This window comes from Aliinostoc maniaoense (genome assembly GCF_058172895.1).
In genome coordinates, this window is sequence record NZ_CP187952.1 from 1,844,657 (window position 1) to 1,959,213 (window position 114,557).

Genomic DNA, 114,557 nt, shown 5'->3' on the forward strand with positions numbered 1-114,557 from the left:
TTGACAAATAAATTTTTTTGAGCCGCTTCAATTCCACTATCAGCAGTTCCCGCCATCGGATGACCACCAATAAAATTCGACCATAGAGGTGAAATTGCTTTGACTATTGGTGCTTTTACTGATCCTACATCAGTAATTACCGTAGTTGTAGATAAATGCTTAATTAAATGCTCAACTTGGGGAACAATAAGTCCGATAGGCGTACAAACAAATACAACCTCTGCGGTTGCTAACAAATTCATGTCTACAGATGCTACATCGACGCTACCTAAAGTCACGGCTATTTGACAAGTAGATTCCTTGCGGCTAACTCCTAAAACATGATGACCTTGCGATCGCAAATCATAACCCAATGAACCACCAATCAATCCCAACCCTAAAATCCCAATTTTCATCTTTCATCGTGCAAGTCTACTTTACAAAGTTACTGTGATTTTCAACTAAATAGCCATCATGAACTCCGTACACCAGAACACATGAAAAAATCTTTCCCTTACACCCCTACACCCTTACCCCCCTACACCCCTACACCCCTACACCCTTTTTTCAAGTCAGACCACAACTTCAAGCTTTGACTGTACCATCTCCCCGTAACCTCTACGGGATCAATCTCAAATCTCAAGTCCAAAATCCAAAATTGTTTGACTCAAGGGTAGCATCGATGAATGTAGAGGAATTGCTGGAAAAATATGCTAACGGAGTAATCAACTTTAGCGGTGTTGACCTCTCGGAAGCCAACCTCAGTGGTGTTAAGCTCAGTGGAGCTAATCTCAGTGGAGCTAATTTGAGTGTAGCTAATCTTAGTGGAGCAAATCTTAGTGAAGCCAACTTGAGCCATGCGAAATTAAATGTAGCTAGATTGAGTGGTGTCAATCTTACAAGTGCCATTCTCAATCATTGTAGTCTGAATGTAGCTAATTTAATTCGTGCTGATCTCAGCCGCGCTCAACTGCGGGGAGCTTCACTAGTACGTGCTGAGTTAATTCGCGCCGAATTAAGCCTTAGTGATTTGTTTGAAGCTAATCTCAAAGGTGCTGACTTAAGGGAAGCTACACTCCGCCATGCTCATCTGCGTAATGCCAACCTGACAGAAGTGATGTTAAAAGGTAGTTCCTTAGCGGGAGCTAACTTAGAAATGGCTCAATTGCATGGTGCTGATTTGAGCCGTGCTGATTTAAGTAGCAGCAACTTGCGAGAAGCTGAACTCAAACAGGCAAATTTATCGCGTGCTAACCTTAGTGGTGCAGATTTGAGTGGTGCTAATTTACGTTGGGCAGATTTGAATGGTGCTAATCTCAGTTGGGCAGATTTGAGCGGTGCAAAATTGAGCGGTGCTAGTTTAATCGGCGCAGACTTAAGTAATACTAATTTAACCAATGCCAGTTTAGTTCATGCCAACTTAACTCAAGCCAAATTAACCAAAGCAGAATGGATAGGTGCTGATTTAACCAGTGCCATTCTCACAGGGGCAAAACTTTATTCTACATCCCGGTTTGGTTTGAAAACAGATGGTTTAATATGTGATTGGGTGGATCTAAGTCCTGATGGCGATCGCTCCATTATTCAAAGATTTGATACTGAAGTTGTAAGGGATTTTTTCAACGAAACGCCCCCAACTATTTGTATTGTCATTGATACAACCTTAGAATCAGAAGCTAACTTTGCCCTAGCTGGTGCTTACTATCACATTGCTCAAGAATATCAACTGTGTCAACAACCCCCTAGTATCGAAGTTAGCCCCCGTCGTACAGTCCTTACCTTCCGCCTGGATAGTGACGCAGCCTTATTCCCTACAGCTTGTATGACAATTCTTCCCTTTCGGGATGCTATTAATACGCAAAACAATATTTACACAATTATAGAAATAATAGAAAAAGAAGATACATCTTCCCTCGAATTAAAAACACTCCAACGGGTGAAGCAATTAATCAGCCAGATAGAAGAAGCTATAGTTCAGGGACAGAAAATTAAACAAATGAAAAAGAATCTGGAGTTAGCAGCCAAAATTAACTTCTTTAAAGCCGCTACGCAAACAATCCTCACCAATTCCAGTGGAAAAACATTGATAGTGCATCACAACCCAAATTTTGGTAAACGGTTTATGTCTGCTAGTGATCATGTTAATTTTTTAGGTGATTCACCAGATACCTCAGTTAAACCTACACTACCTGCATCAAATATAGTGCTTGATTTTGTCAAGACTTTTCACTATATCAATGGGTAACAGGGATTGGGGACTGGGGGCAGGGGGCAGGGGGCAAGGGGAGACAAGGGAGCAGGGGAGCAGGGGGAGTGTGGGGAGAGAGGGGAGTGTGGGGGAAAGATTTGTTCTCTACCATCCCACACCTCCCACACCTCCCACACCTCCCACACCTCCCACACCTCCCACACCTCCTACACCCTTACACCCTTACACCCCTAAACCCCTACACCCCTACACCCCCACACCCCTATAGGAGAAAACATAGATGTCTAATATCTTCAACAAAATGATGGGACGGACTCGGTATGTAGTCTGTCGGATATTTTTACATTTGGCGGGGTCTGATGTCGCGCCAATTTTGGGAGAATTGAATAGGATTGCCAGAGATGCGATCGCAGCTGAAGGTGATATGCAAGTTATGGGAGAAGGTTTAGTAGACCTGTGCGAAACTCTAGTGCGCTATGATGAATATTGGCTTTCTGCCGCTAACGAAGGTGATGTCTTCTGGAATGAAGGCGAAGCAGGAGATTATGTCAATGACTTATTTAGCGATTCTGCGGAAAGATATGGTGCTGATTTAGAATTAGATGCTAGTTCTCAACAGCCTCTATCTCTCCCCGCCACACGCAATATTGTAGTCATGCTGACAGTGGCTTTTGAAGGTGAAGTCCCTGATTTAGAAACGGACTTAGCCAATATTCAAGCCTTGAAGGAAGGATTAAAAGCCCTCATTAATTTACACTACAACCACAAACTCAGAGCTGTTCAAGTCCATTTCTCCCCAGCGAGATTAGGTGACGAACTCACGAACGATGAGTTATTGCAATACTACCCAGAGTTGATACCGTTGTAAAAATCCTTATCCATAGCCTATTAATTTTGGATTTTGGATTTAATTTAAGATAGAGTCCTTTCACGAAATTATTGATACAAATCATTTCTCTTGCTCCCCCTGCCTCCCTTACTTCCCCTGCTTCCCCTGCTTGCCTAAATGTGTCAATCTTAAAGTGAAACGGTATCACTGTGGGAAAACATACTCAGCCGACTTAAAAGGTTCTCTGAACATATCAAGAAAAGTAGTTGGGGACTCTATCTTTGATAGAAACTCACTCTTTGCGGCTTGTAGTTAGTCCAGTAAGGTGCAAACCTTACCAAGCTAGAAATATTTGACTATATTTTTAGTAATTATAACTAGAGAAACTTAGCAATTCTCTCCACGGCGGTTTCTAATAAAGCAGGTTCATGGACTAAGGCAAAACGGACATATCCTTCCCCAGATTTGCCAAAGCCAGCACCAGGGGAAGCGGCTACACCGGTTTGTTGAACTAATTCGGTACAAAATTCTACAGATTTTTGATTCCAAGGTGATGGTAATTGCGCCCAAATGTACATAGTGGCTTTGGGTGTGGGGACATACCAACCTATCCGGTGTAAGGCATTAACAAACGCATCACGACGTTGACGAAAGCGATTTACAGCCGTTTGTACTCCGGCTTGGGGGCCTGTGAGAGCTGCGATCGCTCCATTCAAAATTCCGCGATACTGATTAAAATCAACGGCTGCTTTGACTTGTCGTAAAGCTTGAATTAATTCGGCATTACCAATGGCGTAACCAATACGGAAACCGCCCATATTATAAGACTTAGAAAGGGTGAAAAACTCTATAGAAACGCTTTTATCTGGGTCAGCTTGCAAAATCGAAGGCACAAGGGCTTGGCCATTGGGAATATTCTTACCTAATTCGGTTTTTTCTTCAAATACCAAATCGACATAAGGGAAATCGTGAACTAAGGCAATATGATGCTGCTGACAAAAAGCGACAGCTTCTTGAAAGAAAGATAAGGGTGCGATCGCAGCTGTGGGATTATGAGGATAGCTCAATACCATCATGCGTGATTTGGCTACAACATCAGGGGGAATATCACTCAGCACAGGCAAAAAATCATTTTCTGCTGTTAATGGCATGGGGTGAATTTGTCCACTAGCTAAGTAGACTCCGCCCATATGAGAAGGGTAGCCAGGATCAAGCAGTAATGCAAAATCCCCAGGATTGAGTAAAGCCAAAGGTAAATGGGCTGTACCCTCCTGAGAACCAATTAAAGGTAGTACCTCAGTTTCGGGATCAACTTTTATCCCAAACTTTTGTTCGTACCAGCGAGCCGCAGCTTGGCGAAATTCCCGCGTCCCGTGAAACAGTAAATAACCGTGGGTACTACGATCATAAAGGGATTTGGCGATCGCTTCGAGTACATGAGCTTCGGCTGGTAAATCAGAAGAACCCAGCGATAAATCAATTAACTCCTTCCCTGCTCTAAGAGCCAAAGACTTGGCTCTATCCATATCAGCAAATACATTAGATTGCAGGGGTTGTAAACGTTGGGCAAATTGCATAATAGTCAGTAGTTGGTAGAGACGCATTGACTCGCGTCTGTACAATAGTCAATAGTCAATGGTCTTTACTATAGACTATTGACTCATGGACTAATTATTATTTAAGTGCGTATCTAGGAATTGGAGTAATTTATCTTTACCGATTACTCCTTCGGTGGATGCTAAGAGTTTTTCTCCTTGCACCAGTCTTAGAGCTGGTACACCTTCTACTTGGTACTGTTTCACCGTCACAGGGTTAGGATCTACTTCTAGTTTTACAACTTTTAGGCGATCGCTATAAGTTTTAGCAGCTATATTAATCAGTGGCGACATCAATTGACATGGCCCACACCAGGAAGCCCAAAAGTACACTAATACAGGCTGCTCGGCTTGCAACACTTCAGTTTCAAACTCAGCATCGGTGATGGTGATTACACCCTTACTCATTGCAGTCTCCATTAGTTGGCATCGATCAAAGTTGGCACACAAAATACTGTATCCCAAAGTCGTCAACACTCCATAGTCTATATTGCATAGATATTTTCTAATGTTAACGATTGTTGAGTAGGATGTTATTTTTATCTAGTATCAGCAAAGCAACGGAATTTTTCATAGTATGTGGCAACTCCCAATCAATCATTAGGTAGTCCCAAAAATTCTGTCAGTTCCACTTTTAGGAATCATTTTCCTATGCTCCAAAGACTGTATATAAATAACTTCAGATGCCTAGAAAACTTTGAACTACCCATAAAAGGGATGTCATCTGCTCTCTTGATTGGAAAAAATGGTACAGGTAAATCAACTATTGCCATTGCATTAGAGGTACTTCAGTCCATCGGTCGAGGTATCAATAGAGTTGGACAACTAGTACAGCCAAAAGATTTTGTGCGTGGCAGGTCTGACATTCCTATCCGCTTTGAAATAGAAGTATTACTGAATGAGAAAGTATATATATATATATTAGCTTTAGATTTACCAGAGAAATTTAAAGAACTGCGAGTTTTGGAAGAGCAATTACTAGTTGCAGGAGAACCCATCTACTCACGCAAAGCAGCCCAAGTTACTCTTCATAATAGTTTACAAAGTCGTGAAGCTCAATTTCTAGTAGATTGGCATCTTGTCGCCTTGCCAGTCATTCAAGAGCAATCTGAGACTGATCCCCTTCGTATATTTAAAACTTGGCTAGCTCGGATGATTATTTTAGCCCCAATTCCCAGCTTGATGACAGGAGACTCCAACGGTGAAACTTTAGAACCAAAGCGAGATGCTGTCAACTTTGGGGAGTGGATTTCTGGATTACTGAGTCGTTATCCGGCTGCTTACACACAGATTGACAAATATCTGCGAGAAGTTATGCCTGACATTCAGGATTTTCTGAATGAACAGATTGGCAAAGACTCTAAAAGCATGGTTGTTAGGTTTGAAGTCAATCATGCAAATCTGAGTATTGAATTTAAAGACTTATCTGACGGGGAGAAATGCTTTTTTCTTTGCGCTGTTGTCTTAGCTGCTAACAAATTTTATGGGCCACTATTTTGCTTCTGGGATGAGCCTGACAATTATCTCTCGTTATCCGAGGTTGGGCATTTTGTCACATCGTTGCGACGCTCATTTAAACCTAGTGGACAAATTTTGGTAACGTCTCATAATCCTGAAGCCATCCGCAAATTTTCTGATGAAAATACCTTAGTTCTCCAGCGAAAAACCCACTTAGAACCAACTTTAGTCAGATTGCTCAGTGATATGTCTGTTCAAGGTGATCTCGTAGATGCCTTGATTCGTGGCGATATGGAAATATGAGCATCAATAGATACCAACCGCACGTTTTCGTCTTACCAGAAGATGATGCTAATCGCCAGATTGCTAACGGATTTATTCTTGATCCCAACCTGAATAATCGAGCTATTCAAATCTTACCACCTGCTGGGGGTTGGCAAAAAGTATTGGAGACATTCACAGTAGTTCATGTCCCTGAAATGCGAAAATTTTCAAAACGGATGATGGTTTTGCTGATTGATTTTGATGAGCAGCCGCAAGAACGATTGAGTTATATCCAAAATCAGATTCCAGAGGATCTAATTGATAGAGTATTCGTGATTGGAGTGCTGTCTGAACCAGAAAATTTAAGGAGAGACATGAGAAAAGATTTTGAAGGTATCGGCGAAGCTCTTGCGCTAGATTGCTCAGAAAACAAGAATCACTTATGGGAGCATCATCTTCTCCAACACAATAGAACCGAATTAAATCGGATGATTTCTTCTGTCAAGCCATTTCTGTTTAATTAGGGTTTGCTGAAAAAGTTCTTTACTCCGGGTTTTTCAACCTACCCCTTATAAAAAACAAAATCCCACTACCAGGAGGTGTGGGACTATTGATACTTGGTGTTTAGCAAATTTTACATTTGATCCAATTGGCGGCGTAGGGCTTCCAACTCGCTGTCAACCACGTTGTTAGATTGAGCAGGAGGGGGGGTTTGTTGCTGTTCTTGTTGTTGGGGTGGTAGTTGGGGTTGGTTGGCTGGGGTTGCAGGTGCTAAGGAAGCCTTGAGGGCTGCTAATTCATCATCAACGTCGCTACCTGCTTCTAACTGTGCAAATTGGGTTTCTAAGTCTGCTCCTGCTAGTTCGGCGGCTGATTGGGCGCGGGCTTCTTGCATTAAGACTTTTTCTTCCATGCGCTCAAAGGCTGCCATTGCACTGCTAGTATTCATACCCCGCACCATGCCTTGGAGTTGTTCTTGGGCTTTGGCAGTGGTGATACGAGCTTTGAGCATTTCTTTTTTGGTTTTGGCTTCAGAAATTTTGCTCTCAAGCTGGATTAAGTTACGTTTGAGGGTTTCAACTTGGGTGCTTTGTTGCTCAAGGCTAGTTTTGAGGGCGGTGCTAGTTTCTGTATAAGTTTTTTTACGTTCTAGGGCTTGTCTGGCTAGGTTTTCATCACCTTTTTGCAGTGCTAGTTGAGCATTGCGTTGCCACTTGTTAATTTCGTTTTGAGCGTCATTATACTGTTTTTCTGTGCGTTTTTGAGCAGCGATCGCTTGGGCGACACCTTGGCGCAACTGTACCAAGTCTTCCTGCATTTCCAGGATGGCTTGTTCCAGCATTTTTTCTGGATCTTCGGCTTTATTAACTAAATCGTTGAGGTTAGCACTAACTACTCGCTTAATCCGATCAAATAGTCCCATAACTTTGTTTTTCCTTGTGAAGTTGACGCGCTAGGTTGGGTGGTTCGCTTTTTTACTATTTAATAACTTCCATTTTTAATGTAATCTTTCCGGTCTGGATTGGTACATCCTGACGCAGAATCTAATTGCTAAGATATCCCCTAAATTCTCAAGATAACCTAATTGTTGAAATTCTTATGGACATCCAAAGATTAAATTAAGTAGGTCGGCGTAAATAATTATTGTTGGAATAAGGCAGGGGGCAGGGGGCAGGGAGCAGGGGGAGAAAGAGTTTGAGCCTTATTTACTTTTCTTAACATAGTTTGGTTTTATTGCACCGACTTACTTATTGCATTTTGACAACGTAGAATCATTATACGCTTTCTACCCCTGCACCCTGGTGACAGGTTTAGGGGTGTAGGGGTGTATCAATTCAAAATCCAAAATTCAAAATTCAAAATTCAAGGGTTTTTCTACCTCTGCCCCCCTACTCCCTTGTCTCCCTTGTCTCCCTTGTCTCCCTTGTCTCCCTTGTCTCCCCCTGCCCCCTGCCCCCTGCATCTAACTTGGGGGTAGTTGCTGTTTATTTTCCCCATCGTGTAGGAGATGGGATTTCATCGATTCTAGTTCCCGATCTACGTCTTGAGCCGCTTCTAGAGCGGTAAATTTGTTTTCTAAATTATCATTACCTAGTTGGGCAATGGCTTGGGATTGGGCTTCTAGTTGCCAAACTTTTTCTTCCATGCGTTCAAAAGCACTCAAGCTGCTAGTGGCGGAAGTTTCACTGAGCATATCTTGGAGTTTATAGGATGCTTGTGCTGCACGGGCGCGAGCAATGAACATATCTTTTTTTGTTTTGGCTTCGGCTATTTTTAACTCTAGGGTTCGCATATCCTGTTTGAGCCTAACTACTAGTTGATTTTGCTGCTGTACTTGGTTATTCAAGGCTGTAGCAGTTTCTAGGTAGGCGTGGCGTTTTGTCAGAGCTTCCCTTGCTAGGGGTTCGTTACCTTGATTGAGAGCCAGTTGGGCGCGACGATACCATTCGTCTGCTGCGGATTGGGCAGATGCGGCTTGGCGTTCTGTGCGTTTTTGTGTGGCGATCGCTTGGGCTACTCCCTGACGCAGCAAAACTAAATTTTCCTGCATTTCTATGACAGTTTGCTCCAGAACTTTTTCTGGATCTTCGGCATTGTCTAGGAAACTGTTGAGATTAGCGTTGATCACTCTGACGATCCGCTTGATCAATTCCATGTCGGCTCTCCATTGCAGGGCAATTCAAAATCCCAAGTTTTTGAATTTTGAATTGATTGATGTGTCAATTAAATTGTTTCCCCAATCCTATCCTAAATGAATTTTTCCCATTCAAGGCTGTTGGATTCTCGCTTTAATGCCTTTAGCTTGTAGCTGTTTTAGCCTTTGTTGGGCTTCTTCTTTTGTTGTTAATGCACCGAGATAAATTAATTTTTGATTGCTTGATAAGTAAGCATCAGGAACTACCTGTTTGGCAGTTGTCAGGGAACTGGCCTCTTGATTGTCGGCGACTATGTAGTAACGTCCATCTGCTGTGGGTTTGATTTCTGTGGTTGTCTGGGGGGGTGTGGTGGTGGAGTTTGGTAAAGGCTGTAGGGTGGGTAGGGGGGATACAGTTACAGGTGGTAAGGGGGCAATTGGTGTGGGGATAGTAGCCGGGTTGAATGGTGTGAGTGGTGTGGGTTGAACTTTAGGTTGTAAACCAACCACATCATTGGGATCTCGGACTTCGGGAAATTCTTGAGCAGCTAGGTTGGGATATTTGGGTATGGGTGTGAGTTCTGGCTGGAGTTCGGACTGGGAATTTGTAGTGACTGCTTTGGGATTGGCAGGGGTAGGAGATGAGTTATTGTTAAATAATTTACTCAGGTTGAATTGGGGTAAACTTTTGGGGTTAAACACCACATAACCTAAAGTCAGGCTTGCTACTAATAACAGCAGCATAGAACCTATACCTAAAGGTGAGAGCAAACTATCACTACTATTAGCTGGTTGCTCATCTTCTGATGTTTGTTCATCGGTTAAACTGCGTAATAATGCTTCACTCGATTCTAGATAGTCATCTGGGTGGCTAGGGGTGTCATCAGCTAAAAGCTGGTTATTTTGGCTGGTTTGGGTAGGAGTTGGGACTATGCTACTAGCAGCGTTGGGTGGAGGCAGAGGAATTTGAGTGTGGGATGGGGTGTCAGTAGACGTTGGGGGATGTGGCGGTGTTTCTATTTTGGTAGTAATGGTTGCTGGTTGTTCTGGGGGAGTTTCCAGAACAGAAGTTTTATGGTTGGTAATTTCTACAATTGGTAGGTGAGGATAATCGGGTGTGGTAGTTTTGCCAGTCACATCTGGAGGTAGATTGGTGATATAACTATGCACCGAGGGTTTGCTGTTAGCCCGCACTCCCATCCGTGAGCGTCGATAACGGGCTAATTCTTGGTCTAACTGTACTTCTAAACTCCCTAGTGCTGCTGCTAGTGCTGGCTTTAAACTGGGTGTTTTAGGCGATCGCATACCGGAATCCATCAGGGGATTTTGACTCATTGCCTCATACCTATTAACTGTAGATAATTGTGTGCCAATCGTAACGAAAATTGTTGATTAGTATAGATACCAGAACTACTCTTGAGTTTTGCAACTCTTTAGCAAGATGTCTTTGAAACCAATTAATGATATTTTAGGTGTTCTGGAACAGCAAGCTAAATGGCAGGAAGATCCATTTCTAGGTGTCCTCCACTGCTGGGTAGAAGTTGTTGGTACGTCGGCGGCTAATCATTCTCGCCCCTTATCAATACAGCGTCATGTTTTGCGGGTGGCAACTTCTAGTGCTGCCTGGGCGCAAAATTTGACTTTTAGTCGTCAGACATTACTCACCAAGTTAAATACCAAGTTATCTATGTCTTTGGTAGATATTCGCTTTTCTACTGCTGGTTGGCAAAAATCGCAAGAGCTATCACTACCGCAACCTAGTATCTCACCCACAGAACATCCGAGTTATTTAGGTGACATAAATAATTACACTACTGCTAGTAAAACCACTGGCGAAAATGCCCATCAGGTATTTGAGTCTTGGGCTAGAGCTAGGCAAATGCGATCGCAAGGCTTGCCCCTGTGTCCTCAGTGTCAATGTCCCACACCAGCCGGTGAACTCCAGCGTTGGGGAATATGTGCCTTATGTAGTGCGAAACAGTTAGCCAAAAAATAATTTCTATGATTGAGTAAAAAAACGCTTTTAGTATTTAAATTTACGTGTGTATACTATAAATATGTCAGTAAATATCTGAAAATGTAGATTTTACAGATTAATTAAAAAAATCCAGAAGATTTAAAATTTTGTTTTTAGCGTTGATCCCCAATTAGTTATAGGCGATAATTTATATGTAGTCACTACAGTAAACATTTAAAAATATAACAACAATCTAAAAACATTCTAAAGTTAATTTTAGACTTAAAAGGCTATAACCTAGATAGAATCACGCATTATGGGTTCATTACGTATTTATATCTAGAAGGAAAATAAAAGGACAGAAATTAGCCCTCAACGGCCTTAAAGATGAACCCAAATGAAACCTATTAATTATTTGACATCTGCCTGTCGATATTGCCGTCACTACAAGCCAGAAGGCCGTCGTGGTGGAAATTGCCAAAAGTTAGGCGCACCAGTCCAAGCTAGTTGGAAGGCTTGTTCTTTCGCACTACCACCTTTTGCCCCTTCTTGGGAAACTTTGGAAGATGCTTGGAGCTTACCAGATGCTACGCCAGTTTTAAATAAATCTGATTGTGAAATATCAACTTTAGATAAAGATACTTTTGTTCCTGCTCAGGAAAAGACTGCCTCCACTTCTGAACAAGCAAAAGTTGAGACAGTACTCATCTAACCATCCTTAATATTACCTGATACCAAGTTGGGATAGTTAGTATGATTTTGATCTGCTGGAATAGGCTATGAATCTAGGCTTGCAATCCAAAATCCCAAATCCAAAATTGGTATGAGTCAATAGGCAGTCTGTGTCAAATTAAGATTTGATTTTAAATTTCTAGTGCTGTAAAGTTCAACATTTGGAAGAATCGCACCTCTAGGCAGGGTGCGATTTTTTAGTTTAGGGTAGCCAAGGAAAACTGCGGAAATTAGGGGGGCGTTTTTCGAGAAAAGCTTGTTTACCTTCAGACCCTTCTTCGGTCATGTAATATAACAAGGTGGCATTACCAGCCAGTTCTTGTAAACCAGCTTGGCCATCACAATCAGCGTTAAAAGCAGCTTTTAAGCAGCGAATAGCAATGGGACTTTTTTCTAAAATTTCTGTTGCCCATTTCATGCCTTCTGCTTCTAACTCATCTACTGGCACAACACAATTTACTAAACCCATTTCTAAAGCTTGTTGGGCATCATATTGGCGACAGAGAAACCAAATTTCCCGCGCTTTTTTCTGCCCGACTATTCTAGCCAGATAACTAGCACCAAAACCCCCATCAAAGCTGCCAACTTTCGGGCCTGTTTGCCCAAAAATAGCATTATCGGCGGCAATGGTTAAATCACAAATTAAGTGTAAAACGTGTCCACCACCAATGGCATATCCCGCCACCAGGGCAATCACAACTTTTGGCATGGAACGAATCAAGCGTTGTAAATCTAACACATTCAATCGAGGCACGCCGGCATCATCTACATAGCCAGCTTGTCCCCTTACACTTTGATCACCACCTGCACAAAAAGCATATTTGCCATCTGTATGTGGACTTGCGCCCGTAAATAAAACTACCCCAATAGTAGTATCTTCACGAGCATCACAGAAAGCATCATAGAGTTCAAAGACGGTTTTCGGTCGAAAGGCATTGCGTTTATGGGGACGGTTGATGGTGATTTTAGCAATACCATCGGTTTTGTCATAGAGGATATCTTCGTAGGTTTTAACAGGTTGCCAGTTAATTTGCATGGGAATGAAGTCCGCTCTGGTGCTTGAGAATTTTATCGCGGACGTAGGGTAATGCGATCGCTTTCCTCTGTCAAAACTGTAAAATCAGGTTGATGAGTTAGTGTAAAGCCTCTGATGTAGCTGCAATTGTCTGTTTCCAAATCATCAAGAATGGCATTAATCGCAAAAAAGCCGATCCCCGACTTACTCAACTGGCTAGAGCAAAAAATTAATGCGATCGCCTGTAATTTTTACTTGTATAAGCTCAAGAAAAAATTCATAATATAGACGTGTGGGCATTTTTTATATTTCATGATTTATGAGCAATGTGCCTTTGAATATTCCCCCGAATTTGAAAGTTACCAAAGAGCAATTTGCCATCCTTGCTGCTGCTAATCGAGATTTACAACTAGAGTTAAGTGCTACAGGAGAATTAATTATTATGCCCCCTACGGGAGGAAGTACAGGTAAACGTAATATTGATATTGAAGGACAACTTTGGTTTTGGAATCGACAAACAAAGCTGGGTGTTGCTTTTAACTCTTCTACAGCGTTTTTACTTCCTAATGGTGCTGAACGTTCTCCCGATGCAGCCTGGATAAGTCAAGCTAGATGGGACAGCTTAAAAGCAAACGAACAAGATTCTTTCCCCCCACTTTGTCCAGATTTTGTCATGGAATTGCGTTCCAAAAGTGACAATATGCAACCTTTACGTAAAAAAATGCAGGAATATATCGATAATGGATTGCGTCTGGGTTGGTTGATTGATACGAAAAATAAAAAAGTAGAAATTTATCGAGCAAATCAACCTGTAGAAGTGGTACAAAATCCCACAAGTTTATCTGGAGAAGATGTTTTACCTGGATTTATTTTAGATTTACAAGTTGTGTTTAGTTAGCGATGAGTTCCTCAACCCCACACTAGGACATGATTAAAATAATGAATCTCCCAATCAACTCATGACCAAGGAACTTCAAAGAGCCGATAATGATTCACCGTGGAAAGAAATTTTAGAAGCTTACTTTCCCCAAGCGATGCAGTTTTTCTTCCCACAAACCGCAGCATTGATTAATTGGGAACGTCCTCATGAGTTTCTGGATAAAGAATTTCAACAAATCACCCGCGAAGCCGAAGTTGGTAGAAGATACGCTGATAAGTTAGTCAAAGTCTGGCATATTCAAGGTGAAGAAATCTGGTTATTGATTCATGTAGAAATTCAAGCCACATCAGAAGATAACTTTGCCGAAAGAATGTTTACTTACAACCTGCGAATTTTTGATAAATTTGGTAAACCAGCTATTAGTCTGGCAATATTGTGCGATGCAGACTCAACATGGCGACCAAATCAATACAGTTACAATTATCCTGATTGTGGACTGCATTTTCGATTTGGAACAGTCAAGTTGCTAGATTATCAACAACGATGGTCAGAATTAGAAGCAAGTGATAATCTGTTTGCAACAGTGGTAATGGCACACTTAAAGACACAACAAACCACAAAAGAGCTAGGAGAACGCAAAGCTTGGAAATTCAGTTTAATTCGACGACTATACGCACAAGGACTGCAAGAAAGGGATATTCGTAACCTTTATCGTTTCATTGATTGGGTTATGATTTTACCAAAAGCCTTAGAAGCAGAATTTTGGGACGAGTTTAAACAGTTTGAGCAGGAGCGTAGCATGAGTTACATAACCACAGGTGAGCGCATTGGCTATGCGCGCGGGAAGGAAGAAGGTAGACAAGAAGGTAGACAAGAAGGTAGACAAGAAGGTAGACAGGAACAAGCTCAAGCACTTGTCCTACGGTTAGTGCAAAAACGTTTGGGAGATTTACCTCAAGAAATTCGAGAACAGATTCAAAGTCTTTCTTTGAAACAGTTGGAAGCACTAGGTGAGGCTTTATTAGATTTTAAGGCGAACGCTGATTTGCTCACTTGGCTACAAGCAAATCACACAATTGAGTAAGATAAGTGCGATCGCTAGAAGCAACTAAGCATCAACACTGTTAAAATTCATATTTCCAGCAAACTGCCCTAAGTTATCCTGTCGCCATTTCGCGTCAGCTTGACGATTTGTCCTCACCTCCAAAATCCGAATACCGGAATTTGGCAGTGGGTTTAATCTTTGCTGTAAATGCTGCCAACAAGTAATTAACTCGTGGTGTACACCATAGGTAGCGGATAATTGAGCAAAATCAATATTTTGAGGAGTGCCAAAAAATTCTTCAAATGGTGGGTCGAATTTGGCAATGGGTAACATTTCAAAAATTCCGCCACCATTGTTATTAATTAAGATAATTGTCAAATGTCCAACAAATTTATTTCTCATTAAAAAACCGTTAGTGTCATGCAATAATGCTAAATCTCCTGTGAGCATCACACTACTTTGATGACGGTGGGCAATTCCTAAAGCAGTGGATAATATGCCGTCAATGCCATTTGCACCCCGATTAAAATATACTTGCACTCCTAAATTATTCGGTTTCCAGAAATACTCGACATCCCGCACAGGCATACTGTTGGAGATAAATAACGGTGTGCCAGGTGGTAATATCTGAGAAATCAACCAAGCGGCTTTACATTCTACTAATTCTTTCATCTGTGCAAAGGTTGCGTCTACATTTGCCCTCACTTGAGCTTCAGCATCACACCACATTTGCAAATATTCAGAAGGCTTTGGGGAACATTCTTCTTCCTTGGCTAAAAATTCCTCTACTCTCATTCTCAAATGAGTTGTTTTCCCATGCAAGGGGTCGAGGTTTTGGTAACTAGGGTCAATTATCCAGCGTTGGGGTTGGTGAGTGTCTAGCCAAGTTCGCAGTTCTTTACTGGTTGGCATATCCCCGATTTGAATTACTATCTCCGGTGCTAGCTGTGCGGCTAGTTGCTGATTGCGTAAAATCAGGTCGTAGGTAGAAATGAGATAAGGGTTGAGGTGAGCATAATTTCTGACTGGGGAAAGTCCTTCAGCCAGTACAGGCCAATTGAGGGTTTGGGAAAGGTGGGCGATCGCTCTACAATATTCCTGTGGTTGTCGTGGTTGGGCAACTCCGGCAATAATTATGCCTCGCTCAGATTGATCTATTGGGAATGGAGCATGGGGAATCGGGGATGGGGTAAGATTGGTGATACCAGCAAAGAATGCTTCTGGGTGGAAGTTGGCTAATAAATGAGTTAAATCATGACCATCAGGAATAGGTGCTAAGGGGTCACGAAAGGGAATATTTAAATGTACTACCCCTGGTATTGGGGTTTGGGTTCTTTCCCAACTATAAATTACTGTTTGTCGCAGATATGCTAACATTCGCATCTCTGGGACTGGTGTGGCTAATTCTGTTTGCCAATTGGGATAACTACCATAGAGTTTTACTTGATCTATTGTCTGTCCTGAGTGGCAGTCTCGCAATTCTGGAGGTCTGTCGGTGGTTAATATCAATAGGGGAGTGCGGCTTTCTTTAGCTTCAATGACGGCAGGATAAAAGTTCGCTCCCGCAGTTCCAGAGGTGCAAACAATGGCGACAGGACGAGCGGTGGCTTTGGCGACTCCCAAGGCGAAAAAGGCGGCGGAACGCTCATCAAGAATCGAAATGGCTTCAATTTCAGGGACTTGCTGTGCAAAGGCGACTGCTAGGGGTGTGGAACGAGAACCAGGACAAATAACTACACAAGTGAATCCCAGACGCTTGAGTGTTTCGGTGAGGATATAAGCCCAAAGTTGATTAATATTTTTCTCGGCGAACCGCATCACATCAGACATAGGTATAATTCGTAATTCGTAATTCGTAATTTAGGGATTTGCAAATGGACTGTATTCATTTAACGGGGATTCGTAGCTATGGCTACACTGGGTATCTGCCAGAGGAACAGGTGCTAGGACAATGGTTTGAGGTGGATGTGCGGTTATGGTTGGATCTGGTGACAGCTGCTAAAAGTGACGCGATCGCCGATACTTTAGATTATCGTAGTGTTATTAGCTTGATTCAACATTTGGTCAAAACTTCTAAGTTTGCTTTAATTGAGCGTTTAGCTGGTGCGATCGCTGATTCTATCATCCAAGAGTGCCATCAAATCACAAAAGTTCAAGTTATAGTCACTAAGCCGGCTGCTCCAATTCCAGATTTTGGTGGCAAAATTAGCATTGAACTAACTAGAAATAGAGAAGATTAAGATTACTAAATAATTATCAACTTTCCACACCCCGCTTCATTAGAGAAAACGGGGTTTTTGTTATGTGATATACAATTTATTGCTACTAACTATTGCTGATAAATACTAACATGAATGACTAGCTGTCTTTAAATAATCAGTAAATCCCATGACTCATTACTTATTACTTATTACTCATTACTTATTACTAATTGATTTGAGATTGTTCGATATTTTAGATATTGATTATCATATAATTATTCCCTTTCAGATTGAGTTGAATTAACAACAATGTCTGACCCTTAGCAGATAGGCTATTTAAATATGCAGGCTCGCAAAATCCTAGTTGTTGAGGATGAAAAAATCCTAGCGTTGAATATTAAGAATAGTTTACAGAAATTAGGTTATAATGTTCTAGAGACTACAAATTCAGCAGAAAAAGCTATTAAAAATGTAGCAGAGCATTACCCAAATTTAGTGTTATTTGATATCCGGTTATCAACAAAAATTAACGGTATTCAGATAGTAGATATTATCCAAAATAATTTTGATATACCAGTGTTATATATAACAGAATACTCAGAGTATATCAGACTGCATAAACAGGGAATTAGTCAGCCTTTTAGCTATATTTTAAAGCCCATCAGAGAAACAGAGTTGCATCTTGGTGTAGAAATTGCTCTAGAACGATATGAAAGACAGAGAAAATTACAACTAGAAAAACAAAGAATGGAAGCAATTATCAACAGCATGGGTTGTGGAGTCGTAGTCACCTTGAGTGATGGTTGTATTGAAATGATCAATCCAATGGGACAAAAACTCACGGGTTGGGGGGAAAATGAAGCTATGGGTAAGGATTTAGTGGAAGTTTTGAGTCTAGTTGATCAAGACATAGACGAATTAATTGATAATTTAGTCACCCAGGTAATGCAAGATGGTGAGGTGGTGAACTTACCGGAAAACTGTATATTGATTGCCAAAGATGGCACAGAAATTCCTGTGGGAGATCATATTGCACCTATCCGCGATCGCAATGGTAATATTACTGGTACAGTGCTAATGTTTCAAGACATCAGTCAACGCCAGCTTACCGAAATGCAATTACTCCGTCATGCGATTTATGATGGACTGACAGCATTACCAAATCGAGTTTTATTTTTAGATCGCCTTAAGCAAGCAATTGAGCGCAGTAAACGCCGCAGTAATTATCGGTTTGCCGTTTTATTTTTAGATTTAGATGGTTTTAGGGGAATTAACGATCGCTTTGGTCACAGTATGGGGGATGATTTTTTAGTAGCGATCGCTAGACGATTAGAATCCTGTGTCCGCAGTGGAGATACTGTCAGCAGATTTGGTGGTGATGAATTTGCTGTATTGTTAGAAGAAATTAGAGATATAAATGACGTGATCAACGTCGCTAAACGCATTCAAGATACTCTCGGCTTACCACTGAATTTCAACGGTAATCAAATCTATACTACGGCTAGTATTGGCATTACTTTAAATCATGGTTGCACTGATGAACCAGAAAGCATACTTAGGGCGGCAGATAGTGCTATGTACCGTGCCAAACAACAAGGCAAAGCGCGTTATGATGTTTTTAATGAGCCTGCCAATTATTAGTAAATTTTAAAACTTGTAGCCTCTAGCTAACCAATACATCCAATCTGCGATCGCTTCTTGAGTTTCATCATCTACATCAATTGGTTCTATTTCAGATAACTTGGCAGAATGTACATCATCATCCTTACCCCCAATATAAGCAACTTCAACATACATATCTCTTAAACAATCATCTTCTGGGGCCATTCCCAAGACTTCTACAGGCTTTTCCTCAATGGTAGAAGTCTTCCGATTCTTCTTCTTCCACTTACCCATAAAGGGAAACTCTAAAGTATCATCCAGGTAATAATACCAACCCATTGCCCGCTCTTCTTTATCGTCAGCATCAACAATAATCTCGTCTTCAATGCGATTTTCTCTGGTTTCGTCTCGTTCTACACTAGCCATAAACACCCAGCCTGATAATTATACAGTTTGATATATTAATCGTTTTGGCAATAACTGTCGAGCCACCTTAAGCATTTGAGAAGATTAATTTTGGATCTGCTGGCTTACCCAAGTACGGAATGACTTCATCATGGCAATTTCCCCCATCTGCAAACTTGCTGCTAAAAATCGAGGAATTTCACTTGCTAAAGGGAGATTGGCAAAAGTTGGAGAGACATCACAAAGCACATAGACATCATCACATAACCGATAAATTTGCATTATAGATTCGTCATACCGCCAAACCTCTGGAACACCCAAAGCCAGATAAATTGGTAGTCTTTCAACCGATGCGCTGGTGTAATCTACCTCAATTACTAAGTCTGGTGGGGGATCTTGCATTAAGTCAAGATGAAGTTTATCTCGCATCACGGGTTCATTTTGAACGTAAAAAGCTGAATCTGGTTCTACCCCTCGCAGTAAATCTGGACGTTTGCAAGTTGTTGAACCAATGCTTTTAAGATTGAGGTTGAGTACATCTGCTAGATTATCTATCAGTTTCTCGATCAATCGTTTGTTATGCTCATGAGGCATTAAAGGAGTCATAATTTCCAGCGTTCCGTGATCATAAGCCAACCGCGTGGTGCGATGATCTCCCATTTCTGCCAGTATAGTTTCAAAGGTATGCCAGCTAATATTAGGTAGTATCACCCGTTGGGAATTGCTGGGTGTTGTCGTCACCATAGGACTTAACCTCAGTTTTTTTACCAAGATATCAAGAAATTGCCTGGAGGTTGGCAAGACAAGACACTTCCAATAAGGGGTGTAAGGGTGTAGGGGTGTAAGGGAAAGACTTTTTCATGTGTTCTCGTGTACGGAGTTCATGACGGCTATTTAATATTTATTTGATACAGCAAATTTGATGTTGATGAGGTATAGCAATTGATTGAAAAAAAGTAATGAGTAATGAATAATTAGTAAGAAATTTACTTATTAAGTATTACTTATGACTTATGGTGTATCTCACTTACTTCAAAAGTGCTGTAAATAAGCTCTAAACTCTATAGTAATTTTTATGAGTATTATCGTCTTCGGCAGCATCAATATAGACTTAGTAGTTACAGCCCCTCGGTTGCCTGTTGCTGGTGAAACATTAACCGGAGAAGAATTTTTGAAAATTCCCGGTGGGAAAGGTGCAAATCAAGCAGTAGCACTGGCACGTCTAGGCATCCCTACCCACATGGTAGGGCGAGTAGGTGCAAACAGTTTTGGTGCAGAACTAATTCAACATTTGCAAGATACTGGTGTACAGACTAAAAATATCTTCGCTGATCAAAATGTTAGTTCGGGAGTAGCAATCATCACTGTAGATCATTGTGGTGAAAATCACATCATTGTGATTCCTGGTGCTAATGGACAAGTGAATCAAAAAGATGTAGAACGATTATCCCACCTATTACCGACCGCTACAGCACTACTGTTACAATTAGAAATTCCGATGACGGCGGTGGTAGCAGCAGCCAAAGCCGCACACCATGCCAACATTCCAATCATTTTAGATCCTGCCCCAGCACCATCTCATTTACCAGCAGAACTTTATCCCTTGGTGGATATTATCACACCCAATGAAGTAGAAGCCGGACAATTAGTAGGCTTTGCCGTCGATGGCAAGGAAACAGCAGCCCAAGCCGCCGGAGTGTTATTGCAAAGGGGAGTGAAAAATGCGATCGTCAAGTTAGGCTCTCAAGGTGCTATCTGTGCCACCTCTGAAGAAACTTTCTTTGTTCCAGCATTTACAGTTGATGCAGTTGATACTGTAGCTGCTGGTGATGCTTTTAACGGCGGTTTAGCAGCAGCACTATATCACGGACTTTCTTTGCGTCAGGCTGTTGTCTGGGGTACAGCAGCAGGTGCTTTAGCCGCTACAAAATTAGGCGCACAAACTTCATTACCTGATAAGTTTACCTTTGACGCGTTTCTGAAAGAAAGGGGAGTAGGGTAGAGGAGGTAGGGGGCAGGGGGCAGGGTGCAGGGGAGACAAGGGAGACAATCCAACAACCCTAAAAAACCGGGTTTCTGAACGAAAGATTAAGGTTTCTAATCTGAGGGATTTGCAGCCCTAAAAAACCGGGTTTCTGAACTAAAGATTAAGGTTTCTAAGCTGAGGGATTTGCAAGAAACCCGGTTTTTAACCGATGTGAGATCCCTAATTCCCAATATCCTCATTCCATAACTCAGGATTTTTACTAATAAAATCACTCATCATCGCTTCACATTCATCCAAATTGAGATCAATTACTTCTACGCCGTGGGATACCATAAACTCTTTCGCACCGGGAAAAGTTCTTGATTCTCCAGCAATGACTTTTTTGATACCAAACTGCACGACTGCCCCAGCGCATAAATAACACGGCATTAGGGTTGAATATAATGTTGTACCTCTATAGCTGCCAATTCTACCGGCATTACGGAGGCAATCGATTTCGGCATGGGTAACAGGATCACCATCTTGTACACGCTTGTTGTGTCCCTTGCCGAGAATCTTACCGTCTTTGACAAGAACTGAACCAATGGGAATACCTCCTTCTTGTCTGCCTTGTTTTGCTTCTTGAATGGCAGCTTGCATAAATTCATCCATAGCTTTCTTTCTCCTAAGTATGAACAAACAACTGGTATTAATGGATCATGATGGCGGTGTAGACGATTATTTAGCGACTATGCTGCTGTTGACTATGGAACATATTGAAGTTCTTGGTGTTGTAGTTACACCTGCTGATTGTTATGTGCAGCCAGCCGTTAGTGCTACACGTAAAATTATTGATTTGATGGGATTTTCTCATATACCAGTGGCAGAAAGCACTGTTCGGGGGATTAATCCTTTTCCGCGCTTATATCGGCGTGATTCTTTTATTGTTGACCATCTGCCTATTCTCAACCAAAACGAATTTGTGAATACGCCTTTGGTGACAGCAACCGGGCAAGATTTTATGGTGAAGGTTTTGCGGGAAGCATCACAACCAGTCACCCTCATGGTAACTGGGCCTTTGACAACGGTAGCTGTAGCTTTAGATAAAGCACCAGATATCGCCAGCAAGATTGAGAAAATTGTCTGGATGGGCGGTGCTTTAAATGTTCCTGGTAATGTGGAAAAAAGTCTGGAAGCTGGGCAAGATGGTTCTGCGGAATGGAATGTTTACTGGGATGCGGTTTCGGCGGCGCAGGTATGGCAAACCGAAATTCCAATTATTATGTGTCCTTTGGATTTAACTAATAATGTGCCGGTGACATCAGATTTAGTTCAGAAGATGGGAAAACAACGCCACTACCCTATTTCTGATTTAGCAGGACAATGTTATGCCCTAGTAATTCCCCAAGATTATTATTTTTGGGATGTGCTAGCAACCGCTTATTTAGGACACCCAGAATTTTATCAACTACGAGAATGGGAAACAGAAATTATTACGACTGGTATCAGTCAGGGACGTACTAAAGTTGTCTCTGGTGGACGCAAAATTTTGGCTATGGATAAAGTTGATAAAGATGCTTTTTACGCCTACATCTTAAAGCAATGGGCTAGGTGAAAGGGAACAGGCAACAGGCAATGGGGGAAAACTAAGCATACAGTTTGAGTAATGAGTAATGAGTAATGAGTAATGAGTAATGAGTAATGAGTAATGAGTAATGAGTAATGAGTAATGAGTAATGAGTAATGAGTAAATACCCATGACTTATTACTTGTTACTTCAAGAACGCGAAAAATAACTTTTCCCACTGCAAATTTTAGTCAGCCCGGAAATATTCCCTCAACCCTGTTCCAAATTTGATTCACTATCTGTAGAAGATAACATTACTGGTTGTTGGTATAGGGGAACTGTAAAGGTGACTGTAGAACCGAGTCCTTCACCGAGGCTGTAAAAATGTACTTCCCCACCCATAGCTTCTACTAGTTTTTGAGATATTGCTAGTCCCAAACCTGTGCCACCATACTGGCGAGTACGTGAACCATCTACTTGTGAGAATAGTTGAAAGAGTTTATCTTGTTGGTCTAGGGAAACACCTATACCAGTATCTGCTACTCTGACTCTTACCATTCCAGGAAATTGCTGTTCTGGACATTTTCCTTTGTGGAGGACGATATCCGCACTCACGGTAATACCGCCTTCGTGGGTAAATTTAATGGCATTACCGGTTAAATTCAACATGACTTGCAATAACCTTTGGTAATTGCCTTGGACAATGATGTCATCGGAAGTGGGAGGTAATTGCATCTGAAAGCTGAGGTTTTTGACTACTGCTTGGGGATACATGAAGTTTTCGACATCAGCAAATAGTTCATCTAGCTTGACAGGAGAGCAAACAAGCTCCATTTTCCCGGCTTCGATTTTGGCTATATCTAAAATGTCGTTAATAATATTCAACAAATGTAGAGATAGTTGGTGCGCTTCTTCTAAAAACTGATTTCTTTCTTCAGCATCGTCTGCCATGCCTTCTAAAATCAGCTTTAAGAAGCCAATCATGCCGTTGAGGGGGGTACGGATTTCATGGGAGACATTAGCGAGAAATTCACTCTTGAGGCGGGAGGCTTCTTCGGCTTTTTGTCTTGCGGCTTCTAGTTCTTTGTATAAGGTAGCATGAGCGATCGCAGTTCCTAATTGATCTGCTACTTCTGTGGCTAATTCTAGTTCTCCATCTGTTAACGGGCAACATTCATCTGGCAGATTAATGGCGATTAAAGCATTGGCTTGATCTTGATAGCAGGTAGCGACGACTAAAATCTTTTGTTGTGGACACAGATTATACCCTGGCACTTCCATCACCACAGGTTCTAGGGTAGCCAAGGCTTGAGCAAAGGCTGGTTCGGTGTTGATATCTATTTCTAACCCCAGCATGGAAGGCCGTTGCGGTTGATGATACTCTGCTATCACCCGCACCTTGGAGCTAGAAGGTTGATAAGGGCAAATAATACACCGTTCTAACTGCAATGCTTTGCCTAAACTATCAACTGTTTGTTGCCAGATGATATCTAAATCTAATGTGCGCCGGATATTTCTGGTAATTTTGTTGACTAGTTTTTGGTGTTTTTGCGATCGCAATTCTAAATCTATCTTTGGCTGTGAATTAATTGCTACATCTATTTCTTGAGTATTAACTTTAACTTGTAATAACCTACCCGTAACCAAAACTGTATTAGCAGTAGTACCCACAGGCGGAATAATCGGGCAAATTGCCAACTCCAACTCGAATAAATTGCGATCGTCCCTAAACCAGCATTGACACTTTTCAGGAACTAAACTGGTTAAAATGCGATCCAATCTTTCTAAATATGAATCCTGATCTACTGGGATAAACACTTGCTCGCTATTGCATTCATTTGCTATGCTTTGCGAGTTAATACCCAAAATATCAGTCTTCTGCCAATAAAAAGACAGGTAACGCCCTGTCCGATCCTGCATATATACCAACTCAGCACCGAGGGTTGGTAATAAGCCATCAGCTTTAGGGTTAATCGATTCCAGATTTTGGGAAAATATGTGTGGCAATTGGGAGTTGGCAGTAATAATCATTACATCGAGTTGGATAGATAAATGGCAACTCAAAACAGTTTTACTTAAACTAGGCAAAGCTTGGCATAAAAATTTACAGCTTCTACACACTGAGTATTGCGTATTTTAGCTGTTCTGGAATCTAGATTGACCAACTTTACAATTTTCGGCTGGATTCTTTACAGCCTATTCATGAAATGTCAATCATTCCATTCACCCCTCGGTGGAACGGGGATGCGATGAGGGGTGCGAGTTAGTTCATCATCTCTGAGAATTTCACCCCGCAACCATTGGCGAATCGCTACTTCAATTACCTTGCTCGGATCGTCAGTCAGATGCTGGATTTGCTCTAGTAAGTCCGAGTCGAGGCGGACAGCGATTTCTACCTTATCGGCTGATATAGATTCCGCATCGGTAGCTCTTTCTTTCATATTCATAGGTTTATATACTCAGGAACGGTCTTTTCACCAGCTTTGTAAAGCCTTTGTATGTACTGTTCGGGTTGTTTACTGACAAAATGTTAAAAGTTTATAGTTACATAGTTCCCCGAAATTTCATTAAACTAACAGCGTCAGGTAGCAATTGGCTATTTTTATAGCGGCTTCCAGAGCATCAGCTAGCAGTTTTGTCAGTAAATTAGAATATCAGGGCAATTACAGGTGGCAATTGACCATTATCTCTACACTATGTACTTATATATATTTATTGTACGCTTCCGGTTGATGAATACTAGCAGTGAAAAATAGACTTTATAGAGATTCTTAAAAAGTCTGTTGAGAATCTTTAAGATGGGGAATGGGGGCAGGGGGCAGGGCGCAGGGAGCAGGGAGCAGGGGAGACAAGGGAGACAAGGGAGACAAGGGAGACAAGGGAGACAAGGGAGACAAGGAAGATTTTACTCCAATGCCCAATGCCCAATGCCCCATCCCCAATGACTATTGACTAACTAGCAGCATCTTGGCAAAGAAAGCATTAAAATACATGAAGTAAATAGCTTTTTAACTTTGGTTGCTGCTTCAGCAAAGATTAGTATATGACTGACGTTCCCGCAGTTCGCATTCGCAATTTCTGTATTATTGCTCACATTGACCACGGGAAATCCACCCTTGCCGATCGCCTCCTCCAAGCCACGGGGACGGTTGAAGATCGGCAAATGAAGGAACAGTTTCTCGACAACATGGATCTGGAACGGGAGCGCGGCATTACAATTAAGCTGCAAGCTGCCCGGATGGACTATCAGGCTAAAGATGGTCAGCATTATGTCCTGAACCTGATTGATACTCCAGGCCATGTGGACTTTTCTTATGAAGTGTCGCGCAGTTTGGCGGCGTGTGAGGGGGCTTTATTGGTGGTGGATGCTTCTCAAGGTGTAGAAGCACAAACTCTCGCCAATGTCTATTTAGCCCTGGAACATAATTTAGAAATTATCCCTGTTCTCAATAAAATTGACTTACCTGGGGCAGAACCAGATAGAGTCATCAGCGAAATTGAGGAAATCATCGGACTCGATTGCAGTGGGGCAATTTTAGCCTCAGCCAAAGAAGGCATCGGGATAGATGAAATTTTAGAGGCGATTGTTGAACGCGTACCACCCGCACCAGATACCGTAGATCAACGCTTAAGGGCGTTAATCTTTGATAGTTACTACGATGCTTATCGGGGTGTAATTGTCTATTTCCGGGTGATGGATGGGAAGGTGAAAAAAGGCGATCGCGTTTATTTAATGGCTTCCGGTAAGGAATACGAAATCGATGAGTTGGGTGTCCTTTCCCCCACCCAAAAGCAAGTCGATGAACTCCATGCCGGGGAAGTGGGATATCTAGCCGCCGCTATTAAAGCTGTAGCCGATGCGCGGGTGGGTGACACTATTACCCTATCAAACGCCAAAGCTACAGAACCTCTCCCTGGCTACACCGAAGCTAACCCGATGGTGTTCTGTGGAATGTTCCCCATTGACGCAGATCAATTTGAGGATTTGCGGGAGGCTTTAGAAAAACTCCGCCTCAATGATGCCGCACTACACTACGAACCAGAAACCTCTAGCGCGATGGGGTTCGGTTTCCGGTGTGGTTTCTTAGGATTGCTGCACATGGAAATTGTGCAGGAACGCCTAGAAAGAGAATACAATTTGGATTTAATTATTACAGCCCCCTCTGTGGTTTATAAGGTAATCACAATCAAGGGTGAAGAACTGTATATTGATAATCCCAGCCACTTACCTGCACCTAATGATCGTGAACGGATCGAAGAACCCTACGTCAAGGTAGAAATGATTACACCGGAAGGGTTTGTGGGGACGCTGATGGAATTGGCGCAAAATCGCCGGGGTGTGTTTAAAGATATGAAATATCTCACCCAAGGACGTACCACCCTCACCTATGAGTTACCTTTGGCGGAAGTAGTCACCGACTTTTTCGACCAAATGAAATCGCGATCGCGCGGTTATGCCAGTATGGAATATCATCTAATTGGCTACCGTGAGAATCCCTTGGTGAAATTGGATATCATGATCAACGGCGATCCTGTGGATTCCTTAGCCATGATTGTTCACCGTGATAAAGCTTATAATGTGGGACGGTCAATGGCGGAAAAACTTAAAGAACTCATTCCCCGTCACCAATTCAAAGTTCCCATTCAAGCCGCTATCGGTAGTAAAGTCATCGCTAGTGAACACATCCCCGCCTTACGAAAAGATGTCCTCGCCAAATGCTATGGCGGTGATATTAGTCGTAAGAAGAAACTTTTACAGAAACAGGCGAAAGGTAAAAAGCGGATGAAATCTGTGGGAACAGTCGATGTACCCCAGGAAGCTTTTATGGCTGTGCTGCGTTTAGATCAAAGCTAAACCCATCGGAATACACTAGGATACAATTTGTTGCAAACTGTAGAGACGTTGTGATACAACGTCTCTACAAACATTTTTGATCATGTTAATTCGATATCTTGCATTACTGGAGATGGGGAAGTAAAATACTCCATTTAACTGGAGCATTAAGCAGCTACTCTAAGAGGTTGTTTGAAAAGTATTGTTATTAACACCAAAGTCTCTCTAACCTAACCCCCCTAGCCCCCCCTTCCCTACAAGGGAATGGGGGTTTTAAAGCCTCTCTCCTTGTAGGCTACTGTGTACACACAAGTCATCTGATCCCCCTAAATCCACGACACTGAGGGAGCCGGGAAACCCGTCCAACGCAGTGTCTCCCCTTAAAAAGGGGGACTTTGATTCTTGTTCCCCCTTTTTTAAGGGGGGCTAGGGGGGATAAAGTCATATTTTGCACTCAGCACAAGGATGTGTGTACACAGTAGCCTTGTAGGGGAGAGGTACCCTGCGGGAAGCAAGCTATGGAGAGGGGTTTTTAGTATCCTTGATGACTTTCTAAACATCCTCTAAGAACTTTCATCAGGATTAATAACTTTTGATCGGATTTTTCCACATAAGTGAGAAAAAGTCGGAAAATTTTAGTAAATTTACTTACTACAATTTCTACTCTCAAAAGTTTAAATTTTTATAAAGCAAATGTACTTTTAACTGGCTTAATCTTAGAAGCTAGGATATTTACTGAAGTTCGCTGGCAGGTGCAACCTCTCAACGGCTTCTCACCAGTGCAGGGTTTCTTAATTGGGAATTTTGTAGGGGTAAGCTGACTCTATGAAAATGCCTAACGGCGAACCTGCAAGGGTATGCGTGAATTGTGAATTGCTCAAAGCATCGGGGAGTCTAGTTCATGAAGATACTGGTACTAAGTTGGGAGTTTCCACCGAGGATAGTTGGCGGTATTGCGCGTCATGTCGCTGAATTGTACCCGGAACTAGTAAAATTAGGGCATGAAATCCACCTGATCACTGTAGAAGTTGGGAATGCTTCGATGTATGAAGTCGTGGAAGGAATCCATGTACATCGAGTTCCAGTTTCCCATAGCAATGACTTTTTTCATTGGGTAGTCAACCTTAATCAAAGCATGGGACATCATGGCGGCAAGTTAATTTTAGAGGAAGGTAACTTTGATTTAATTCATGCCCATGATTGGCTAGTGGGAGATGCAGCGATCGCACTTAAGCATACCTTTAAAATTCCCATGATTGCTACTATTCACGCTACTGAATATGGACGCTACAACGGGATTCATAACGATGTTCAAAGCTACATTCACGGCAAAGAAAACTTACTTGCTTTCAATGCTTGGCGAATTATCGTCTGTACTGACTATATGCGTCAGGAGGTAGAGCGAGCCTTAGCTAGTCCTGGGAATAAAATCGATGTGATTTATAATGGTATCCGCCCAGAAAAGAAAAAACATCACGAAGACTTTCACGCTCAAGATTTTCGCCGTCAATTCGCCGCCGACTATGAGAAAATAGTCTACTACGTGGGACGCATGACTTACGAAAAAGGTGTGTCAGTGTTAATGAATGCCGCCCCCAAGGTATTGTGGGAAATGGGGGGTTATGTGAAATTTGTGATTGTTGGTGGTGGCAATACAGACAACCTCAAACGCCAAGCTTGGGACTTGGGAATATGGGATAAATGCTACTTTACCGGCTTTCTTTCGGACGAATATTTAGATAAATTCCAAACTGTAGCTGATTGTGCTGTTTTTCCCAGCCTTTACGAACCCTTTGGGATTGTAGCTTTAGAAAGCTTTGCCTCACGAGTTCCTGTAGTGGTTTCCGATACAGGCGGCTTCCCGGAGGTTGTGCAGCATACTAAAACGGGGATAGTTACCTCTGTAAATGATCCTGATTCTTTGGCATGGGGAATTTTAGAAGTACTGCGAAATCCTGGTTATTGTCAATGGCTAGTTGATAATGCCTATGCAGATTTAGAACACCGCTTTAGCTGGCCAAAATTAGCCAAACAGACTGAAAATGTATATGTGAGCGTCATGCAAGAGCGATCGCAAGTTGACTGGTAAACAGTCAATCAATTTTAGATTTTGGATTTTAGATTTTAGATTGACTGCACCCGTGAAAAGGAGGGGAGCAAGGGAAGCTCTCACCCACGATTCCACTTGGTTTTGAATCTGATTATTTTAATAATTCGTAATTGCAATTAATATTGATTACGAATTACGAATTAGCTCGCCGCTTTAACATTTGAGTTAAGCGATCGCGTAATAACACTTCCTGCTGACTATCTTCTAAGATTTGAGAAAGGATAATCGCTCTTTCATAAAAATTCTGGGCGGTGGGATAATTACCTAACTGCTCGTAAAGTTGGGCATAAGATTGGAAAGATTTTAACTGTTCTGGGAGATTTTGTAATTCTTGTGCCAGAATTAAACGCTGTTGCAGTAATTCTAAAGCGCGCTCATAACGTCCGACAGCAGAGTGTGCGGTGACTAAACCATCAATGGCGCGGATTTGGTTGGTGCGATCGCGGTTCATCCTGGCCATTCCCATTGCTGCGCCGTAGGTGGCAATGGTATCTTGATAATTGCCAGCCGCTAGATAAGTATCTCCTAAATTATTTAAAGTATTGAGTTCACCTTGTAAATCACCACTACGGCGGCGGTAGATTAAAGCGGTTTCATACAGTTTAATTGCTTTGTTGTAATCTCCCTGTCTAGCGGATACCAAACCCAAATTACTCAGAGATAATCCTTCACCTTCTATATTTTTGACATTGCGGGCAATTATTAATGCTTCCTCCAGAGTTTTACCGGCGGGGATGGGTTCACCGACTTGTAAGAATAAAGTCCCGATATTATTTAAGGCAAAAATCTGAGATTGAAAGTCTTGGGTATCTCGTGCGATCGCTAAATGTCGGCGTAACGCATCTTCACCTTCTTTGTAACGTCCCAATCGAATATAAGCCTTTGCTAGTAAATCATACGTTAAACCTTTAGCTCTCAAGTCCCCAATCAAGTGATAAATTTTCAGTGCTTCCAAACCAGAATCAATAGCTTTTTCAGGGTAGCCGCTAGCATATTGCTGTTGACTAACACGTAATAACGCGTCTGCATCATCTCTAGATTGTCGTCCAAAAGAACTATTTAATGGACGATGCAATTGTTCAGTAATATCAACTGCATTCGCCACCACAGGATTAAACAGTACAGCTAAAAGTAAAAAGTAAGAACTAAAAAATTGATATTTGTTCACCAACCCAAAGCTTGCAGTTTTACGGGTGGAAAATAAATTTAAAACCGTATGCTTTTGTCTCATAAAACTTACCCCTGGAATTTCGCAGAAGATTATTCTGCTATTATAAACACAGGTAAATTACGGATATATACTGAGGCTATGATTTGACTAAATCTTCTCCCAAGTATATTTCGCGGATGTCTGCGGGTAATTTGTCCTCTAGCATACGATAGCCTTCCTGGAGAAAATTGGCTACTTCAGGAGGCGTAATTTTTTCCCCTTCAGCTTGCAGATAAGCGGCAATACGGGTTTCACTCCAATGGAAAGTTTGAGCCATCAACACCATTAATCTTAAAATGGGCGGTAGTTGGTCTAATGCCTGTTCGACATAGCACCATAATGGCGGTGAAGTAGCTTGTAGGGAATAATGTATAGATTCCGTTGGTGGTAGTTGAATTTCATTAATGCAGACAGCCGTGATATTAATCAGCCAATTTTGCAAAGTTAAACCTTCCTGCCCTGGTAAGGGGTTTTTTAAATCGAGTCCGCCGAGTTCATAATAGATATGTCGCCAAGTCAGAGCAAAAAGATAGTCAGCTTGTACAGGCGATCGCGCCGAATGTTGAATCAAAGTGTAAACTATAGGGCTATAACGGCAAAAAATCACTGTAAAGTACTTGCCAGCATCGGGATGATGCTGAAATAGATCCAGCAGTTCTTGGTCACTATGATGAAACAGTGACTTAACGATAGGGTGGTTGGTTTCAGGAAAATGGGGAATTTGCATAAATCTTCCGGTGGATAGTAGTTAAGATATTATTAGCCATAAAAGTTTGATCAGGGGTAGTTTGAAAATCCTCGGCTTCACCTCTTGCTTAAAGAATCGTAAAACATTAAGTCTTCATGAGTCATGATGCTATCAAAATTGTTAAATACATCACAAAATTTCCCGGTAAAATTTTAGTATTATTTGGAAAGATACATCAGTATTGACCAGCCAAAGTGTTGACGAAGAAAGGCAGAGGGCAGAGGGCAGAGGGCAGAAGGAAAGAAAAATGCTTGTTGGGTTCAAGCCCCGCCCTTTGTGGGTGGTTTTTTCCCTGCTGCCTTGCTTTTCACTAGGTGTAACCATTCCCTCTGTATTTAACACAGGTGTTTTCCATTAAAGATATCTTGAAGATTGTGACTATCTCGGATAAAAGTCCTGAGATAACACTGATGTAAAAGTAAAAAGTGATGTGTTACAGCCACTTTAGTTGCTGGCAATTTGGAATTAATTCTTGTGAAAGATGAAAATTCCCCAAAAATCTGTAATAATACTCACCTAAATTTATTGCTTAAACATGGTTAATGTCAGATAGCTGAATTATTTGTGAGAGCAGAGAGAATTGTGATCTTGCACAATTTTTTCAAATCACATATGACTGCTATAGCCATAAAAAAACACAATAATTCTAGGCACAGTGAGATAAACTACTGCATCTAAATATTAGTAGCTTATCTATCCATGAGTATGAGCAACTAATTGACCCCCATTCAGATAAATGTGGGGAAATCTTGTGATAGCAACCCAGAATATATTTACTCAACCTTCATTCTAAATCTAGTTTCAAGGAGCAGAAACCATATGGCAAATCTTAACCATACTGAACAAACTAACAAACAATTATTAGCTAGCTATTGTGGTATTATTTTCGGTGGATTTGGGGTGCATAAATTTATTTTAGGATATGCTCCCGAAGGTTTTATTATGTTAGTTATATCCTTGGTTGGGGGAACTTTTTCTTATGGTATGACTTTATTAATTATGCAGATAGTTGGCTTAATTGAAGGCATGATTTATTTAAATAAAACCCCTGAACAATTTGTGAATACTTACATAGTTAATAAGCAGGGTTGGTTTTAGAGGTTGTTTGAAAACTTATTGGCTATGACTTTCAATACTCATGAAAAAGGGGTTTAAGGGTGTAGGGGTGTAGGGGTGTAAGGGAAAGAGTTTTTTATGTGTTCTCATGTACGCGGTTCATGGCCGCTACTTATGTAATGAGTAATAGGATTTACTTATTACTCATTACTCATTACTTATTACTCATTACTCATTACTCACTACTCATTTAACTTGTAATCTTGACAATTAACTAAGGGTCATATGTTGAACTTTAAACCTAAGTATCTAACCTGGGTAATATTTTTATTGCTGGGAATGGGCTATGTTAGTGTTATGTCTAACATCGAAATTCACTATTTTCTCAAAAGCTTAATTATCTTCTTGCCAATTCAGGTTGTGACTGTGATTTATGCAACCGCTAAACTTTGGGGGATGAGGAATAGTGAGGGAGGAGGGGAGCAGATACCCCATGCACATTGACTAATGGCCAATGATCAATGACCAATGACTAAATTTAATGTATTTGTATTGAGTAATAGTTACAGATTTCGCTACGCTCAAGTTAGAGATGCTTTTAAATAAAAGTCATAATTCTTATAGCGAATCTCAACACTTGCCATGCAACTTGTCCCAAAAACTCAGCTTGATCAAGAACAGACCCCAACTAGAGAAAAAATTCTGTTAGATGTTGGGGGTATGAAGTGTGCTGGTTGTGTGAGTGCAGTAGAAAAACAACTCACCCAATATCCAGGAGTCTTGAGTGCTTGTGTGAACCTAGCTACAGAGGTAGCGGTTATCGAGTCGGAAACTGGTGCAGTAGATGCAGAAAAACTGTCCGAGAAATTGACAGCCAGTGGGTTTCCTACCCAAACCCGCACAGCTAGGGACAAAATAGCAGGCAAATCGACTTTAGCCGATCCCACAGAACGACACCGCCAACAAATGCGTAGTGCGTGGCAACAATTAGCGATCGCCGCTATGCTATTGTTCTTCTCAGGGATCGGACACTTGGGTGATTTTGGCAACCCTGTGTTAACTCTACTCAATAACATTTGGTGGCATTTTGGTTTAGCTACCTTAGCCTTATTAATTCCTGGTAGACCGATTTTTATTGATGGCTGGTTGGGGTGGCGGCGCAATGCACCCAACATGAATACCTTAGTGGGTTTAGGAACTCTTACCGCCTACACCGCCAGCGTCGTGGCTTTGTTTTTTCCTCAACTCGGTTGGGAGTGCTTCTTTGACGAACCCGTGATGATGTTGGGTTTTATCTTGTTGGGAAGGACTCTAGAACAACAAGCCAGAGGTAAAGCTGCTGAGGCCTTTAGACAACTCTTAGCACTCCAACCCCAAATAGCTAGATTGATCCCCAACCCAGATATACAAAATATAGGATTAGCAAGCAATACTATCGAAATTCCCGCCGCACAAGTCAAAATTGGGGAATGGGTGCAAGTTTTACCAGGAGATAAAATTCCGGTAGATGGGGAAGTGCGTTTTGGACAGACAACCGTAGATGAGTCCATGCTGACGGGAGAAGCTGTACCCGTAATTAAACAGCCTGGAGATATAGTCAGTGCAGGTACAATTAACCAATCTGGGGCGATCGCTATTCAAGCCACCCGTACCGATGCTGATACTACCTTAGCCCATATCGTCGCCTTAGTAGAAGCAGCCCAAACCCGCAAAGCTCCAGTCCAGAAATTAGCCGACACCGTAGCAGGTTACTTTACCTACGGTGTATTAACAGCATCATTCTTGACATTTATCTTTTGGTATGCTTTCGGAACGCGGATTTGGCCGGATGTGATCACCACTGGCACAGCAATGATTAGCCACGCTGCACATAGTACCCATCACCTCCTACCGGAGATGAATCCCGTCTCTACACAATCGCCACTATTAATTAGTTTAAAACTAGCGATCGCCGTTATGGTCGTCGCCTGTCCCTGTGCTTTAGGACTCGCCACACCCACAGCCATCTTAGTTGGTACAGGCATAGGTGCAGAAAAGGGTTTATTAATTAAAGGTGGCGACGTTTTAGAAAAAGTCCACCAACTCAACACCGTAGTCTTTGATAAAACCGGGACACTCACCACAGGTAATCCCCAGGTTACTGATTGTTTAGGGATTGGAGACTGGGAATTAGGGGAGGGGGGAGACAAGGTAGACAAGGTAGACAAGGTAGACAAGGGAGAAATATTTACCCCCATGCCCCATTCCCCATTCCCCATTCCCCATGCCCCATTCCCCATGCCCCATTCCCTAATCCAACTAGCTGCCGCCGTGGAAAGTGGTACTTATCATCCTCTAGCTAAGGCTATTCAGCAGGAGGCACAGCGATTACAGTTAGTGATTCCAGAGGCGCAAGACTTTCACACTGAGCCGGGATTGGGTGTGTCGGCACTGGTGAATGGTGACACCGTACTTTTGGGGAATTGGGAATGGTTGAGTTGGCATGGAGTAGTGATTGATGATACAGCACAACAGATGGCTAACCGACTAGCAACCGAGGGTAAAACTGTTGTGGGTGTGGCGGTGGCTGGAACTTTAGCAGGTGTGATTGGGGTGCAAGATACCCTAAGAAATGATGCCCACAGCACCGTAGAACAATTGCGCCAGATGGGTTTGCGGGTGATGCTCTTAAGTGGCGATCGCCCAGAAGCCGCTAGTGCGATCGCCCAACAGTTAGGTATAGATCACACCGATGTGATTGCAGGTGTTCCCCCCAGTAAAAAAGCCAGTGTCATTCAAGACATCCAAACTCAGTTTCAGCACCATGTTGCCATGATTGGTGACGGCATCAATGATGCACCCGCATTATCTCAAGCTGATGTCGGCATTGCTTTACATTCAGGTACAGATGTAGCAATGGAAACAGCCCAAATAGTTTTGATGCGCGATCGCTTAAGTGATGTTGTGCAAGCAATTTCTCTAAGTCGTGCCACCTTCAATAAAATCCGTCAAAATTTATTTTGGGCTTTTGCTTACAACACCATTGGTATCCCTCTAGCAGCAGGAGTCTTATTACCACATTGGGGTTTTGTCCTCAGTCCCTCCGGTGCTGCGGCTCTGATGGCCTTTAGCTCTGTCAGTGTCGTCACCAATTCCGTATTATTACGCCGTTTAGCCCCTCGCTAGGTAACATTACAGCATCAATGTAGTTTGTACCATCTCAGGTTAAACTAAATCATAACTATATGTTCAGCATCTCATCAAATCTGTTGTCACTCCTGCAAGAGTGACAGTAGTTTACAAAGTAGAATAAATTCCGTTCTACTTTGTCTGTGTAAATATAGCGGTTGTCATTGGCAGAAAATACACTACTCCAGTCCAATAGGGTGGAAATCAAGATACCATTCTCAATCGTTCAAAACCTGAAAATACAATTATTTTGACTTTTGACTTTTGAGTTTTTACTTCCACATAGGGGTGCTACCCACTAGTAGAGTGTATTGCACACAAGCGAGAAACGCTATTCTGTAATGCTGCACAACATCCAACATCAGACTGTAGTGGGCGAGAATGGCAAGCAATAATACCCAACAACTTAGAATTAATCAAAATGTCCATGATTTTGGTAACGAATTATCAACATCAGCAGAAACTCATGAAAGTCATCTACTAATTCTGGAAGATGATCAAGGTCGTAAAGAATTTACCTTGGAAAATCCTGTCTATTCTCTTGGTAGAGACAGGGAATCTAATATCCGTTTAGTCTCTCAATTTGTTTCTCGTCGCCATGCTACATTGGTGAGACTACCCAGACAACATAACAATCAAAGCTATTATTACCGCATTGTCGATGGTGATGGCAAAGGTAAAGTTAGTGCCAATGGCTTCATGATTAACGGGCGCAAAATGTCAGCCCACGATTTACAAAACGAAGATGAAATTGTTTTTGGCCCTAAAATAAGAGCTATCTATTATTTGTTAAAAAATACCCAGCGTTCTGGACAAACAGATTCCAGTGAGTATGATATTACACTGATTAATCCCGGTATGGCTGATGACATAGAGGAGATTTAAATCAGTTATCAGTCATCAGTCATCAGTCAAAATGGATGATATCCCTCAACTTACTTTGCTAATCGTAGAGTACCTCTCTCCTTGTAGGAGAGAGTTCATTGCAGTCATATTGAAATGGAGTATTATCCCGCTAAACTTTCGATTAAATGCCAATAGCGACTCCCTTCAATTTCTTGTCTCATAACATCAAACATTTCTCGACAGTGATTATTAATGCGGAGTGGTAATTCCTCATTTTTAATCACGATAGTCATTTTAGTTTCTGTTTCTGTAGCTGTTGATTTATCAATCAGCACTTCCACTTTAATTAATTGGGAAACTGCAACAGTTCCCGGAATCTCACGGGCTAGAATGTAATCGCCTGTGTAGTATTGAATTTCCAAATCAAAGTTCTGTAACAAATCTAGAACTAATGGCTGGAGATCCTCAATATTAACCCCAATAATAAATGAACACGTATAGCGAGCCATAATAGCCCCACACCTTCTAACACTGCGTCCATCCTATAATACTGAAGTCACTAAACAGCAACTAGTTGTAGATTAATTACACAAAAAATCCTGTATCTCTTGGCTGCTGCCAGAAGGTAGACATTTACCTAAAATTTAAGCTAAAGTTGTAATGAGTTTGTTTTAGATGAAAGTGTGGTGAGGCAAAGATCAGAAAATTATCCCCACAATCACCTCAAACCCGAATTTCCTCGACATTCCCCAGGAGTAGTACAGGTGTAAAGACAAAATTGTAGTTCTGTAGTTCCCTGGTAGATACACAGCCACCATCAACTCGAACTGGGAAAACTCCTTTGATAGTGAAGTAGATTTAAATATGCAGAAACAGGCAGTATCCACAAAACCCATTCGTTCTTTAGAAGATGCACTTGAACGGTGTCAAATCCTAGGTATGCGGGTAAGCCGTCAACGTCGCTTTATTCTAGAACTACTATGGCAAGCTAATGAACACCTTTGTGCCAGAGAAATTTACGATCGCCTCAACCAAGAAGGTAAGGAAATCGGTCATACATCTGTATATCAGAATTTAGAAGCACTATCAAGTCAGGGAATTATTGAGTGCATTGAACGCTGTGATGGACGCTTATACGGCAATATTAGCGATGCTCACAGTCATGTTAATTGTGTAGATACTAATCAAATTCTCGATGTTCATATTGAACTACCAGAAGAACTTATCCGTGAAGTTGAACAAAAAACGGGTGTAAAAATTACTGAGTATACAATCAACTTCTACGGCTATCGCAGTCCCCAGGAAAGTTAAAAGGGAACAGCAAACGGGGAACGGGCAACAGGGTTATACCAATTCTCTATGAAGTTGCACCAAATCAATGATGTAGAGACGTTGTATGCAACGTCTCTACTTTATCAAGAAACGGTATTAGGATGTGTTAGTTTGATCTGAATGAAATACAGACCTAACCCCTAACCCCTTCCCTTGTAGGGAAGGTGAATAAAAGTTAGTAGATTTATTAAGTAGAACAGGGTAAATAATTAAAGGTTTGTAGTCAGAACTTTAGTTCTCTCTACGTTCTCTACGAGAGGCTACGCCAACGCGTAGCGTCTCGTAGACAGACGCTCCGCGTTCGCGCAGCGTCCCGCAGGGAACAAATAAGGACTAAAGTCCTTACTACGAACTCAATCTTAGCCCTTTTATATTACTTAACATAGTTCATTTCTTTCAACTCCTTGTACTTATGTTTCCTCAGATTGATAATATATTTTTGCGCCAAATGGCTTCGGGCGATCGCCTGTTTTTACAAGTCTATAAGTTCATCGGTTCTTACCCTGGAAAAAAGGTTTATATTCAATCTAATCTCCACGGTGCGGAAATCTCTGGTAATGCGGTTATTCATCAATTGATTGAGTTTTTGTTGTCGGTTGATGCTGCTGATTTAATTGGCGAGGTTTGGTTAGTTCCTGTGTGCAATCCAATGGGAGTTAATGAACGCGCTCAACATTTTTCTCCTGGCCGTCATTGTGCTTATGAATATAAAGACTGGAATCGCATTTTTTGGGATTATGAAAAACACAATAATAATTTGTTGGCTTTTGCTAAGTCTCAAATTCATGCAGATTTAGCAACTATTCGCCAGAATTATTTAAGTATTATCAAAGAGCAATTTGCTCGCAATTTCGAGGAAATTAATTCACTTCATAGTGTTCCCTACAGTGAAAGATTTCGCTATCAACTGCAATCTATTAGTCTCGATGCTGACTATTTAATTGATTTACATAGTTCTAATAATCAAGGTTTAGACTATGTTTATTACTTCCGCGATCGCAATGAAAGCGCGAAGTATTTTTTACTAGATTTTGGTATTCTTCTTGATAAATATGATGGTGATGCTTTTGATGAAGCTTTTATTAAACCTTGGTTGGCTTTAGAAGATTGTTTTCAACAGTTGGGTAGAGAAGTTAAATTTGATATCGAAGCTTGGACATTAGAATTAGGTGCGGGTATGCAAATGAATCCTGATTCGGTGGCTAAAGGTGTGGCGGGTGTGAAAAATTATTTAATTCAAAAAAATATGTTGCCAAATCTCCCTTCTACTCAAGCTCATGAAATGTATTTTGCTAAGAGTAGTAACCGAGAAAAATATTATGCGATCGCAGGTGGCATGATTCAATCTAGAGTTGCTTTAGGTACAAATGTCAAAGCAGGCGACAAACTCTATCAAATTCTCAGTTTCAATAAGGAAAGTCAGCTACCGACAGTCATGGATGTCTGCGCTGCGGAAGATGGCTTAGTTTTTGATGTCTCCACCAATCAAGCTGTAAATCAAGGTGAGTTTGTTTTGGGGTTAATTCATTAGTTGATAATTGTTAATAATCACTGAAGTTGAAATTATAGTCATTTTTAAGATGAATACATATTCTAGATGATTTGTAAATTACTGTAATTTTTATCAAAAAACACAAAATTGAATGAAAAACAATCCCCTACAAGAAAGATAATTTTAATAACGGGAGTGTGTTCCGATATCATTTTTTTGCAAATGAGAGCAAAATATATTTAGTATTAGATTAAACTAAGATTAAGTAGTGAACAGTATTGGCAAACAGTTTTGATGTTTTTATTCGGGGATTTAGAGCCGCTTTCATTGAGCTTGCAGCAATTGATATGGTGTTTTGTCCTCGTATTTAACTGATAACTGATAAAGACTAGTTCCCCACACCTGTTAGGGTGAATTAATGTTGTTTTGAATCTTTTCGTAAAGACTTATACCTATTAAATCCAAACTATAAAAAGATAACGGTGGGACTGACAGTGACTAGTATTGATAATGACATTCTATCTCTTTCGGAAGCGGTATCGATTCCCCAAGCTCCTCCTGAGTTTAAATCAGGTTTTATTGGCATTATTGGCCGTCCTAATGTTGGTAAATCTACGCTAATGAATGAATTAGTCGGTCAAAAAATTGCTATTACTTCACCAGTGGCACAAACCACCCGCAACCGTTTAAGAGGAATTGTCACAACACCAGAGGCACAATTAATTTTTGTCGATACCCCAGGAATCCACAAACCCCATCATCAATTGGGGGAAGTATTAGTACAGAATGCTAAAATAGCAATTGATTCGGTGGATGTAGTGCTATTTGTAGTAGATGGTACAGTAGCTTGTGGCGCAGGCGATCGCTTTATTGCTGAATTACTAATTAACACTTCCACACCAGTAATTTTAGGTGTCAATAAAATTGATCAACAACCTGAAAATTCCCAAAATATTGATGCTAGTTATCAACAGTTAGCAGCTAACCATGAATGGCCGATAGTCAAATTTTCTGCCATCACTGGTGCAGAATTACCCCAACTACAAACATTATTAATTGAACATTTAGATCATGGGCCGTTTTACTATCCCCCTGACTTAATTACCGACCAACCAGAACGGTTTATCATGGGTGAGTTAATTCGAGAACAGATTTTGCTGCTGACGCGTGAAGAAGTTCCCCATTCTGTAGCGATCGCCATTGATAAAGTAGAAGAAACACCAAGCATTACCCGTGTTCTGGCTACCATCCACGTTGAACGCGACTCCCAAAAAGGCATTCTCATCGGTAAAGGCGGTTCAATGCTCAAAGCCATAGGTAGTTCCGCACGAGAGCAAATTCAAAAACTAATTTCTGGTAAAGTTTATCTAGAATTATTTGTCAAAGTCCAACCCAAATGGCGACATTCTCGCGTCAGGTTAGCTGAATTGGGGTATAGGGTGGAAGAATAAATTTTAGTCAACAATCAACAGTCAACACTAGCCTTCAACAAGAATTATGTCTTTTAATGCTGGCTATAGCTTAAATCTGCCGAAAGATGCTGCACCGTTGCGGGTGTTGATTGTCGAGGATGATCCGATGATGCAACTGGGGTTAGAACAGTCCTTGATGGTGCATCCCCAGTTAGAAATTGTCGGACAAGCAGAAGATGGTTATTTAGGTGTACAAGCAGCACTCAAACTAAAACCGGATTTAGTGGTGATGGATATTGGTTTACCCCGATTAGATGGAATTGCAGCCACACAACAAATCAAAGCTGCACTTCCCCAAATCCATGTCGTGATGTTGACATCCCACCAAACAGAAACAGAAATTATCGCTGCCCTATCTAGCGGTGCAGATGCTTATTGTATCAAAGGCGCGACTGTAGAGAGATTATTAAATGCGATCGCTGCTGCCGTTGATGGTGCGACATACCTCGATCCGCTAATTGCACGGCGAGTTATTGATCATCTCAAACCACCCACACCAAAGGGAAATACAGCTAATTTATCAGGACGTGAGTTAGAAGTATTAAAACTGATGGTAGAAGGTTTGAGTAACCCAGAAATAGCGGAAAAACTCTATCTAAGTCCTAACACCGTCAAAACTCACGTCCGAGGGATTATGAATAAGTTAGCAGTAGATGACCGTGTGCAAGCTGCGGTTGTAGCTTTGCGTTCTGGCTTAGTTTGACACTCCTCAGCCTAAAGGCATGAGGATTCTTGCTTCATCCGTCCTCCCTAGAAACCTGAATATAAAATATTCAAGTCTCCCCGTTTGGATACGTCCACAAGCACACACGGACTGCCCGACCGCGTTTGAAACGATTTCTTCAATTTTTGCTTTACTCCCACATTTATCAGCCACTGCGCTGGACGGGTTTCCCGGCATAAAGCAAGTGGCGGTACAAGATTTAGGATTTTTACTACCAGGGTTCGGATGTCTTCGACAAGCCAAGCCGAAGGCTTGTCTACAGGAGTTGTCCGCTTGACCTACTTCGTTTTTTATGTGTGCGCTTTACCGCTAAAAATATCATATCACGAAAGCCGTCCTAGAAGGACGGGGAACTTTAAACCCATTTTTCTGGTAATCAAAAGACATTTCACTGCTGATACTAATTGTATAAAACTTGGTAGGTATCTGGGAATAATAACTCTGGTATCTCATTTTTTTCAATATGATTAGTGTTCCCGGATATATCTTTAAAGAAGAACTTTACAACGGTTCTAGAACCTTAGTGTATCGAGCAGTTCGAGAAACTGACTTATTCCCTGTAGTTATTAAACTGCTAAAAAATCCCTATCCCAGCTTCCGGGAATTGGTACAATTTCGCAATCAATACACCATTGCTAAAAATCTCCAATTACCTGAAATTATCCAAATCTATAGCTTAGAACCATATCATAATGCTTATGCGTTAATTATGGAAGACTTTGGGGGCATATCTCTCAAAGAATGGGTGAATCAGTACGAAGCAAACTTATCTCTCAGTGATTTTTTATTAATAGCGATCGCCCTATGCCATACCTTAGATACACTCTATCGCGCTTACATTATTCATAAAGATATTAAACCAGCCAATATTTTAATTAATCCAAACACCAAACAAGTAAAATTAACTGATTTTAGTATTGCATCGTTATTATCGAAAGAAACTCAAAGCTTGATCAATCCCAATGTTTTAGAAGGGACATTAGCTTATATTTCTCCCGAACAAACGGGACGGATGAATCGGGGGATTGATTATCGTACAGACTTTTATTCTTTCGGTGTGACTTTTTATGAATTACTTACAGGAGAGTTACCATTTCCATCAAATGATCCAATGGAACTCATACATTATCATATTGCTAAAACTGCACCTTTAGTCAATGAAATTAATCCCAATATTCCCTTTGTCATCTCAAAAATAATTAATAAGTTGATGGCGAAAAATGCCGAAGACCGCTATCAAAGTGCTTTGGGATTAAAGTATGATTTAGAAAAATGCTTGTTTCAACTCAAAGAATTTGGCAGAATTGAAGATTTTACAATTGCCCAAAAAGATGTGTGCGATCGCTTCATTATTTCTGACAAACTTTATGGCAGGGAAACGGAAGTAACAACCCTACTACAAGCCTTTGATCGAGTCAGTCAGGGTGCAACGGAAATGATGCTAGTAGCAGGATTTTCCGGGATTGGTAAAACTGTTGTAGTCAACGAAGTTCATAAACCCATTGTCAAGCAACGGGGTTATTTTATTAAAGGTAAATTTGACCAATTTAACCGCAATATTCCCTTGAGTGGATTTGTACAAGCTTTTCGAGATTTAATGGGACAATTGTTAACAGAAAATGATGCTCAAATCCAGGCATATAAGCGACATATTTTAGCGGTTCTTGGTGAAAACGGACAGGTAATTATTGAAGTTATACCCGAATTAGAATGGATTATTGGGCAGCAACCACCCGCCATCGAATTACCAGGTAATGCTGCCCAAAACCGATTTAATTTATTATTTCAAAAGTTTGTGCAGGTATTCACAACTAAAGAACATCCCTTAGTCATATTTTTAGATGATTTGCAATGGGCAGATTCAGCATCTTTAAACTTGATGCAGTTGTTGATGAGTGAATCAGATAGCGCATATTTATTATTAATTGGCGCGTATCGAGACAATGAAGTTTCAGCCGCCCATCCCTTGATGCTAACTTTAGCTGAAATTATTAAGTATCAAGGCACAATAAATACTATTACCCTCACACCGTTGAGTAATCTGAGCTTAAATTTACTCGTGGCAGATACCCTCAAATGCTCACCAATAATTGCTCAACCATTAACTCAATTAGTATATCGAAAAACCGAGGGCAATCCATTTTTTAGTACGCAGTTTCTCAAGGCATTGTATGAAGATAAACTAATTACATTTGACTGGGAAGGGAGAAATTGGCAATGTGATATTAGTGCAGTCAAAGCCTTAGCAATTTCTCATGATGTAGTTGAATTTATGGCTGTGCAACTGCAAAAACTACCACCATCAACACAAAATATTTTGCAGCTAGCTGCTTGTATTGGGAATCAGTTTGATTTAAAAACATTAGCTTTAGTTTCTGAACAATCTATAGTAGAAACAGCAAATTGTTTATGGAATGCTTTGCAGTCAGGGTTGATTTTACCCCAGACGGAGATTTATAAGTTTTTTGTGAGTGCAGAAAACCAAGGTGTGAATCAAGAGAATGGAGAAATTTTTGTTTATAAATTCCTGCACGATCGCGTCCAACAAGCGGCTTACTCATTAATCCCAGAAGCGCAAAAACAGACAACCCATGTCAAAATCGGTCGTTTACTGTGGGAAAACACCCCAGAAGCCGAATTAGAGGAACAGGTTTTTGCGATCGCCAATCAGTTAAATATTGGCATTGAACAATTCCATGAACCAACAGAACGCCATGAACTATCCTGCTTAAATTTCATGGCTGGGAAAAAAGCCAAAGCTTCAATTGCATATAACGCTGCACTAGCTTACCTGAAAATCAGTATTCAATTACTATCCACTAACCCTTGGCAATCTGACTATGATTTCACCTTAAGCTTATATAACGAAGCTACCGAAGCCAGTTATCTCAGTGGCGAGTTGGACTTAATGGAAAACTTTGCTCAGGAAGTTTTACAACAAGCCAAAGCAGTCATTGATACAGCCAAAGTCTACGAAGTCAAAATTGATGCTTACACCTCCCAGGGTCAATTATTGGCAGCTATTGATACAGCCATGCAATTTTTGCAGCCAATGGGGATTGAGTTTCCCCAAACTCCCACAAATGGAGATTTTGTTGAGGGTTTACAAGCAATACAAACTCACCTCCAAGGTAAAACAGTAGCCGAGTTAGCTGATTTACCAGAGATGCAGAATCCAGAATTACGTACAGCGTTACGTGTGTTAGTGAAACTAACTACTCCTGCTTATATGGCAAAACCGGAACTTCATCGCTTGGTAGTGTTGAAGAAAGTTATTCTGTCCATACAATACGGAAATTGTTCTGCTTCTGCTTTAGGTTACTCAGGGTATGGACTCATGCTTTGTGGCCAGACAAATACTATCTCCACAGGCTATGAATTTGGTAAGTTAGCTTTGCAAATCCTGTCTAAGTTTCCAGAACGGGAATATGAAGGAATCATCATGTTTGTCGCTCATAATTTTATTATCCACTGGCAAGACCCAGTTAAAGCAACACTTCATCCTTTCCTACAAACCTATGCCAGTGCATTAAATAGTGGTGATTTGATCTATGCTGCTTATACAGCTTTTGGTTATTGCCAACACGCTTACTTTGCTGGTCAAGAATTAACTAAATTAGCTGATAATTTAGAAATTTATGGGACAGCAATGGAAAAAAATCATCAAAGAAACGCACTTAATTATAATAATATTTATCATCAAGTCGTCCTGAATTTAATCGAGCCGAAAACCAAGCCTTGGGAATTAGTTGGTAGAGCCTACAATGAAGAATCAATGCTAGCGTTAAATGAGGCAGCTAATGATGGTTCTGGTTTATGGCATTTCTTTGTAAATAAATTAATACTTTCCTATTTGTTTGAATCATTAGAAAATGCGGTGGAATATGCGCTTAAAGCTAAACAATATTCTGGTGCAGGATATGCAATGGCAAACATTCCATTGCTGAATTTTTATGATTCTCTAGTCCAACTAGCTTTATTTCCTAACGCATCACTCACACAACAACAGGAAATTTTACAGCAGGTAGCAGAAAATCAAGAGATACTGCAACAGTGGGCAAATTATGCACCCATGAATCAGTTACATCGATTTTATTTAGTGGAGGCGGAAAAGCATAGAGTTTTAGGTCATAAAACCACAGCAATGGAATTATACGACCTAGCTATTTCTCAAGCCACAGAAAGCGGCTATGTTCAAGACACTGCACTCAGCAATGAACTCGCTGGTAAATTCTTCCTCAACTGGGGTAAAGACAAAGTTGCTCAAGCATATATGCAAGAAGCATACTACTGCTATGCTCGTTGGGGTGCAAAAACTAAAGTAGAAGACTTAGAACAACGCTACCCAGAACTTCTGCGGCTGATTCTGCAACAAAAAACCCTCAAGCTAGATGTGGGAGAACGACTGATTAGTACAGTGAGATACACCAACTCAATTCAGTCCTCAACCCATTTTTCAAGTTCTTCTAGTAACAACAATTCAGAATTAGATTTTGACTCAATTGTGAAAGCTTCTCAAGCTATCTCTACCGCCATTCAGTTAGATGAACTAATTCAAAAGTTAACTCAGATTATTCTGGAAAATTCTGGTGCTGATAAGTGTGCGTTAATTCTGTGGCAGCATGAATCATGGCAAGTCAGAGCAATTACCACCCTAGAAAGCACAATATTACAAACCGCACCACTTGATCATCATCCTGGTGTACCAGTTGAGCTAATTCAGTATGTTAAAAATACTCTGGAAACAGTAGTCATTGATGATCTCAAAACTCCTCTACAGAACGTTATTGGGGAATATATGCACCGACATCAACCACAGAGTGTAATGTGTATGCCCATTTGCCATCAAGGGCAGTTATTGGGGATATTGTATTTAGAAAATAAAATAACAACAGGTGTATTTGTTGGCGATCGCCTTGATATACTCCAATTATTAACCTCTCAAGCTGCCATTTCCCTAGAAAATGCCCTCCTCTACAACACCCTAGAGCAGAAAGTCGAGCAGCGCACCCAAGAACTACATCATAAAAATCAGCAACTTTCCCAGACTCTCCAAGAATTACAACATACTCAAGCCCAATTAATTCACGCTGAAAAAATGTCAAGTTTAGGAGAAATGGTAGCGGGAATTGCCCATGAAATTAATAACCCAATTAGCTTTATTTACGGGAATATTACATATCTGCAAGAGTATTTTCATGAATTACTTGATGGTCTTCATCTTTATCAGCAACAATATCCCGTACCTACTATTGAGATTAAAAATTATCTCAAAAAAATAGATTTAGATTACATAATCGACGACGTAGCCAAACTACTAAACTCAATGCAGCATGGTAGTGAACGGATTCAAAATATTGTTTTATCCCTGCGAAATTTTGCCCGTCTTGATGAATCAGACAACAAACACGTCAATATTCATGAAGGTATTGAAAACACACTATTAATTGTACAACATCGACTCCATCAAGTTAGAATCATCAAGAACTATAGTGATCTACCATTCGTCAATTGCCACGCTAAACAAATTAATCAGGTGATTCTGAATATTTTGAATAATTCGATTGATGCTTTAAACGGCGAAGACATAACAAATCCTACCATTACCATTAGTACCACCATTATTAGCAATACATCAATTCCCAGTGTGAGTATTCGCATTGCTGATAATGGTACTGGCATTTCTGAGGAGGTGCAAAAACGAGTATTTGACCCCTTCTTTACTACAAAACCTGTTGGTAAAGGAACAGGTCTAGGATTAGCCGTAGCTTACTCTATTGTGTCTACTCATAATGGAAAAATTAATCTTGTTTCCCAATTAGGAAAAGGCACAGAATTTGAGATTATTTTGCCCGTTTAAAATTTAGTCGTGTGAAGATATTGTAATTTTGAATTAAATGAGTAATGAGTAATGAGTAATGAGTAATGAGTAATGAGTAATGAGTAATAAGTAATAAGTAATGAGTAATAAGTAATAAGTAATGAGTAATGAGTAATGAGTAATGAGTAATGAGTAATAAGTAATATAGCGTTTTCTAGTCTGCTGAGATACAAATCTCTGCGTACCTCTGCGCTTTACTCTGCGCTCCTCTGCGTTTCAAAATATTATCTGTACCTCACTTAACTGGCAATCGCTATCAGACTTATAGCCTCACGCACCAACCATCAATTGTGAAACTTGGCTTGGTACTGATAAGGACTAAAGTCCTTACTACGAACCTTTGATTAATTATCTTAATGGGCCGCGAGTTACACCTAATTGACTTTGTAACTTCAACTCGCGCCAGAGTTGAGAACCTGTAATTTCACCTGTTAATAAATGACAGTATCGCTGTATAGTTTTAGTTACCTGTTCTGGTGTTTCATTCACAAACTCAATGCGGAAGTGACGCAATCCTAACTCAATCAAACGCTGTACGTATTCTGCTCCAGTTTGGGCAGTACCATTAAATACAGTGTTGCGACAACCAGCATCAGCTTGCAAAATGTGTTCACTACCGACGCGATCGCGCAATTTTACTTCATGTTTTTCGCAAGGTCTGCCACAATTAGTATAGTCTGTCCCCTCAGAGAGAAATGCACAAAATACACAGTGTTCCATGTGGAACATCGGCATATGTTGATGAATTGTCACCTCAAACCATTCTGTAGGGGAATTTGTGAGTAAGTCTTCTAGTTGGGTAATATTCAAGTCATAAGATGCTGTCAGACGTTCCAAACTATAACGCTGTTTGAAATAGTCTGCTGTTAAAGGGTTCGCAACGTTGAGGGAAAAATCACCAATACAACGGTCGGCGGCGAAAAATTCCAATTGGTCGTAATTCCGCACCAAATAACCATCAGCCTCAGAAGCCCGTACTTGTTGCAAAATCCAATTTTCCCCAGGCTTAGTAATGCGGGGAGGAGCAACCCAAATACTGGGGATTGGGGATTGGGGATTGGGGATTGGGGACTGGGGACTGGGGATTGGGGATTGGGGACTGGGGGAGGAATTACTTCCTTGTCTCCCTTGTCCCCCTTGTCTCCCTTGTCCCCCTTGTCTTCCTTGTCCCCCTTGTCTTCCTTGTCCCCCTTGTCCCCCTTGTCCCCCTTGTCTTCCTTGTCCCCCCTCACGGAATAACCGCACTGCTTCCCGATAAGCGCGGGGGTCTTCAAATTCACAGTACAGTGTCTCGACTCCAGCATTAATTGCGGCTTGGAGTTGTTTGAGGTTACGGACTAGAACGATGAGTGAAGGAGATACAGGAGATGGGGCAGATTTTGGGGGGAGTAGGTCTTTAAAAGTGGCTTGGGGATTTAGTTCCCAGCGTTTGGGTTGAGAGCGTAATTCTTGTAATTGGGTGACAATTTCCCGGCGTATCCGGTTTAATTCACTCACGGGTAACATTACCTTACCACTGAGATGATTGGTTAATATTCCCAAACGAAAGGGGGTGTTACCAAGACGACCAAACTGTTCTTTGAGGCGTTCTGTATCTAAGGGTTTAGTGTGGGCTTCTACCAGTGTAATTTCTGATTCTACTTTAACGATGTTACCAAGTTGATCACGAGCGATCGCAATTAATCCCTCCCCCACTTCGCCATAAATTTCTACATCAATGGGACGCTGAAATTGTGGATTTTCCCCAGCGAAAGTCTGACGCAGTTGTTTATCTAATTCTGGGTCGCTAGTCTTCCACAACTTATCACCGACATGAACACGGCGAAAGTTGACATTCCCTCGTCCAAAGGTCAAAATTGCATTTTCACCTTTATTTATCACCTCATAAACTCGCCCGCCTTCTTCCTTCGCTTCTGGATGACCACAATCAAACACCACACCATCCCCAGGCTTCAGGGGTGCGGTTAATTGCACCGTCACCTGTTCATTGCGAATGCGGGTAACTTCCCCTAAATAAACCCCCCGTTTCTTCCCAAACCGTGCATGAACTAATTCTTGATTATTAATTCCCGCAAACCAACCTGTGTAAAGTCCACGAGAAAACGCCATCTCCAAATCGTAGCTTTCTTGACCTCTCCCCCGACCCCTCTCCGACGCGGAGAGGGGAGCTTTTATCCCTTCCCTAGTAGGGGTTAGGGGGTTAGGTCTTACCAATTCCTCCATCACCCGATCTAGTGCTTGACGATAAACACGAGTAACATTAGCAACATACTCCGGTGCTTTGAGACGACCTTCAATTTTGAGACTAGTTACCCCAGACTTAACTAAATCCGGTAATACTTCCAAACCGGCTAAATCTTGAGGACTGAGTAAATATTTGCGATCGCCTAAATCTATAATTTCCTCATCAGCAATTAAATCATAGGGCATTCGGCAAGCTTGCGCGCATTCACCCCGATTCGCTGAACGTCCGCCTAAAGCTTCACTCGTTAAACATTGACCAGAATACGCCACACACAACGCACCATGTACAAATACCTCCAGTGGTAGTGCAGCCCCACGCTGGGCAATTTGCTGCTCAATTTTGTTAATCTCTTTGATGGAACATTCACGGGCTAATACTACCAACTGACAACCGAGAGACTTGGCAAATTCTACTCCAGCCGCACTGGTGACAGTCATTTGAGTTGAGGCGTGAATGGGGAAATCTGGCGATAGGTGACGAATCAACCGACAGATACCCACATCTTGAACTATGATTGCATCTACACCAGCCGCGATAATTGTGCGGAGATATTGCTGTGCTTCTGGTAGTTCTTGCGGGAAAATTAGAGTATTGACGGTGACATAACCTTTGACACCGCGACGGTGCAGGAAGGTCATTAATTCGGGTAAATCAGCTTCAGTAAAATTTTGCGCCCGCATTCTGGCGTTAAATCTATCTAATCCAAAATAAATTGCATCCGCACCATTTTCTACAGCCGCTTTTGCACACTCCCAGTTACCAGCAGGTGCAAGAATTTCAGGACGTAATGGTTGAGAATTAGCAATTTCCATTGGGTTGAATAGCTGACACGGATTTATGATTTTAACTCAATATATCAATTGGCGTTGCATAATTGTTGGGGGTTTGTCTCACGCAGAGGCGCAGAGACAAACCAGTGCGTTGGGCGGCTCCGCCGACTTGTTCGCGTAGCGTCTCGTAGAGAAGCAACTGGCGTGCAGCTGAGAGGGTGACAATCTACCTTAAAAGCCTTATGCAGTAAGGATTATAGAAGAGTTAGTGACAAAAAGATAAAAGTAAATCTAAAACCTTACTCAACGAAAAAATAAGACTTTTGGATGGAGGTTATTGATAATAGAATCAATAAGCCACGGAAATGATATTGATCTTTTTATGGCACATTCGGTTAAAATCCTTGCTGTGTCTTATGTTCAGAGGTTTTCGTCACCCCCTCAGCTATGTGGGAGTAGTACGTACTACTTTCTCTTTCTAGCCCAACATCACTTGAGAGAAAAACTCTCGCCACAACATTTGTTCTAGCCTCTCTAAAAAAGAAGGAACGTTAAGCGGCGAGGGAAATTCCCTAGCATTCTTAACCTGGGGAATTTCTAAATTTAACTTACACATCTATTTGGCCTAACCTATCCTTACCAAAATCAAGCGTTAATCCTTTACAGATTACTAGTACTGACAAAACTTGGTTATAGAAATTCACATCTAATTCTGAATCTGTCATCTGAGGTGATTTCATGGTTTCACATCAATTGCGGCAAATTTCTACGGCAATTACTGCCATATTTTTGGGTTGTGGAGTGGGAATAGCGATCGCCGGTACCCCAAAAACACTGACAGTTTATTCCGGGCGAGACGAAGAAATTATGCGCCCCCTCATTGAGAAAGCGAAGAGAGATTTAGGACTAAATATAGAAGTCCGCTATGGTGATTCTACAGAATTAGCGATCGCTCTCATCGAAGAAGGCAAAAATAGTCGTGCAGATATATTTTACGGTCAAGATGCTGGTTCTTTAGGTGCGATCGCCAGAGAAAAAATCACTGTCACTCTTCCCAACCAATTGCTTAACAAAGTTCATTCTCGATTTCGCTCCTCTACAGGACAATGGGTAGGTATTTCCGGCAGAGCGCGGGTAATTGATTATAATACTCAGCTTGTCAAAGCCAATGAACTGCCCCAAAGTGTGATGCAACTGAGCGATCCCAAATGGCGCGGTAAAGTTGGCTGGGCCCCGACAAACGGCTCTTTTCTGTCGTTTGTGACTGCAATGCGGTTGATGGAGGGTGATCAAAAAACCCTAGCATGGTTAAAAGCGATGAAAGCCAACAATGCGAAAGCCTACCCAAAAAATAGCGCGATCGTGGAAGCTTTAGGCAGGGGAGAAATTGCCTTGGGATTAGTGAATAACTATTATCTATATCGGTTTACCACCAAGAATCCTAAATTTCCTGTCGCTATCCACTATACAAAAGGTGATGCAGGTTCTTTAATTAATGTTGCAGGTTTAGCAGTCCTCAAAACCACTGATCAACAGAGTGATGCAGAAAAGTTTGTGGCTTATATGCTCAAACCCGAAATTCAAAAGTTCATCACCGAGAATTTTTACGAATATCCCTTAGTTACAGGTATTCCTGTAGCGCAAAAGCAATTACCCCTTAAGCAATTGCAACCTCCCAAACTTGATTTAAGTAATTTATCTGATCTCAAAGGCACGATGTCTTTAATTCAACAAGCAGGTTTGTTGTAACTGCTGACTTTTGGTTGTTGACTATTGACGGGTAACTCATGACTAAAACTCATCCACCGTTATTTTTGGTAGTTACAGCTGGATTGATTGCTGTAGCTATCACTTTACCTTTGACTTATTTAGTCATCAGGATGTCAGCTGTGGGTGGGGAAGAGTTGTGGAATTTGGTGTTGCGTCCCCGGACTTTGGAGGTGGTGTTTAATAGTGTGGGTGTGGCTGTAGTTAGTACCATACTAGCAACAGCGATCGCAGTGCCTCTGGCTTTTCTCACACTCCGCACAGATTTACCGGGGAGGCGATTTTGGCTGATGGTGACGACACTACCTTTAGCAATACCAGATTATGTGGGTAGTTTTGCTTTGATTGCGGCTTTCGGCCCGAAAGGAAGTTGGTTGCAACTCTGGTTAGCACCTTTGGGAGTGGAAAGTTTACCAGAAATCTATGGTTGGACTGGGGCAATTTTAGGACTAACGCTGTTTTCCTATCCCTACTTACTCCTCAGTGTTAATGCTGCTTTGCAAGGTATCGATCCCGCAATGGAAGAAGCAGCGCGCAGTTTGGGTTGGAATCAATGGGAAACCTTCTGGTGTATGACTTTACCTGCATTACGTCCAGCCATTCTGGCGGGAGGATTACTAGTAGCCCTCAACGCCTTGCAGGATTTTGGTACAACTTCCGTGATGCGATTTGATACTTTTACAAGGGCAATTTTTTTGCAATACCGTTATACATTTGATCGTCATCAGGCGGCGGCGTTGGCGTTAATGCTGGTGGGTTTGGTGTTGCTGTTGCTGTGGCTGGAATATCAGATGCGATCGCCTTTGACGGGGCGTAGTTCATCACGGGCTACATATTATAGTCGTGGTCATAAATCTTACTCTCTCCCAGTCTTGATACATCTAGGATGGTGGAAAATCCCCGCCATGTTGTTTTGTTTGGGGATTACTAGCTTAGGTTTATTCTTACCTTTGGCTGTTACCTTGTTTTGGTTGGTACAAGGGTTAACCAGTCCAGATGCAGCACAAATTTTTGCTTGGTCACAACTGATACAACTAGGTTGGAACTCAATTGTAGCTGCTGGATTGGCTGCGATCGCTGCTACTATTTGCGCCATTCCTGTGGCCATCTTGGTAGTACGCTTTCCCAACCGCATCACCACAGCCATTGAACGCTGTACCTATATTGGTTTTGGCTTACCTGGAATTGTAGTGGCTTTTGCACTGGTATTTTGGGGAGCAAATTATTTGCCTTGGTTATATCAAACCTTACCAATGCTGGTATTTGCTTATGTAGTCTTATTCCTTTCTCAGTCTGTCGGAACTGTGCGGAGTTCGCTCCTACAAGTCAATCCCCAATTAGAGGAATCAGCCAGGAGTTTAGGGAGAAAACCAGGGCAAACTTTTTGCGAAATTACCTTACCACTGGTAACACCTGGAATATTAGGCGGAGCAGCATTAATATTTCTCAAAGCCATGAAAGAATTACCTGCAACCTTGCTATTAGCTCCCATTGGTTTTAATACCCTAGCCACTCAAATTTGGAAAGCTACAGAAAATGTTTCCTACACTCAAGCATCGGTGGCTGCATTAATTATGTTAGTCATCTCTTTGAGTTCAACCTTCTTGGTTTTATCTCACAATCGTTATCAACAACTTATTCCAGAAATGCGGCGGAGTTTGCAAAGGGAGGTGGATTAACCTGGATTTCTCACAAGTGAGAAATCCAGGCAGCGTAGGGAGTGTGGGGAGAGAGGGGAGTGTGGGGGGCAAGGTTTCTTCCCCATCCTCCCACACCTCCCACACCTCCTACCCTTCCCACACTTATGTGAGAAATCCGGGATTAAGAATAAGGGTGTAGGGGAATATGTATCATCTTTTGAGGCTGATGTTTCTCGTTTCAAACCAAAACATTCTCGTCTAAATCATCATGTTCTGATTTCATGATCTTTCTCATCCCAATTACCCATTGTTCCGATAAGCCCTAATAAAAAAAACCCACAACCAAAGATGAAAATTTCCCTTCCCAATCCCCAATCAAGAACCACCACCACAGCAGCAATATTAAAGTTGCAGAATGTCTCTCTCAAGTTTACCCAGATGGAAGTTCCGGCAGTGGATGGGGTGAGTTTGGCGTTAGCACCTGGGGATGTGTTGGGGTTACTAGGGCCTTCTGGATGTGGGAAAACTACTCTCTTACGGATTATTGCTGGGTTTGAGTTACCACAAGCGGGGACTATAGAGATTGGTGGACAATTAGTTGCAGGTCATGGGAATTGGCTACCACCAGAAAAACGTCATGTGGGGATGCTGTTTCAAGATTATGCTTTATTTCCCCATTTGACGGTAGCTGAAAATATTGGCTTTGGTTTACGAAGTGGGAGAAAAAGCGATCGCCATCAACGTATTGCAGAGTTACTCACACTAGTCAGACTCACCGGAATCGAAAATCGCTATCCTCATGAATTATCTGGAGGACAACAACAACGGGTAGCATTAGCAAGGGCTTTAGCTCCCCAACCACAACTTTTACTATTAGATGAACCTTTGAGTAATCTTGATTTACAAGTGCGGCTAAAGTTACGTGAGGAAGTACTAGCAATTCTCAAACATCAAGGGATATCAAGTATTTTTGTTACCCATGATCAACAAGAAGCACTAGCGATCGCTGATCAAGTGGCAGTCATGCGGCATGGTAAATTAGAGCAAATAGGCACACCAGAAGCAATTTACACTCAACCAGCCTCTCGCTTTGTTGCTGAATTTGTCACCCAAGCCAACTTTTTACCGGCACAGTTACAAGGTAATTGTTGGGTAACAGAAATCGGATGTTTCCCCGCAACCACTCAGATTTCTCCAGACACGGCAGATTTAATGATCCGCGAACAAGACATAATTTTGCAACCAGCCAGTGATGGTGCAATGAAGATTGCAACACGTTTCTTTTTAGGAAATGAATACCGATACAGTTTGTCTACTCCTGCCGGTAACAAATTATATGCCAGAACGCCCACCAGCATAGCTCTACCCATCGGTACACAAGTCAATGTGTCTTTAACGACAACAGCAACTTTAAAGTTCTTTGAGAGCCAATCAGTGATTGTAGAGAAGGGATGAATCACATCTGCAAAACATTCTATCTAGTGAGGAAAAATAGATGAATTGGGAAATTGTGCTTGCGAGTTTTGCCAGTTCTTTAATAGAACTAGTTGAAATTCTTGGTATAGTTATCGTTGTGGGTAGGTTAGCAGGTTGGCGCAATGCCTTAGTTGGTTCAAGTGGGGGTATTGGCTTAACTCTACTGCTATCTCTAGTTTTAGGCAAAAGTTTAACACTAATTCCTGTAGATATTCTCAGAATTGTGGCCGGAGTTTTACTATTACTATTTGGGCAAAAATGGACACGTTCCATTGTGAGATATTATGCCGGACTGCCCAAAAAGCCTAAAGGTGGCGGCGAAGATAGCCTCGAAGAACAACTAGCCAAAGATGAGAATGAATCTGGCTGGAACTGGTTTGCAGTTGTCACCACCTTTAAAGGTGCATTGCTAGATAGTGTAGAAGTAGCGATCGCTGTTGTAACATTAGGTGCGGCTGAAAGTCGATGGCTAGAAGCTTTGAGCGGTGCTGGTTTAGCCACATTCGGTTTATTAATCTTGGCTGTACTATTTAGAACCCCACTCCAGCAAGTACCTGTCAAACCGATGAAATTTGTCGCTGCAATGTTACTGATGGGGTTTGGTGTTTACTGGCTAGGTGCAGGATTAAATTTAGCATGGCCTGGTGGACACTGGGCCATAATTTGGTTGCCTTTAGCTTGGGGTGTTGGTATGGCTAGTGTCTCAGCAATTTGGCGGTGGCGAATTAGTTTAAACACACCAGAACAAGCGATTGGGTAAGTATCTATACTAGTGGGAATTTGAGGCACGCGATCGCCCGAAATTTCGGTTTTACATCATTGCGTGCCTTTTTCTTACGAACTTTGATGGGGATTTCCTTTTACTACTCCTCTGTGCATGAGCCAAATTTTATAGGGACATCAAATTTTTAACATTTCGTCAAGAACGAGAACCCCTTAAGTAACCTCACCTTACTCTATCCTTAACTAACAACCAGAAACATTGGCTAAGTAGGCAACAAATTGATTTGTGAGAACGGCCAATGCTCAATTTTAAGCGTAAGCGATATCTCCTTTTGAGCCTGCTGGTTGCAGTAGCCATAGTAGTTAGTAGTGTACAAATAGTTACAGCTCAACTTGCTACTAGCCGTGTTGGTGATTTACCTGAAGGTGGCGCATTACTCCCCACCGGTCAAGTGATTACTCCCAAAGCTGCGCCAGGCTCAACTTTTGCACCTCTAGCTACTGGGTTGCGTACAGACAATAATGCAGACGCGGCAGAAGCTGTCACAACCACACTCAGCCCTGATGGTAAAACACTTTTAGTTTTAACCAGTGGCTATAATCTCAATTTTAGAGATCAAAATACTGGTGCGAATCTCACCTATCCAGTTTTAGACCCAGTAACAGGTCAACCCACTAGCACCACAACTCGTAAAGCCGAATGGGTTTTCGTGTTTGATGTCAGTAGTGGCAAATTAGTTAAACGCCAACAAATCAATATTCCTAACACCTACAATGGTTTAGCGTGGGCAAAAGATGGCTCACGTTTTTATGTATCCGGTGGTATTGACGATCGCGTTTATAGTTACGCTTTCAATGGTAGTCAATTTGTCCCCGATGCACCGTTTATTCTCTTGGGTCACAACTCTAACCAAACTGCACCCTTCCCCAGCTACGACGGTGGTTTATTAAAGGGAACACCCGTTAGTGCAGCCGCTACAGGTGCAGTAGTTGCTGGTTTGGCTGTCAGTCAAGATGGCAATACTTTAGTGGCGGCTAACTTTGAAAATGACTCTATCTCATTAGTTAACACTACAAATCGTCAAGTAACTCAAGAAATTAAATTCTTCAAACCCGGCGATAGAATAGCCACAGGGGAATTTCCCTTTGATGTTGCCCTCAAGAGTTTTAGTAATGGTGCAGCCGGCAAAGTTTTTGTCAGCAGTCAACGCGATAATGAAGTTGTAGCTGTTGATATTGCTTCTGGGACAATTACCCGCATTTCAGTAGGTAGCCAACCCAACAAAATTTTACTGTCTGCCGACCAAAATAAACTCTATGTCGCTAACGGTAACAGTGACACAATTTCTGTGATTGATACCAACAGCAACAGTGTTGTTCAAACTATCTCTTTATCTCGACCCAACGATAAATACAAAGGCGCAAGTCCTAACTCCCTGGCTCTCAGTCCTGATGAACGGAGACTTTATACTACCTTAGCGGGTGAAAATGCCGTTGCTGTTGTCGATTTGCGTTCTGGTCGGGTAACTGGACGCATCCCAACTGGTTGGTATCCCAATTCTGTCAGTGTGAGCAAAGATGGGAAAAAGCTGTTTGTGGTGAACGCCAAGAGTAATTCTGGTCCCAACCCTTCCAATAACCGCACTACAGCCGCCGGCCAAGCCCGTAACACTACTTTTAGAAATGAGTATAACTGGGCTTTAGAAAAAGCTGGCATTGCAGTAATTCCCGTTCCCACTGGCGGAACTTTAGCTTCTCTGTCTCGCCAGGTAGACAAAAACAACGGTTTCGATAACCGTCGTCCTGACCGGACAATGAAGTTTTTGCAAGGGAAGATTAAGCACGTGATTTATGTGCTGAAGGAAAACCGCACCTATGACCAAGTTCTCGGCGATTTAGCCATTGGTAACGGTGACCCTGGCTTAACTTTATTCCCCGAACCTATTTCACCCAACCATCACAAACTGGCTTTAGATTTTGTCACCTTTGATAACTTCTATGATTCTGGTGAGTCTAGCGGTGTGGGTTGGAACTGGTCTACCTACGGACGCACTACCGATTACACTGAAAAAACCCAATCAGTCCTCTACGGTAATGCAGGATTTAGCGGTCTGACCTACGATTATGAAGGTACTAACCGTAATATTAATATTGCTTTACCGCCAACTAATTCTAACGCCTCTCAATTCAATGCACGGGTGACAGGAGTTTTAGATCCTTCTGGTCAATCGTCAATTTTACCGGGAAATCAAGACGTTAACGCTCCCGCCGGCGATGGTGAACTATCACCTAATGCTGTGGGTGGTTATCTTTGGGATGCAGCGTTACGCGCTGGTAAGACTGTACGCAATTATGGTTTCTACGTTGATGGGAACTACAGCACCAGTCAAGCCGATGCCACAAAACCAGACCCCAACAACCCCCTTTATATCCCCATTTCTCCCACACCTGCGGCTGATAACATTCAGCAAGCTGTGGCAGCAAAAACTGTGTTGTTGGATAAAACCGACATTTATTTCCGGGGTTATGACCAGAAAGAACCGGATATTTATCTCTACAATGAGTTTGCGCGAGATATTGATCGCTATTTAGCTAGAAATACCCTGCCTAACTTAACAATGGTACGTTTACCTCATGACCACTTCGGCGATTTTGCTAATGCTGTGGCTGGGGTGAATACTGTACCACTGCAAATGGCTGATAATGATTACGCCGTTGGTTTGTTAGTGGAGAAAATTTCCAAATCTCCAGTGTGGAAAGAAACTGCGATCGTGATTTTAGAGGATGATTGTCAAAATGGCCCTGACCATGTAGACAGCCATCGTTCTGTCGCCTACATCATTTCACCTTATACTAAGCGTAAAGCACTCATTAGCACTAACTACAACACAGTTAGCATAGTGCGAACAATGGAGGATTTATTGGGAATCGGCTATTTAGGTATGAATGATGCTAATGCCAAGCCGATGTCAGATGCTTTTACCAGAGAACCCGACTTTACACCTTATACTGCAATCGTACCTGGTAACTTATGTCAAGCTCCTGTAGATCCTAACCTTGTTCCAGCTTGCAATGATCCTAATGTCCAAAAGACTGCGGCTCTACCATCTTTGCATAATCATCAATGGTGGGCGCAAGCAACTAAAGGCTTCTACTTTGAAGTTGAAGATAAGGTAGATCCTGAGAAATTTAACCGCGTAATTTGGGCTGGAATTAAAGGTGATGATGTACCTTATCCCACAGAACGTAGTCATGCTGACTTGCGACACAATCGCGCTCAATTATTAGGAAATCACGCACACTCCTAAGAGATTTCTGGAGAGATTTGCTTGTGATTTAAGTATTTATTGAACCACATAAATCCCTTTGAAATAGGGATTTATGTGCTTAAAACCACATTCTGCACTCGGCAAAAAGATGTGTGTAAAAACTAGCTTGAAAATGGCATAAATGGAATCAAACTTCCTTTTTTTAAGCAGCTTTTCTGGCTGATTTAACTTGGCGTGATGTTAGCCAGCCGATACTACCAACAGCTAAAATACCAACTAAGGTTGCAGGTTCAGGAATGGGAGTATAAGCAACTGCATCTTCAAAAGCTTGCTCACCAACAATCAAATCATATCCAGCAATTTCATAACTGATAGCTGGATTAATCTTGCTACTAAATATATAAGACAAGCCAATGGGCGAGTTACCTGCAACAGTGGGAAAAACAACAGGACCTAATGTGGGATAGTCAATATCATCTTGTTCTGTATAAATAGTTTTAGGGTCATTGTTGAATGTAAATTTTAATGACTGAACTGGTGCTGTCGGAATAGATTCATCACTAAATGTTGAGTCATCAAAACTAAAATAGCCACTACCATTAAATAAATCAATGGTGACATTGAAGGCATATTTTATATTTGCTGCTGCTGCTATTTGTTGGTTAACACCAGTGAAAATCAAAACTAAACTAGCGGCAGCTAGCGTTAATTTGGGAAGTAATTTCATATGAAGTTAAATGGAGATAGATTACTGCGATCGCTCTTAAATCAATGCTAAGACTGCAATTTATTTTTAAAATCGCAACTCAATGAATTTAAAATAATCAGTTTAAATTTAATTTAATAATAGGTAAATTTTTATATATAGCAATCCTGAATCAGTTGTGAGAAAATACGTAAATAACTTAAAAGCCTACGCTCACCGCTTGCAGGAGCCTAGGTAGTTTACGCCACACCATACCCAGTATGAGGACGCTTATAAGGTGGATGTAACCCTAACACAATTTCTTCTTTTGTCACTCCCATCTCCACCAGTTTCCCGGCTAAATCAACATCCGTCATATTGTGCTGAATCCAGATTTTGCCATTTTTAATATCTATATGAATGAAACACTTATAAATCCGGGTCAAATCTTCTCAACCTATATCTATTAACTGATAATGGTCATGTTCTGTATCAAAAACTAGCTGAGATTCAACATTAGAGTTTCTCTCATCTAAGATAGCTTCTTTTGTTAATAAATCTCGGATACATTGACGATAAAATTCTTTTCTCCCAAATGGGGTTACATTTATTAACGCATAGTAGTAAGGACTTTAAAACTAAATGTTCTTGTCCAGATTATGCTAACCCTTGTAAGCACATAGCTGGGGTTTATTATTTAGTAGCTTCCCAACTTGATAGTAACCCCTTTTTGCTATTTGAGTTAAGGGGGCTTACCAAAACAGAATTACAAACTAAACTAGCTGATTCACCTTTAGGTAAAGCACTATCCACAGTTTTAGATGAACAAGAATTGGCTATCGAACCGAATCAATCTTTTTACACAAAGCCTGAAAAACAAACTGTTAATAATAAGCCAATCAAATAACTAATTGCTGAATCAATTAACTATATCAAATTTTTGTTTTTTATTTTCTAGTAATAGTTGATACAAAAACTTTTGTGAGTTGTGGATGTTTAAAGCTACTCACACTGGTAAAAGAATAACCCTTCAATATACCAGAAAATATTTATTTAATAATTCTGCTAAAGATTAGGGATTTATATTATTACTTTAGGTAGAGAAAAAAATATTAACCAGGGCTGTGTTTGGCAGTAAACTTTTAAAGATTACACATCTCATAGATTAGAGAGAGTAAAATGAGGAGTTTAGACAAGATAACAGTATTTTCAGTAGCTTTGTTGCTCATCAGTGGTACGGTAATTACCAACAACATAGCGATCGCTGACAACCAACTCACACAATGGGGTTATACAGGCCACTTCAGCCCTAAAAATTGGGGATCGCTCTCTCCTGATTACAAAATGTGCGACATCGGCAAAAACCAGTCGCCCATCAATATCACTAATTCAGTAGATGCAAACCTGTCATTGATTGGATTTAATTACAAAGCACCTCCATCGGAAATCCTCAATAATGGCAAGACCATACAGGTGAATGTCGAACCTGGCAGCAGCATTGTGGTGGATGGAGTCACTTATGCACTTAAACAGTACCACTTTCATACACCAAGTGAAAACCACATTGCAGGTAAAGATTTTCCCCTGGAAGCGCACTTTGTTCATGCCGATGCTAACGGCAATCTAGCTGTTGTAGCTGTAATGTTTGAAGAGGGGAAACCTAATGCCCAATTAGCCAAGATTTGGGAAAAGATGCCGATGAAGGCAGGTGAAAATAATGGGCTTAAAGGAGCAGTGAAAGATATTCACAGCCTTCTGCCCCAAAAACAGGAGTATTACCTTTTTAATGGCTCTTTGACAACACCACCATGTTCAGAAGGTGTCAAATGGATGGTGATGAAAGAAGCATTAACGGTTTCAAAAGAGCAGGTAGAAAAATTTTCACAGGCCGTAAATGGAACAAACAATCGCCCGATTCAACCGCAAAATGCACGTACAATCATCAGGTAAACAACTCGCCGCTAAATCGGAGTAACGATTGTAGCGGGAGCTTTATCCCAGATTTCGCAAGCAAGGAAAGAGAGACAATTGTCCTTCTAGTTGACAAGCAATCCGTGGAATTTCGGGCGAGTTTACAACAGTCACCCCAATAGCAGCAATATTATTATGCGGTCGGGGTTCTAAAAGAATGTTTCATCTTGTTGCTACTGTCGTGCCATTATGATACGCATTTCGGCTTCACGGTCTTGAATCAAATCTCCACTAACATCCACTATCAGGCTATGAATCTTGCCCGTAAACTTGAAGGGTGGTTCATAATTGGGTGTTACAGGCGCACCAGGGGCTACCCCACAGGTCACACCACTGGTTAGACCTAGTGCTAAGGGAGTAGTTACAGGCACATTCACTTGCCCAACTAATTTCCCATCGATATAAAGTTTGGCGTGACCAGGAGATCCTTTCCCCTTCGCTAAATCTGGCTGACCCGTCACTTCAAACTCAAAACGTAACTCGTGCCGACCCTCCGAGATTAATGAAAAAGACTCGACATGGTAGAGCGATCGCCCTACATAATTATGAACCCAGTGCAGTTTAGCATCTTTGACATAGAAGGAGTAGCCACTATCATTACCGCCGTGAGCAAGTAATACTCCTTGTGCGCCACCTCTAGGAATTTCTACATCTGCTGTAATACTGTGGGAACGATTGAGCAACTTGACAGCACAATTGGCTGGTATTGGCTGAGTATCAGGGTAGTAAGTATAGAGGCTACGATTGACAGCAATCTGAGGACGTTCTTGTGCTAATCGTTGTACACCCCTGCCATCCACAGGTAACACATTGTATTTACCCGCCTCTACATACCAAGTGGCAATCATCTCAATCAACTTGGGGCGGTTGTCTGTAGCAATGTTGTGATTTTCGGCAAAATCCTGAGCAACGTGATACAGTTCCCAATGATGAGTATCTAACTCTGTCAAAGTTTCCGCCGAGATAGGCGCACCAAAAAACCCATCTGCTTCTGTAAATGAGGGGCCAGGCCAAGGACAAACAGCCCGCCAACCATCATGGTAAAGCGAACGATGTCCCATCATCTCAAAATATTGCGTCAAGTGCTTAGTGGGTGCATTACTATTATTAAAAGTATGGGCAAAGCTGACACCTTCAATGGGGGATTGAGTGACACCCCTAATAGTTGTTGGTGGCTCAATTTCTAATAATTCAAGTACCGTTGGTACTAAGTCAATGGCGTGGGCATACTGAGTACGGATTTCACCTTTTGCCTCAATACCTTGAGTCCAATGAACTATCAACGGGTCACTGATACCACCTCGATAAGTTTCCCGTTTCCAGCGACGAAAAGGTGTATTACCTGCCCAAGTCCAGCCCCAAGCATAATGGTTGAAGGTTTCTGGGCTACCCAGTTTATCCAATGCGTTGAGGTTTTCTTCTAAAGACTCTGGCACATTGTTAAAAAATAGATTTTCATTAACTGAACCAGTTGGCCCACCTTCAGAACTTGCCCCATTGTCTGAGATGACCATAATTAGAGTATTATCGAACTCACCAATAGTTTTGAGGAAATCGAGTAAGCGACCGACGTGATAGTCAGTATGGGTGAGAAATCCAGCAAAGACTTCCATCATCCGGGCATAAAGCCGTTTTTCTGCTGTTGAGAGAGAATCCCAGTATGCAACATCGGGGTCATGACGCGATAGTTCTGCGTTAGCGGGGACAATACCCATTTGCTGCTGACGAGCAAAAACCTTTTCCCTGTAAGCTTCCCAACCATCATCAAATTGTCCAGCGTAGGCATCAGCCCATTCTTTCGGCACATGATGAGGGGCGTGCATCGCCCCAGGACAGAAATACATGAAAAAGGGTTTGTTGGGGGCAACCTGCTTGGCATCAGCAATAAAGCTAATTGCCTTGTCTACTAAGTCTGCGGTCAAATGATAGCCTTGTGCGGGGGTCTTTTCTGGTTGAACGGTGTGGTTATCATAAACCAAATCTGGATAATACTGGTGAGTTTCTCCGCCGAGAAAACCATAAAAACGTTCAAAACCACGACCGAGAGGCCAACGGTCATAGGGGCCAGCCGCAGATATTTGGTCTGCCGGGGTTAAATGCCATTTGCCGATCGCATAAGTGTTATAGCCTTTGTGTAGTAATATCTCTGAGAGAAACCCATTCTCAAAGGGAATATTCCCATTGCTACCTGGATAACCAGTAGACCCTTCTGTAATGCAGGCCATAGCGTTGGAATGGTGATTGCGCCCAGTGAGAAGACAAGAGCGGGTGGGTGAACACAACGCCGTCGTGTGTAAATTGTTATAGCGCAAGCCATTGGCAGCTAGTGTGTCTAGGTTGGGTGTGTTGATGGGACTGCCGTAGCACCCAAATTGCCCAAAGCCTGTATCATCAAAGACGATAAATAACACGTTTGGTAAGCCTTCTTTGGCTCGCAAAGGTTCTGGCCAAGCCGGACTGGATTTATCAACTGTCCGGCCGATGACTCCAGGGAAAGTAGTTCCGGGTTTGTATTCACGCAGAGACATAAATCTGACCTCTTGAGAATATTTAATTGTTAACAAAAAGCCCGAAATTCTATATCTTCTTTAGGACAGGTTTAAAATCAGCAACGTTGCAAAAGGTCTGGTGATTTGATACGATATCCCAGACCGTGCATGGTTTCATCTTTGATTGTTTTACCCTATTTCATTAATCCAATGTTGAATAACATTGAGTAAGTTTGGTTGATTGGGAAAACCTTTTAATGGTGCGTCTAGAGGTTGTTCTGTGATAAAGGCAATATGTAAGACATCTGTGAGTTTATTGCAGAATTTGATCATTTCTTGATTGGGTTCGCAGTTGTTGATAATTAAGGCTATGTTTTCGGTTTGTAGATGTTTTTTAATTTGGGGAATTTTGCTTTTTAGTTGAGGTGCGTTGTTTATTTGGGGAATTTCTGGATTTTCGGGACAAGCTGTTAAGTAAATTTGGTTGCAAATTTCTTGAGCTATTGCGCTAATGTCTGTTTCGTTTTGGAGGGTTTTTAGGTTGAGGGTAAGGGGATATGTTTTGTTTGTGGGTTGGAGTTGGGAAAGGTGGGAATGAATATCTGTAAATTGGTTTTCTAGGTTGTGAAGCGATTCACCGTGCCAAGCGCGGTAAAATTCAGGATATTTCATATTTTGGGCGCAATGCCATATAACTTTATAGCAATTGTAATAAAGAGTAAAATCATTTTCTTCAATATCAGGTGATAGTTTATCTTTTAAAGTTTTAACTACAGTTTTGCAATCTTCATTGTTGGTAAGAATCTGTATAAGTTTATCACTAGCAGAATAACAGGCTTCTAAATTAATATGTTCAGTATAATTACAAATAATATTAATCAGTTCTTCCACTGTATCTGGATATTCTGAATTGATTTCTAGTAAATGATTTTGAATTTCAATATTAGAGTTATTAGGCATCAGTTCTAATAAGAAGAGATTGGATTCTCTTACTACAAAACTATTTTCACTTTTTTGCATATTTATTAAACTTTTTATAGCTTCATCAAAATAATTATGATCAAGTTTTGCTAAACTATAAGCAGCCTTACAACTACTACTAGCATTATGATTATAAGACATTATTTTTAATAAAGTTTCGGTTGCTTCTGATTTGTAATCAGATGATATTTTAGCTAAGGAAGTAGCGGCTAAAACCTTGGTGAGATTGTCAGTCACTGTACTTATGAGATTTCTAAGTACATAAATTGCTTGTTGGTTTTCTTTAGCAATATTAGCTAAGCTTTCAACCGCTTGATAATGAATACTACTGGTTTGATATTGTGTTGCATTTTTTGTACTGGTATAGATTAGGGAAATTAAAGTATCTATAGCTTCAGAGTTATATTTTCCGATTTGTCCTAAACCCCAAGCACATATATGATGTATACCTCCATTCGTGGTATTTCTAATTTGTTTGACTAGCAAATTGATAGCTAAGTCACTATCTGTTTCTAATAGTATGCTTCTGGCTATTCCTGCTCTATTGTCATGAGATATTTGCCATTCTTGCGTATCTGGATCTAAATATCCAAATCCTACATTAATGAGCCAAGATAGAAATTTTTCAGCAAACTTACTATTAAATTCTGCTAACCCTATTGCAGCTAGATAATAAGCCTTATACTGATAAATGATGCCACATCCATCCTCAAATGTACCTAATTCATAAATCAACGCTTCTTTTTGATTTTCATTTACATTATGATGACCTAACCACAGTAAAAAAACTTCCTTCCACTGTGTTTCAAAGATACGGTATATTCCTTTTTTTGGATTATTAGGAACATGATTTAAAAAATAACGCCAATCATGATAATAATAAATAGCTAAAGCTGCAAAATATTCCTGAAAATTAGGGTGAAAGAAAGCATAAACAGGTTCATCACTTCTTGCATCTCTATCTACCAAATTCAACCAACCTACATTACGAGCTAAATCAAATAAATCTTGACCCATTTCTTTAACTGCAAAACTTTCTTTTAGTCGAAATCTAGATCCCTCGTTAATTCCTGCTAAAGCTAATTTACCTAATGCTTGATGTAATTCTTGTTCTAAAGTATAGTTGAAATTCTGAGGTAATAACTTACGTTTCCAATCATAAAAATGCCGAGTGTATAAACCAAAAAGCTCTGCTTTAGTTTCTGGTAAATCACTATATTTATTGTTATCAAAAATCTGACACAATAAAGATAACCTCAAAGGATTGGTAACTAATTCATAAATACGCTCTTTTCCTGGTTGTCGTAATTTTGCCTTTAGTTCCTCACCTTCCTGAATTTTATTATCAAATTTAAACCATTCTTCAATAAATTTATCAATATCTTCAGGTGTAAATTCTTGTGTTTTATAGGTATCAAAACTAGGTAATTCATTGTTAGTAAGACTTGCATCCCAAACATTTAACCGACAAGTTAAAATTACCCGCGCTTTTCCTAACCAGTCTGTTAATGCTTGAGAAATTTTATTTAATGCTGCTGTTGGTGAAGATTCCCCCATTTCATCAACACCATCTAACAACAACCAAACACCACCTTTATAAAATCGCGTTTTTAGCTGTTCCTCTATTTCTGAAGTAGGAGTAATATCAACTAATCTCATTGTGTCAGGTAGCCATTTTTTGAGAATATATTCCTCTAATGTCATACCTTGCAAACTACCAAGAGATATAACAATGGGTAAGTCTTTATTTTCATTTTTGATATATGAAGCAATAGCACTTAATAAAGTGGTTTTACCTGCTCCCGGTTCTCCAACTATAGCAATATGCTTGTTTTTTCCCGCAGGATTTTGATTTATTACCTGTTCCAGAAAATCATTATGTTCGTAAATTTTAGCAATGACTTCCTTTTGTAACTGATAAACGTCTCTTCTATCAACATTCTCATCTCGTCGTTGTTGGTGTTTGCGTTCGACTAAACCCAGTGGAACAGGTGTAAACTCTAACTCAAAACCCATTTCAGAAGCATTTTTTCTGATCTGTTTTTGCTGATATTCTAGTTTTGTGTGGCAAATTTTTAGCCAATCAATTTCTAAATTATTATCCTGATTCCACTCTTTTGGATCAATAACTTCTAATGGATCTAAATTCAAAGCACCAGTAATCCAAATAACATGATTTCGCCTAATTGATTTTCCTGAAAGGAAACGTTTAACTGTACTGAGACTTGATCCAGACCGTGTTACTAGGTCTTCTTGTGTCCAACCTTTTTTATCCTGTTTTTCGGGCTTTTCTAACTCAGCCATTCTGTTTTTAACTTTCTCTAACCCCTCTGAACTTGCTGAAAAGCTATCGTCACGAGATTTACCTGCTGTATTCATGGGTAATCAGTAATATTTAAAACACCAATAACATCATAGTAAATTTTTAATCATGTGAACAGTTCAAAATAGTTCACTTCAATCTGAATTGTTCTGCTCTGGATTATTAGTTGCAATCTAAATATTCTCAAATCATCAACCTAAAGACAACGCATTATGAATACTCTAAAAAACAACCTTCTCCCCCACTATTACGGTAAACTTGCAAGAGAAAACGGAATCGGATATCTCGAAGATAGTCGCGGTATTAGACTTCCTAGCATTACCTCAATCTTGAAAGCTACTAAACCTCCAGCAGAAAAAGCACAACTCGCAAAATGGCGACAAAAAGTAGGTAATTTTGAAGCTAATAGAATTACTCAAGAATCAAAACAAAGGGGTATTCTCATTCATCAACAGGTTAAAAATTACTTTTTAGGTGAGCCTATTATTTGCCATGAATTTATAAAACCTTATTGGCATAATCTATTACCAACATTGGAAAATATTCATAATATCAGATTAATTGAAGCTAATCTGTTTCATTACTATCTGGGTTATGCTGGCAGAGTTGACTGTGTGGCTAATTATTGCAATATTCCCTGTGTGATTGAATTTAAAACCGCAGAACGCATAAAACCTCTTTATGATGAACCTTTACAACTTGCGGCTTATTGCGGTGCTGTCAATCGTCAATATGGATTAAGAATTAACAATGCTTTGGTAATTGTCACCACTCCAGATGAAGCAATTGTACATTGGTTACAACCTAAAGACGTGATGGAAAAATGGCATCAATGGGAAAAAATAGCCAACACATTTTGGCCAAACGATGGTACTAATGATAAAATATCAGCCTAAAAAATTCTCACACATAGAGCATTGGTAAACTTACGAGGTTTGCGGAGTAGGATTTATGGCGTTGCATAAGTCTTGGATGGAAAAGAAAATTTTCTGGATTGACGGGTGGCTGACTCATAACGAGTTAGTTTTCTTGGGGTAATCCGGCTAATCTGCGTTTATTCCAGATTGAGTAGGGAACACCTACAAAGGCTCCCAAAATTAAGTAAGCCACCAGCGTCGGCATCACCTGCTGCTGTACATCATTCAAAATAGCGATAAACAAAGCTAAACCAAAATTGCGAGCAATACAAAAAATCGCCAAGGTAGATTGGGTATCATCATCGAGTCTGCCTAAAGCGTGTCCAATTCCTAGAGAGGCAATCACCATAATTGCGATCGCTCCGAGTGGTAATACCCAAAGCTTGTACAACAATGGTAGTCCGAAGATACACGCCAAAATAACCAGCCCGAAAAAGAGACTATCAGCCATCAAAGTTAAGGGTTGGGCTATTTTTTGAGCAAATGTAGGAGCGAATTTGTTGATGAAAAGACCGAGACTCACAGGCAATATTTGCACCATCATTACTTGTCGGGCAACATCTAAAATTGCCACTTTTTGCGAAATATCCGCAAATAAGATGGCAAAAATTGCCAAGGTAGAGGGAGTCACAAAAACCGCAAGTATTGCTAGGGTAAGCTGAAGATTTGCTGCATAACCTAAGTTGCCTCCAGCAATTTGCGATCGCTTTGTGCTTAGAGGCGCACCTGGAGCAGCTGCCAATAAAGCTAATCCTATCGTCACTTCCGGCGGTAAGTGAAAAAATTTCATCAGCACAATCACCTCTAGAGGAACAAGCAGCGACACGGTTAGAAGCGCACGCAATACTAAGGCAGGTTTTCGCCAGAAGGAGAGGATATTCTCAACAGAGAGTTTGCTCCCTAGTGCTAACATCAGAAAAAAAATAGTGATTGTAACGAGCATCAGAATTAGAGCGATGCCTTCGGCAAAGCTTCTCTACGAGACGCTACGCGAACGTTAACGCTCTCAATATTCTTCGTCGCAATGGTTATCATTCCATCACAATTGCTCAAAGATTTCTCTCTCAGGATATTGACAAACTACTTCATCTTGTGGAATGAAACAGCCCTGCCACCAACGCGTACCACTAATTGAAATGTGCCATTTCAATCTATTGGGGGACTCAGACTAGGGTGTTGACTTTGTTAGTTTTTAGTAAATATGTACCATGTACTTTGTGTTTCGTTAAAAGCCAAGCCATTACAAGGTTTTAGCCATTGTGGAAACCGACAAAAAAGTGCATGAACCACACCCCAAAAAAGCCACAGAGTCAACACCCTAGACTCAGACCCCCGGATTTTATCTACAAGGATTGGGGGAACAGTTCGTTCCTCGCTGTTCCCCCAACCCTGTTCCTCCAACCCTTCTTGTTGAAAGAATTAGATAAATTAGTTTAGAGATATTTATTGAAATTTCTCTCACTCTCTGCGCCTCCGCGTCTCTGCGTGCAATAAAATCATTTCCCTCTCCTCTACGCCCATGCCTGACACTAATTTTACTGCTACTGCTCCACTGACATCTGAAGTTTCATCAGTTGCAATTTTACAAGAGAAAATTTTAGCTATTCGCAAGACTTTGCGCCCTGGACAGCAACAAATGGCTGATTGGCAATCTGGGCCACTGGCTGTTTCTGCTGTTCCTGGTGCTGGTAAATCTACGGGGATGGCGGCGGCTGCGGCGATCGCAATTGCTCGGCAATATCAAAATGCTGCCCAGTCACGGGCTTCTGCTCGTCGTCAATTGGTGGTAGTAACTTTTACACGTTCTGCGGCTGCTAATATTAAGTTAAAAATCCGCGACTATCTCAAGCAGTTATCTTTACCGCAAACGGGTTTTGCTGTTTATACTTTGCATGGTTTGGCGTTAAATATTGCTAGTCGTCACCCTGATTTATCGGGTTTAGAGTTAGAAAGTGTCACCCTCATTACCCCTAACCAAAGTCACCGCTTCATCCGCACCGCCGTAGAACAATGGATTGCAACTCATCCCAGATTGTATTCTCAATTACTAGAAGGTCAGCAATTTGACGGTGAAGAAACAGAAAGGTTACGTCGTCAGTCGGTGTTAAGAACTGAAGTTTTACCAGACTTAGCCACTACCGTCATTCATGAAGCCAAAAGTTCTGGTATCCCTCCTGCTAAACTGCGGGAATGGAGCGAACAAACCACAGACGCGTATGAAATTTTAACCATCGCCGCCGGATTGTATGAGGAATATCAAAACCTCATGCGATCGCGTGATTTCATCGACTACGATGACATGATTTTAGCAGCCCTCCGCGTCCTAGAAAACGACAGCGCGCGCCGTATCGAGCAAAACCAAGTTTTCGCCGTCTTTGAAGACGAAGCCCAGGATTCCAGCCCCTTGCAGACGCAGTTATTAGAGATTTTGGCGGGTGACGTAGAAGCAGGGGGGCAGGGGAGCAGGGGGCAGGGAGCAGGGGGAGACAAGGTAGACAAGGTAGACAAGGTAGACAAGGTAGAAATATTTACTCCAATGCCCAATGCCCCATGCCCGATGCCCCATGCCCAATTTCCAATAAATCTCATCCGTGTTGGTGATCCTAACCAAGCCATTAACTCGACTTTTACACCGGCTGACCCAATTTATTTTCGGGAGTTTTGCCAAGGGTGCGATCGCTCTGGTAGATTGGCAACAATGGATCAAGCTGGTCGTAGTACCCAGATAATTATTGAAGCGGCTAATTTTGCGCTGCAATGGGTAAATAGTTCCTATGGGGCTAAAAGTCAAAAGTCTCCTCAACTTCCCAGCCCCTTTAGTCTGCAAATGATTCGTCCTGTTCACCAAGTTGATGTCAACCCGCCGGCAGTCGGTAGAGGTTTGGAAATCTATACACCGCGTGATATTCATCACACAGTTGAATTGCTAGGCAAGAGGGTGATTGAGCTATTAACTCAAGATAGAACTAAAAGCGCGGCGGTGTTAGTGCGTGAAAATCGCCAAGGTCGTTGGTTATCACAAGCACTAGAACCACTGTGTAAGGAGCATAACATTAATATATTTGATGTGGGAGAAAGCGATCGCCGTTCTCATGTTCCCCAGGAAATATTAGCACTGTTGCAATTTTGCGATCGCCCCCATTCTCCCGACTACCTCAAAACCGCTTTAGAGGTATTGGTACAGCGTCAACTTATCCCTACCCAAGACCTCAACGCCTTAGCCAGTCTCCCAGAAGAATTTCTCTATCCGAGTCCCCTAGCCGCAACCCAGCCAGAACCAGTCCAAAAAGCTGCCCACCTCTGCCGTAGTTTATTGCGCGCCCGTTTGGAATTACCGTTATATCAGCTAATTTCTTTCTTGGCTTTGACCTTAAATTATGACCAAGCCGAACTAGCCACAGCCGACAAACTCTCAGAACGAGTCAACAAGCAAATCGCTGTGAATAACTCAATGGGGTCAATGCTTTCTGTGTTAAGTGAAATTGTCAGTTCCGAACGCTTTGAACCAGTGGAAACAGAAGATATCGAAAAGCGTTACACCCGCGAAGGTCAATTAACAATTATCACCATGCACAAAGCCAAAGGGTTAGATTGGCACTATGTATTTCTGCCCTTCCTACATGAAAACCTGATTCCTGGTAGATTCTGGGTTCTACCCCAAAGCCAATTTTTAGGTGACTTTACCTTATCAGAAGTAGCCCGCGCCCAAATTCGCGCCGCCCTCCACGGTGAAGCCAGCATCCCCGAAGTTACTCAAGCCTGGGAGCAAGCCAAACACCTAAAAACAGCCGAGGAGTATCGTTTACTTTATGTAGCGATGACGAGAGCCAAACAATTATTATGGATGTCTGCGGCACAAAAAGCCCCCTTTACCTGGAGTAAACCAGAAAACTTACAAGAACAAGCCCCCTGTCCAGTGTTTTCGGCTTTGAAGCGTCAGTTTCCTGAATCTGTGGTTAGGGGTTTATAGGTTTTGACGTATCAGGAAGTAACCAATTTTCAATCGTTAAATTATGAAAAAACTCAAAATCAGCAACATTATTAGTTACCAAAATTAAATTATTACAGTAAGCAATACTCGCAATTTGACCATCTACAAAAGCGGGGGTTTTGCCAATTTTGGATAATCTAGCCCTTTCTTGGGCGTGCCATTTGGCTGCCTTTAAATCGTAGGGTATGACTGGTAAATTTAATACTGATTCCTGAATATAATTCCAAAGAGCTTCTCGCCGTTTAGATTCCGGCAATCGCAAACAGCCGTGTAAAATTTCATGAACAACAACACTAGAGACGGCCAATTCTGATTTATGAATATCTAGTTTATACAAAACATTAGTATTAGGAATAGGGCGTGCTGGCTCTGACAGAATGTTGGTATCAAGTAAGTATTTCAAGCTCATAGATTAATTTCTCTGCCCACACTGCGATCTCGTAGGTCAGCGAAATCATCATCAGTAAAGATAATACCCTCGCTTTCGATGACACTTCTAAATTTTTGTAATCCCTGCCAAAAATTATCCCCTCTAGATTCCTCCTTTTTTTTACTGAGGAACTCAAACAAATAGTCCTGTTCTGCTTTTGGTAAACTTTCAATAGAATTAATAATTTCTTGTAAAGTCATCATAAAACCTCATTAATCAATTAAATAAATTCTATTGGACTATCTAGACTAAAATGTTGCTTTATGGATTTATTGTGGGATAAGCTCTCTAGCCAGTCCAGTGGGGCCAAAATTCCCACACTACAAGATTTATATTGGTGAACTATATATACTACATATTCCCCAACCGCAATGCCCCATGCCCCATGCCCCATTCCCCATGCCCCATTCCCAATGCCCAAAATATAACTTAAATGCAACTTTGGCCAAGAAAAATTGCTAGAGTGAATCCCCAGCGAGTTAAAACTGATCGTCCCGGATCTGAAAATTCGACTCCTTACCGAGAAACCCGGCTATCTGCTTAATCCAGTTAGCCAAGCGGTTAAATTTATGCTCAATTCGCTTATCGGTATCATTTAGCCGATATTCGAGAAACTGTTTTTTCTCGCTATATTCAGTCAAATGTACATCTATTTTTTTCTCAGTGGTGTACAGCCGATCTACAAAATTTTCTTTTAGATGATCAATCGCTGTTAGTAAATCATTCTCTACTTTGGCAATCCGAGCATTAATATTAGATTCGATTTGGGCTAATCGGTAAATCGCCCCCACCACAGTTAAAAGCCCTATAAGAATAGTGAGAGCGTTGTTAATATCAATCTTCATAGTGAATCAATTTTTGATTCAATGCGTGTTAATGTCGGTTGGATATCCTGAGTTAATAATTGCTCAACAGAGTCATAATCAATACCGATATATTTCCAAACGATGAGACTGACGCTAGTAAACCATTTGGGAACATCGAACGAGATAGCATAGTTAGGCGTTAACTTAGGAAAAGTAATCAGCTTGATTCTGTTAAGAAAAATCTTGCGCGTAGAGACTTCATCAGCTTCTGGAGTTCCCCCAACAGTCAAGCCTAAATTAAATTCTTGGTGAAGATAACCCGCAAAATTCCAGCTTCGCCCCTCTGGAATTTCTGTTGTAATGTAGACTGCTAAAACGTGAGCATCTATCAAAACGGGAACTGTGATTTTAGGAATAACGGCATGAACAGTAGGGGTAATCCAAACCGCCGCAACTGAAGTGTTATATATTTGTTCCCAGTTGTCGGCGTTGCTTAGTTGTAAAGTTCTCACGTTCGCCTCATTAGTAAAGCCATGTGATCCTCAACTTCGCCAACAAAGCCATAAGGGTTAATGCCGTAATGATCTAACAGTTCAAAGTATGTGTAATCGTCTAATTGCCCTTTCAGCCATTGATCAGCCGATTCATTAACTTTCAGCATTCCTTGAACTGTAGATTCATCCGCATCCCAATCAACAGAAACAGTCAGTAAATCCCCAATGTCTTGAGGAATCCATAGTGAATTATTGTCGGATGCGATAGACATTACACACCTTCTGGAACGAAACGATAACGGCTCGCAGCAGCGTTATCAGAGCCAGTAAATAAGCCAATAAATGCTGGCTTTTCTTTAATGGCTTGGACTACGCTGTCATAAGTATCAGCCGCCAGCTTTTTACCAAAATTAGCGGTAACAGAATCATTTTCGTGTCTAAAGTATTTTCTGCCTGTGATTCTAGATGATTCTTTAGTCTCAGCAGTCTGTACCCTTTGTATAATTGTTACTTTTGCAAATTTGAATTTTTTCGCACTTTCTAAGATATTCGGTGTGGTAAGTGCAGCTACTTCTTGAGTGCTAAAGGTGTATTCATCAACAATACCTTTGAGCGTGGTAGCTAACGCAGCACCTCTACCATTTTGAGTGGCACTGAGTAAACGGGTAGGAAGATAAACAAGTGATGCGCCACTGGCATCAAACGGGATAATATACCCAGGAACTCGTTCTGCTTTTGCCCGGTTCGCCGGAGTTGTAATTGCGGCGTAAGCGGCCTGTCTAGCTTCAGTATCTTTTTGCAGCCATTGCATATACCTAGCGTGATCCTGAGCCAATTTCACACCACGACTAATATCTGAATAAGCCATATTATTTTTTGTTGAGTTTTATGTACAATCCAACCATAGCAATGGTTTTTGATTGGTTTTTACCAGTGGGAAGTTAACTTGTCGAAAAAATTTTTACTTGATAAAAAACCATTACACATTTTCTAGTGCGTTGCGTAGTCGTCTACCAACAGAGACTAAATTAACCGGCTTGACTCGTCCTGGAATAATTAATTGAGCATGGGTAAACTTCACGTCAGCAGTCGGGCGTTGTCGAAATTTTTCTGTAGACTTCCCGTAAATTATATGAGTTCCTGGATTGGTGGGAAATTCTTTAGTATTTTCTATAAATTGAAAATTGTTATCACTGTAAGTCTTATCAACAATTTTTAATACACTTTGTACTGTACTAATCCCTTCACTTTTAGATATACATAATAAACGTAAATCAAAACCATTCTCCAAGTCTAAATAAGTGCATTTATATTTACCTTTCTTCCAAATTAATGGCGGTGTAGCAAATTCCGCTTTAATTTCACGGGCGTATTCTGCTGCATCAGTTGGCATAATAGTTGCAGCAGTTCTGTTCATGATTCTAAAGCTGATTTCACCCCGCACTTGCTCTGTGCCGTCACTATGTTTTGTGATGTCATAAGGTTCTTTAAAATACAGTTTGATTTGTGGTCTAAACTTGGTTTCTCTTTGAAATTCCTGTACAGGTATACCGTAAATTGGGGCTTGAACTGATTGCAGTCGGCCAGCCGTCACCTCAAATAACCACATTCTCATGAGGGTCATTGTTGATGTGTCTTCATCCTTCATGGTGCAAGCGTGACGCAATCCCTCTTTCGGGGTTTCGATACTATTTTCTTTTTGATTGTTGAAGTATTGCGCGACGGCTTTATTGTGCCAGCGTCGGAGGGTATCTTGCAAAAATTCCCATTCATTAAAATTCTCTGGTAGGGTCATGTTAAACCCCCTATAAGCTTCATTAAGTCGTCATAAGTATCTTGAGAAATTTTCACCCCTCCGACATCAGCCACAAACCTAGAAAACTTAAACATTCCATTTTCTATTTTTTCTGTAGTGCCTGTGTAGTGCTTAACTTTATAGACAGGGATATCAAGGCTTGGGGTTTTAACTACTCCTAAAAATTCCTCTACTGTTCTAGTTGCTGGAGTTGCAGAGTTTTTATAGACATTGAGAATTACAGAGTCAATCAACTCACGCTTTCTTCTGTCTTCCTCTGCCTTTAATTGCGCTTCCGAAAGTTTATTCATCTGGATTTAAATCCCCCTGTAATGCTTCTGTTAAATAAGCAAGGGTTCGGTTTAAATATTCGTCCAGGTAGTCTAACCGTAGATTTTGACCCGTGAAGGTTAAAGTAACAGTTGGAGCTAATTCGGATCTATCGACTTGAATTAAACATTCCCCCTCTGGAGTTGTACCAAAAGCCCCCACAACATTAGGAATGGGGACTGTATTCAACCCTGCTATCGGGTTGACATCACTGTTGACTGAATTTAATAAATAGTTAAATAATCGGTTAAATGTTGCTATAGCAAAGGCTAGCTTTACTCCGGTAACACTGATTTCAAAGGTACAAAATCTCCCCCCTGTTTCCGCTATTCCATTAATAGAAATTGCATCGAAATTAGTAAAAGTGTTGAACTTTAAAAAGACTTCCGGTAAGTCGGATTTTAGCTTTGTAGTGGTTGTAGTTTCGCCTGTGTTAACCATTGGGTGTGGGGTTCTCCTCTATTTCATCGGGTTCTAGGTCAGCTTCTACCATTTCCTGTCCGACAGATGCTAGTTTGCTGGCTTCTACTTGGGTTTTAATATTGACTGCTTCTGGAACAGTAGGACTTGGTTTACTGCCTTCGTCACCTTTTAAATTTTTATCAAGGTCAGCTTTTAATGTTCCTAGTTGACCAATTGTTTCTTTGACGCTTAATGTTTCACTAGCCACGCTATTAACGTGACTAACTACAGTTTCAGCAGTTTCTAAACCAGTAAAAAATCTGTTTTGAAAATTGGGTTGAGGGTTCATGAAGTTGTAAGCTTTATCGCTAACTTCGCCCCAAATCCTAAGAGCATTTCCTATCTTGGCGACATTACCGCCAACTACTTGTAATGCGTTGATAATGCTTTGTCCTATAGATTGAACAGCATTTAATAAGTTGGCTGATGCTTGATAAATTCTGCTGGCTCTATTCCATGTATCGGAAGCCGCTTTAAATTGTGCTTCTCCTATTACTCCAATAACTAAACCTTTAATAGCGTTATTTATTAACACGCCTGTCCCAACTTCTTCGCCTTGGGCATTTTTAATGTTGATTCCAAACACCTTAAGAACTACGTCAACTGTTGCAAAAAGAGTTTCACCCAAACTACGGCTTAACATCAGCGCATTATGTATGGTCGTAGCTAAAATCAGGTAATTACTAATAGCTTGGGTTAATTGATTGTTTGCTATGCTATTCACCGCCCCGCTAATACCATTTTTAAGCTGACTACCAAGCTTAGTATTAATACCGTTTACCGTGTTTGTTAGATTCGCAATACCTAAACCATTTAAAAAGTTAGAGAGATTATTAAAACCATTTTGAATGGTATTGTTAGTTTGATTGTGGAGGTTGTGGAGACACCCTCCCGGTTTTGTTGTGCTACAAGTTCCAGTAGCGGCGGCTTGTGTAGCTTGCGAATAGCTCAAGGGGGCTGGTCTTGCCACTAGTGCAGGAATAAATGCTGCGTTGGTAGCGATTTGTTTTAATAAAGCCTTCGATTGTGCGTCCATCTCTGCATCTTGTCCTTTTTCGCCCTTTTCACCTTTCTGGCCTCTTAAACCTTGGAAACCTCTTGCACCCCTTAAGCCTTGTAAGCCTATCTCCCCTCTTTGCCCCATCGCTCCGGGGATGCCCTGTATTCCCTGTATCCCCTGCAATCCTCTTTCACCGCGATCGCCTTTTTCACCTTTACGCCCGGCTGGGATGCTACGAGCAACTCTCATTGCTTCATCGGCTGTATCTATCGCTCTTCTAGCTGTGATAACTGCCGTATTTCCAATTCCTAATGCGTTTTCGGCTGTTGCTGTCGCAGTTGTCGCCATTACTCTGGCTTGATCAGCCGCACTGATTGCGGTGTTAGCTCTAACAGCAGCTTCCCTCGCTTGTTCCCCAGCTTGCCTAGCGAGTGATTGAGCATCAGCAGCTGTAGAGATTGCTTTGTTAGCTACTTCTATCGCTCTATCTGCCTTGGTTCTGGCATCTCCTGCGACAGCTTCGGCATTTCCAGCCTTGAACAATGCTTGATTAGCCGTGCTATCAGCCTTATTCGCTGTACCATTAGCACTGTTGGCAGTAGATTGGGCGTTTTCAGCAATTGCCCTAACTCCTGCAATGGCATTAATTAGCCGTGAAAAATCATTATTAAACCCTGCCAAGCCTCTTTCTACAGCATCAATACGCCGGCCTAAAATTTCAATTCCTGCGATAGAAATTAATATTGCTGCGATCGCGGCTGCTAATGCTGCGACTTTTGCGGCGGCTGCTGCTGCTGTAGATGCGGCGGTGGCGGCGGCTTTCATGGCTGCATTTGCTAGGGCTACCGCGCTATCAATAGATTGCAATAATGGGGCTAATTTAGTAGCAATTAATGTTAATACGGCTGGGATGATTAAAGCTTCCGCTTCTGCTACAGATGCTTTAATTATTCGCCGTTCATCAACAGGCTTAATCTTGGCGATTTCAGCACGTAAAGCCGCTAATTCTGCCCTAATCTCATTACAGCAATCAGCCATTGTTAATTCTCCTGATTGCTGATGTTGCAGCTGCTATTCCTTGCCTAATTTCATTGCAAGGTATACAGCAGTAGCCGGGATACTCAGGGCATTTACATTCAATAGTTCCTGGGGGGCAATTCCCACAAATTACTGTATAACTAATCTCTGTATCGCTTCTATCAGAAAATATTTTTACCCCATCATGTAAAATCCTGATTGCATAATCTTGCGGGGGAATTGGCGGCGGACACCCTCTAGATTTATCTATCTCTACAATCGGGCTAGACAACGGATACCAAACTGAATAACTTCCGTCTGGTTGTGGGTTGTCCCATTCGGGATTACCACAACTCCAAAACTGAATTTCAGAGTTATTGTTTTGAGTACGATAATTGATTACTGTTTGCTCACCACCGTTTGCATATTTGATAGTAAATCCTTCAGCGTTGTAATCTTCGCCTTTGTCGTTTTTTTTGACTCTATCTAAAATCACTTCAATCGGAGCAACTTTAGATTGATAAATTTGTTTACCTTTGGATTGAGAGTAATATTCAACTCTTGGCTTATCGCCTTCATTGCAAAACATTAATAGATGTACTCCCCATATAGTTCTATTTCACCAAGGCATAAATAATAAAAACTATTGCTATTTACGCCTGTCTGTAAAATCCTGAAATGTTTGTAATGGGTGTTAGAAGTAACAGGAATACTCAGCCATTGAGATGCTGCATTAATAGTTGTGTTGTTAACTTGTGTATCAATGTCTTCCCAGTTAACATCATCATTACTTCCCTGGAATTTCCAGTTTCTAAGATAGTGCTGTGTAGTGTTTCTATTCCTTAGTGAGTAATAACTAGGTTTTAACGTGCCAGAAATAAGGAAAACTTTAACCCAACTATTTAAGGCACTCGGTGTATAAAATTCATCTGCTATTCTATTTGTTAGATTTGCCACGCTACCCGCACCAGTTGCACTAGCTGAGATTACAACAGAAGTATTTTGAGGATTGGTGAACGAAACAGTATTTTTGTTAGTACCTAGATAATAAAATAAGCCATTTGTGTCTCCGTCTGATTGATAACTTAAAACCTCTGTGTTTTGGGTTTCTGTTGCGAAATAAGCTTTTAAATCAAAAGCTTTTATTTTTCTAGTTGTTCCTGTTTCTGCATCCCAGCAAAGTATAAAATCATTATCTGTAATTTCTGATATTTCGGGAAATTCGTTAATCTTCATGTTGAGTATTTTTTAAAATAACTAATGTATTTCTAATGCAAAGTGCATTATTGGATTTAACAAACCTGTTGTTCCAATGTAATATTTTCAAATTTTCAAAAGCTTCTGAATTATCAAATTCAATGGGATTATTATTCTCGTCAGTTATTTGCTGATAGTTATCATCTTCTAAGTAACCTGAAAAATTCCTAATAGCATTTAACAAGAGTGCTATCAACAAGGACTCAGCCGTGTTACTAAGCATGGGGGTTAAGCTTGGTAAATCGGCTTTATGAATAACCAATTGAGTGTCATCCTGACTCGCATTTTCACCGAAAATTTGAGCCAGGGTTAAGGGTAGAAGTGTCATTAATAATCGTCTGGATCTATTGCTGTACTTCCGGCTGGTTTATCCATTGCCACGGTTAGCGTATCTTGGCGATAAGTCGCATCACCACGGCTTACAAACGATGGGAGAAAACCGTTACTGATAACAACGCTTTGGTCGCTGTTAGAGTCTTGATTTGTTTGTGTAAGATACTGTTGCGCCTTCAAAAGAATTGCAATTAACAATGATTCAGCCGTATTGGTGGCGGATACTGTTAAACCAGCATCGACTAAATCAGCTTTGGTAATGGTTAAAGTTGTCGCATCTTGTACAGCGTTTGCGCCAAATACTTGAACTAATGTAGGTTCTGCCATATTTCGGATTTTTGATGTAGTGAATAAATCCGTTTTAGTCTGCATTTAAGAATTAGTAAATCTTCCAGTTTTATGTAAAAGCAGAACAATTGCTGAGGACGTAAAAGTATTGATACAGCTAGGATTGATGCACTTTTAGCTGATAGCTAAAAATAAAAATATTCCGATTTAACTTATCACCTTGGTTAAACCGGAATATCAAAAGAGGAAAATTAAAGATGAAAAATAATAGGTGTGGGCAAGCATCTATTCTTACCGACGCTGAATATTCTAAGCTACGACGGCAATTAAAAACTCAAAAATATAAGTTGCTTCTAGATTTAGCTTGGTATACGGGGGAACGATGGGGGGCAATTGTTCAGCTGAAGGTAAGCGATGTTTACAACAGCGATGGTTCACCTCGTGACACTATCACTTTTAGATCATCGACTCGCAAGCGTCGGCCTGATGGTAGCCGGGAAACTCGCCAAGTGCCTGTACATCCCGTTTTGAATGAGTCTTTAGCTTCTTACTCACCACCGGGGGATAGTGTCTGGTTGTTTCCTAGCCGGGACGGTGAAAAGTCGATGACTTGGCGTAATGCCTATGACATTTTGCACCGGGCTTGTGAAAAGGCCGGTTTTTCAGCTAAGGGTATCAGCACTCATTCCACCCGCCGCAGCTTTATAACTAAGCTGCACCGTAACGGTACAAGTCCTTACACGATTAAGAAAATTACCGGACATCGTGATTTTAAGGCTTTGGAGCGTTACATCGATGTTGATGTTGACCAAATTAGAGGAGCGATCGCCACACTATGAATGAACTAATTAATGATTTTTATGTCCAATTCCAACTGGGACGCTATGATCAACCCTATGACTTAGCAAAAGCACTTGAAGAACTTGCTGATAAGGCTTGGGATGAAGCCGAGAAACTATACCCGCAATCTATGATTCCGTGACATAGTGGAGTCTCAGAAGATTTTAAAGCGTTTATTTATGGAAGATGCGATCGCCTTTCAACAGCCGCGATCGCTATTTTTTTTGTTTATAGTTGTAGCTATTAAGTTTTAAAAGTTCTAAAAGGTTTAATTAGCAGCGACCGCGCCGACTAACGCGATCGCTATTTTTTTGTGAGTAAAATTAGACAACAGTAATTTCCTGATCTAGCGATCGCGTTTTGGTGATTTACGCGATCGCATTTTTATAACCTTAATGCCACCTACTATCAATAATATTTTTGCGATAAAAGACTTCTTATTGATAAATGAACGAAAAATCAATACTTTGAACCCCATGTTATAGGCCCACAGCTTCGCGCCGGGAATCAATAATATTATTGAGAATGCTTGACACTAGGGGTATTGGGCATGGGGCATTGGGCATAGGGGACAGGGGGGCAGGGGGGCAGGGGGACATCTCCGAACATTAACCCCGAACATTACGCCAGGAGTGAATAATTTTCTCAATCTCCCTTGGTGATTTCCCAGCCGCGATCGCAATTTCAATTTCTTGTTTCCTGGCAATTGCGATCGCGCTTTTGACATTACCACCGGGTATATGAACATGGTGCAGCTTCCGCCCTGACATCCACAGGTAACGGTAATAATGATGTTCTTTCCCGTAACGAATCACGGTGTACTTTTCTACCCAGTGATTGTGTTCTGGAGCAGATTTAATTGTATCGGTTGTTGCTTGCTCCAGAACATTAGAATAAGGTTTTAATGCTCCCTTAGTTTGCTCCAGAACAGTGTGTGTATTTTTCTGCTGAGTATCTATTTCATCCCAATACGAATCGTAATTAGGGGGTAGGGAATGGGGGGTAGTGAACTGTTGCAGGTCGAATAATGATTGTTGTTTCATAATCCACCCCAAGCCATCATGTCTTCCCAGTAACGCCACTCTAGGCAATCAATCAGCCATCCTTGAGGGTTACGTATTCGCTCTTGGGCTGATCGCAATTTGTAAACCCCAATAGCTAACAGCACATCATCAAGTGAGTAGTTGAAGATTTTGGCAGGTTTTTCAGGGTGATAAAAGATACCTGCTTCAGAACAGACTGCGAGAATCTCCTCACGGGAAGCTGTGTCATTAGAGGAATTGCTGCTGCTGTTAGGGGTGTCATCGGCTGATTGCGGGTTTGAGGGTCGTGAATCGCAATTTTGATGTCGATGGCGTAAATTTTTTTTCGGGTTGAGCCAATCAAGGGGACGTGTAACTATTCGTACAATTCGCCACGTAAATTGTTTGACTATCTGCACCACTCGACAATCAACGAGTTGGGCTAGGGCATCTTTGAGGGTTGGTCTGGTGTATCCTTTGCCCCGGTGCTTTTCTACCCATTGGTTAAATTCTTTCAGGTCTGGTTCTTGCTCATCCCCGATTCCCTGGCGGATTAGCCATTGCCACAGGAGTTTGGCGGCGGGGGTGAGTTTGTTTTCGAGACAGTAAGCGTCATGTGCTTCTGTCCACTGGGTATTTTGTAATTTTGGCTTTCCTGTCATAATCCGAGTAGATAGATGCAAGCCACCCGGTTCAGGGTGGTTTTAACTGCGTCGGCGATCGCGCTCCAGGTCGTGAATAACTTTCTCTAAGTACCAGTTATCTGACTGACCGGGATTTTTTCGCCTCTGTTGTGCTAAAAGTCGCTTGGCGGTGGGAACGTCACCTTTGAGCAAGGTGAGTAAATCGCTTTGTAAGTATCTGTTTCTGGGGTCGGTGCGGTATGAATGGGAGACTCTCCCCTGTGGTCTGCGATTCCACTTGCAAATAAACGCTTGCCACTCGCAACGAACATACTGAAATATGTTGATCAAGGCGACTATGCAGTAATAAATAATCAGAAGATTGAGGAGTAGTTGAATTAGAATTTCCATAGGAATTGAAAGGTAGATGTTCAATTCCACTATGCGAGGAATGTTACCTTAAACACATCGGTAAAGCCTCGCATTTCAATCTTCACGGTTATTTCATAAATCAAAACCGCCCTCACCCATAGGTGGGACGGTTTAAGGCTGTTCTTCTATTTCACCTAAAAGCTTAGTCAGAAGGTTTTCTAACTGTTGCATTCCTTCAATGACTTGGCTACGGTGTAATTCATTTTCTTGTAATCTTGCTTCCAGTCGTTCTTTGTGAGCATCTACATAATTTAAGTGAGCCTGTTGCAACTCTTGGAGTTGCTTAAGGATTTTCCCAATAGTTCCCTGTCCTCCAATAATATTTTCTTCTCTAGTTGAATTTCGCCCCTCGCTATTTGTGTCAAGAACTTCGTTCTGCTCAATCCCATTTGTTGAGCTTTCGTTTGCAACGCTTCCCAGTCCTGAACATTCATTCTCAATGTTGCGTTGACTGTCTTTCTCTCTTGATTTTCGTTTTGCATCCTTGGCCATCATATTCGACTCCTCAATTATTGCACGTGCTTATTCCGGGAGTATGCACGTGCATTTAGTCAGTACCCCTTGACTTATGTTTTTGCACGTGCAATTAATAATAACAGTTCCAATGTATCACGTGCAAAAAAACTGATACTTTAAACACGCTCCCCCCTCACCCTTGCCGATGTGCCTGTGAGGGCAAATTCAGGAGCAAGCACCCACGCCTAGACCTTGCGTGGAAACACCCTCAGCCAAAAGTCACCTGTCAGTGATCAGTCATTGGTCATTGGTAATTAGTCATGGGAGTTTCCCCACTCCCCACACCCCTACACCCGGCGCATTCACTTCACCATCGCGCCACAGATTTTGTTGTTTAGTAAAGGAGAAACAATTTAGACGCAAATCGAACCGACCACACACCATTTTTTATAGGTTTAATAGGTTTTCGCCGGAGATGCCCCCGGCGATTCCTTACGTAGATAAACACTTGATAGCTCGCACACACCAGCACTTGCCAGGTGTACACCTCGTGCTGGTGATTTTTTCAAAATTCAGGAGATTTAATAGATGTCTTACCGCGACGAAATTAGACCTTGGGCAATTTTCCAATACTTGCCCAACGGCAACAATATCTGCGTTGCTCGTCTTCGCACGCGCACTGATGCTGATGCCTACATGAGCATTCTGCGCCAGGGAGGGGGGAGCTTTGCAGTAGTTTTCGACCACCAACCCAAGCCAGAAGTTGTTTAAGGATAACTCAAAATTTCAAAAGCGAGCGCACTAGGAGCATCGAAGTGCGATCGCTTTCAGAGTCGGAACGTCTACCAAGTAAAAATTAGCACAAACAATATGCAAATCAAAACCATTAGTTATCAACGAGTTCTCAACTTGGGGAACTACGAGTCTAAGAGATTAGAACTGTTTGCTGAAGTTTTCGAGACAGATGACGTAGAAGAACAAATCTCACGTCTTGCGGAAATGGTTGAACGCAAAATCCGAGAAGATGCTAGCCAAAAAATTCAACAGGAAATCAGGCAGCTTAGACAGGAGTTACGCGAACTTCAAAAACAAGTAACCGCAGTTAAATCACCCGTATCGGAGATTGATAACATCCCTTTTGACTCTGGGGCAACGTCCCCGGATAACGATACCGTTGGCAGTTTCTAACTACTGATATTTTTTTGAAGCGATGGCAAAAGCCATCGCTTTCGTGCGATCGCACTGCTTGGATTTGGAGGAGTGCGATCGCTAAAATTCCGAATCCACAGCGACGTAGATTCTATGCAAATCATATCAGTTCCTACAGTGTTTACCTGCAAAACACCCACCGCCGGTTGGTTAAATCTAGCCCAAGTCCGCCAAGTGCAGTTTGAGGAGTTACCCAACCCCATCGCTGTCATCACCTGGCACAACGGTGAACAGCAAACTTTCTTTGGTGAAAATGCCACAGCCATTCGTGACACCTGGCTAGAAGCTGCTGACCGTTGCACCTGTTCCAATCACCGAGTCAAAAACCGTAGAAATTTATGACCGAGAAAAAAATTACTGAAGTTCACAACGCTGTGACTATTTACGGACTAAATGAAGACGGTTCGCAAGCAGAACAGCCACTTATGACATTTTATCGTCCCCAAGATTGGGGCAATCCCCAGCGTTGGCATTATGAATTTTTCAAACTGGAATGGCACAGAGAAAAAGAAATTTTTATTAACAACTGCCACTGCTGGACTGACTTAAAAAATCCCGAAGGTGGATATGTTCAACTATTTGCCCAAGGGATAGCCATGATTTTAATTCCTGGTAGTCCGCCTCAAGAATGTGGACGTGACTATTTACGTGGTGATGATTTTTGGTCAACTAAATGGGGAAAAATGCCACCTTACTACGACCCAAGCGAAGAATATGACGATGAGGACATTTATGAATAAAGATAATTCTCAATTTTTAATTAACAAAGAACACTATGTGGTTAACACATTAGCAATGGCAATTGCCATCAAGTATCTTTGTTATGCCACAAATCAACCTGATACCTATTGGGTTGCAAGAATCGCTAACGAAGCCAATGAGCAATGTGATCAATTAACTCCTGAACAGATTGAAAAAAGTGTTGAGGCTTACTACCTGGAACGAGATTTAGACCATCCGCCCGCCTGATGATGGCTACCTGACTCAGTAGCCGAAACGCTGACAAATTGTCAGCGTCGCGGATTGAGTCCAAATCAATTCCGCAAATTAGTTAGAGAAAGTGCAGCGTCAAGAGTGAATTGCGCTCCTACAGTGAGGCGTTTCTGTGTTCATGCGCGGCTTTTCTCTTACTAATTCCCCGAATTGCGTTTACTCCTGAATCGCGCCCCTGTTATGTGGGGCGTTAGGGTGATTCGTGCGCTCTTAAGTTCGGGTTTACTAAAGGATGCCAGTCCTGAAAACCACCTTATTTTTTCGCAGAACCATGACAATTCAATTAAAGATTTTGGGAATTGATGTTAGCAAAAACAGCATAACAACCCATATTTTAACACAATATCCCAAAGGAGGATTGCAAAATCATTGGAATAAAACAAGGAATAAAGCATCAAGCTTATACCCTGCTTTTTATTCCAATCCAGATGTTATAAAAAAGCAAAAATCAGCTTTTGATTTTGCAAATTACTTAATAGAAACCAAACCAGATTTTGCAATTATTGAGCCAACAGGAAATCATTATTCTAGACTGTGGGCATCTATTCTTAAAAAGTTAGAAATTAAAATTTTATGGGTTGGTCACGTTGAACTCAGGCGTTACCGTGGTGGCAAAAATTTACCGAATAAATCCGATGCTGCCGATGCTTTGGCTATGGCCGCTTACGGTCACGACCCAGATCATCTACTCGAAAATGGTAAATTGAACATGAGATATTTTCTCATGCACCAACCCGAACTTATAGATGAACTCCGCGACCTCTGCCAGCAACTTGAACACCTCAACCGTGTTCAGTCGCCAATTGTGAATTATGCCCGGCAACTTCTGGCCTGGCAGTTCCCAGAAGTTGCTAACACTAGAAGTAAATCTACTAAGCCAGGGTTACTCCCACCGCTTTGGGCTTGGTTGGCGAAAAGGCTGGAAATTTCACCCGCCGGAAAAACCAGGATAGAAAACCGCTATAAAATATCCATTGCCCGTGATTACGGCATTGAGATAGACCCAATTTTAGAACTCCATGCTCAGTGGATGTGTGACATCTCACTTTATGAGCAGCATCTTGAAGGCAGAATTAGAGAAATACTTACTCAATCAGCCTTTGCGCCTTACATGAAAGTGTTTGATAAATTTGGTTTTGGGTTACGAGTGCGATCGCGTTTACTTACCAGAATCTACCCTTTTGAATCATTTTTAGGGGTCGATGGCAGGCCTGTTATTGAGTATGAAGTCAGAGAAGTCAAAAAAACTGAGCGCGATCGTAAAAATGGTGAAACCGTTGTTAAACGACTTGCTGGTGAAACCAAACGAATCAAGCGCAACCGTAGCCGCGATACTTTCAAAATGCGCCTAGGCATGGGTACAACCCTTGAGCAGTCCGGTGATGGTTTAGTTGAAAAAGCTAGTGGTTCTTCACTGTGTAGAATTTCACTTTGGCAGTACATCTTAACTGGTGTAGAAACTGGACGATTACCAGATAATGAACTAACCAAAGAACTGCTCAACTACCGCGATTCACTCAAAGCTAACGTTACAGAACAAGGTGAGAAACTGCTAAACGGTAAGCATATTCAAGGCAAGTTAATGAGTAAAGTAACAAACTTACTGTTTAGTGAATTGTGTAAAGTAGTTCATTAAATTTACGTTACGTTGTTTGTTGACCCTTCATGATCATGAAGGGTCTTGAAATTGTAGAAGAATTTCCGTTACCCTGAATCCCCAGCGAGTTAAAACTGATCGTCCCGGATCTGAAAATTCGACTCCTTACCGAGAAACCCGGCTATCTGCTTAATCCAGTTAGCCAAGCGGTTAAATTTATGCTCAATTCGCTTATCGGTATCATTTAGCCGATATTCGAGAAACTGTTTTTTCTCGCTATATTCAGTCAAATGTACATCTATTTTTTTCTCAGTGGTGTACAGCCGATCTACAAAATTTTCTTTTAGATGATCAATCGCTGTTAGTAAATCATTCTCTACTTTGGCAATCCGAGCATTAATATTAGATTCGATTTGGGCTAATCGGTAAATCGCCCCCACCACAGTTAAAAGCCCTATAAGAATAGTGAGAGCGTTGTTAATATCAATCTTCATAGTGAATCAATTTTTGATTCAATGCGTGTTAATGTCGGTTGGATATCCTGAGTTAATAATTGCTCAACAGAGTCATAATCAATACCGATATATTTCCAAACGATGAGACTGACGCTAGTAAACCATTTGGGAACATCGAACGAGATAGCATAGTTAGGCGTTAACTTAGGAAAAGTAATCAGCTTGATTCTGTTAAGAAAAATCTTGCGCGTAGAGACTTCATCAGCTTCTGGAGTTCCCCCAACAGTCAAGCCTAAATTAAATTCTTGGTGAAGATAACCCGCAAAATTCCAGCTTCGCCCCTCTGGAATTTCTGTTGTAATGTAGACTGCTAAAACGTGAGCATCTATCAAAACGGGAACTGTGATTTTAGGAATAACGGCATGAACAGTAGGGGTAATCCAAACCGCCGCAACTGAAGTGTTATATATTTGTTCCCAGTTGTCGGCGTTGCTTAGTTGTAAAGTTCTCACGTTCGCCTCATTAGTAAAGCCATGTGATCCTCAACTTCGCCAACAAAGCCATAAGGGTTAATGCCGTAATGATCTAACAGTTCAAAGTATGTGTAATCGTCTAATTGCCCTTTCAGCCATTGATCAGCCGATTCATTAACTTTCAGCATTCCTTGAACTGTAGATTCATCCGCATCCCAATCAACAGAAACAGTCAGTAAATCCCCAATGTCTTGAGGAATCCATAGTGAATTATTGTCGGATGCGATAGACATTACACACCTTCTGGAACGAAACGATAACGGCTCGCAGCAGCGTTATCAGAGCCAGTAAATAAGCCAATAAATGCTGGCTTTTCTTTAATGGCTTGGACTACGCTGTCATAAGTATCAGCCGCCAGCTTTTTACCAAAATTAGCGGTAACAGAATCATTTTCGTGTCTAAAGTATTTTCTGCCTGTGATTCTAGATGATTCTTTAGTCTCAGCAGTCTGTACCCTTTGTATAATTGTTACTTTTGCAAATTTGAATTTTTTCGCACTTTCTAAGATATTCGGTGTGGTAAGTGCAGCTACTTCTTGAGTGCTAAAGGTGTATTCATCAACAATACCTTTGAGCGTGGTAGCTAACGCAGCACCTCTACCATTTTGAGTGGCACTGAGTAAACGGGTAGGAAGATAAACAAGTGATGCGCCACTGGCATCAAACGGGATAATATACCCAGGAACTCGTTCTGCTTTTGCCCGGTTCGCCGGAGTTGTAATTGCGGCGTAAGCGGCCTGTCTAGCTTCAGTATCTTTTTGCAGCCATTGCATATACCTAGCGTGATCCTGAGCCAATTTCACACCACGACTAATATCTGAATAAGCCATATTATTTTTTGTTGAGTTTTATGTACAATCCAACCATAGCAATGGTTTTTGATTGGTTTTTACCAGTGGGAAGTTAACTTGTCGAAAAAATTTTTACTTGATAAAAAACCATTACACATTTTCTAGTGCGTTGCGTAGTCGTCTACCAACAGAGACTAAATTAACCGGCTTGACTCGTCCTGGAATAATTAATTGAGCATGGGTAAACTTCACGTCAGCAGTCGGGCGTTGTCGAAATTTTTCTGTAGACTTCCCGTAAATTATATGAGTTCCTGGATTGGTGGGAAATTCTTTAGTATTTTCTATAAATTGAAAATTGTTATCACTGTAAGTCTTATCAACAATTTTTAATACACTTTGTACTGTACTAATCCCTTCACTTTTAGATATACATAATAAACGTAAATCAAAACCATTCTCCAAGTCTAAATAAGTGCATTTATATTTACCTTTCTTCCAAATTAATGGCGGTGTAGCAAATTCCGCTTTAATTTCACGGGCGTATTCTGCTGCATCAGTTGGCATAATAGTTGCAGCAGTTCTGTTCATGATTCTAAAGCTGATTTCACCCCGCACTTGCTCTGTGCCGTCACTATGTTTTGTGATGTCATAAGGTTCTTTAAAATACAGTTTGATTTGTGGTCTAAACTTGGTTTCTCTTTGAAATTCCTGTACAGGTATACCGTAAATTGGGGCTTGAACTGATTGCAGTCGGCCAGCCGTCACCTCAAATAACCACATTCTCATGAGGGTCATTGTTGATGTGTCTTCATCCTTCATGGTGCAAGCGTGACGCAATCCCTCTTTCGGGGTTTCGATACTATTTTCTTTTTGATTGTTGAAGTATTGCGCGACGGCTTTATTGTGCCAGCGTCGGAGGGTATCTTGCAAAAATTCCCATTCATTAAAATTCTCTGGTAGGGTCATGTTAAACCCCCTATAAGCTTCATTAAGTCGTCATAAGTATCTTGAGAAATTTTCACCCCTCCGACATCAGCCACAAACCTAGAAAACTTAAACATTCCATTTTCTATTTTTTCTGTAGTGCCTGTGTAGTGCTTAACTTTATAGACAGGGATATCAAGGCTTGGGGTTTTAACTACTCCTAAAAATTCCTCTACTGTTCTAGTTGCTGGAGTTGCAGAGTTTTTATAGACATTGAGAATTACAGAGTCAATCAACTCACGCTTTCTTCTGTCTTCCTCTGCCTTTAATTGCGCTTCCGAAAGTTTATTCATCTGGATTTAAATCCCCCTGTAATGCTTCTGTTAAATAAGCAAGGGTTCGGTTTAAATATTCGTCCAGGTAGTCTAACCGTAGATTTTGACCCGTGAAGGTTAAAGTAACAGTTGGAGCTAATTCGGATCTATCGACTTGAATTAAACATTCCCCCTCTGGAGTTGTACCAAAAGCCCCCACAACATTAGGAATGGGGACTGTATTCAACCCTGCTATCGGGTTGACATCACTGTTGACTGAATTTAATAAATAGTTAAATAATCGGTTAAATGTTGCTATAGCAAAGGCTAGCTTTACTCCGGTAACACTGATTTCAAAGGTACAAAATCTCCCCCCTGTTTCCGCTATTCCATTAATAGAAATTGCATCGAAATTAGTAAAAGTGTTGAACTTTAAAAAGACTTCCGGTAAGTCGGATTTTAGCTTTGTAGTGGTTGTAGTTTCGCCTGTGTTAACCATTGGGTGTGGGGTTCTCCTCTATTTCATCGGGTTCTAGGTCAGCTTCTACCATTTCCTGTCCGACAGATGCTAGTTTGCTGGCTTCTACTTGGGTTTTAATATTGACTGCTTCTGGAACAGTAGGACTTGGTTTACTGCCTTCGTCACCTTTTAAATTTTTATCAAGGTCAGCTTTTAATGTTCCTAGTTGACCAATTGTTTCTTTGACGCTTAATGTTTCACTAGCCACGCTATTAACGTGACTAACTACAGTTTCAGCAGTTTCTAAACCAGTAAAAAATCTGTTTTGAAAATTGGGTTGAGGGTTCATGAAGTTGTAAGCTTTATCGCTAACTTCGCCCCAAATCCTAAGAGCATTTCCTATCTTGGCGACATTACCGCCAACTACTTGTAATGCGTTGATAATGCTTTGTCCTATAGATTGAACAGCATTTAATAAGTTGGCTGATGCTTGATAAATTCTGCTGGCTCTATTCCATGTATCGGAAGCCGCTTTAAATTGTGCTTCTCCTATTACTCCAATAACTAAACCTTTAATAGCGTTATTTATTAACACGCCTGTCCCAACTTCTTCGCCTTGGGCATTTTTAATGTTGATTCCAAACACCTTAAGAACTACGTCAACTGTTGCAAAAAGAGTTTCACCCAAACTACGGCTTAACATCAGCGCATTATGTATGGTCGTAGCTAAAATCAGGTAATTACTAATAGCTTGGGTTAATTGATTGTTTGCTATGCTATTCACCGCCCCGCTAATACCATTTTTAAGCTGACTACCAAGCTTAGTATTAATACCGTTTACCGTGTTTGTTAGATTCGCAATACCTAAACCATTTAAAAAGTTAGAGAGATTATTAAAACCATTTTGAATGGTATTGTTAGTTTGATTGTGGAGGTTGTGGAGACACCCTCCCGGTTTTGTTGTGCTACAAGTTCCAGTAGCGGCGGCTTGTGTAGCTTGCGAATAGCTCAAGGGGGCTGGTCTTGCCACTAGTGCAGGAATAAATGCTGCGTTGGTAGCGATTTGTTTTAATAAAGCCTTCGATTGTGCGTCCATCTCTGCATCTTGTCCTTTTTCGCCCTTTTCACCTTTCTGGCCTCTTAAACCTTGGAAACCTCTTGCACCCCTTAAGCCTTGTAAGCCTATCTCCCCTCTTTGCCCCATCGCTCCGGGGATGCCCTGTATTCCCTGTATCCCCTGCAATCCTCTTTCACCGCGATCGCCTTTTTCACCTTTACGCCCGGCTGGGATGCTACGAGCAACTCTCATTGCTTCATCGGCTGTATCTATCGCTCTTCTAGCTGTGATAACTGCCGTATTTCCAATTCCTAATGCGTTTTCGGCTGTTGCTGTCGCAGTTGTCGCCATTACTCTGGCTTGATCAGCCGCACTGATTGCGGTGTTAGCTCTAACAGCAGCTTCCCTCGCTTGTTCCCCAGCTTGCCTAGCGAGTGATTGAGCATCAGCAGCTGTAGAGATTGCTTTGTTAGCTACTTCTATCGCTCTATCTGCCTTGGTTCTGGCATCTCCTGCGACAGCTTCGGCATTTCCAGCCTTGAACAATGCTTGATTAGCCGTGCTATCAGCCTTATTCGCTGTACCATTAGCACTGTTGGCAGTAGATTGGGCGTTTTCAGCAATTGCCCTAACTCCTGCAATGGCATTAATTAGCCGTGAAAAATCATTATTAAACCCTGCCAAGCCTCTTTCTACAGCATCAATACGCCGGCCTAAAATTTCAATTCCTGCGATAGAAATTAATATTGCTGCGATCGCGGCTGCTAATGCTGCGACTTTTGCGGCGGCTGCTGCTGCTGTAGATGCGGCGGTGGCGGCGGCTTTCATGGCTGCATTTGCTAGGGCTACCGCGCTATCAATAGATTGCAATAATGGGGCTAATTTAGTAGCAATTAATGTTAATACGGCTGGGATGATTAAAGCTTCCGCTTCTGCTACAGATGCTTTAATTATTCGCCGTTCATCAACAGGCTTAATCTTGGCGATTTCAGCACGTAAAGCCGCTAATTCTGCCCTAATCTCATTACAGCAATCAGCCATTGTTAATTCTCCTGATTGCTGATGTTGCAGCTGCTATTCCTTGCCTAATTTCATTGCAAGGTATACAGCAGTAGCCGGGATACTCAGGGCATTTACATTCAATAGTTCCTGGGGGGCAATTCCCACAAATTACTGTATAACTAATCTCTGTATCGCTTCTATCAGAAAATATTTTTACCCCATCATGTAAAATCCTGATTGCATAATCTTGCGGGGGAATTGGCGGCGGACACCCTCTAGATTTATCTATCTCTACAATCGGGCTAGACAACGGATACCAAACTGAATAACTTCCGTCTGGTTGTGGGTTGTCCCATTCGGGATTACCACAACTCCAAAACTGAATTTCAGAGTTATTGTTTTGAGTACGATAATTGATTACTGTTTGCTCACCACCGTTTGCATATTTGATAGTAAATCCTTCAGCGTTGTAATCTTCGCCTTTGTCGTTTTTTTTGACTCTATCTAAAATCACTTCAATCGGAGCAACTTTAGATTGATAAATTTGTTTACCTTTGGATTGAGAGTAATATTCAACTCTTGGCTTATCGCCTTCATTGCAAAACATTAATAGATGTACTCCCCATATAGTTCTATTTCACCAAGGCATAAATAATAAAAACTATTGCTATTTACGCCTGTCTGTAAAATCCTGAAATGTTTGTAATGGGTGTTAGAAGTAACAGGAATACTCAGCCATTGAGATGCTGCATTAATAGTTGTGTTGTTAACTTGTGTATCAATGTCTTCCCAGTTAACATCATCATTACTTCCCTGGAATTTCCAGTTTCTAAGATAGTGCTGTGTAGTGTTTCTATTCCTTAGTGAGTAATAACTAGGTTTTAACGTGCCAGAAATAAGGAAAACTTTAACCCAACTATTTAAGGCACTCGGTGTATAAAATTCATCTGCTATTCTATTTGTTAGATTTGCCACGCTACCCGCACCAGTTGCACTAGCTGAGATTACAACAGAAGTATTTTGAGGATTGGTGAACGAAACAGTATTTTTGTTAGTACCTAGATAATAAAATAAGCCATTTGTGTCTCCGTCTGATTGATAACTTAAAACCTCTGTGTTTTGGGTTTCTGTTGCGAAATAAGCTTTTAAATCAAAAGCTTTTATTTTTCTAGTTGTTCCTGTTTCTGCATCCCAGCAAAGTATAAAATCATTATCTGTAATTTCTGATATTTCGGGAAATTCGTTAATCTTCATGTTGAGTATTTTTTAAAATAACTAATGTATTTCTAATGCAAAGTGCATTATTGGATTTAACAAACCTGTTGTTCCAATGTAATATTTTCAAATTTTCAAAAGCTTCTGAATTATCAAATTCAATGGGATTATTATTCTCGTCAGTTATTTGCTGATAGTTATCATCTTCTAAGTAACCTGAAAAATTCCTAATAGCATTTAACAAGAGTGCTATCAACAAGGACTCAGCCGTGTTACTAAGCATGGGGGTTAAGCTTGGTAAATCGGCTTTATGAATAACCAATTGAGTGTCATCCTGACTCGCATTTTCACCGAAAATTTGAGCCAGGGTTAAGGGTAGAAGTGTCATTAATAATCGTCTGGATCTATTGCTGTACTTCCGGCTGGTTTATCCATTGCCACGGTTAGCGTATCTTGGCGATAAGTCGCATCACCACGGCTTACAAACGATGGGAGAAAACCGTTACTGATAACAACGCTTTGGTCGCTGTTAGAGTCTTGATTTGTTTGTGTAAGATACTGTTGCGCCTTCAAAAGAATTGCAATTAACAATGATTCAGCCGTATTGGTGGCGGATACTGTTAAACCAGCATCGACTAAATCAGCTTTGGTAATGGTTAAAGTTGTCGCATCTTGTACAGCGTTTGCGCCAAATACTTGAACTAATGTAGGTTCTGCCATATTTCGGATTTTTGATGTAGTGAATAAATCCGTTTTAGTCTGCATTTAAGAATTAGTAAATCTTCCAGTTTTATGTAAAAGCAGAACAATTGCTGAGGACGTAAAAGTATTGATACAGCTAGGATTGATGCACTTTTAGCTGATAGCTAAAAATAAAAATATTCCGATTTAACTTATCACCTTGGTTAAACCGGAATATCAAAAGAGGAAAATTAAAGATGAAAAATAATAGGTGTGGGCAAGCATCTATTCTTACCGACGCTGAATATTCTAAGCTACGACGGCAATTAAAAACTCAAAAATATAAGTTGCTTCTAGATTTAGCTTGGTATACGGGGGAACGATGGGGGGCAATTGTTCAGCTGAAGGTAAGCGATGTTTACAACAGCGATGGTTCACCTCGTGACACTATCACTTTTAGATCATCGACTCGCAAGCGTCGGCCTGATGGTAGCCGGGAAACTCGCCAAGTGCCTGTACATCCCGTTTTGAATGAGTCTTTAGCTTCTTACTCACCACCGGGGGATAGTGTCTGGTTGTTTCCTAGCCGGGACGGTGAAAAGTCGATGACTTGGCGTAATGCCTATGACATTTTGCACCGGGCTTGTGAAAAGGCCGGTTTTTCAGCTAAGGGTATCAGCACTCATTCCACCCGCCGCAGCTTTATAACTAAGCTGCACCGTAACGGTACAAGTCCTTACACGATTAAGAAAATTACCGGACATCGTGATTTTAAGGCTTTGGAGCGTTACATCGATGTTGATGTTGACCAAATTAGAGGAGCGATCGCCACACTATGAATGAACTAATTAATGATTTTTATGTCCAATTCCAACTGGGACGCTATGATCAACCCTATGACTTAGCAAAAGCACTTGAAGAACTTGCTGATAAGGCTTGGGATGAAGCCGAGAAACTATACCCGCAATCTATGATTCCGTGACATAGTGGAGTCTCAGAAGATTTTAAAGCGTTTATTTATGGAAGATGCGATCGCCTTTCAACAGCCGCGATCGCTATTTTTTTTGTTTATAGTTGTAGCTATTAAGTTTTAAAAGTTCTAAAAGGTTTAATTAGCAGCGACCGCGCCGACTAACGCGATCGCTATTTTTTTGTGAGTAAAATTAGACAACAGTAATTTCCTGATCTAGCGATCGCGTTTTGGTGATTTACGCGATCGCATTTTTATAACCTTAATGCCACCTACTATCAATAATATTTTTGCGATAAAAGACTTCTTATTGATAAATGAACGAAAAATCAATACTTTGAACCCCATGTTATAGGCCCACAGCTTCGCGCCGGGAATCAATAATATTATTGAGAATGCTTGACACTAGGGGTATTGGGCATGGGGCATTGGGCATAGGGGACAGGGGGGCAGGGGGGCAGGGGGACATCTCCGAACATTAACCCCGAACATTACGCCAGGAGTGAATAATTTTCTCAATCTCCCTTGGTGATTTCCCAGCCGCGATCGCAATTTCAATTTCTTGTTTCCTGGCAATTGCGATCGCGCTTTTGACATTACCACCGGGTATATGAACATGGTGCAGCTTCCGCCCTGACATCCACAGGTAACGGTAATAATGATGTTCTTTCCCGTAACGAATCACGGTGTACTTTTCTACCCAGTGATTGTGTTCTGGAGCAGATTTAATTGTATCGGTTGTTGCTTGCTCCAGAACATTAGAATAAGGTTTTAATGCTCCCTTAGTTTGCTCCAGAACAGTGTGTGTATTTTTCTGCTGAGTATCTATTTCATCCCAATACGAATCGTAATTAGGGGGTAGGGAATGGGGGGTAGTGAACTGTTGCAGGTCGAATAATGATTGTTGTTTCATAATCCACCCCAAGCCATCATGTCTTCCCAGTAACGCCACTCTAGGCAATCAATCAGCCATCCTTGAGGGTTACGTATTCGCTCTTGGGCTGATCGCAATTTGTAAACCCCAATAGCTAACAGCACATCATCAAGTGAGTAGTTGAAGATTTTGGCAGGTTTTTCAGGGTGATAAAAGATACCTGCTTCAGAACAGACTGCGAGAATCTCCTCACGGGAAGCTGTGTCATTAGAGGAATTGCTGCTGCTGTTAGGGGTGTCATCGGCTGATTGCGGGTTTGAGGGTCGTGAATCGCAATTTTGATGTCGATGGCGTAAATTTTTTTTCGGGTTGAGCCAATCAAGGGGACGTGTAACTATTCGTACAATTCGCCACGTAAATTGTTTGACTATCTGCACCACTCGACAATCAACGAGTTGGGCTAGGGCATCTTTGAGGGTTGGTCTGGTGTATCCTTTGCCCCGGTGCTTTTCTACCCATTGGTTAAATTCTTTCAGGTCTGGTTCTTGCTCATCCCCGATTCCCTGGCGGATTAGCCATTGCCACAGGAGTTTGGCGGCGGGGGTGAGTTTGTTTTCGAGACAGTAAGCGTCATGTGCTTCTGTCCACTGGGTATTTTGTAATTTTGGCTTTCCTGTCATAATCCGAGTAGATAGATGCAAGCCACCCGGTTCAGGGTGGTTTTAACTGCGTCGGCGATCGCGCTCCAGGTCGTGAATAACTTTCTCTAAGTACCAGTTATCTGACTGACCGGGATTTTTTCGCCTCTGTTGTGCTAAAAGTCGCTTGGCGGTGGGAACGTCACCTTTGAGCAAGGTGAGTAAATCGCTTTGTAAGTATCTGTTTCTGGGGTCGGTGCGGTATGAATGGGAGACTCTCCCCTGTGGTCTGCGATTCCACTTGCAAATAAACGCTTGCCACTCGCAACGAACATACTGAAATATGTTGATCAAGGCGACTATGCAGTAATAAATAATCAGAAGATTGAGGAGTAGTTGAATTAGAATTTCCATAGGAATTGAAAGGTAGATGTTCAATTCCACTATGCGAGGAATGTTACCTTAAACACATCGGTAAAGCCTCGCATTTCAATCTTCACGGTTATTTCATAAATCAAAACCGCCCTCACCCATAGGTGGGACGGTTTAAGGCTGTTCTTCTATTTCACCTAAAAGCTTAGTCAGAAGGTTTTCTAACTGTTGCATTCCTTCAATGACTTGGCTACGGTGTAATTCATTTTCTTGTAATCTTGCTTCCAGTCGTTCTTTGTGAGCATCTACATAATTTAAGTGAGCCTGTTGCAACTCTTGGAGTTGCTTAAGGATTTTCCCAATAGTTCCCTGTCCTCCAATAATATTTTCTTCTCTAGTTGAATTTCGCCCCTCGCTATTTGTGTCAAGAACTTCGTTCTGCTCAATCCCATTTGTTGAGCTTTCGTTTGCAACGCTTCCCAGTCCTGAACATTCATTCTCAATGTTGCGTTGACTGTCTTTCTCTCTTGATTTTCGTTTTGCATCCTTGGCCATCATATTCGACTCCTCAATTATTGCACGTGCTTATTCCGGGAGTATGCACGTGCATTTAGTCAGTACCCCTTGACTTATGTTTTTGCACGTGCAATTAATAATAACAGTTCCAATGTATCACGTGCAAAAAAACTGATACTTTAAACACGCTCCCCCCTCACCCTTGCCGATGTGCCTGTGAGGGCAAATTCAGGAGCAAGCACCCACGCCTAGACCTTGCGTGGAAACACCCTCAGCCAAAAGTCACCTGTCAGTGATCAGTCATTGGTCATTGGTAATTAGTCATGGGAGTTTCCCCACTCCCCACACCCCTACACCCGGCGCATTCACTTCACCATCGCGCCACAGATTTTGTTGTTTAGTAAAGGAGAAACAATTTAGACGCAAATCGAACCGACCACACACCATTTTTTATAGGTTTAATAGGTTTTCGCCGGAGATGCCCCCGGCGATTCCTTACGTAGATAAACACTTGATAGCTCGCACACACCAGCACTTGCCAGGTGTACACCTCGTGCTGGTGATTTTTTCAAAATTCAGGAGATTTAATAGATGTCTTACCGCGACGAAATTAGACCTTGGGCAATTTTCCAATACTTGCCCAACGGCAACAATATCTGCGTTGCTCGTCTTCGCACGCGCACTGATGCTGATGCCTACATGAGCATTCTGCGCCAGGGAGGGGGGAGCTTTGCAGTAGTTTTCGACCACCAACCCAAGCCAGAAGTTGTTTAAGGATAACTCAAAATTTCAAAAGCGAGCGCACTAGGAGCATCGAAGTGCGATCGCTTTCAGAGTCGGAACGTCTACCAAGTAAAAATTAGCACAAACAATATGCAAATCAAAACCATTAGTTATCAACGAGTTCTCAACTTGGGGAACTACGAGTCTAAGAGATTAGAACTGTTTGCTGAAGTTTTCGAGACAGATGACGTAGAAGAACAAATCTCACGTCTTGCGGAAATGGTTGAACGCAAAATCCGAGAAGATGCTAGCCAAAAAATTCAACAGGAAATCAGGCAGCTTAGACAGGAGTTACGCGAACTTCAAAAACAAGTAACCGCAGTTAAATCACCCGTATCGGAGATTGATAACATCCCTTTTGACTCTGGGGCAACGTCCCCGGATAACGATACCGTTGGCAGTTTCTAACTACTGATATTTTTTTGAAGCGATGGCAAAAGCCATCGCTTTCGTGCGATCGCACTGCTTGGATTTGGAGGAGTGCGATCGCTAAAATTCCGAATCCACAGCGACGTAGATTCTATGCAAATCATATCAGTTCCTACAGTGTTTACCTGCAAAACACCCACCGCCGGTTGGTTAAATCTAGCCCAAGTCCGCCAAGTGCAGTTTGAGGAGTTACCCAACCCCATCGCTGTCATCACCTGGCACAACGGTGAACAGCAAACTTTCTTTGGTGAAAATGCCACAGCCATTCGTGACACCTGGCTAGAAGCTGCTGACCGTTGCACCTGTTCCAATCACCGAGTCAAAAACCGTAGAAATTTATGACCGAGAAAAAAATTACTGAAGTTCACAACGCTGTGACTATTTACGGACTAAATGAAGACGGTTCGCAAGCAGAACAGCCACTTATGACATTTTATCGTCCCCAAGATTGGGGCAATCCCCAGCGTTGGCATTATGAATTTTTCAAACTGGAATGGCACAGAGAAAAAGAAATTTTTATTAACAACTGCCACTGCTGGACTGACTTAAAAAATCCCGAAGGTGGATATGTTCAACTATTTGCCCAAGGGATAGCCATGATTTTAATTCCTGGTAGTCCGCCTCAAGAATGTGGACGTGACTATTTACGTGGTGATGATTTTTGGTCAACTAAATGGGGAAAAATGCCACCTTACTACGACCCAAGCGAAGAATATGACGATGAGGACATTTATGAATAAAGATAATTCTCAATTTTTAATTAACAAAGAACACTATGTGGTTAACACATTAGCAATGGCAATTGCCATCAAGTATCTTTGTTATGCCACAAATCAACCTGATACCTATTGGGTTGCAAGAATCGCTAACGAAGCCAATGAGCAATGTGATCAATTAACTCCTGAACAGATTGAAAAAAGTGTTGAGGCTTACTACCTGGAACGAGATTTAGACCATCCGCCCGCCTGATGATGGCTACCTGACTCAGTAGCCGAAACGCTGACAAATTGTCAGCGTCGCGGATTGAGTCCAAATCAATTCCGCAAATTAGTTAGAGAAAGTGCAGCGTCAAGAGTGAATTGCGCTCCTACAGTGAGGCGTTTCTGTGTTCATGCGCGGCTTTTCTCTTACTAATTCCCCGAATTGCGTTTACTCCTGAATCGCGCCCCTGTTATGTGGGGCGTTAGGGTGATTCGTGCGCTCTTAAGTTCGGGTTTACTAAAGGATGCCAGTCCTGAAAACCACCTTATTTTTTCGCAGAACCATGACAATTCAATTAAAGATTTTGGGAATTGATGTTAGCAAAAACAGCATAACAACCCATATTTTAACACAATATCCCAAAGGAGGATTGCAAAATCATTGGAATAAAACAAGGAATAAAGCATCAAGCTTATACCCTGCTTTTTATTCCAATCCAGATGTTATAAAAAAGCAAAAATCAGCTTTTGATTTTGCAAATTACTTAATAGAAACCAAACCAGATTTTGCAATTATTGAGCCAACAGGAAATCATTATTCTAGACTGTGGGCATCTATTCTTAAAAAGTTAGAAATTAAAATTTTATGGGTTGGTCACGTTGAACTCAGGCGTTACCGTGGTGGCAAAAATTTACCGAATAAATCCGATGCTGCCGATGCTTTGGCTATGGCCGCTTACGGTCACGACCCAGATCATCTACTCGAAAATGGTAAATTGAACATGAGATATTTTCTCATGCACCAACCCGAACTTATAGATGAACTCCGCGACCTCTGCCAGCAACTTGAACACCTCAACCGTGTTCAGTCGCCAATTGTGAATTATGCCCGGCAACTTCTGGCCTGGCAGTTCCCAGAAGTTGCTAACACTAGAAGTAAATCTACTAAGCCAGGGTTACTCCCACCGCTTTGGGCTTGGTTGGCGAAAAGGCTGGAAATTTCACCCGCCGGAAAAACCAGGATAGAAAACCGCTATAAAATATCCATTGCCCGTGATTACGGCATTGAGATAGACCCAATTTTAGAACTCCATGCTCAGTGGATGTGTGACATCTCACTTTATGAGCAGCATCTTGAAGGCAGAATTAGAGAAATACTTACTCAATCAGCCTTTGCGCCTTACATGAAAGTGTTTGATAAATTTGGTTTTGGGTTACGAGTGCGATCGCGTTTACTTACCAGAATCTACCCTTTTGAATCATTTTTAGGGGTCGATGGCAGGCCTGTTATTGAGTATGAAGTCAGAGAAGTCAAAAAAACTGAGCGCGATCGTAAAAATGGTGAAACCGTTGTTAAACGACTTGCTGGTGAAACCAAACGAATCAAGCGCAACCGTAGCCGCGATACTTTCAAAATGCGCCTAGGCATGGGTACAACCCTTGAGCAGTCCGGTGATGGTTTAGTTGAAAAAGCTAGTGGTTCTTCACTGTGTAGAATTTCACTTTGGCAGTACATCTTAACTGGTGTAGAAACTGGACGATTACCAGATAATGAACTAACCAAAGAACTGCTCAACTACCGCGATTCACTCAAAGCTAACGTTACAGAACAAGGTGAGAAACTGCTAAACGGTAAGCATATTCAAGGCAAGTTAATGAGTAAAGTAACAAACTTACTGTTTAGTGAATTGTGTAAAGTAGTTCATTAAATTTACGTTACGTTGTTTGTTGACCCTTCATGATCATGAAGGGTCTTGAAATTGTAGAAGAATTTCCGTTACCCTGAACACAGTGAGCCTTAATGTCTAATCGCCAAAACCTATATATCTCATGGATTTTGCTAATCTTGCATCCCAATTAAATGCGGGAACGATTTTACCAGAGGGAATTGTCATTGTTACCCTCATGGGGGTTTTGCTTGTTGATTTGATTTTAGGGCGGACATCTTCGCGCTGGATTGGATATCTAGCGATCGCAGGTTTACTATCTGCGACTGTCGCCCTAGTATTTCAATGGGATGCTACCAATCCCATTTCCTTTAGCGGTGGTTTTAATGGCGACGACCTCAGTATCGTCTTTCGTGGTATCGTTGCTTTGTCTGCCGCAGTCACTATACTGATGTCAATTCGCTACGTTGAGCAGAGTGGCACTGCTTTAGCAGAATTTATCGCCATTTTATTGACAGCAACTCTAGGAGGGATGTTTGTCTCTGGGGCTAGTGAATTGGTGATGATTTTCATCTCCCTAGAAACCCTGAGTATCTCCTCTTATTTACTTACCGGTTATACCAAGCGTGACCCCCGTTCTAATGAAGCGGCTCTGAAATACCTATTAATTGGAGCTTCCAGCACCGCAGTATTTTTGTACGGTGTATCATTATTGTACGGTCTGTCTGGTGGACAAACAGAACTGAGTGCGATCGCTAATGGTATAGCTCAAGCTAATGCTGGTCAATCTTTGGGTTTGGTGATTGCCCTAGTATTTGTAATCGCAGGTATTGGGTTTAAAATCTCTGCTGCACCCTTCCACCAATGGACACCAGACGTTTATGAAGGCGCACCTACCCCAGTTATCGCCTTTTTGTCTGTGGGTTCTAAAGCAGCCGGATTTGCCCTGGCTATCCGCTTACTCACCGTAGTTTTTCCCCTCGTCGCTGAGGAGTGGAAATTTGTCTTCACCGCCCTAGCCGTCCTCAGTATGATTTTGGGTAACGTCGTCGCCCTTGCCCAAACCAGCATGAAACGGATGTTGGCTTATTCATCCATTGCCCAAGCCGGGTTTGTGATGATTGGCTTAATTGCTGGGACTGATGCCGGTTACGCCAGCATGATTTTTTACTTGCTGGTATATCTATTCATGAACCTGTGCGGTTTTACCTGTGTGATTCTCTTCTCCCTCCGCACAGGAACAGACCAAATCGCCGAATACTCAGGTTTATACCAAAAAGACCCCCTACTCACCTTGGGTTTAAGTCTCTCCCTCCTGTCTTTAGGTGGTATTCCGCCCCTAGCTGGATTCTTCGGCAAAATTTACCTGTTCTGGGCAGGTTGGCAAGCCGGTCTTTATTGGTTAGTTCTCCTGGGTTTAGTAACCAGCGTTGTCTCCATCTATTACTACATTCGTGTAGTTAAAATGATGGTAGTCAAAGAACCCCAAGAAATGTCCGACGTAGTGAAGAATTATCCCCCAGTACGTTGGAATTTACCTGGACTTAGACCTTTGCAAGTTGGGTTAATAGTAACTCTCATTGCTACTTCCCTCGCCGGCATTTTGTCTAATCCTTTGTTTACCTTGGCAAACAATTCTGTAACTCATACTGCTATTTTGCAAACAGCAGCAGTTGTCAGTAATCCCATTCAAGTGAGTGCTATTCCTCCTGAAAAATCAGAAGGTTTGTAGACTCATAATTTCTCAACAACTAATGGCTAATAGTGCAAATGCTATTAGCCATTTTTGTTTGTAGTGAGAACTTTAGTTCTCTCTTATCTATACCTGTTCACTGTTTCCCTTAACAACTAATAGGCAAAGTAATAATAAATTCTGATCCCTCTCCTAACGTGGATTCAACTTCTATTTTACCGCTATGCTTATGGACAATAATTTGATGAGCAATTGATAATCCTAAACCCGTACCTTTGCCTACAGATTTAGTAGTAAATGAATGTTCAAAAATTTTTGATTTCACTTCTTTAGGCATACCTAAAGCATTATCTTTAATACTAATTAATACAGAATTATTATGATAATTAAATAAAGTTTTAATAATAATTATATTAGGTTTTTCTTCAATTGTTGCAAAACTTAGCCCATGATTAGACTCTTCTAAGGCATCAATTGCATTAGCTAAAATGTTCATGAAAACTTGATTAAGTTGCCCAGGGTAACAATCTATTAAAGGAATATCTCCATAATTTTTAATTACTTGAATTTCTGGACGATTTTGATTAGCTTTTAAACGATGCTTCAGAATTAAAAGAGTACTATTAATACCATCATGAATATTAAAAGGTAATTTCGACTCTGTATCAGAACGGGCAAAAGTTCGCAAACTAGCACTGAGATTACTAATGCGATCAGTACCTTCTTTCATTGACATAATCAGTTTGGGTAAATCCTCACGCACATATTCTAAATCCATAAGTTTAATTTGGTTTGTGATTTCTTTAAGTGGCTCAGGATAACACTTTTGATAGAGTTCAATCAAATATAATAATTCATTAATATATTCAATAGCTGGGGTAATATTCCCCATAATAAAACCGATAGGATTGTTAATTTCATGAGCTACGTCTGCGACTAATCCACCTAAAAGAGACATTTTATCCTGCATTGTCTGAAGGTTTATTAATGTCTGTTCTAGTTCTAAAGTTCTTTGTTTTAACTGGATTTGTGATTCTTGCAGTTCATCAATTACTTTTTTAAGTAATGATTCCTTTTTGCGATTTGTTTCTTCTAACTGCATTCGGTCTATTGCAGCACGCTCTAACTTTTTTTGTAGTATTCTATTGGCTTTTTCAAGCCTTTGTATTTCCTGTTCACAATTCATAATTTCTGGGATTATCTACCGAGTTCCTAAAATTAAAGTCACAAATGTTTCATTATGAAATTGCGTTTTACCAGTAGATTTTATGGGCGCGATTTCGCCATTAGAATAAAAACCACAAGCAGGTAAAAATTGATTTACATAATTTTTAGTATTCAGATACTCTTGTTGGGTTTGCATACCTAAGATTTGCCGCCTAGCAACACAGGAAAAAAATAATACGCCGACTGGTTCTGTGCCTGGATAACTATGAATAGCATTCATAAATGATGCGTGAGAAGCTGCCAAAATATCTTGATGTCCAGCTTCAGCAATTTGAATTGTTGCTTGTTCAGGAATATCTGCAAAAAATGTAATGCTACCTGTTGTTTCATCATAGGCGATGGGCGCTCTCAGATAAAAACTGACTCCGTCGTCATCTAAAATTGCTAGGGGATATTCCATTGAAGGCGGTAATGTATCTAAATAATACCGATAGAAATCTAAAGCAGGTTTACCATCAATTTCGTAGACTATATTTTTCTCGGCTTTGGTGACTTGGCTAGTTTTACCAATGGGAAACCAACCACTAGCTACACCGTGGGAAAATAGAACATTACCGGAGAATAATAAAATGGGAACAGAATCGCTGACAACTTGTGTTTGAAAGAATTGATAGGTATTCTGATATTTTGATTGATCAGCTGCTAAACCACCAAATATAGGAAATTTTTCTCCCAACGCTAATTTTAAGCCATCTAATATCGATACACCGCTAGTAGTTAAACTTTCTGGATGGGTTAAACATAGTTGAGCTACTTTAGTAGTTTTCGCTTTTGCTTGTTCCACAGCTTGTTTAGCCGCCCCAATGGGATCAGCAGAAACTTTTAGTCCCACACCTGCAAAAATTTCTATTTCATCTGAGCAAAATAACATTAAAGTAATTGAGTCTTGCTGAAACTCTAAAACTGAAGAAATTTCTCCATCAGTAGTTCCACCAATTAACTCAATTCCTGGAAAAGCTTGATGAATAGCTTGTAATATTAGATTATGGTCAAAGTCAATAGCACTAAATAAAATACCGGCTTGAGGAATATCTCCACTCAAGGAAGTAGTACATTGCTGAATTACTTCCTCCACTGCTGCTAAGGAGTCGGGATCATTGCTATGGCCAACTACTATCTTAAACATCAATTTAACTCTATGGTGACTTCAGGTCTATAGCCATATAATTCCCAAATTTTGATCATAAATTTACTATTGAGTAAACAGAAAGATTTATATTTCCACAATTTTTTGCTGATGAGGCAGCTATGTACTCGGAATAGTAATTGTAAACTCTGATCCTCCCCCAACAACAGAACTAACATCTAAACTGCCGTAATGTTTTTGGACAACGATTTGCTGGGCAATTGATAATCCTAAACCCGTACCTTTGCCAACATCTTTAGTGGTAAATAAGTGGTCAAATATTCTTTGTTGAATTTCATTAGGCATTCCTACTCCATTATCTTTAATTTTAATTATTACCTGAGTTTTATTGGTGTTCAGGATAGTTTTAATAATGATGTGATGAGATTTCTTTTGCAGATCCTCTATGCTAAGTCCAATATTTGCTTCTTCTATAGCATCAATGGCATTAGCTAATAGATTCATAAATACCTGATTTAATTGTCCAGGAAAGCATTCTATCAAAGGTAAATCACCATAACTTTTAATCACTTCAATAGGAGGACAATTTTCTGAACCTTTGAGACGATGCTTAAGAATTAGCAGCGTACTATCAATACCTTCATGAATATTACACTTAACTTTATTTTCTGTATCAGCTCTAGAAAAAATTCTCAGACCACTGCTAATCTCTCGAATGCGCTGAATACCTTCTTTCATGGCAGAAATTAAGTTTGGTAAGTCATAACGTATATATTCTAAGTCTATGGCTGTGATTTCTTCTTGAATCTCTGTTGCAGGTTGGGGGTAATGATGTTGATAAAGGTCAAGAACGTTAATCATATTTTGGAAATATGCAAGAGTATGACCTAAATTCCCATAAATACAGCTCACAGGATTGTTAATTTCATGAGCGATACCTGTAACTAACTGTCCCAGTACAGACATTTTTTCTTGTTTAACGAGTTGGACTTGAAATTCTTGCAATTCTCGTAATGCGTTATCGAGTTTAGCAGTACGCTCTGCTACCATTTTTTCTAAATTTTTAGTCAGACTCCTCAGTTGTAAATGTGTTTTAATTCGAGCTAATACTTCTTCTTTTTGAAAGGGTTTGGTGATGTAATCAACAGCACCCAAACTTAAACCATTAACTTTACTATCTGTATCTGTAATACCCGTCATGAAAATGACTGGAATATCATGAGTAAGTGGATTGGCTTTTAAATGTTTACAGGTTTCAAAGCCATCCATTCTAGGCATCATTACATCTAATAAAACTAAATCTGGTAATTGAGATTGTATTTTCTCGATTGCCTGTTCTCCATTAATAGCTGTTACAACATTAAACCCACTGGCAATTAGCTCTGTTGAGATAATTTCTAAATTTGTAATAGTATCATCTACAACTAAAATTAAATTATGTTCTATTGATATATTAACCATTGTCATCTATAGTTAGGTGTATAGTTATTCTTAAGGGTTTTCCAACTAAAAAATATCCAATTTGTCGGCTCAGTGGTGATGGACTAACACGCCGCTAGAGATAAATATTTCTCCTTCTCTGGTGAACTCTTTTGACAATGTTCTCGTCTACATAGTTCACCACCGCTATTTTGCACCTATGAAATGTCTCAATAGCCAGAGCCTACAAGCATATAATTCCCATAAAATTGACTAGAACAACAGCCTGGTAAAAATTGGCAATTATCTAGGGTAGATTGCTGAGTGTCTGTTGAATAGGAATAGTAATTAAAAATTGCGCTCCCTTCCCAGGAGAGGATTTTACTTCTAAAGTACCCTGATGATTTTCTACTATAATTTCATGAGCGATCGCCAGACCGAAACCTGTACCTTTGCCTAGGGGTTTAGTAGTAAAAAACTGATCAAACATCCTCTGTTGTATTTCTTCAGAAATTCCTATACCATTGTCAGTAATTGTAATGAATACAGATTGTTGATCTTCTGTGACTGCTGTAAAAATTTCAATTGTCGGTTGTTCAGAGATGTCACTACTTAATGATTCTTCTATAGCATCAATAGCATTGACAAGAAGATTCATAAATACTTGGTTGAGTTGACCTGGATAGCACTCTACTAAAGGTAATTCACCATAATTTTTAACTATATTGATTTCTGGACGGTTTGATGTGCCTTTGAGACGATGATTTAAAATAATTAGTGTGCTATTGATGCCTTCATGGATGTTAAATGCTTGAAATTCTGTATGATCTAAGCGTGATAATAAACGCAGCGATCGCACAATTTTTTCAACTCTTTCAGTCCCCATTCTCATAGAGGATAATAGCTGAGGTAAGTCTTGTTTAATAAAGTCAATATCAATCTGCTCGGCAAAATCCTGAATTTCTGGATCTAAATTTTGAGTGTGTTTTTCGTAGAGAATTAATAATTTTAATAAATCTGCAATATAATTTTGAGCATGATTTAAATTACCAGCAATAAAGTTCACAGGATTATTGATTTCATGGGCAATTCCTGATATTAATTGTCCCAATGCAGACATTTTTTCTTCCTGTGCCAACTTAAGTTGAGTCCGGCGCAATTCTAAATGAACATTAATTCTAGCTAATACTTCCTCATATTCAATAGGCTTAGTAAGATAGTCTACCGCTCCTATTTTCAGTCCTTTAACTTTATCAACCAAATCAGAACGAGCCGTCATAAAAATTACTGGAATATTTTTAGTTTTCGGATTTTCTTTAAGTTGACGGCAAGTTTCAAACCCATCCATATCTGGCATAATCACATCTAATAGAATTAAATGTGGTAATGTTTCCTCTGCTTTTTTTAAAGCACTTTTACCGTTTTTAGCTACAGAAACTTTAAACCCTGCCTGATTGAGAATTACAAACAAAACCTTGATATTTGCTGGAACATCATCTACAATTAAAATTGAGCTATTAGCGTAATTACTCATTTATTAATCCTATAAGGTATTTTATATTCATCTGCGTTTTGGCTGGAGTTACTTTCTAGGGAAGATTTGACAATCTAAATAGGGTAAGATAATTTCTACAATAGCCTCATCATCAAAGTTTTCCAGTAATTGCCAAATTCGCCTAGAAAACTCCTGGTACTTTTCATCTAAATTTTGAATGCGGCTGATTTCTTCTTGAATACCAACAGTATAGCCAGCTTTAGCAGCTTGATATAAATTGATCAATTCCCCTGAAGGGGGAAATACTATCTCCTCCTGATGTTGATCAACTGTGGGATATGCCATCATATTTGCTTGCTGTATGGATAAATCTGATATTATCCCAATATTTGCTATTGGTAAATCTAAATCAAACCAAAATTTACTGCCTTGGCCATAAATACTCTTAACCTTAATTTCGCTACCCATGATTTGCACAATTTGGTGACTAATTGCCAACCCTAACCCTGTACCTGCTGATTTTTGTAAATTGCTTCCCACCTGTTCAAAAGGTAAAAATATTGTTGCTATTTCTGCATTTTTCATACCAATACCTGTATCTACAATTTGAAATCTAATTGTAGTGACTTGTAAATCCTGGTTAGTTCTAGAATGATTAACTACTTCCACAATCAAAGTTACTATTCCATCTTGGGTAAACTTAATAGCATTACCTACAAGATTAATTAAAACTTGCCGTAGTCGTTTTTCATCTGCATAAACAGTAGTTGGTAAATTAGAGTCTAATCGGCAAATAAAACTTATATGTTTTTCTTCTGCCTTAACGCGACAAATATCAGCAACGATTAATAATAATTTTTGAAGATCAAAGGCTTCGGGATGAAGTTCTAGTTTATTAGATTCAATTTTAGCAATGTCTAAAATATCATTAATTAAATTTAAAAGATGAGAACCACAATTGTAAATAATGTTAACCCCCTCCATTTGTTCTGCACTAATTTCTGGATCAAATTGCAGAATTTGTGCATAGCCAAGAATGCCATTTAACGGGGTACGAAGTTCATGGCTGATTTTAGCTAAAAATTCGCTTTTAGCATGGTTAGAGGCATCGGCAGATTCTTTAGCTGCTGTTAGTTCTGCCGTTCTTTGTGTCAGTCGTTGCTCTAATTCTTGATTAGTCTTTTCTAAGACTGTCAAAACTTCACTTAGTTGACCAGCCATTTGGTTAAAAGATTGGGACAAAATACTCAGTTCATTAATAATAGAAATGTCCACTATTTGCTCAAGGTTGCTAGATGGGATAGCCTCGGAACTACTGTAGGCGATCGCACTACTAGCATGAATTAATTTTAAAATAGGATTAGCTATCCAACGAGCAGTGTATACACCTATAGTAGTACCTAGAATTAACGCCCCTAGACACAACAATATAGTGACATGAGTATTGGTTTCAATTGCTGCCATTAAGTCACTCTCAGGCATAACTACCACCACCAACCAATCTAAACCTAGTTCATTATGCCAAGGTGTAACTTGCACAAAGTATTTTTTATCTTGTATTTTTATGTAAATTTGTTGAGTATTTTGAATATTTTTAAATTGCCCAAACCTAACTTGTAAATCTTTGCTTATACTTTGAATTAACTTATTTTTACTATTTAAAACTGATAGTCTTTGTGTTTTACCATTGACTATTGAAAATAGTGATTCTTTTAGAGAACTAGCGACTATTAAACCTGAAGGTTCTAAGATAAATACCTGATGATTTTTAGGATTTTTTAAACCTGCTAGCAAATTACTAATTTGTGGTAGTGTCAAATCCACACTCATCACACCAGTAAATTTATGTTGCTTCTCATTTAAAGAATAACTAGAAGATATGGAAAAAATTTCTGGTTGATCTTGCCATTGATATATTTGACTCGATGTGGGTTGATTAACCTTAACTGCATTTGTATACCAAGTTGCTAGGCGAGGATCATAATTTTTAACTGCTATTAAATTTTGGCGATTTAGTTGATTATCAGTTCTGTAAACATAAAGTTTACCAATTCCCTTGCTTTGAGAAACTTCATTAATTAAGAATTGACCATTATCTAAACGTTCAACGCCAATAAATTCACCTTGAGCATTTGCAAAGCGAATATAGTCAACATCAAATACTTGCATCTGTTTAGCAAAATAATTACCTGTAGTCTGCAAATCACTTAAATTTAGCATTCCCATGTTGACAGCATCTACATTAATTTGATTAATCTGATGCGGAGTTTTTAAATAAGTCTCTAAGTGCTGATTAACTAGCAGATTCACTTGATTGAGGAGTTGATTAGCAAGTTGATTTACTGCCTTTTGTCGGTTGCTCCAGGAGAGATATCCTACAAGTCCAACGGTAGCAACAATTTGGATAACAAAAGGCACAATTAAGATAAATTGTAGAGGTAATTTTAGACGACGTTTCACATCAGCATAGAACATTGTTTTGAGTTCTGGATAATAGAAAAAATTCACCATAAATCTCTGGCATTATTTTTCCCATTTTCCTATTATCAATATCATAGGGCATCAGAGATGATTATTAAATTAGCTACATACAAAATAAGTCCGTTTTTGCGGACTTTGAGAAAAATATATCTAATTTAGTTCTATGGGTTTATTTATCGCATCCTTTGGCAACAAATGAATAGACTGTAGTGAAATACCAATTGAGATATTTTCTGACAAAGTATCACAAGGAGATCACAAATCAGGGAATAGCAATGCTACTTGATTTTTTGTTTAATAAAAGTTACTACCTGAGCTAACTGTTTCTTTAAGCCATCAATCTCTGCTTGCATTTTGGTAATTTTTTCATTGAGTGCTTGAATTTCAGCCGCAGAAGTAGTTTCCGTTTCAGGATGCGCGACTGTAGCAGTTTTGGTGACGCTAGCAGTTGCCACAGCACCAGTTGCGATCGCCCCCGTAGCAGTTGTATGATTTCTAGCGGTGGTAACTGCTGCTGCCACAGGTTCTGGACGTGGCAGTTTAGCTTTAGTCATCGCTGCCTTAATAGCACCAATTAACTGCTTTTGATCAAAAGGTTTACCCAAAAACTCAAAGTATTCAAAAGGTTCGGTCATTTTTTCTGTGACCTCTTCCTTTCGACCAGACATAATTACTAAAGGAATCTTTCTTAAATCAGGATGAGCCTGGACTTGTTGAAAAACTTCCCAACCACTCATTTTAGGTAAGAGAAAATCCAACATAATCAAGCTGAGTTTTTCTTGACGGATGAGATTTAACCCTTCTAAACCGTCTTTTGCTTCTAATACCTCAAAATTGCCAGGAGGTAGCATTTCTCGTACTTTTACCCTGACAACGGTAGTGTCATCGATAACTAGAATTTTGTTACTTGCCACGACTGATTGCTCTAAAATAATATTTAACTTTCAATAACGGCTACGCCGATTGACTGTGAGAATGTTCCCACTATACTCAACATTGTCATTAATTGGGGGATAGTATATTTCGGTATAAATCTCATGGCAGCTAGTGTTTTCCTAAACCTCTAGCTGCGTAAGGGGAATTTTGTGTCAAGGTAATATTTAAGGCTGGCACCTCAAAATCCTCAGATTACCCAGTCCCTACTTTCAATTCCCCCATTCTGAATTTTGCATTGATTATGACTTCCTCTCAATCAGCCCAAATCAGAGCAGAAATTGCCGCTATGCCTAGCTGGTTACGCCGTTCTCTCGGTAAAGCCAGCGAAATCTCCACAGTACAACGGATTATTAAACAACGCCAAATTCATACTATTTGTGAAGAAGGTCGTTGTCCCAACCGGGGTGAATGCTATGCCCAAAAAACAGCCACATTTTTATTAATGGGGCCAATATGTACCCGTTCCTGTGCTTTTTGTCAAGTAGATAAGGGTCATGCACCAATGCCAATTGATCCTCAAGAACCGCAAAAGGTAGCAGAATCAGTACAGCTTTTAGAATTGCGTTATGTAGTGTTAACTTCTGTAGCTCGTGATGATTTGCCAGACCAAGGTGCAAGTCACTTTGTCAACACTATGACAGCTATTCGCCAACTCAACCCAGAGACGCAAATTGAAGTTTTGACACCGGATTTTTGGGGTGGTGCAGGTGCAGGAGAAGCAGCACAATGGCAACGTCTAGAAATGATTGTACAAGCCCAGCCAGCTTGCTTTAACCACAATATTGAGACAGTAAGACGGTTAACAGGGCCAGTGCGTCGGGGTGCTAAATACGATCGCTCTTTGCGAGTATTAGCTATAGTCAAAGAATTAGACTCTACTATTGCCACTAAATCAGGGTTAATGCTGGGACATGGTGAGACTGTAGAAGAAGTGATCACAGCCATGAAAGATTTAAGATCCGTAGAGTGCGATCGCATTACAATTGGTCAGTATATGCGCCCCTCCTTAGCTCATCTACCAGTCCAAAAATACTGGACACCAGAGGAATTTGACCACCTCGGTAACATCGCCCAAGACATGGGATTTAGTCATGTGCGTTCTGCTCCTTTGGTTCGCAGTTCCTATCATGCTGGGGAATAAAAATTCAAAATTCAAAATTCAAAATTAAGAAATCCATAAACATCCCTAAGCACATTAAAATCAATGTGCTGGGATACTCACCAGCATTCCTATTATTGTCAATTTGTTGATCTGTGCTTAAATTTGTGTTGCCAACTATCAATGCACTCAAACAACCTACTAGTGATGCTTGGGTAGAACAAGCGATTTCTAATTTAGACATCATTTTGCTTGATCATTCCCATTGTGAACGCAAAGCGGCTGGGGTGGCGTTAAACTTTATGTTTCGCTATCCATCTAATACTAAAATGGTGAGAGAATTAACTGCGATCGCTCGTGAAGAATTGGAACATTTTGAATTGGTGAATCAGTGGCTAGAAAAGCGCAATATCCCCCTAGCACCCTTACCACCACCTCCCTATGGTGCAGGGTTAAAAGCGGCTGTGCGTCCCCAAGAACCAGAAAGGTTTTTAGATTCTTTACTGGTAACAGGATTAATTGAAGCCCGTAGCCATGAACGCCTGGGGCTATTAGCTAAACACTGTCCTGATATAGAATTAGCTAAATTTTATAAAAGTTTAATGGCATCGGAAGCGAGACACTTCGGTACTTATTGGGTTTTAGCTGATACCTACTTTGACAGAGAAATTGTCAAC

Annotated in this window: 113 protein-coding genes and 2 pseudogenes (2 of these 115 running past the window's edge); 52 read left to right on the plus strand and 63 right to left on the minus strand. The window is 40.9% G+C overall.

Going from position 1 to position 114,557, the window contains the following annotated elements; genetic code table 11:
* On the minus strand, positions 1-395 hold the 5' portion of the coding sequence (locus ACPZ3T_RS08195) for a prephenate/arogenate dehydrogenase (protein WP_490275105.1). The gene continues 445 nt to the left of window position 1, outside the view; 395 of the gene's 840 nt are visible here — the first part of the coding sequence; the start codon lies at positions 393-395; its stop codon lies beyond the left edge, outside the window.
* Between the two features lie 266 nt (positions 396-661).
* Here ACPZ3T_RS08195 and ACPZ3T_RS08200 point away from each other — a divergent pair, with 266 nt between their 5' ends.
* The 3 genes from ACPZ3T_RS08200 to ACPZ3T_RS08210 are packed head-to-tail and all read left to right on the plus strand — an operon-like array spanning position 662 to position 3,056.
* Positions 662-2,224 carry a pentapeptide repeat-containing protein gene (locus tag ACPZ3T_RS08200; RefSeq protein WP_490275107.1) on the plus strand — a complete coding sequence of 521 codons (1,563 nt, stop codon included), beginning with the start codon at positions 662-664 and terminating at the stop codon, positions 2,222-2,224.
* Complete coding sequence (locus ACPZ3T_RS08205) at positions 2,217-2,456, plus strand: hypothetical protein (RefSeq protein ID WP_490275109.1); 240 nt, start codon at positions 2,217-2,219, stop codon at positions 2,454-2,456. The genes ACPZ3T_RS08200 and ACPZ3T_RS08205 overlap by 8 nt, the downstream gene beginning before the upstream one ends.
* Before the next feature lie 12 nt (positions 2,457-2,468).
* Positions 2,469-3,056 (plus strand): DUF1517 domain-containing protein, encoded by a 588-nt coding sequence (locus ACPZ3T_RS08210; RefSeq protein WP_490275111.1) that lies wholly within the window; start codon positions 2,469-2,471, stop codon positions 3,054-3,056.
* Between the two features lie 338 nt (positions 3,057-3,394).
* On the opposite strand, the gene ACPZ3T_RS08215 is transcribed toward ACPZ3T_RS08210, so the two are convergent.
* The gene (locus ACPZ3T_RS08215) at positions 3,395-4,594 is read right to left on the minus strand and encodes an LL-diaminopimelate aminotransferase (RefSeq protein ID WP_490275113.1); all 1,200 of its coding nucleotides are present in this window, start codon (positions 4,592-4,594) and stop codon (positions 3,395-3,397) included.
* 90 nt (positions 4,595-4,684) lie between these two features.
* Complete coding sequence (locus tag ACPZ3T_RS08220; RefSeq protein ID WP_490275114.1) at positions 4,685-5,020, minus strand: thioredoxin family protein; 336 nt, start codon at positions 5,018-5,020, stop codon at positions 4,685-4,687.
* Between the two features lie 243 nt (positions 5,021-5,263).
* Here ACPZ3T_RS08220 and ACPZ3T_RS08225 point away from each other — a divergent pair, with 243 nt between their 5' ends.
* Positions 5,264-6,373, plus strand: a complete 1,110-nt coding sequence (locus ACPZ3T_RS08225; protein ID WP_490275116.1) for an AAA family ATPase — start codon at positions 5,264-5,266, stop codon at positions 6,371-6,373.
* The gene (locus ACPZ3T_RS08230) at positions 6,370-6,858 is read left to right on the plus strand and encodes a hypothetical protein (protein WP_490275118.1); all 489 of its coding nucleotides are present in this window, start codon (positions 6,370-6,372) and stop codon (positions 6,856-6,858) included. Before ACPZ3T_RS08225 ends, ACPZ3T_RS08230 begins: the two co-directional genes overlap by 4 nt.
* Before the next feature lie 110 nt (positions 6,859-6,968).
* Here ACPZ3T_RS08230 and ACPZ3T_RS08235 read toward each other — a convergent pair whose 3' ends face one another.
* The 3 genes from ACPZ3T_RS08235 to ACPZ3T_RS08245 all read right to left on the minus strand — a co-directional run bounded on the left by ACPZ3T_RS08235 (position 6,969) and on the right by ACPZ3T_RS08245 (position 10,304).
* Positions 6,969-7,757: a PspA/IM30 family protein gene (locus ACPZ3T_RS08235; protein WP_490275120.1), complete on the minus strand. Its 789-nt coding sequence runs from the start codon at positions 7,755-7,757 to the stop codon at positions 6,969-6,971.
* A gap of 540 nt (positions 7,758-8,297) precedes the next feature.
* Positions 8,298-8,990 carry a PspA/IM30 family protein gene (locus tag ACPZ3T_RS08240; RefSeq protein WP_490275122.1) on the minus strand — a complete coding sequence of 231 codons (693 nt, stop codon included), beginning with the start codon at positions 8,988-8,990 and terminating at the stop codon, positions 8,298-8,300.
* A gap of 111 nt (positions 8,991-9,101) precedes the next feature.
* Positions 9,102-10,304, minus strand: coding sequence for a hypothetical protein (locus tag ACPZ3T_RS08245; RefSeq protein WP_490275124.1), 1,203 nt, complete (start codon positions 10,302-10,304; stop codon positions 9,102-9,104).
* 106 nt (positions 10,305-10,410) lie between these two features.
* On the opposite strand from ACPZ3T_RS08245, the gene ACPZ3T_RS08250 reads away from it, so the two are divergent.
* Positions 10,411-10,965, plus strand: coding sequence for a DciA family protein (locus tag ACPZ3T_RS08250; RefSeq protein ID WP_490275126.1), 555 nt, complete (start codon positions 10,411-10,413; stop codon positions 10,963-10,965).
* Positions 10,966-11,323: 358 nt separating this feature from the next.
* Entirely contained in the window at positions 11,324-11,638 is a 315-nt protein-coding gene (locus tag ACPZ3T_RS08255; RefSeq protein ID WP_490275128.1) for a hypothetical protein, read from the plus strand.
* A 222-nt stretch (positions 11,639-11,860) separates the two neighbouring features.
* Here the strand turns inward: ACPZ3T_RS08255 and menB are convergent, their stop codons facing one another.
* The gene (menB, locus tag ACPZ3T_RS08260) at positions 11,861-12,694 is read right to left on the minus strand and encodes a 1,4-dihydroxy-2-naphthoyl-CoA synthase (RefSeq protein ID WP_490275130.1); all 834 of its coding nucleotides are present in this window, start codon (positions 12,692-12,694) and stop codon (positions 11,861-11,863) included.
* 32 nt (positions 12,695-12,726) lie between these two features.
* Positions 12,727-12,885, minus strand: a complete 159-nt coding sequence (locus ACPZ3T_RS08265) for a hypothetical protein (protein WP_490275132.1) — start codon at positions 12,883-12,885, stop codon at positions 12,727-12,729.
* A 107-nt stretch (positions 12,886-12,992) separates the two neighbouring features.
* Here ACPZ3T_RS08265 and ACPZ3T_RS08270 point away from each other — a divergent pair, with 107 nt between their 5' ends.
* Both ACPZ3T_RS08270 and ACPZ3T_RS08275 read left to right on the plus strand, forming a co-directional pair.
* Positions 12,993-13,571, plus strand: a complete 579-nt coding sequence (locus tag ACPZ3T_RS08270) for a Uma2 family endonuclease (RefSeq protein ID WP_490275134.1) — start codon at positions 12,993-12,995, stop codon at positions 13,569-13,571.
* Positions 13,572-13,632: 61 nt separating this feature from the next.
* Complete coding sequence (locus tag ACPZ3T_RS08275) at positions 13,633-14,637, plus strand: Rpn family recombination-promoting nuclease/putative transposase (protein WP_490275136.1); 1,005 nt, start codon at positions 13,633-13,635, stop codon at positions 14,635-14,637.
* Between the two features lie 24 nt (positions 14,638-14,661).
* Here the strand turns inward: ACPZ3T_RS08275 and menD are convergent, their stop codons facing one another.
* Positions 14,662-16,428, minus strand: a complete 1,767-nt coding sequence (gene menD / locus ACPZ3T_RS08280) for a 2-succinyl-5-enolpyruvyl-6-hydroxy-3-cyclohexene-1-carboxylic-acid synthase (protein ID WP_490275138.1) — start codon at positions 16,426-16,428, stop codon at positions 14,662-14,664.
* 44 nt (positions 16,429-16,472) lie between these two features.
* Between menD and folB the strand changes: the two genes are divergently transcribed.
* Together folB and ACPZ3T_RS08290 are read left to right on the plus strand one after the other, a co-directional pair.
* Complete coding sequence (gene folB / locus ACPZ3T_RS08285; RefSeq protein ID WP_490275140.1) at positions 16,473-16,838, plus strand: dihydroneopterin aldolase; 366 nt, start codon at positions 16,473-16,475, stop codon at positions 16,836-16,838.
* Positions 16,839-17,141: 303 nt separating this feature from the next.
* Positions 17,142-18,440 (plus strand): diguanylate cyclase domain-containing protein, encoded by a 1,299-nt coding sequence (locus ACPZ3T_RS08290; protein WP_490275142.1) that lies wholly within the window; start codon positions 17,142-17,144, stop codon positions 18,438-18,440.
* A gap of 6 nt (positions 18,441-18,446) precedes the next feature.
* Here ACPZ3T_RS08290 and ACPZ3T_RS08295 read toward each other — a convergent pair whose 3' ends face one another.
* Positions 18,447-18,827, minus strand: a complete 381-nt coding sequence (locus tag ACPZ3T_RS08295; protein WP_490275144.1) for a calcium-binding protein — start codon at positions 18,825-18,827, stop codon at positions 18,447-18,449.
* Positions 18,828-18,911: 84 nt separating this feature from the next.
* The gene (locus ACPZ3T_RS08300; RefSeq protein WP_490275146.1) at positions 18,912-19,550 is read right to left on the minus strand and encodes a Uma2 family endonuclease; all 639 of its coding nucleotides are present in this window, start codon (positions 19,548-19,550) and stop codon (positions 18,912-18,914) included.
* A gap of 331 nt (positions 19,551-19,881) precedes the next feature.
* Here ACPZ3T_RS08300 and rbsK point away from each other — a divergent pair, with 331 nt between their 5' ends.
* Complete coding sequence (gene rbsK, locus ACPZ3T_RS08305) at positions 19,882-20,808, plus strand: ribokinase (protein ID WP_490275148.1); 927 nt, start codon at positions 19,882-19,884, stop codon at positions 20,806-20,808.
* Between the two features lie 204 nt (positions 20,809-21,012).
* Here the strand turns inward: rbsK and ACPZ3T_RS08310 are convergent, their stop codons facing one another.
* Entirely contained in the window at positions 21,013-21,444 is a 432-nt protein-coding gene (locus ACPZ3T_RS08310) for a nucleoside deaminase (protein WP_490275150.1), read from the minus strand.
* A 19-nt stretch (positions 21,445-21,463) separates the two neighbouring features.
* Here ACPZ3T_RS08310 and ACPZ3T_RS08315 point away from each other — a divergent pair, with 19 nt between their 5' ends.
* Positions 21,464-22,387, plus strand: a complete 924-nt coding sequence (locus ACPZ3T_RS08315; RefSeq protein ID WP_490275152.1) for a nucleoside hydrolase — start codon at positions 21,464-21,466, stop codon at positions 22,385-22,387.
* Between the two features lie 222 nt (positions 22,388-22,609).
* Here the strand turns inward: ACPZ3T_RS08315 and ACPZ3T_RS08320 are convergent, their stop codons facing one another.
* Both ACPZ3T_RS08320 and ACPZ3T_RS08325 read right to left on the minus strand, forming a co-directional pair.
* Positions 22,610-24,370, minus strand: coding sequence for an ATP-binding protein (locus tag ACPZ3T_RS08320; RefSeq protein ID WP_490277162.1), 1,761 nt, complete (start codon positions 24,368-24,370; stop codon positions 22,610-22,612).
* Positions 24,371-24,549: 179 nt separating this feature from the next.
* Entirely contained in the window at positions 24,550-24,786 is a 237-nt protein-coding gene (locus tag ACPZ3T_RS08325; protein WP_190704826.1) for a hypothetical protein, read from the minus strand.
* 358 nt (positions 24,787-25,144) lie between these two features.
* Between ACPZ3T_RS08325 and ACPZ3T_RS08330 the strand changes: the two genes are divergently transcribed.
* The 3 genes from ACPZ3T_RS08330 to ACPZ3T_RS08340 all read left to right on the plus strand — a co-directional run bounded on the left by ACPZ3T_RS08330 (position 25,145) and on the right by ACPZ3T_RS08340 (position 29,262).
* A complete protein-coding gene (locus ACPZ3T_RS08330) occupies positions 25,145-25,291 on the plus strand; it encodes a hypothetical protein (protein ID WP_490275154.1) in 147 nt (48 codons plus the stop codon).
* Between the two features lie 91 nt (positions 25,292-25,382).
* Complete coding sequence (gene lepA, locus ACPZ3T_RS08335) at positions 25,383-27,194, plus strand: translation elongation factor 4 (protein WP_490275156.1); 1,812 nt, start codon at positions 25,383-25,385, stop codon at positions 27,192-27,194.
* Between the two features lie 880 nt (positions 27,195-28,074).
* On the plus strand, positions 28,075-29,262 hold the full coding sequence (locus ACPZ3T_RS08340) for a glycosyltransferase family 4 protein (RefSeq protein WP_490275158.1): 1,188 nt from the start codon (positions 28,075-28,077) through the stop codon (positions 29,260-29,262).
* Positions 29,263-29,416: 154 nt separating this feature from the next.
* On the opposite strand, the gene ACPZ3T_RS08345 is transcribed toward ACPZ3T_RS08340, so the two are convergent.
* Both ACPZ3T_RS08345 and ACPZ3T_RS08350 read right to left on the minus strand, forming a co-directional pair.
* Positions 29,417-30,514, minus strand: coding sequence for a tetratricopeptide repeat protein (locus tag ACPZ3T_RS08345; RefSeq protein WP_490275160.1), 1,098 nt, complete (start codon positions 30,512-30,514; stop codon positions 29,417-29,419).
* 76 nt (positions 30,515-30,590) lie between these two features.
* Positions 30,591-31,220, minus strand: coding sequence for an RNA polymerase sigma factor (locus ACPZ3T_RS08350; RefSeq protein WP_490275162.1), 630 nt, complete (start codon positions 31,218-31,220; stop codon positions 30,591-30,593).
* Between the two features lie 840 nt (positions 31,221-32,060).
* Here ACPZ3T_RS08350 and ACPZ3T_RS08355 point away from each other — a divergent pair.
* The 3 genes from ACPZ3T_RS08355 to ACPZ3T_RS08365 all read left to right on the plus strand — a co-directional run bounded on the left by ACPZ3T_RS08355 (position 32,061) and on the right by ACPZ3T_RS08365 (position 36,350).
* Positions 32,061-32,339: a TM2 domain-containing protein gene (locus ACPZ3T_RS08355; RefSeq protein WP_490275164.1), complete on the plus strand. Its 279-nt coding sequence runs from the start codon at positions 32,061-32,063 to the stop codon at positions 32,337-32,339.
* Between the two features lie 600 nt (positions 32,340-32,939).
* Complete coding sequence (locus ACPZ3T_RS08360; RefSeq protein WP_490275166.1) at positions 32,940-35,462, plus strand: heavy metal translocating P-type ATPase; 2,523 nt, start codon at positions 32,940-32,942, stop codon at positions 35,460-35,462.
* 384 nt (positions 35,463-35,846) lie between these two features.
* Positions 35,847-36,350 carry an FHA domain-containing protein gene (locus tag ACPZ3T_RS08365; RefSeq protein WP_490275168.1) on the plus strand — a complete coding sequence of 168 codons (504 nt, stop codon included), beginning with the start codon at positions 35,847-35,849 and terminating at the stop codon, positions 36,348-36,350.
* A gap of 122 nt (positions 36,351-36,472) precedes the next feature.
* Here ACPZ3T_RS08365 and ACPZ3T_RS08370 read toward each other — a convergent pair whose 3' ends face one another.
* Entirely contained in the window at positions 36,473-36,820 is a 348-nt protein-coding gene (locus ACPZ3T_RS08370) for a hypothetical protein (RefSeq protein WP_490275170.1), read from the minus strand.
* A 355-nt stretch (positions 36,821-37,175) separates the two neighbouring features.
* Between ACPZ3T_RS08370 and ACPZ3T_RS08375 the strand changes: the two genes are divergently transcribed.
* From ACPZ3T_RS08375 to ACPZ3T_RS08395, 5 genes are all read left to right on the plus strand, one after another.
* Positions 37,176-37,622 carry a Fur family transcriptional regulator gene (locus ACPZ3T_RS08375; protein ID WP_490275172.1) on the plus strand — a complete coding sequence of 149 codons (447 nt, stop codon included), beginning with the start codon at positions 37,176-37,178 and terminating at the stop codon, positions 37,620-37,622.
* A gap of 433 nt (positions 37,623-38,055) precedes the next feature.
* Positions 38,056-39,174, plus strand: coding sequence for a succinylglutamate desuccinylase/aspartoacylase family protein (locus ACPZ3T_RS08380; protein WP_490275174.1), 1,119 nt, complete (start codon positions 38,056-38,058; stop codon positions 39,172-39,174).
* A 455-nt stretch (positions 39,175-39,629) separates the two neighbouring features.
* Complete coding sequence (gene era / locus ACPZ3T_RS08385; RefSeq protein ID WP_490275176.1) at positions 39,630-40,586, plus strand: GTPase Era; 957 nt, start codon at positions 39,630-39,632, stop codon at positions 40,584-40,586.
* Positions 40,587-40,632: 46 nt separating this feature from the next.
* Positions 40,633-41,310 carry a response regulator gene (locus ACPZ3T_RS08390; RefSeq protein ID WP_490275178.1) on the plus strand — a complete coding sequence of 226 codons (678 nt, stop codon included), beginning with the start codon at positions 40,633-40,635 and terminating at the stop codon, positions 41,308-41,310.
* A gap of 484 nt (positions 41,311-41,794) precedes the next feature.
* Positions 41,795-47,191 (plus strand): trifunctional serine/threonine-protein kinase/ATP-binding protein/sensor histidine kinase, encoded by a 5,397-nt coding sequence (locus tag ACPZ3T_RS08395; RefSeq protein WP_490275180.1) that lies wholly within the window; start codon positions 41,795-41,797, stop codon positions 47,189-47,191.
* Between the two features lie 369 nt (positions 47,192-47,560).
* Here ACPZ3T_RS08395 and ACPZ3T_RS08400 read toward each other — a convergent pair whose 3' ends face one another.
* On the minus strand, positions 47,561-50,269 hold the full coding sequence (locus tag ACPZ3T_RS08400; RefSeq protein WP_490275183.1) for a U32 family peptidase: 2,709 nt from the start codon (positions 50,267-50,269) through the stop codon (positions 47,561-47,563).
* A 696-nt stretch (positions 50,270-50,965) separates the two neighbouring features.
* Between ACPZ3T_RS08400 and ACPZ3T_RS08405 the strand changes: the two genes are divergently transcribed.
* The 5 genes from ACPZ3T_RS08405 to ACPZ3T_RS08425 all read left to right on the plus strand — a co-directional run bounded on the left by ACPZ3T_RS08405 (position 50,966) and on the right by ACPZ3T_RS08425 (position 59,141).
* Positions 50,966-51,976, plus strand: a complete 1,011-nt coding sequence (locus ACPZ3T_RS08405; protein ID WP_490275185.1) for an iron ABC transporter substrate-binding protein — start codon at positions 50,966-50,968, stop codon at positions 51,974-51,976.
* 38 nt (positions 51,977-52,014) lie between these two features.
* Positions 52,015-53,673 carry an ABC transporter permease gene (locus tag ACPZ3T_RS08410; RefSeq protein WP_490275187.1) on the plus strand — a complete coding sequence of 553 codons (1,659 nt, stop codon included), beginning with the start codon at positions 52,015-52,017 and terminating at the stop codon, positions 53,671-53,673.
* Between the two features lie 309 nt (positions 53,674-53,982).
* Positions 53,983-55,089 (plus strand): ABC transporter ATP-binding protein, encoded by a 1,107-nt coding sequence (locus ACPZ3T_RS08415; protein ID WP_490275189.1) that lies wholly within the window; start codon positions 53,983-53,985, stop codon positions 55,087-55,089.
* A gap of 40 nt (positions 55,090-55,129) precedes the next feature.
* Positions 55,130-55,870, plus strand: a complete 741-nt coding sequence (locus ACPZ3T_RS08420; RefSeq protein WP_490275191.1) for a COG4280 domain-containing protein — start codon at positions 55,130-55,132, stop codon at positions 55,868-55,870.
* Between the two features lie 262 nt (positions 55,871-56,132).
* Positions 56,133-59,141 (plus strand): beta-propeller fold lactonase family protein, encoded by a 3,009-nt coding sequence (locus ACPZ3T_RS08425; protein ID WP_490275193.1) that lies wholly within the window; start codon positions 56,133-56,135, stop codon positions 59,139-59,141.
* 163 nt (positions 59,142-59,304) lie between these two features.
* On the opposite strand, the gene ACPZ3T_RS08430 is transcribed toward ACPZ3T_RS08425, so the two are convergent.
* Entirely contained in the window at positions 59,305-59,829 is a 525-nt protein-coding gene (locus tag ACPZ3T_RS08430; RefSeq protein WP_490275195.1) for a PEP-CTERM sorting domain-containing protein, read from the minus strand.
* Positions 59,830-60,047: 218 nt separating this feature from the next.
* Positions 60,048-60,398, minus strand: a pseudogene (locus ACPZ3T_RS08435) (XisI protein).
* Here ACPZ3T_RS08435 and ACPZ3T_RS08440 point away from each other — a divergent pair.
* Both ACPZ3T_RS08440 and ACPZ3T_RS08445 read left to right on the plus strand, forming a co-directional pair.
* Positions 60,374-60,685: pseudogene (locus ACPZ3T_RS08440) on the plus strand (SWIM zinc finger family protein); the annotation flags it as partial. The pseudogenes ACPZ3T_RS08435 and ACPZ3T_RS08440 sit on opposite strands and share 25 nt — an antisense overlap.
* A gap of 281 nt (positions 60,686-60,966) precedes the next feature.
* Positions 60,967-61,737 carry a carbonic anhydrase gene (locus ACPZ3T_RS08445; protein WP_490275197.1) on the plus strand — a complete coding sequence of 257 codons (771 nt, stop codon included), beginning with the start codon at positions 60,967-60,969 and terminating at the stop codon, positions 61,735-61,737.
* A gap of 194 nt (positions 61,738-61,931) precedes the next feature.
* Here the strand turns inward: ACPZ3T_RS08445 and ACPZ3T_RS08450 are convergent, their stop codons facing one another.
* Positions 61,932-64,286 (minus strand): arylsulfatase, encoded by a 2,355-nt coding sequence (locus tag ACPZ3T_RS08450; protein WP_490275199.1) that lies wholly within the window; start codon positions 64,284-64,286, stop codon positions 61,932-61,934.
* 150 nt (positions 64,287-64,436) lie between these two features.
* Complete coding sequence (locus ACPZ3T_RS08455) at positions 64,437-67,607, minus strand: NACHT C-terminal alpha/beta 1 domain-containing protein (protein WP_490275201.1); 3,171 nt, start codon at positions 67,605-67,607, stop codon at positions 64,437-64,439.
* A 156-nt stretch (positions 67,608-67,763) separates the two neighbouring features.
* Here ACPZ3T_RS08455 and ACPZ3T_RS08460 point away from each other — a divergent pair, with 156 nt between their 5' ends.
* Complete coding sequence (locus ACPZ3T_RS08460) at positions 67,764-68,447, plus strand: PD-(D/E)XK nuclease family protein (RefSeq protein ID WP_490275203.1); 684 nt, start codon at positions 67,764-67,766, stop codon at positions 68,445-68,447.
* A 124-nt stretch (positions 68,448-68,571) separates the two neighbouring features.
* On the opposite strand, the gene ACPZ3T_RS08465 is transcribed toward ACPZ3T_RS08460, so the two are convergent.
* Entirely contained in the window at positions 68,572-69,411 is an 840-nt protein-coding gene (locus ACPZ3T_RS08465; RefSeq protein ID WP_490275205.1) for a bile acid:sodium symporter family protein, read from the minus strand.
* Between the two features lie 576 nt (positions 69,412-69,987).
* On the opposite strand from ACPZ3T_RS08465, the gene ACPZ3T_RS08470 reads away from it, so the two are divergent.
* Complete coding sequence (locus tag ACPZ3T_RS08470) at positions 69,988-72,438, plus strand: ATP-dependent helicase (RefSeq protein ID WP_490275207.1); 2,451 nt, start codon at positions 69,988-69,990, stop codon at positions 72,436-72,438.
* Here ACPZ3T_RS08470 and ACPZ3T_RS08475 read toward each other — a convergent pair.
* From ACPZ3T_RS08475 to ACPZ3T_RS08540, 14 genes are all read right to left on the minus strand, one after another.
* Complete coding sequence (locus ACPZ3T_RS08475; RefSeq protein WP_490275209.1) at positions 72,425-72,868, minus strand: type II toxin-antitoxin system VapC family toxin; 444 nt, start codon at positions 72,866-72,868, stop codon at positions 72,425-72,427. The genes ACPZ3T_RS08470 and ACPZ3T_RS08475 overlap by 14 nt on opposite strands.
* Positions 72,865-73,092, minus strand: a complete 228-nt coding sequence (locus ACPZ3T_RS08480) for a hypothetical protein (RefSeq protein ID WP_490275211.1) — start codon at positions 73,090-73,092, stop codon at positions 72,865-72,867. The genes ACPZ3T_RS08475 and ACPZ3T_RS08480 overlap by 4 nt, the downstream gene beginning before the upstream one ends.
* 276 nt (positions 73,093-73,368) lie before the next feature.
* Entirely contained in the window at positions 73,369-73,734 is a 366-nt protein-coding gene (locus ACPZ3T_RS08485; protein WP_490275213.1) for a hypothetical protein, read from the minus strand.
* Complete coding sequence (locus ACPZ3T_RS08490; protein WP_490275215.1) at positions 73,731-74,207, minus strand: hypothetical protein; 477 nt, start codon at positions 74,205-74,207, stop codon at positions 73,731-73,733. The genes ACPZ3T_RS08485 and ACPZ3T_RS08490 overlap by 4 nt, the downstream gene beginning before the upstream one ends.
* Positions 74,204-74,461 carry a hypothetical protein gene (locus tag ACPZ3T_RS08495; protein WP_490275216.1) on the minus strand — a complete coding sequence of 86 codons (258 nt, stop codon included), beginning with the start codon at positions 74,459-74,461 and terminating at the stop codon, positions 74,204-74,206. The genes ACPZ3T_RS08490 and ACPZ3T_RS08495 overlap by 4 nt, the downstream gene beginning before the upstream one ends.
* Positions 74,461-75,057, minus strand: coding sequence for a hypothetical protein (locus ACPZ3T_RS08500; RefSeq protein ID WP_490275218.1), 597 nt, complete (start codon positions 75,055-75,057; stop codon positions 74,461-74,463). The genes ACPZ3T_RS08495 and ACPZ3T_RS08500 overlap by 1 nt, the downstream gene beginning before the upstream one ends.
* A gap of 111 nt (positions 75,058-75,168) precedes the next feature.
* The gene (locus tag ACPZ3T_RS08505; protein ID WP_490275220.1) at positions 75,169-75,984 is read right to left on the minus strand and encodes a hypothetical protein; all 816 of its coding nucleotides are present in this window, start codon (positions 75,982-75,984) and stop codon (positions 75,169-75,171) included.
* A complete protein-coding gene (locus ACPZ3T_RS08510; RefSeq protein WP_490275222.1) occupies positions 75,981-76,295 on the minus strand; it encodes a hypothetical protein in 315 nt (104 codons plus the stop codon). Before ACPZ3T_RS08510 ends, ACPZ3T_RS08505 begins: the two co-directional genes overlap by 4 nt.
* Positions 76,288-76,755, minus strand: a complete 468-nt coding sequence (locus tag ACPZ3T_RS08515) for a hypothetical protein (RefSeq protein WP_490275224.1) — start codon at positions 76,753-76,755, stop codon at positions 76,288-76,290. Before ACPZ3T_RS08515 ends, ACPZ3T_RS08510 begins: the two co-directional genes overlap by 8 nt.
* Positions 76,748-78,814, minus strand: a complete 2,067-nt coding sequence (locus tag ACPZ3T_RS08520; protein WP_490275226.1) for a collagen-like triple helix repeat-containing protein — start codon at positions 78,812-78,814, stop codon at positions 76,748-76,750. The genes ACPZ3T_RS08515 and ACPZ3T_RS08520 overlap by 8 nt, the downstream gene beginning before the upstream one ends.
* Positions 78,807-79,382, minus strand: a complete 576-nt coding sequence (locus ACPZ3T_RS08525; protein WP_490275228.1) for a hypothetical protein — start codon at positions 79,380-79,382, stop codon at positions 78,807-78,809. The genes ACPZ3T_RS08520 and ACPZ3T_RS08525 overlap by 8 nt, the downstream gene beginning before the upstream one ends.
* The gene (locus tag ACPZ3T_RS08530; protein WP_490275230.1) at positions 79,382-80,029 is read right to left on the minus strand and encodes a hypothetical protein; all 648 of its coding nucleotides are present in this window, start codon (positions 80,027-80,029) and stop codon (positions 79,382-79,384) included. The genes ACPZ3T_RS08525 and ACPZ3T_RS08530 overlap by 1 nt, the downstream gene beginning before the upstream one ends.
* On the minus strand, positions 80,019-80,378 hold the full coding sequence (locus ACPZ3T_RS08535; RefSeq protein WP_490275232.1) for a hypothetical protein: 360 nt from the start codon (positions 80,376-80,378) through the stop codon (positions 80,019-80,021). The genes ACPZ3T_RS08530 and ACPZ3T_RS08535 overlap by 11 nt, the downstream gene beginning before the upstream one ends.
* Positions 80,378-80,755 (minus strand): hypothetical protein, encoded by a 378-nt coding sequence (locus ACPZ3T_RS08540; RefSeq protein WP_490275234.1) that lies wholly within the window; start codon positions 80,753-80,755, stop codon positions 80,378-80,380. The genes ACPZ3T_RS08535 and ACPZ3T_RS08540 overlap by 1 nt, the downstream gene beginning before the upstream one ends.
* Positions 80,756-80,928: 173 nt before the next feature.
* On the opposite strand from ACPZ3T_RS08540, the gene ACPZ3T_RS08545 reads away from it, so the two are divergent.
* Together ACPZ3T_RS08545 and ACPZ3T_RS08550 are read left to right on the plus strand one after the other, a co-directional pair.
* A complete protein-coding gene (locus ACPZ3T_RS08545; RefSeq protein WP_490275236.1) occupies positions 80,929-81,510 on the plus strand; it encodes a tyrosine-type recombinase/integrase in 582 nt (193 codons plus the stop codon).
* Entirely contained in the window at positions 81,507-81,653 is a 147-nt protein-coding gene (locus tag ACPZ3T_RS08550) for a hypothetical protein (RefSeq protein WP_490275238.1), read from the plus strand. Before ACPZ3T_RS08545 ends, ACPZ3T_RS08550 begins: the two co-directional genes overlap by 4 nt.
* Before the next feature lie 466 nt (positions 81,654-82,119).
* Here ACPZ3T_RS08550 and ACPZ3T_RS08555 read toward each other — a convergent pair whose 3' ends face one another.
* The 4 genes from ACPZ3T_RS08555 to ACPZ3T_RS08570 all read right to left on the minus strand — a co-directional run bounded on the left by ACPZ3T_RS08555 (position 82,120) and on the right by ACPZ3T_RS08570 (position 84,083).
* Entirely contained in the window at positions 82,120-82,554 is a 435-nt protein-coding gene (locus ACPZ3T_RS08555) for a hypothetical protein (RefSeq protein WP_490275240.1), read from the minus strand.
* Entirely contained in the window at positions 82,551-83,195 is a 645-nt protein-coding gene (locus ACPZ3T_RS08560) for a hypothetical protein (protein WP_490275241.1), read from the minus strand. The genes ACPZ3T_RS08555 and ACPZ3T_RS08560 overlap by 4 nt, the downstream gene beginning before the upstream one ends.
* 42 nt (positions 83,196-83,237) lie before the next feature.
* Positions 83,238-83,567 carry a hypothetical protein gene (locus tag ACPZ3T_RS08565; protein ID WP_490275243.1) on the minus strand — a complete coding sequence of 110 codons (330 nt, stop codon included), beginning with the start codon at positions 83,565-83,567 and terminating at the stop codon, positions 83,238-83,240.
* A gap of 132 nt (positions 83,568-83,699) precedes the next feature.
* The gene (locus ACPZ3T_RS08570; RefSeq protein ID WP_490275245.1) at positions 83,700-84,083 is read right to left on the minus strand and encodes a hypothetical protein; all 384 of its coding nucleotides are present in this window, start codon (positions 84,081-84,083) and stop codon (positions 83,700-83,702) included.
* A 549-nt stretch (positions 84,084-84,632) separates the two neighbouring features.
* Here ACPZ3T_RS08570 and ACPZ3T_RS08575 point away from each other — a divergent pair.
* The 6 genes from ACPZ3T_RS08575 (at position 84,633) to ACPZ3T_RS08600 (ending at position 87,882) form a co-directional block, all read left to right on the plus strand.
* A complete protein-coding gene (locus ACPZ3T_RS08575; RefSeq protein WP_490275247.1) occupies positions 84,633-84,815 on the plus strand; it encodes a hypothetical protein in 183 nt (60 codons plus the stop codon).
* A gap of 99 nt (positions 84,816-84,914) precedes the next feature.
* The gene (locus tag ACPZ3T_RS08580; RefSeq protein ID WP_490275249.1) at positions 84,915-85,232 is read left to right on the plus strand and encodes a hypothetical protein; all 318 of its coding nucleotides are present in this window, start codon (positions 84,915-84,917) and stop codon (positions 85,230-85,232) included.
* 114 nt (positions 85,233-85,346) lie between these two features.
* The gene (locus ACPZ3T_RS08585; RefSeq protein ID WP_490275251.1) at positions 85,347-85,595 is read left to right on the plus strand and encodes a hypothetical protein; all 249 of its coding nucleotides are present in this window, start codon (positions 85,347-85,349) and stop codon (positions 85,593-85,595) included.
* Positions 85,592-85,993 (plus strand): hypothetical protein, encoded by a 402-nt coding sequence (locus tag ACPZ3T_RS08590; protein WP_490275253.1) that lies wholly within the window; start codon positions 85,592-85,594, stop codon positions 85,991-85,993. Before ACPZ3T_RS08585 ends, ACPZ3T_RS08590 begins: the two co-directional genes overlap by 4 nt.
* A complete protein-coding gene (locus ACPZ3T_RS08595; RefSeq protein WP_490275255.1) occupies positions 85,986-86,222 on the plus strand; it encodes a hypothetical protein in 237 nt (78 codons plus the stop codon). The genes ACPZ3T_RS08590 and ACPZ3T_RS08595 overlap by 8 nt, the downstream gene beginning before the upstream one ends.
* Before the next feature lie 295 nt (positions 86,223-86,517).
* Positions 86,518-87,882, plus strand: coding sequence for an IS110 family transposase (locus ACPZ3T_RS08600; RefSeq protein WP_490275257.1), 1,365 nt, complete (start codon positions 86,518-86,520; stop codon positions 87,880-87,882).
* Positions 87,883-87,971: 89 nt separating this feature from the next.
* Here ACPZ3T_RS08600 and ACPZ3T_RS08605 read toward each other — a convergent pair whose 3' ends face one another.
* From ACPZ3T_RS08605 to ACPZ3T_RS08660, 12 genes are all read right to left on the minus strand, one after another.
* The gene (locus ACPZ3T_RS08605) at positions 87,972-88,337 is read right to left on the minus strand and encodes a hypothetical protein (protein WP_490275213.1); all 366 of its coding nucleotides are present in this window, start codon (positions 88,335-88,337) and stop codon (positions 87,972-87,974) included.
* The gene (locus ACPZ3T_RS08610; protein WP_490275215.1) at positions 88,334-88,810 is read right to left on the minus strand and encodes a hypothetical protein; all 477 of its coding nucleotides are present in this window, start codon (positions 88,808-88,810) and stop codon (positions 88,334-88,336) included. The genes ACPZ3T_RS08605 and ACPZ3T_RS08610 overlap by 4 nt, the downstream gene beginning before the upstream one ends.
* Positions 88,807-89,064 carry a hypothetical protein gene (locus tag ACPZ3T_RS08615; RefSeq protein WP_490275216.1) on the minus strand — a complete coding sequence of 86 codons (258 nt, stop codon included), beginning with the start codon at positions 89,062-89,064 and terminating at the stop codon, positions 88,807-88,809. The genes ACPZ3T_RS08610 and ACPZ3T_RS08615 overlap by 4 nt, the downstream gene beginning before the upstream one ends.
* Positions 89,064-89,660, minus strand: coding sequence for a hypothetical protein (locus ACPZ3T_RS08620; RefSeq protein WP_490275218.1), 597 nt, complete (start codon positions 89,658-89,660; stop codon positions 89,064-89,066). Before ACPZ3T_RS08620 ends, ACPZ3T_RS08615 begins: the two co-directional genes overlap by 1 nt.
* Positions 89,661-89,771: 111 nt before the next feature.
* Positions 89,772-90,587, minus strand: coding sequence for a hypothetical protein (locus ACPZ3T_RS08625; protein ID WP_490275220.1), 816 nt, complete (start codon positions 90,585-90,587; stop codon positions 89,772-89,774).
* Entirely contained in the window at positions 90,584-90,898 is a 315-nt protein-coding gene (locus tag ACPZ3T_RS08630; protein WP_490275222.1) for a hypothetical protein, read from the minus strand. The genes ACPZ3T_RS08625 and ACPZ3T_RS08630 overlap by 4 nt, the downstream gene beginning before the upstream one ends.
* Positions 90,891-91,358: a hypothetical protein gene (locus tag ACPZ3T_RS08635; RefSeq protein WP_490275224.1), complete on the minus strand. Its 468-nt coding sequence runs from the start codon at positions 91,356-91,358 to the stop codon at positions 90,891-90,893. Before ACPZ3T_RS08635 ends, ACPZ3T_RS08630 begins: the two co-directional genes overlap by 8 nt.
* Positions 91,351-93,417: a collagen-like triple helix repeat-containing protein gene (locus tag ACPZ3T_RS08640; protein WP_490275226.1), complete on the minus strand. Its 2,067-nt coding sequence runs from the start codon at positions 93,415-93,417 to the stop codon at positions 91,351-91,353. The genes ACPZ3T_RS08635 and ACPZ3T_RS08640 overlap by 8 nt, the downstream gene beginning before the upstream one ends.
* A complete protein-coding gene (locus tag ACPZ3T_RS08645) occupies positions 93,410-93,985 on the minus strand; it encodes a hypothetical protein (RefSeq protein WP_490275228.1) in 576 nt (191 codons plus the stop codon). The genes ACPZ3T_RS08640 and ACPZ3T_RS08645 overlap by 8 nt, the downstream gene beginning before the upstream one ends.
* Positions 93,985-94,632 (minus strand): hypothetical protein, encoded by a 648-nt coding sequence (locus tag ACPZ3T_RS08650; protein WP_490275230.1) that lies wholly within the window; start codon positions 94,630-94,632, stop codon positions 93,985-93,987. The genes ACPZ3T_RS08645 and ACPZ3T_RS08650 overlap by 1 nt, the downstream gene beginning before the upstream one ends.
* Positions 94,622-94,981, minus strand: coding sequence for a hypothetical protein (locus tag ACPZ3T_RS08655; protein WP_490275232.1), 360 nt, complete (start codon positions 94,979-94,981; stop codon positions 94,622-94,624). The genes ACPZ3T_RS08650 and ACPZ3T_RS08655 overlap by 11 nt, the downstream gene beginning before the upstream one ends.
* Positions 94,981-95,358 carry a hypothetical protein gene (locus tag ACPZ3T_RS08660; RefSeq protein ID WP_490275234.1) on the minus strand — a complete coding sequence of 126 codons (378 nt, stop codon included), beginning with the start codon at positions 95,356-95,358 and terminating at the stop codon, positions 94,981-94,983. The genes ACPZ3T_RS08655 and ACPZ3T_RS08660 overlap by 1 nt, the downstream gene beginning before the upstream one ends.
* A 173-nt stretch (positions 95,359-95,531) precedes the next feature.
* Here ACPZ3T_RS08660 and ACPZ3T_RS08665 point away from each other — a divergent pair, with 173 nt between their 5' ends.
* The gene (locus tag ACPZ3T_RS08665; protein ID WP_490275236.1) at positions 95,532-96,113 is read left to right on the plus strand and encodes a tyrosine-type recombinase/integrase; all 582 of its coding nucleotides are present in this window, start codon (positions 95,532-95,534) and stop codon (positions 96,111-96,113) included.
* On the plus strand, positions 96,110-96,256 hold the full coding sequence (locus ACPZ3T_RS08670) for a hypothetical protein (RefSeq protein WP_490275238.1): 147 nt from the start codon (positions 96,110-96,112) through the stop codon (positions 96,254-96,256). The genes ACPZ3T_RS08665 and ACPZ3T_RS08670 overlap by 4 nt, the downstream gene beginning before the upstream one ends.
* A 466-nt stretch (positions 96,257-96,722) precedes the next feature.
* Here the strand turns inward: ACPZ3T_RS08670 and ACPZ3T_RS08675 are convergent, their stop codons facing one another.
* From ACPZ3T_RS08675 to ACPZ3T_RS08690, 4 genes are all read right to left on the minus strand, one after another.
* Complete coding sequence (locus ACPZ3T_RS08675) at positions 96,723-97,157, minus strand: hypothetical protein (protein WP_490275240.1); 435 nt, start codon at positions 97,155-97,157, stop codon at positions 96,723-96,725.
* Positions 97,154-97,798 (minus strand): hypothetical protein, encoded by a 645-nt coding sequence (locus ACPZ3T_RS08680; RefSeq protein WP_490275241.1) that lies wholly within the window; start codon positions 97,796-97,798, stop codon positions 97,154-97,156. Before ACPZ3T_RS08680 ends, ACPZ3T_RS08675 begins: the two co-directional genes overlap by 4 nt.
* Positions 97,799-97,840: 42 nt before the next feature.
* Complete coding sequence (locus tag ACPZ3T_RS08685; RefSeq protein WP_490275243.1) at positions 97,841-98,170, minus strand: hypothetical protein; 330 nt, start codon at positions 98,168-98,170, stop codon at positions 97,841-97,843.
* Between the two features lie 132 nt (positions 98,171-98,302).
* Complete coding sequence (locus ACPZ3T_RS08690) at positions 98,303-98,686, minus strand: hypothetical protein (protein ID WP_490275245.1); 384 nt, start codon at positions 98,684-98,686, stop codon at positions 98,303-98,305.
* Positions 98,687-99,235: 549 nt separating this feature from the next.
* Here ACPZ3T_RS08690 and ACPZ3T_RS08695 point away from each other — a divergent pair.
* The 7 genes from ACPZ3T_RS08695 (at position 99,236) to ACPZ3T_RS08725 (ending at position 104,175) form a co-directional block, all read left to right on the plus strand.
* A complete protein-coding gene (locus ACPZ3T_RS08695; RefSeq protein ID WP_490275247.1) occupies positions 99,236-99,418 on the plus strand; it encodes a hypothetical protein in 183 nt (60 codons plus the stop codon).
* Between the two features lie 99 nt (positions 99,419-99,517).
* Positions 99,518-99,835, plus strand: a complete 318-nt coding sequence (locus tag ACPZ3T_RS08700; protein WP_490275249.1) for a hypothetical protein — start codon at positions 99,518-99,520, stop codon at positions 99,833-99,835.
* Between the two features lie 114 nt (positions 99,836-99,949).
* Complete coding sequence (locus ACPZ3T_RS08705) at positions 99,950-100,198, plus strand: hypothetical protein (protein WP_490275251.1); 249 nt, start codon at positions 99,950-99,952, stop codon at positions 100,196-100,198.
* Positions 100,195-100,596, plus strand: coding sequence for a hypothetical protein (locus tag ACPZ3T_RS08710; protein WP_490275253.1), 402 nt, complete (start codon positions 100,195-100,197; stop codon positions 100,594-100,596). The genes ACPZ3T_RS08705 and ACPZ3T_RS08710 overlap by 4 nt, the downstream gene beginning before the upstream one ends.
* Positions 100,589-100,825, plus strand: a complete 237-nt coding sequence (locus ACPZ3T_RS08715) for a hypothetical protein (protein WP_490275255.1) — start codon at positions 100,589-100,591, stop codon at positions 100,823-100,825. The genes ACPZ3T_RS08710 and ACPZ3T_RS08715 overlap by 8 nt, the downstream gene beginning before the upstream one ends.
* A 295-nt stretch (positions 100,826-101,120) precedes the next feature.
* Positions 101,121-102,485: an IS110 family transposase gene (locus ACPZ3T_RS08720; protein ID WP_490275257.1), complete on the plus strand. Its 1,365-nt coding sequence runs from the start codon at positions 101,121-101,123 to the stop codon at positions 102,483-102,485.
* Between the two features lie 121 nt (positions 102,486-102,606).
* Positions 102,607-104,175, plus strand: coding sequence for an NAD(P)H-quinone oxidoreductase subunit N (locus ACPZ3T_RS08725; RefSeq protein WP_490275259.1), 1,569 nt, complete (start codon positions 102,607-102,609; stop codon positions 104,173-104,175).
* 109 nt (positions 104,176-104,284) lie between these two features.
* Here the strand turns inward: ACPZ3T_RS08725 and ACPZ3T_RS08730 are convergent, their stop codons facing one another.
* The 6 genes from ACPZ3T_RS08730 to ACPZ3T_RS08755 form a co-directional block, all read right to left on the minus strand.
* Positions 104,285-105,322, minus strand: a complete 1,038-nt coding sequence (locus ACPZ3T_RS08730) for a sensor histidine kinase (protein ID WP_490275261.1) — start codon at positions 105,320-105,322, stop codon at positions 104,285-104,287.
* A 15-nt stretch (positions 105,323-105,337) separates the two neighbouring features.
* Entirely contained in the window at positions 105,338-106,489 is a 1,152-nt protein-coding gene (locus tag ACPZ3T_RS08735) for an FIST signal transduction protein (RefSeq protein ID WP_490275263.1), read from the minus strand.
* A gap of 120 nt (positions 106,490-106,609) precedes the next feature.
* Positions 106,610-107,911 (minus strand): sensor histidine kinase, encoded by a 1,302-nt coding sequence (locus ACPZ3T_RS08740; RefSeq protein WP_490275265.1) that lies wholly within the window; start codon positions 107,909-107,911, stop codon positions 106,610-106,612.
* A 265-nt stretch (positions 107,912-108,176) separates the two neighbouring features.
* Positions 108,177-109,403 (minus strand): hybrid sensor histidine kinase/response regulator, encoded by a 1,227-nt coding sequence (locus tag ACPZ3T_RS08745; protein WP_490275267.1) that lies wholly within the window; start codon positions 109,401-109,403, stop codon positions 108,177-108,179.
* 48 nt (positions 109,404-109,451) lie between these two features.
* On the minus strand, positions 109,452-111,875 hold the full coding sequence (locus ACPZ3T_RS08750) for a sensor histidine kinase (protein WP_490275269.1): 2,424 nt from the start codon (positions 111,873-111,875) through the stop codon (positions 109,452-109,454).
* 248 nt (positions 111,876-112,123) lie between these two features.
* Positions 112,124-112,759, minus strand: coding sequence for a response regulator (locus tag ACPZ3T_RS08755; RefSeq protein ID WP_490275271.1), 636 nt, complete (start codon positions 112,757-112,759; stop codon positions 112,124-112,126).
* Between the two features lie 263 nt (positions 112,760-113,022).
* Between ACPZ3T_RS08755 and lipA the strand changes: the two genes are divergently transcribed.
* Both lipA and ACPZ3T_RS08765 read left to right on the plus strand, forming a co-directional pair.
* Positions 113,023-113,922 carry a lipoyl synthase gene (gene lipA, locus ACPZ3T_RS08760; RefSeq protein ID WP_490275273.1) on the plus strand — a complete coding sequence of 300 codons (900 nt, stop codon included), beginning with the start codon at positions 113,023-113,025 and terminating at the stop codon, positions 113,920-113,922.
* Positions 113,923-114,035: 113 nt separating this feature from the next.
* On the plus strand, positions 114,036-114,557 hold the 5' portion of the coding sequence (locus ACPZ3T_RS08765; RefSeq protein WP_490275275.1) for a MiaE family protein. The gene runs 78 nt beyond the window's last position; only the first 522 of its 600 coding nucleotides appear in the window; its start codon is at positions 114,036-114,038; the stop codon falls past the right edge of the window.

Coding starts and splice junctions, on each gene's coding strand:
- ACPZ3T_RS08320 (WP_490277162.1), bottom strand. CDS start 24,370: ATGATTATTACTGCCAACTCCCAATTGCCACACATATTTTCCCAAAAT.
- ACPZ3T_RS08355 (WP_490275164.1), top strand. CDS start 32,061: ATGGCAAATCTTAACCATACTGAACAAACTAACAAACAATTATTAGCT.
- ACPZ3T_RS08400 (WP_490275183.1), bottom strand. CDS start 50,269: ATGGAAATTGCTAATTCTCAACCATTACGTCCTGAAATTCTTGCACCT.
- ACPZ3T_RS08685 (WP_490275243.1), bottom strand. CDS start 98,170: ATGGAAATTCTAATTCAACTACTCCTCAATCTTCTGATTATTTATTAC.
- ACPZ3T_RS08495 (WP_490275216.1), bottom strand. CDS start 74,461: ATGTCTATCGCATCCGACAATAATTCACTATGGATTCCTCAAGACATT.
- ACPZ3T_RS08370 (WP_490275170.1), bottom strand. CDS start 36,820: ATGGCTCGCTATACGTGTTCATTTATTATTGGGGTTAATATTGAGGAT.
- ACPZ3T_RS08560 (WP_490275241.1), bottom strand. CDS start 83,195: ATGACAGGAAAGCCAAAATTACAAAATACCCAGTGGACAGAAGCACAT.
- menB (WP_490275130.1), bottom strand. CDS start 12,694: ATGCAAATTAACTGGCAACCTGTTAAAACCTACGAAGATATCCTCTAT.
- ACPZ3T_RS08535 (WP_490275232.1), bottom strand. CDS start 80,378: ATGACACTTCTACCCTTAACCCTGGCTCAAATTTTCGGTGAAAATGCG.
- ACPZ3T_RS08315 (WP_490275152.1), top strand. CDS start 21,464: ATGAACAAACAACTGGTATTAATGGATCATGATGGCGGTGTAGACGAT.
- ACPZ3T_RS08565 (WP_490275243.1), bottom strand. CDS start 83,567: ATGGAAATTCTAATTCAACTACTCCTCAATCTTCTGATTATTTATTAC.
- ACPZ3T_RS08300 (WP_490275146.1), bottom strand. CDS start 19,550: ATGGTGACGACAACACCCAGCAATTCCCAACGGGTGATACTACCTAAT.
- ACPZ3T_RS08700 (WP_490275249.1), top strand. CDS start 99,518: ATGCAAATCAAAACCATTAGTTATCAACGAGTTCTCAACTTGGGGAAC.
- ACPZ3T_RS08520 (WP_490275226.1), bottom strand. CDS start 78,814: ATGGCTGATTGCTGTAATGAGATTAGGGCAGAATTAGCGGCTTTACGT.
- ACPZ3T_RS08705 (WP_490275251.1), top strand. CDS start 99,950: ATGCAAATCATATCAGTTCCTACAGTGTTTACCTGCAAAACACCCACC.
- ACPZ3T_RS08290 (WP_490275142.1), top strand. CDS start 17,142: ATGCAGGCTCGCAAAATCCTAGTTGTTGAGGATGAAAAAATCCTAGCG.
- ACPZ3T_RS08575 (WP_490275247.1), top strand. CDS start 84,633: ATGTCTTACCGCGACGAAATTAGACCTTGGGCAATTTTCCAATACTTG.
- ACPZ3T_RS08210 (WP_490275111.1), top strand. CDS start 2,469: ATGTCTAATATCTTCAACAAAATGATGGGACGGACTCGGTATGTAGTC.
- ACPZ3T_RS08545 (WP_490275236.1), top strand. CDS start 80,929: ATGAAAAATAATAGGTGTGGGCAAGCATCTATTCTTACCGACGCTGAA.
- ACPZ3T_RS08340 (WP_490275158.1), top strand. CDS start 28,075: ATGAAGATACTGGTACTAAGTTGGGAGTTTCCACCGAGGATAGTTGGC.
- ACPZ3T_RS08480 (WP_490275211.1), bottom strand. CDS start 73,092: ATGATGACTTTACAAGAAATTATTAATTCTATTGAAAGTTTACCAAAA.
- ACPZ3T_RS08525 (WP_490275228.1), bottom strand. CDS start 79,382: ATGTTTTGCAATGAAGGCGATAAGCCAAGAGTTGAATATTACTCTCAA.
- ACPZ3T_RS08450 (WP_490275199.1), bottom strand. CDS start 64,286: ATGTCTCTGCGTGAATACAAACCCGGAACTACTTTCCCTGGAGTCATC.
- ACPZ3T_RS08640 (WP_490275226.1), bottom strand. CDS start 93,417: ATGGCTGATTGCTGTAATGAGATTAGGGCAGAATTAGCGGCTTTACGT.
- ACPZ3T_RS08675 (WP_490275240.1), bottom strand. CDS start 97,157: ATGAAACAACAATCATTATTCGACCTGCAACAGTTCACTACCCCCCAT.
- ACPZ3T_RS08215 (WP_490275113.1), bottom strand. CDS start 4,594: ATGCAATTTGCCCAACGTTTACAACCCCTGCAATCTAATGTATTTGCT.
- ACPZ3T_RS08220 (WP_490275114.1), bottom strand. CDS start 5,020: ATGAGTAAGGGTGTAATCACCATCACCGATGCTGAGTTTGAAACTGAA.
- ACPZ3T_RS08250 (WP_490275126.1), top strand. CDS start 10,411: ATGTCTTTGAAACCAATTAATGATATTTTAGGTGTTCTGGAACAGCAA.
- rbsK (WP_490275148.1), top strand. CDS start 19,882: ATGAGTATTATCGTCTTCGGCAGCATCAATATAGACTTAGTAGTTACA.
- ACPZ3T_RS08745 (WP_490275267.1), bottom strand. CDS start 109,403: ATGAGTAATTACGCTAATAGCTCAATTTTAATTGTAGATGATGTTCCA.
- menD (WP_490275138.1), bottom strand. CDS start 16,428: ATGTCTGATGTGATGCGGTTCGCCGAGAAAAATATTAATCAACTTTGG.
- ACPZ3T_RS08645 (WP_490275228.1), bottom strand. CDS start 93,985: ATGTTTTGCAATGAAGGCGATAAGCCAAGAGTTGAATATTACTCTCAA.
- ACPZ3T_RS08420 (WP_490275191.1), top strand. CDS start 55,130: ATGAATTGGGAAATTGTGCTTGCGAGTTTTGCCAGTTCTTTAATAGAA.
- ACPZ3T_RS08680 (WP_490275241.1), bottom strand. CDS start 97,798: ATGACAGGAAAGCCAAAATTACAAAATACCCAGTGGACAGAAGCACAT.
- ACPZ3T_RS08405 (WP_490275185.1), top strand. CDS start 50,966: ATGGTTTCACATCAATTGCGGCAAATTTCTACGGCAATTACTGCCATA.
- ACPZ3T_RS08465 (WP_490275205.1), bottom strand. CDS start 69,411: ATGCTCGTTACAATCACTATTTTTTTTCTGATGTTAGCACTAGGGAGC.
- ACPZ3T_RS08485 (WP_490275213.1), bottom strand. CDS start 73,734: ATGAAGATTGATATTAACAACGCTCTCACTATTCTTATAGGGCTTTTA.
- ACPZ3T_RS08670 (WP_490275238.1), top strand. CDS start 96,110: ATGAATGAACTAATTAATGATTTTTATGTCCAATTCCAACTGGGACGC.
- lepA (WP_490275156.1), top strand. CDS start 25,383: ATGACTGACGTTCCCGCAGTTCGCATTCGCAATTTCTGTATTATTGCT.
- ACPZ3T_RS08460 (WP_490275203.1), top strand. CDS start 67,764: ATGAATACTCTAAAAAACAACCTTCTCCCCCACTATTACGGTAAACTT.
- ACPZ3T_RS08690 (WP_490275245.1), bottom strand. CDS start 98,686: ATGATGGCCAAGGATGCAAAACGAAAATCAAGAGAGAAAGACAGTCAA.
- ACPZ3T_RS08515 (WP_490275224.1), bottom strand. CDS start 76,755: ATGGTTAACACAGGCGAAACTACAACCACTACAAAGCTAAAATCCGAC.
- ACPZ3T_RS08235 (WP_490275120.1), bottom strand. CDS start 7,757: ATGGGACTATTTGATCGGATTAAGCGAGTAGTTAGTGCTAACCTCAAC.
- ACPZ3T_RS08660 (WP_490275234.1), bottom strand. CDS start 95,358: ATGCAGACTAAAACGGATTTATTCACTACATCAAAAATCCGAAATATG.
- ACPZ3T_RS08605 (WP_490275213.1), bottom strand. CDS start 88,337: ATGAAGATTGATATTAACAACGCTCTCACTATTCTTATAGGGCTTTTA.
- ACPZ3T_RS08475 (WP_490275209.1), bottom strand. CDS start 72,868: ATGAGCTTGAAATACTTACTTGATACCAACATTCTGTCAGAGCCAGCA.
- ACPZ3T_RS08615 (WP_490275216.1), bottom strand. CDS start 89,064: ATGTCTATCGCATCCGACAATAATTCACTATGGATTCCTCAAGACATT.
- ACPZ3T_RS08430 (WP_490275195.1), bottom strand. CDS start 59,829: ATGAAATTACTTCCCAAATTAACGCTAGCTGCCGCTAGTTTAGTTTTG.
- ACPZ3T_RS08245 (WP_490275124.1), bottom strand. CDS start 10,304: ATGAGTCAAAATCCCCTGATGGATTCCGGTATGCGATCGCCTAAAACA.
- ACPZ3T_RS08415 (WP_490275189.1), top strand. CDS start 53,983: ATGAAAATTTCCCTTCCCAATCCCCAATCAAGAACCACCACCACAGCA.
- ACPZ3T_RS08620 (WP_490275218.1), bottom strand. CDS start 89,660: ATGGCTTATTCAGATATTAGTCGTGGTGTGAAATTGGCTCAGGATCAC.
- ACPZ3T_RS08365 (WP_490275168.1), top strand. CDS start 35,847: ATGGCAAGCAATAATACCCAACAACTTAGAATTAATCAAAATGTCCAT.
- ACPZ3T_RS08200 (WP_490275107.1), top strand. CDS start 662: ATGAATGTAGAGGAATTGCTGGAAAAATATGCTAACGGAGTAATCAAC.
- ACPZ3T_RS08230 (WP_490275118.1), top strand. CDS start 6,370: ATGAGCATCAATAGATACCAACCGCACGTTTTCGTCTTACCAGAAGAT.
- ACPZ3T_RS08650 (WP_490275230.1), bottom strand. CDS start 94,632: ATGAAGATTAACGAATTTCCCGAAATATCAGAAATTACAGATAATGAT.
- ACPZ3T_RS08585 (WP_490275251.1), top strand. CDS start 85,347: ATGCAAATCATATCAGTTCCTACAGTGTTTACCTGCAAAACACCCACC.
- ACPZ3T_RS08445 (WP_490275197.1), top strand. CDS start 60,967: ATGAGGAGTTTAGACAAGATAACAGTATTTTCAGTAGCTTTGTTGCTC.
- ACPZ3T_RS08715 (WP_490275255.1), top strand. CDS start 100,589: ATGAATAAAGATAATTCTCAATTTTTAATTAACAAAGAACACTATGTG.
- ACPZ3T_RS08380 (WP_490275174.1), top strand. CDS start 38,056: ATGTTTCCTCAGATTGATAATATATTTTTGCGCCAAATGGCTTCGGGC.
- ACPZ3T_RS08295 (WP_490275144.1), bottom strand. CDS start 18,827: ATGGCTAGTGTAGAACGAGACGAAACCAGAGAAAATCGCATTGAAGAC.
- ACPZ3T_RS08570 (WP_490275245.1), bottom strand. CDS start 84,083: ATGATGGCCAAGGATGCAAAACGAAAATCAAGAGAGAAAGACAGTCAA.
- ACPZ3T_RS08360 (WP_490275166.1), top strand. CDS start 32,940: ATGCAACTTGTCCCAAAAACTCAGCTTGATCAAGAACAGACCCCAACT.
- ACPZ3T_RS08240 (WP_490275122.1), bottom strand. CDS start 8,990: ATGGAATTGATCAAGCGGATCGTCAGAGTGATCAACGCTAATCTCAAC.
- ACPZ3T_RS08270 (WP_490275134.1), top strand. CDS start 12,993: ATGAGCAATGTGCCTTTGAATATTCCCCCGAATTTGAAAGTTACCAAA.
- ACPZ3T_RS08225 (WP_490275116.1), top strand. CDS start 5,264: ATGCTCCAAAGACTGTATATAAATAACTTCAGATGCCTAGAAAACTTT.
- ACPZ3T_RS08410 (WP_490275187.1), top strand. CDS start 52,015: ATGACTAAAACTCATCCACCGTTATTTTTGGTAGTTACAGCTGGATTG.
- ACPZ3T_RS08390 (WP_490275178.1), top strand. CDS start 40,633: ATGTCTTTTAATGCTGGCTATAGCTTAAATCTGCCGAAAGATGCTGCA.
- ACPZ3T_RS08725 (WP_490275259.1), top strand. CDS start 102,607: ATGGATTTTGCTAATCTTGCATCCCAATTAAATGCGGGAACGATTTTA.
- ACPZ3T_RS08470 (WP_490275207.1), top strand. CDS start 69,988: ATGCCTGACACTAATTTTACTGCTACTGCTCCACTGACATCTGAAGTT.
- ACPZ3T_RS08505 (WP_490275220.1), bottom strand. CDS start 75,984: ATGACCCTACCAGAGAATTTTAATGAATGGGAATTTTTGCAAGATACC.
- ACPZ3T_RS08500 (WP_490275218.1), bottom strand. CDS start 75,057: ATGGCTTATTCAGATATTAGTCGTGGTGTGAAATTGGCTCAGGATCAC.
- ACPZ3T_RS08720 (WP_490275257.1), top strand. CDS start 101,121: ATGACAATTCAATTAAAGATTTTGGGAATTGATGTTAGCAAAAACAGC.
- ACPZ3T_RS08255 (WP_490275128.1), top strand. CDS start 11,324: ATGAAACCTATTAATTATTTGACATCTGCCTGTCGATATTGCCGTCAC.
- folB (WP_490275140.1), top strand. CDS start 16,473: ATGGACTGTATTCATTTAACGGGGATTCGTAGCTATGGCTACACTGGG.
- ACPZ3T_RS08735 (WP_490275263.1), bottom strand. CDS start 106,489: ATGTTTAAGATAGTAGTTGGCCATAGCAATGATCCCGACTCCTTAGCA.
- ACPZ3T_RS08695 (WP_490275247.1), top strand. CDS start 99,236: ATGTCTTACCGCGACGAAATTAGACCTTGGGCAATTTTCCAATACTTG.
- ACPZ3T_RS08595 (WP_490275255.1), top strand. CDS start 85,986: ATGAATAAAGATAATTCTCAATTTTTAATTAACAAAGAACACTATGTG.
- ACPZ3T_RS08395 (WP_490275180.1), top strand. CDS start 41,795: ATGATTAGTGTTCCCGGATATATCTTTAAAGAAGAACTTTACAACGGT.
- ACPZ3T_RS08740 (WP_490275265.1), bottom strand. CDS start 107,911: ATGGTTAATATATCAATAGAACATAATTTAATTTTAGTTGTAGATGAT.
- ACPZ3T_RS08635 (WP_490275224.1), bottom strand. CDS start 91,358: ATGGTTAACACAGGCGAAACTACAACCACTACAAAGCTAAAATCCGAC.
- ACPZ3T_RS08275 (WP_490275136.1), top strand. CDS start 13,633: ATGACCAAGGAACTTCAAAGAGCCGATAATGATTCACCGTGGAAAGAA.
- ACPZ3T_RS08555 (WP_490275240.1), bottom strand. CDS start 82,554: ATGAAACAACAATCATTATTCGACCTGCAACAGTTCACTACCCCCCAT.
- ACPZ3T_RS08730 (WP_490275261.1), bottom strand. CDS start 105,322: ATGAATTGTGAACAGGAAATACAAAGGCTTGAAAAAGCCAATAGAATA.
- ACPZ3T_RS08325 (WP_190704826.1), bottom strand. CDS start 24,786: ATGAATATGAAAGAAAGAGCTACCGATGCGGAATCTATATCAGCCGAT.
- ACPZ3T_RS08205 (WP_490275109.1), top strand. CDS start 2,217: ATGGGTAACAGGGATTGGGGACTGGGGGCAGGGGGCAGGGGGCAAGGG.
- ACPZ3T_RS08425 (WP_490275193.1), top strand. CDS start 56,133: ATGCTCAATTTTAAGCGTAAGCGATATCTCCTTTTGAGCCTGCTGGTT.
- ACPZ3T_RS08510 (WP_490275222.1), bottom strand. CDS start 76,295: ATGAATAAACTTTCGGAAGCGCAATTAAAGGCAGAGGAAGACAGAAGA.
- ACPZ3T_RS08710 (WP_490275253.1), top strand. CDS start 100,195: ATGACCGAGAAAAAAATTACTGAAGTTCACAACGCTGTGACTATTTAC.
- ACPZ3T_RS08590 (WP_490275253.1), top strand. CDS start 85,592: ATGACCGAGAAAAAAATTACTGAAGTTCACAACGCTGTGACTATTTAC.
- ACPZ3T_RS08750 (WP_490275269.1), bottom strand. CDS start 111,875: ATGGTGAATTTTTTCTATTATCCAGAACTCAAAACAATGTTCTATGCT.
- ACPZ3T_RS08455 (WP_490275201.1), bottom strand. CDS start 67,607: ATGAATACAGCAGGTAAATCTCGTGACGATAGCTTTTCAGCAAGTTCA.
- ACPZ3T_RS08625 (WP_490275220.1), bottom strand. CDS start 90,587: ATGACCCTACCAGAGAATTTTAATGAATGGGAATTTTTGCAAGATACC.
- ACPZ3T_RS08630 (WP_490275222.1), bottom strand. CDS start 90,898: ATGAATAAACTTTCGGAAGCGCAATTAAAGGCAGAGGAAGACAGAAGA.
- lipA (WP_490275273.1), top strand. CDS start 113,023: ATGACTTCCTCTCAATCAGCCCAAATCAGAGCAGAAATTGCCGCTATG.
- ACPZ3T_RS08580 (WP_490275249.1), top strand. CDS start 84,915: ATGCAAATCAAAACCATTAGTTATCAACGAGTTCTCAACTTGGGGAAC.
- ACPZ3T_RS08655 (WP_490275232.1), bottom strand. CDS start 94,981: ATGACACTTCTACCCTTAACCCTGGCTCAAATTTTCGGTGAAAATGCG.
- ACPZ3T_RS08375 (WP_490275172.1), top strand. CDS start 37,176: ATGCAGAAACAGGCAGTATCCACAAAACCCATTCGTTCTTTAGAAGAT.
- ACPZ3T_RS08550 (WP_490275238.1), top strand. CDS start 81,507: ATGAATGAACTAATTAATGATTTTTATGTCCAATTCCAACTGGGACGC.
- ACPZ3T_RS08350 (WP_490275162.1), bottom strand. CDS start 31,220: ATGCAAATTCCCCATTTTCCTGAAACCAACCACCCTATCGTTAAGTCA.
- ACPZ3T_RS08600 (WP_490275257.1), top strand. CDS start 86,518: ATGACAATTCAATTAAAGATTTTGGGAATTGATGTTAGCAAAAACAGC.
- ACPZ3T_RS08330 (WP_490275154.1), top strand. CDS start 25,145: ATGGGGGCAGGGGGCAGGGCGCAGGGAGCAGGGAGCAGGGGAGACAAG.
- ACPZ3T_RS08530 (WP_490275230.1), bottom strand. CDS start 80,029: ATGAAGATTAACGAATTTCCCGAAATATCAGAAATTACAGATAATGAT.
- ACPZ3T_RS08310 (WP_490275150.1), bottom strand. CDS start 21,444: ATGGATGAATTTATGCAAGCTGCCATTCAAGAAGCAAAACAAGGCAGA.
- ACPZ3T_RS08665 (WP_490275236.1), top strand. CDS start 95,532: ATGAAAAATAATAGGTGTGGGCAAGCATCTATTCTTACCGACGCTGAA.
- ACPZ3T_RS08540 (WP_490275234.1), bottom strand. CDS start 80,755: ATGCAGACTAAAACGGATTTATTCACTACATCAAAAATCCGAAATATG.
- ACPZ3T_RS08345 (WP_490275160.1), bottom strand. CDS start 30,514: ATGAGACAAAAGCATACGGTTTTAAATTTATTTTCCACCCGTAAAACT.